The sequence below is a fragment of the Kribbella steppae genome (assembly GCF_004342025.1).
Taxonomy (GTDB): Bacteria; Actinomycetota; Actinomycetes; order Propionibacteriales; family Kribbellaceae; genus Kribbella; species Kribbella steppae.
The window spans coordinates 170,370-284,010 of record NZ_SLWN01000011.1 but is presented as its reverse complement, the minus strand read 5'-3'; the positions used below and the strand labels follow the sequence as shown (position 1 = coordinate 284,010).

The following is a 113,641-nucleotide window of genomic DNA, read 5'->3' as shown; positions in this document are numbered from 1 at the left end:
GCATATCCACTCGGTCGTGAAGCGCCTCCGCCAGAAACTCGCCAACCTCGGCGCCACCGTCACCATCCACGCCGTCCGCGGCGTCGGCTTCCACCTCCTCCCGACGACGTAACTGAGGTAGCGTTCTCGCCGGGTCGTGACTGGCGCGTGAGGTGGGTCAGGCGACCTGGTCGACCATCGACAAGTTCTTCGACGAACGCCTCACCGCTCTCGAGTCGGTCGGCATCACCCGGGACCGCCTCATCCTCGACCCCGGCCTCGGCTACTTCCTCGGCAGCACTCCAGAACCGTCTCTCACCGTCCTGGCAAACCTGCGCAGCCTCAAGACCCACTACGGACTCCCCATCCTGATCTCCCCGTCCCGCAAGTCCTTCCTCCGCACCCTCACCGGCACCGACCTCGAACGCATCGGCCCGGCGACGCTCGCCGCCGAACTCCACGCGGCCAGCCAAGGCGCCGACTACATCCGCACCCACGACCCCGCTGCCCTGTCCGACGCGCTCACCGTGTTCCAGGCAATAGAGAACCGGCCCCACTCAGATGGTCTGAGTGGGGCCGGTCCTTACTGCGTGACTACTACTTGACTGCCTTCAGGGCGAAGTCCTCTGTTACCGGTTCGCCCGCGATCAGGCGGGTGGTGCGGGTTTGGGGCTTGTAGCCGTCCTTGGCGGCGATCAGGGTGAGCGGGTTGTTGCGGCGGTCCAGCCAGTAGGCGTACTTGCCGCTGCTGTCGGTGATGAAGGTGTACGACGAGGCCCAGGAGTCGACCTGGACGGTCGCACCCGGGAGCGGAGCCGTGACACCGGACGTGCTGACGCCCGTGACGGTGCCGAGCAGCTTGCTCCAGGTTGTCGGCGGGGTGACGTTCATCGTCACGCCCACTGCCTCGACCTGGTACGGCGTGTTCTCGCCGATCGTGACCGACCCGGTGTAGGCACCCGGCTGGTCGACGTTCGCGGTGAGCGTGACCTTGACCGTCGTCGACGCGCCCGGGGCCAGCGTGGCCTCGGTCTTGTCGATGGACAGCCAGCTCACGTCCGCCGACGACTCGGCGCAGTCCTCGAGACCCGGCAGGGCCTCGCTGTCCACCGTGGCGGTGAAACCACCGGAGGAACCGCCGACCTTGTAGAAGCCGCAGGCCGCACCACCGCGGTACCGCGGCAGGTTGGCGTTCGGCAGTGCCGACCAGGAGTCGGCGGCCGGGTCGTAGGCGAAGCCGGCGTTGGTGACCGCACCGGCCTGGACACCACCGACGACGAGCAGCTTGCCGCCGGCGACGGCGTACGACGCCGCCCAGTGGTCCGCCGGCGCCTCGGCGACCGGGGACCAGGCGTTGGTTCCCGGGTCGAAGACGTACGCCGACTTCAGCGAGTTCGTGCCGTCGTTACCGCCGGCACAGTACAGCTTGCCGTCGATGGCGCCGCAGGACGCGAACGCGACCGACTTCGGGTAGTTCGGCAGGGTCTCCCAGCTGTTCGCCGTCGCGTCGTAGCGGACGACGGTGTTGCTCATCGGAAGGCAGCTGGAGGTCGTGCAGCCACCGACGGCGTACAGCTTGCCGTCGACGACAGCCTGACCGGCCGCGGCCCGCGGAGCCGGGTTGGCGGCCACCGAGGTCCAGGCGTTGGCGGCCGGGTCGTAGGACCAGGTCGCCGCGTCCGGGCCGGCCGCACCCCAGCCGGAGCTGGCGATGATCTTGCCACCCACGACGCCGACGGTGATGGCGTTGCGAGCGCCCGGCAGCGGGGCGATGGCGGTCCAGGCCAGCGTCGCCGGGTCGTACACGTAGCTGTTCCCGGTCGAGGCACTACCGTTGCCACCGGCAATCGAGTAGATCTTGCCCTCGGCGTTGACCACCCGGTTGTCCATCACGGACGCGGGGTAGTCGGCGATGTCCGTCCACGGAGCCGCGAGCGGCTTCGCGGCGGCCGGCGTACCGGCCGTCTTGCCGGACAGCAGCTGCGCGAACGAGGTGGGCACCTCGAGCCGCTGCAGCGGGGCGCCGGTGCTGTTCAGCACCTCGTTCTTCGTGGTGGTGGTGCCGTTCGCGTTCTGCAGCTCGAAGCCGCCGTCACGCTCACCGAACTTCACCTCGACCGGCGCACCGCCGGTGTTGGTCACGGTGAACGACTTGGTCACCTTGCCCGTGGGCAGCCTCAGGTTGCCGCTGACACTGCCCGGGGTGACGGCCAGCTTGCCCGCGGCCAGCGAGTAGTCGGCTGTGGTGGCCCAGTCGGCCTCCACGTCCACGCTCTGGTTCGAGCTGACGTAGTTGCCGGCCTCGGCGGTGAAGCCCTGCGCACCGGACTCCGAGGAGTACAGCCAGTAGAAGCCGTCGTTCAGGCCGGTGTCCTCGGGCGTCGCCACGGTGGTACCGGTCTCTGCGGCGTTGCCGTCACGGCTGACGACCGCACCGTTCACGAAACCGTTCGTGTTGGCGTCCTTGACGTTGCCGACGACGATGCCGCCGCCGACCGCGTCACAGCTGATCTGGCTGCCGATCAGCACGCTGTCGACGATCCACCACCACTCGTACGAGGCGTTGTAGTAGTGGAACCGGACCTGCACGGCGGACTTGCCGGCCGCCTGCGGGATCGCGATCTCCTTGACACCGCGGACGTCCGCGGCCTGGGTGAGCACGTTGGTCCAGGTGGTCCCGCCGTCGATCGACAGGTCCACGTCGGCCTTCTCGCCGCTGAGGTAGTTGAGGTCCTGGTTGAAGCGGATCACCGGAGCGGTGACCGCGGTCAGGTCCACCACCGGGCTGACCAGCGAGGTGTCCTGCGAGCCGCCGCCGCCGTACTTGTCGCTGTCGATGATCGCGAACTTGCCGGTGCCGCCGGCCAGGTTGCCCCGGTTGCCCGGGTCGTTGAACTGCCAGACCTGGCCGTTGCCCTTGTTGTCGACGACGGTCCAGTTGCCCGGCTTGTTACCGGAGTCGAACGTCTCGTAGACGCCGTCCGAGCCGTACTTGTAACCCGGCGCGGTGGTGCAGGCATCAGTGCGGACCGGGACCGCGACGTTCTTCGTCAGGTTGCCCGCGCCGACCGTGATCGGCTCGCTGACCGTCTGGTAGCCCGGGTACTGCGACTCGATCTTCAGCGAGTACGCCGCACCGGACGGAACCTTCAGGCTGTAGCGGCCGTTGCTCGGCGTGGTGTAGTCGAACACACCGCCCGGACCCTCGACGCTGACCTTCGCGTACAGCGGCCAGCCGTGGCCGGAGCCGTCCGTGATGGTGCCGCCGACGTTGACCTGCGGAGCGCTGGCCAGGGCGTAGTTCTTCGTGGTGGTGGCGCCGGTGGTGATGACTGCGGTGTCGGTCTGGGTCTGGTACCCGAACGACGCCACGGTCAGGTCGTAGCTGCCGGCCGGCAGCACGGACGAGAACGCACCGGTGCTGGAGGTGGTGAGCACGCGGTCGGGCTGACCCGCCGTCTTCACCGTCACGCTCGCGCCGGCCAGCGGAGTACCGCCGGTCGCCGCGGTCACCGTACCGGCCAGGGTGCCGGTGTCGCCGATCGGCGCGGCGTTCAGCAGAGCCAACGCGTCCAGACGGCCCTGGCCGTAGACGTTGTTGTTCTCCGTGGTGCCACCGCACTGGGCGTCGGCCTTGTCGATCGCGGTCCCGTTCAGCAGTGCACGGGTCGCGTCGATGTCACCCTTCAGCGCCGGTGCGGCCGACCACAGCAGGGCGACGGTACCCGCGAGGTGCGGAGTGGCCATCGACGTACCGTTGAAGCTGCCGTAGGTGCTGCCGGGCAGGCTGGACCGGACGTTGACGCCCGGGGCCGAGATGTTCGGCTTGATCGTCGCGTTCTGACCGACACCACGGCCGGAGAACGACGCGACGTTGTTGTTGATGTCGTAGGCACCGACCGAGTAGTTGCTGGTCAGGGAGCCCGGCGACCCGCTGCTCTGGCAGCCGAGGGCACCACTGTTGCCGTTGGCCCAGGCACCGAAGATGCCCGAGTCCTTCCAGGCGTTGGTGATGTCCTCCATGAACGGGTCGTTGGACGGCAACTGGCTGCCCCACGAGTTGTTGATGATGTTCGGCCGCTTGCTCGCGTCCGGGTTCTGCCCGGCGAGGTCGGTCGGCTCGAGCATCCACTGACCGGACTCGATCAGCGCCGCGTCACTCGGGCAGCAGCCGTTCGCGGCGATCCACTTGACCGCCGGGGCGACGCCGATCTGGTTGCCCGCGCCGTCGTCGCCGACCATGGTGCCCATCGTGTGGGTGCCGTGACCGTTGCCGTCGGCCGGTGCGGTCGGCGAGGTGCCCGCCGCGTCGAACCAATTGTAGTTGTGGTTGAACGTCCCGTCGCCGTTGTTACCGCGGTAGGAGTTCACCAGCGCCGGGTGGTCGTACTGCACCCCGGTGTCGATGTTGGCGATGACGATGCCGGCGCCCTTGTCGCCGTACTGCGCCCAGACGTCGTCGGCGTTGATGTTGGCGATACCCCACTCGAGGGCGTTGATCTGGTGACCCTGCTCGCCCGGGGTGACCTTCGGCACCTCGACGGCCCGCGGGTTGTAGAGACCCTCGACCTCACTGTGGTTGGCCAGGTTCTGGGCCAGTTCGAGTGTGCCGCTGTTGATCCGGATCGCGTTCGTACCCCAGAAGGCCTTGTACTTCACCTTCTGCGCGTCGAGTTCGGCCCGGACCTTCGCCTGGCTCGCTGCGGCGGTCTGCTTCAGCGCAGCGGCGACGGCGGTGCCGCGCTCGTTCCAGTCCGTGATCGTGCTGGCGGTGGACAGGTCGGCCTTGGCGGTGAACCGGACCCAGTAGTCGGTCGCCTCCTTGGCGTCCTTACCGTCCAGCTTCGCCATCAGCTCCGGCTTGATCTTGCTGGCCGGTGTGGCTTCGGGTTTGGTGGGTGGTGCGGCCTGGGCCTGGCCGGCGGCGGCCATCCCGGTCGCGACGACTGCCACCGTCGCCAGGGCACCCACCAACGATCTGGCGAGTCCCCTTCGTCGTAGATGTGACATCTCTGCAGCCCCTCACTGGTAACGACCCCGAGTTGACTCCCCCGAGTCATCTGGTGCAGAGGTGCAGGCTCAGTTCACGGCCGCGGTCATCAAGGCGGATGGACCGGTGGTGCGAACGCTGCGTGCCCCCCAGTTCGCGGCGTGTGACACCGCGAGCCTGACGAGGACCTTATGTGTCAGAACAACGTGGTAACAAGCACACCACGTGAGCAAGATGTGACTAGCCGTCGCACCGATCCAGGCAAAGTGGTCAAAGGTTGTCAGTTCGTTGACGATCCAAGGCAGAGGTTGACATCGTGATCAAATGGTCACCGCCCGTGTTCCCGCCCCTGCGGACGCCGATCTGACCCCGACCGATCTGACACCGTCCGACAACAAGCCGTTCCCGCTGCTCATCGCGGTCGCGGCCTCACCGGAGGAACGTGTCCGGCTCGCCGAGCTCGTCGACGACGTCGCACCGCTGCTGCTCGTGTCCAGTCTCGAGGAACTGCGCCGGCTGCTGGTCCCGTCGCAGCAACCGCCACCGGTCCCCGAACACCCGGAGCCGCCGGAGCCTGCGGAGGTCGACTCGACTTCCACCAAGGCCTCCGCGGGTGAGCCCGATGCCGACGTACTGACCATCGACCGGGTCCGGTCGATCGCTCGGTGGCGCGATCGGGAGGTGCAGCTCACCGAGCTCGAGCACGACCTGCTGACCCGGCTGATGTCGGCTCCACTGCGGGTCTGGACGTACGACGCTCTGCACCAGACCGTCTGGCGCAACCGGCACCTGCGCGGCACGGCCGACATCCACTCGGTGGTCAAACGCCTCCGCCGCAAACTCGACGATCTTGGCACCACCGTCACCATCGACGCGGTCCGCGGTACCGGGTTCCGTCTCACCGATCACCAACGCCCGACCATCACCAATCTGCGCGCGGGGTAGTTTCTCCAGGTGTGACCTTCTCAGCGCTGAGCCATCTCGAGTGCCCCAAGTGCGGTCAGACCCACGACGCCGATCAGGTGATCGGGCTGTGCCCGTGCGGATCGCCTTTGCTGGCCCGGTACGACGTACCTGCCGTGACGCTGACCAAGGACGAGTTGGCCGCGCGGCCGCCGGATCTGTGGCGGTACCACGAACTGTTGCCGGTGCGTGCGCCGGAGAATGTGGTGACGCTGGGGGAGGGGATGACCCCGCTGCTGCCGTTGCCGCGTTATGGGCGCGAGGTCGGGGTCGAACGGTTGCTGATGAAGGACGAGGGGTTGATCCCGACCGGCACGTTCAAGGCGCGTGGTGCGGCGGTCGGGGTGTCGCGCGCGTACGAGGTCGGCGTACGGAGGATCGCGATGCCGACGAACGGGAACGCCGGCTCGTCCTGGGCCGCGTACGCCGCCCGGGCCGGGATGGCGGCGTTGATCTCGATGCCGGTCGCGGCACCGGAGATCTGCCGTCGCGAGGTGAAGGTCGTCGGCGCCGAACTGCACCTGGTCGACGGGCTGATCGGTGACGCGGCAGCGTTCATCCGCGAGCAGGAGGGGTACTTCGACGTCTCGACGCTGAAGGAGCCGTACCGGATCGAGGGCAAGAAGACGATGGGCCTGGAGATCGCCGAGCAACTCGGCTGGCAGCTGCCCGACGTCATCCTCTACCCCACCGGCGGCGGGGTCGGGATCATCGGCATCTGGAAGGCCCTGGTCGAACTCCGCGAGCTCGGCTGGATCGACGGCCCGCTCCCGCGGCTGGTCGCCGTACAGTCGACCGGCTGTGCGCCGATCGTCCAGGCCTACGAGAAAGGCCTGCCGGAAAGCGAACCCTGGCCCGACGCCAAGACCATTGCCTTCGGCATCACCGTCCCGAAGGCGCTCGGCGATTTTCTCGTCCTGCAAGCGATCGCGGACACCGACGGTTGTGCCGTTGCCGTCGACGACGAAACCATCCTGGCCGAGCAACATCACCTCGCCCGGCTCGAAGGCGCCTTCATCTGTCCCGAAGGCGCCGCCACCTTCGCCGCCGTACGACGCCTCCGCGAGTCCGGCTGGATCCGCGCCGACGACCAGGTCGTTGCCCTCAACACCGGCCTCGGCCTCAAGTACCCGGAGACCGTCCCGCTCTAGGAACCGGTTGTTACGCCTGGCCGCGGCGGACGGCGAGGATGTGGGCGGGTTCGCCGTTGGGGTCGAGCTTGATGTAGTTCTGCTGGCCCCAGCGCCAGGTCGCGCCGCTGATCTCGTCGTACACGGTGAAGGTGTCCTCGGGGCGCATGCCGAGCGCGGCCATGTCGAGGTGGACCATCGACTCGCGGACCGAGTGCGGGTCGGTGTTCACCACCACGAGGACGGTGTCGCTGTGCCCGTCCGGCCCGGTGATGCGCTTCGAGTAGCACATGATCGCCTCGTCCTCGACCGAGTGCAGCGTCAGGTTGCGCAGCTGCTGCAGGGCCGGGTGCCGGCGGCGGATGTTGTTCAGCAGCGTCAGGTACGGCGCCAGCGTTCGGCCCTCGGCGGCAGCGGCCTCCCAGTCCCGCGGCCGGAACTGGAACTTCTCGGTGTCGAGGTACTCCTCCGAGCCCGGCCGCAGCGCGACGTGCTCGAACAGCTCGTACCCGGCGTACACACCCCAGGTCGGTGACGCGGTCGACGCGATCGCCGCCCGGATCTTGAACGCGCCCGGCCCGCCGTACTGCAGGTAGGCGGTCAGGATGTCCGGCGTGTTGACGAAGAAGTTCGGCCGCAGGAAGTGCGCGGTCTCCTGGGTCAGCTCCTGCAGGTACTCCTCCAGCTCCCACTTCTCGTTGCGCCAGGTGAAGTACGTGTAGGACTGGTGGAAGCCGACCTTGGCCAGCTCGCGCATCATCGGCCGCCGGGTGAACGCCTCGGACAGGAAGACCACATCCGGGTCGGTCTTGCGGATCTCGCCGAGCAGGTACTCCCAGAAGTTGACCGGCTTGGTGTGCGGGTTGTCGACCCGGAACACAGTCACCCCGTGCGAGATCCACAGCCGGACGATCCGCAGCACCTCGGCGTAGATGCCTTCGGGGTCGTTGTCGAAGTTGATCGGGTAGATGTCTTGGTACTTCTTCGGCGGGTTCTCGGCGTACGCGATCGAGCCGTCCGCACGGACGCTGAACCACTTCGGGTGCTCGGTCACCCACGGGTGGTCCGGCGACGCCTGCAGCGCCAGGTCGATGGCGACCTCGAGACCGAGCTCGCGGGCCCGGCCGACGAAGTAGTCGAAGTCCTCGAAGGTGCCCAGCTCGGGGTGGATCGCGTCGTGGCCGCCCTCGGCCGAGCCGATCGCCCACGGCGAACCCGGGTCACCGGGCTTCGGGTCGAGGGTGTTGTTCGGGCCCTTGCGGAACGAGTGACCGATCGGATGGACCGGCGGCACGTAGAGGATGTCGAAACCCATCCCGGCAACCGCTTCCAGCCGCTGGGCCGCCGTACGGAAGGTCCCGGACGTCCACTGCCCGGACTGCTCGTCGTACTTGGCGCCCTCCGAACGCGGGAAGAACTCGTACCAGCTGCCGTACAGCGCGAGCTCCCGGTCGACCCACACCGGGTAGGTCTCCGACGACGTGATCAGCTCACGCACCGGATACCGCCCGAGCGCGGCCCGCACCTGTGGCGAGATTCCCGCGGCGAGTCGTGCCTCCGGCGGCAGCGCGCCGTTGGCCAGCGCCTGCGCGGCATCGGTCAGCGTCGCCCGATCAGCCCGTACGGCGGGGGGCACGCCGGCGGCCGCACGGTCGAAGAACGCGGCACCCTCGGCGAACATCAGATCCACGTCGAGACCGGCCGGCACCTTGATCTCGGCGTTGTGCCGCCAGGTCCCGTACGGGTCGCTCCAGCCCTCGACCGCGAACGTCCACGCGCCCTGCTCCTGCAGGGTCACGTCGACCGTCCACCTGTCCGAGCCTTGCCCGACCGGTGCCATCAGCATCCGTCTGGTCTGCCCGGTCGGCGAGGTCAGCACGACGTTCGCATTCACTGCGTCGTGGCCCTCGCGGAAGACCGTGGCTGCGATGGTGAACGTCTCGCCGACAGATGCCTTGGCCGGATACGCTCCGGCGTCGACGGTCGGGGTGACGTCGGTGATCGGGATGCGCCCAGTCATGGCGTAGACGAACCTTCCCTTGCGAAATAGTGGCCGGTCCGATGGCGGATCCGGCGGATGGGACGGCGTACCTGAGGAACTACAGGACTGACGTTATCGGTCGCCGCTGTCTCGTGAACACCTGGCGGTCTCGAACCGGTCCACAGCATGGAACATCGGTGACCAGCCACTGAAAAGGTCCTGCAAAATCTTGCCTGCGTTGCAAGATCGATGCATGCCGAGGATGCCCTGCTGGGCCGTGGCCGGTACGGTGTCCCGGTGCGAGCGATACGACGATTTTCCGTCCGCCCTGTCCTGCCTGAGCAGCTGACCGGGCTGGGCACCCTGGTGAACAACCTCCGCTGGGCCTGGCACCCGGAGACGCAGGACGTCTTCGAGGCCGTCGACCCGCAGTTGTGGCGGAGCACCGGCGGTGACCCGGTCAAGCTTCTCGGTGAGGTCCCGGCGGCCCGGCTCGACGAGCTGGCCAACGACCAAGCCTTCCTGCGCCGGCTGGAGCTGGCCGTAGCCGACTTGAACGGCTACGTGACCGACGACCGCTGGTTCCAGACCGACGCCGGCTCGCCGGTCAGCTCGGTGGCCTATTTCTCCCCGGAGTTCGGCATCACCCACGTGCTGCCGCAGTACTCGGGCGGCCTGGGCATCCTGGCCGGTGACCACCTCAAGGCGGCCAGTGACCTCGCCGTACCGCTGATCGGTGTCGGCCTGCTCTACCGCCACGGGTACTTCGCCCAGTCGCTGAACCGCGAGGGCTGGCAGCAGGAGCGTTACCCGCTGGTGGACCCGGACGGGCTGCCGATCAGCCTGCTCCGTGACGGAGACGCGACTGCGACCGTCACCCTGACCCTGCCCGGCAACCGGCAGTTGCACGCCCAGATCTGGGTCGCCCAGGTCGGCCGGGTGCCGCTGCTGATGCTCGACTCCGACATGGAGGAGAACGAGCCCGCCGAGCGCGAGGTGACCGACCGGCTGTACGGCGGTACGACGGAGCACCGGCTGCTCCAGGAGCTGCTGCTCGGCGTCGGCGGTGTCCGTGCGGTCCGCGAGTTCTGCCGGATCACCGGTCACCCGGCCCCGGAGGTGTTCCACACCAACGAGGGCCACGCCGGGTTCCTCGGGATCGAGCGGATCCGCGAGCTGGCCGCCGACCAGGGCCTCGACTTCGACACCGCGCTCGAGGTGGCCCGCGGCGGGACCGTGTTCACCACCCACACCCCGGTGCCGGCCGGTATCGACCGGTTCCCGGTCGAGCTGATCCAGCAGCACTTCTCGCCGGACGCGTTCGGCGAAGGGGTGCCGATCGACCGGATCCTCGAGCTCGGCGCCGAGGACTTCGAGGGCGGCGACCTCGGCGTCTTCAACATGGCGATCATGGGTCTGCGGCTGGCCCAGCGGGCCAACGGTGTGTCCAAGTTGCACGGTGTGGTCAGCCGGGGGATGTTCTCCGGGCTGTGGCCGAGCTTCGACGCGACCGACGTACCGATCACCTCGATCACCAACGGCGTGCACGCGCCGACCTGGGTGGCCCGGGAGATCCACGACCTGACCTACGCGGCGACCGACACGGCCGATGCCGACGGCATCTTCGAGGGTCTGGACAAGACCACCGACGCGCAGATCTGGGAGACCAAGCGGATCCTGCGGCAGCGGTTCATCGACGACACCCGGGCCCGGGTCCGGCAGTCCTGGCTGAACCGCGGTGCCAGCGAGGCCGAGCTCGGCTGGGTCGACTCGATCCTCGACCCCGACGTCCTGACCATGGGCTTCGCCCGGCGCGTTCCGTCGTACAAGCGGCTGACGCTGATGCTGCGCGACCCGGAGCGGCTGAAGTCGTTGCTGCTGCACCCGCAGCGGCCGGTCCAGATCGTCATCGCGGGGAAGGCACACCCGCACGACGAGGGCGGCAAGAAGCTGATCCAGGAGATGGTCCGGTTCGCCGACGACCCCGAGGTCCGGCACCGGATCGTGTTCGTGCCCGACTACGACATCAAGCTGGCCCAGCCGATGTACCCGGGCTGCGACGTCTGGCTGAACAACCCGCTCCGCCCGTACGAGGCGTGCGGCACGTCCGGGATGAAGGCGGCGCTGAACGGTGCGCTCAACCTGTCCATCCGCGACGGCTGGTGGGACGAGTGGTACGACGACGAGTTCGGCTGGGCGATCCCGTCCGCGGAGGGGATCGAGGACACCGACCGCCGCGACGACCTCGAGGCGCACGCGCTGTACGACCTGATCGAGAAGCAGGTCGCGCCGCGGTTCTACGACGGTGACGTCCCCGGCCGCTGGATCGAGATGCTGCGGCACACGATCAAGGAGCTCGGCCCGAAGGTGCTGGCCACCCGGATGGTGCGCGACTACGTCGAGCGGCTGTACGTCCCGTCCGCCCTGTCGTCGCGGTCGTTGAACGCGACGTACGACGGTGCGCGCGACCTGGCCGCGTGGAAGAAGAAGGTCCGGGCGGCCTGGCCGCAGATCCGGGTCGACCACGTGGAGCTCCAGGGCCTCGGCGACGTACCGCAGCTCGGGACCAACGTCGGCATCCGTGCCTTCGCCGCGCTCGGCGACCTGAAGCCGCAGGACATCGACGTCGAGGTGCTGCACGGCCGGGTCGACTCCAACGACGAGATCAAGGACCCGGTCCGGGCGTCGCTGTCGCTGGCGGAGACCTACGAGGGCAACCGGCACCGGTACGAGGGTGAGCTGAAGCTGGACCGGACCGGCCCGTTCGGCTACACCGTGCGCGTCGTACCGAAGCACGCGGGTCTCGCGAGCCAGGCCGAGCTCGGCCTGGCCGCCGGCCCCTCCGACCCGGAGGACCCGTCGACTCCGGACCTGCCGGCCGGCTCCGAGTTCTGATCGCGTAGATGGCCCCGCCTGCCTCACCAGGCGGGGCCCTTCGCATTACTTCTTCTTCTTGCGCAGTAGTCCCCACGGCTTGAAGACCGACAGGACCACCGCGACCATCAACAGCGTCGGCGAGACGATCGGCGGGTAGATCATGTCGCCGAGCGGTACGGCGAGATCGTTCGCCTCACCGCGGTCGGCCAGCTCCGCCACGCCCGGTCGCAGCGCGACCAGCACCAGCGCGCTCAGCAGCAGGTTGATGCAGAGCTTCAGGACAACCCACCAGTACTTCGTCAGGCCGTACTTGCTGCCCATCGCCAGCAGTACGCCGGTCACCAGACAGGTCAGCCCGGACACCGTCATCGGCCACACCGTCACCAGCTCGAGCACTCGGAAGCACAACGCCTTGGTGCTCGCGCTGTCGGTCCCCATCGCGGTGAACGTCAGCACCGCCATCACCACGTCGATGCCGAGCCACGACCCGACGGACGCGATGTGCAGCACCAGCACGGCCTTCCGCGTCCTGGCACCCAACCGCCACGGCTTAGCCGCTGCCGTCGTCGCCTCCAGCGTCGCGCTACTCATCTCCCTCTCCCGTCAGCTCGAATCCACTACCCACGATCCTGAGCGACAAGAGGTACCGCGCGCGTCGGCCGACTGGAGGCTTCCGGCGTACCGCACTCGGCGTACTACAGCAGGGGAGGAGGACGGGTGAAGCCAGGCATCGTCCGGAACATCAGACAGGAAACCGCGGGCTTTGACAGGCTATTTCCTGTTCAAGCCCCCTAGAAGGTGTCCGGCGCCTACACCGCTGGGCGTATGAGCTCGATCCAGGTGTGTGGGGCGCCGGTGGGGGAGGTGATGTAGGAGCGGCCGGTGGGCCTCAGGTCCGGGCTGGTCTGGTAGCGGTCGGTCAGCTCCTTGGTGGCGGTTTCGTCTCCGTTGTCGGAGGCAACCAAGAGGGCGGCGATCTCGTCTGTGAGCTCTACGTCGGCGCCGTCCAGGGTGTCTGTCATGGTGCCCCAGTTGTCCCAGAGGAGGAGCTCGTCACCTTGCAGGTGGGCGAGTTGGAAGTGGACGTAGTTGCGGATGAACCAGCCACCGCTGATGGGCGAACCAGGGTCGATGCCGAACAGGTCCGCGTTGAGGTCGCCGGATCGTACGCCGAGCCAGACCTCCGCCGCCGACAGGAACGGACCACGCGGCATGTCCTGGGTGTCGAACGGGTGGTCACCGGACGGGTCGAGCTGGGCGTCGGTCATCACCCAGCGGTCGCCGTTCCAGTACTCGACGACGACGTGGTCGTGGTTGTAGCCGCCGCGGAAGTAGTCCGCGAACCCGATCCGGCTGCGGGCCGGGATCCCCTTGTGCCGAAGGGCCGACACGGTCAGCAGCGTGTAGTCCCGGCAGCAGCCCACGATCCGGTCGACCGGCTCACGCGGTACGGCGAGCGCCGTACCGTTGCGCTTCTGGTCCGTGGTCAGCATCGCCTCGACCCACCGGTGGTCGATCTCGGCCAGCCGGTCGCCGGTGAACTCGATCCCGCCGCCGCGGTAGTGGATCACCAGGTTGCGAACGACGGCCGCGATTCCGGCGACGTCGTCCGGCAGCGCGTCGAAGAGCTGGGCGTGTACGCCGGGGTCGCTGTACTCGGTCTGAATCGCGTAGTCCATCAGGGCTTCCTTTCAAGTATGGGCTGAGCGATGTCGACGGCCGGCTGGTCGCGGGGGAGCAGGTGACAGTCGGGCAGGTAGACCTCACGCGGCGGACCGGCGGTCGCCTCCCCGGTCGAGCGGACCCAGTCACCGACGAGGTCGTACGCGAGCATGATCCGCGGGTACACGCACTCGTCCATCGTGATCGTGCAGTACGCCTCCCGGTGGGCCGGCTCGACCCGGATCGCGATCGACCCGGACGGATCCACCAGCCCGTCGAACGGCACGCACACCTCGACGGTCGCCTCGGCCTCCGGCGTCACCGCACCGTGGTAGATCACCCACGACCCACCGGGCAGCGTTGCCCCGGCGGACTCGAGGTACCTGCGGATGTCGTCGGTCGAGGTCACGATCACCCCGATCAGCGACTGCTGGTCGGTGTCCGAGCGGATCGACGCGATCTTCGTCTCCGGTACGTCGCGGATCAGCACCGGCCGCGGTGACAACCCAGGAGATCCCGACCGCGAGAGCCGGTCCCGCAGGTACTCCAACGTCGCCCGCCGGGCTGCGGTGGTCGCCTCCTCGGCCGCCCACCACCGGTCCAGCCGGATCAGTGCCTCCTCGTCGGATTTCGCCAGTACTTCGGCGATCGTGGTCAAGGGCATGTCCAACTGCCGCAGCACACTGATCCGCCGGGCCCGCTCGAGCTGCTCCTCGTCGTACAGGCGGTACCCGTTCGACGGGTCGACCTGCGCGGGCGGCAGCAGCCCGGAGACGTCGTACAGCCGCAACGCCTTGTGCGAGAGCCCGGTACGACGCCCGAACTCGCTGATCGTCAACACCCGACCATCAAACCCCCTGCCCTTGGGGCAAGGTAAAGACTCACGCCGGGGATGCGTGGAGATCCGGCTCCACCCAGCCTTGCCGGGCGGCCGGACTTGCGAGGGTGCGCGAGTGGTAGAACCGCGTCAGCAGGCGCTTGTCCATCAGCCCGGGGTTGCGCTCGAGCAACTCGTCGAACCCTTCACCCGGCGCCTCGGCCATGTGATATGCCGTCAGCTCCACCCACGCCCGGCTCACCGTCGCGTTGTACTTCTGTGGCACCCCGGCATACCGCGCCGTTCGCTGGATCCCGTCGCTGATCAACTCGACCGCCGCATCCGTCCCACACCGCCGTACGGCGAGCCACGTCAGCTTCACATGCTCCCGGTGCCCGAACCGCTCAGCGCTCGACATCACCTCACCCATCAACTCATCAAACGCACTCACACTGCCCCCAACGCCATGAGCACCCGCCGCGCCTGCTTGACCGAGCCTGGCGCGATTCCAGCCAGCGCCCGCTCCTCCAACTCCGCGAAGGCCCGCTGCACCCGCTCGGCGCTCTTGACACCAACCGACGTCAGCGAGATCTGCACCGCCCGCCGATCACCCGGCCGCGGCGCCCGCAGGATGTGCCCCTTCTGCTCCAGCCGATCCAGTACGCCGGTCAGCGTCGTCGGCCGAACCCCGGCCGCGGCCCCGAGCTCCGACACCGTCCGCCCACGCCCGTCGGCCAGATTCGCCAGCACGTTCACCTCAGAAGCCGTCAGCCCCAGCTCGGCCAGCTCCGTCCCCAACACCTGCAACGTCACATGCGTAGCCCGCTGCAACACCACCAGCAACAACTCATCTCCCACGAATCCAGACTATCCAGATCCGTACTATCCAGCCACCGACTTCTGCCACCAGTAGCGCCGATGATCCGGCGGCCTGCGCGCCGGGGAGGCCGCCGGTTAACCGACGGTCTCCTTGGTCGGTCGGTGGGCTGTCCAGGCGATCGGCAGGGCAGCCTGGTACCGGCGCCGTTGTACTCCCAGGGTGATGGCGAGCCCTGTGCCGCCCAGTGCGATTCCGGCCAGTGCGCCGAGTGCGACCGAGGTCGCGTCCAGGCCCTCGTCCTGGACGATCGCTGCTGGTGTTCTGTCGCCGGACGAGCCGCCCTCCGGGTTCGGATACTCCTGGGCCATGGCGGGGGACGCCGCAGTCATGAGTGCGACGCTGACCGCCGCGGCGGATGCCAGCGTGGTCAGCCTGGTCATCGTCGATCGCTTGATTGGTGCTGCTGAGGTTGGCACTGCGTTGGTGAACATGTCCGCTACTTCCTGTCCTCATCCGGCGGGACTGCCGCTGTCGGCCTTCCGATCGCCGCGATGTCTTGGTCCAGTTGTGCCGCGGAGCGGTATCCAGCCGGCCTCGCCCGGTATCAACGCGGTATCACCGACCTTGACGTCCGGTACTGCGCGGTCGACAGTCGAGGGGTGGGTATCGCCGTGCTCGGCCCGCTCACGATCGAGGGGGAGCGGGAGCATCTCGGGCGGCGTGATCGCGTTGTGTTGGCTGCGCTTGTAGTGCACCCGGGGGACGTTGTCAGTGCCGAAGTACTGGCTGACGTCTTGTGGGGCGAGCAGTTGCCCGCTTCCTGGTCCAAGGTCGTGCAGGGATGCGTGGTCCGGCTCCGCAAGGCCCTCGGCAGCAACTCGATCGAGACGTCGTCGCTGGGGTACAAGTTGACGGTTCCCCGCGACGAGATCGACACCCAACGCTTCGAGCGCACCGTCGTCAGGGCGACGAACCTGCTGGCGGCCGGCGATGCCGAGCGGTCCGCGCTGCTGCTGGCCGATGCGCTGACGCTCTGGCGGGGCAAGCCGCTGACCGACGTAGAGGGCTGGGAGAGCGCGCGGATAGAAAGCGCGCGGTTGGAGGAGCTACGCCAGCGTGCCGAGGAGTTGTACGTCGAAGCGTCGCTGCGATCGGGCCGGCACGAGAGCGTCCTTGCCAAGGCTCGGGCCCTGACATCGGAGGCACCGCTGCGCGAGCGAAGGTGGGCGCTGCTGGCCACCGCGCAGTACCAGTGCGGCCGTCAGGCCGACGCCTTGAAGACCCTTCGCGAACTCCGCGTCGTGCTGAATCGCGAACTCGGCCTGGACCCCGGCCAGGAGATCGGTCTGCTGGAACAGGCGATTCTGCGCCAGGATCCGTCCCTGGTGGTGGCGAGCACGCTGCCAGAGCCGAGCACGGAGTGCCCGTACCTCGGTCTCAAGCCCTACGACCTGGACGATGCAGAGGTGTTCTTCGGCCGTGATGCCGAGGTGGCTGCGGGACTGCGAAAGCTGGCCGACAACTCGGTGCTGGCTGTCGTCGGCCCGTCCGGGTGCGGGAAGTCATCGCTGGTGCGTGCAGGCATCGCGGCGCGCTTGCGCAGCGGCGGCCGGCGGGTCGTGGTGATGACTCCCGGCGTACACCCGCTTGCGGCCCTGGCCGATGCGCTGCCCGGCGACGTCGTGCCGGCTGCGCTGGTTGTCGATCAGTGTGAGGAGGTCTTCTCGCTGTGCGCGGACGCCGCAGAGCGCGAAGCGTTCCTCGACAGACTGACCGCTCATCGCGCCGAGGCCCCGCTGATCCTGTCCTACCGAGCTGATCGGCTTGCAGAGATCGCGGCCTATCCGGGCTTTGCTCACCTTGTTGAACAAGGGCTCCAGCTGCTCACCGGCATGTCCGAGACTGACCTACGCACAGCGATCACAGAGCCGGCCAGGCTGGCCTCGTTGGTGGTGGAGCCGGGACTTGTCGACCTGCTGGTCCGAGAGGTGGATGGGCAACCTGGTGCGCTTCCGCTGATGTCGCACGCGCTCGCCGAGACCTGGCAGCGCCGCGAAGGCCGGACGTTGACTGTCGACGGCTACCGCGCATCCGGTGGGATCGAGGGCGCAGTGGCCCAGTCAGCCGAGGAGATCTATACCCGGCTTCGCCCTGAGCAACAGGCCAGGCTGCGCGAGCTGCTCCTACGCCTGGTGACCCCGGGGCCGGATGGGCAGCCGATCCGCGGTCGGCTGCCGCGACGGCTCGTGGTCACCGGGCCGGAGTCCGACGCGTTGATCGATCTGCTGGTCGGGTCGCGCCTCGTCACCAGCGACGATGGTGTGGTCGAGCTGGCGCACGAGGCGGTCGCCCGGGCCTGGCCCAGGCTGCGGCGTTGGCTGGACGACGACCTCGAGGGCCAGCAGATCCTGCATCACCTGACGATCGCCGCCGACTCGTGGAACTCACTCGGTCGACCTCACAGTGAGCTCTACCGTGGAGTGCGCCTGGCCAAAGCCCTGGACTGGCGGGAGGGCGCGACGGTGGCGCTGACGGAGATCGAGAGCGATTTCCTCGCTGCCGGCCAACACCTGTCAGAGGCTGAACTTCGTGCGGTCGAGAACCAGGCTCGGTACCAGGTTCGCGTCAACCGACGTCTCCGAGGAGCCCTCGCCGCCGCTGCCCTGTTGCTGGCCGGGGCACTGATAGCCGGCGTCGTAGCCGTTCGGCAGGCAGAACAGGCCGACCAGCAGGCAGCCGCCGCGGAGCAGGCGGCCGTCCGCGAGCTCGCGCGCCGCGTTGGTGCACGAGCTCTGCTGACCGAAGGCATCAGCCACTCTCTGCTGCTTGCAGCGCAGGGGGTGCGCCTGGAGGACTCCCCGGAGACACGAACCAACCTGCTGGCTGCGCTGAACAAGCGCCCACTTCTGGTCCGGTCACTCCCGGCAGTAGACGGTGATCTCGGCGCCTTCTCGTTCTCCCCAGACGGAACTCGTGTCGTCGCGGGCGGCAAGAACGCGGCGTGCAATCTGTACGAGACGGAATCGGGGCGACCGGTCGCCACCTACTCGTTCGTGCCGGATCCCGAGACCCAGCTGAGCGGGAATGTCGGAGGCGTCGGGGTGGTGGGGAGTCGGGTGTTCTGCTCCCCCCTCTTCACGCCGGATGGTCGGTATGTGGCGGCGATGACCAACTACACCAGGGAATACCCTGAGGGACAGCGCGCCATGGGCGTTCGGTTGTTGACCCCCAACGCGCTTGAGGTGGTTCCTCTCGCCTTCCCGACCCAACAGAATCTCCTCTACCGCAACCTCGTCTCCAGTGCCGACGCTCAACACCTGGCTGCGAGCGTTCGGGTGATCCCCCAACTGGAGGAGATGTCGATCGATGCCCCCGGCTTCGCGCTCGTCTGGGACCTCCGCGCCCGCGGACGCAGGCCGCACAAGGTCACCCTCCCGCCCGGCCCTCACGGACTGGCTCTCAGTCCCGATGGCGACACCATCTACACCCAGCAGCCGCTCGCGGCGTACGACGTCGCCACTGGGAAAGTGCACTGGCGGCGTGACGGACCCAGTCTGGTCGGAAGCAGGGCCCAGATTGCCATCGACCTCACGCGGGACGGCAACCTGTTGGCGCTCCAACCCATCGGGGCGACCGATCAGGGGATCGCACTGGTCGACGCCCACACGGGCAAGACAGTGAGGATGCTGCGCGGTCATACCGGCGTCCTGCGGGACGTCGCATTCTCCCGGGACGGCACGCTGCTCGGCTCCGCTTCGCAGGACGGGGAGGTCATCGTCTGGGACGTTGCCACCGGCACCCCTCGCGAACGGATCAGGACTTTCGAGATCTCGTGGGCAGTTGGCTTCAGCCCCGACAACCGCACGCTGTACACGGGCGGCGACGAGGGCATGCTGCGGGCGTACGACCGCTCTGGGCAACAGCTGTATCTCAGCCGGAGACAACCCATGCCCGCGCGCGACTACCTCCACGCGCTCGCCTCTGCCGACGGCAACAGAACAGCCTATGTATGGCGGGACACAACAGATTCCTGGCTGAGTTTCGCCGACGCGGCGACCGGGGCCACCACCGCACCCGTGCGAGTGCACGGCGAAGTCGAGCAGTCGTCCCGGACACCCGCCTCATGGCATCCGGACGGCCGGCGCCTCGCCGTGTTCGATACCGGGGGTACCGTCACGGTTCTCGACGCCCAGACCGGCAAGGTCGTCGTGCGGCGCAAAGTCGTCGAGCCGGGCATCTGGTCCATTGCGTACGTCGACGGCGGGGACCGCATCCTGGTCAGTGACTCCCGGAACCAGACCACGTTCTTCGACGCGCGCACACTGCAGCCCAGCGGCGTACCCCTCAATCTGACCAATAACTGTTGTACGGCGGCATCCCCCGACAAGGAGACAGCAGTCGTCTTCGATGACTCGCCCGACGGCGCGGAAGAGCACTGGCGGGTCATCCGTACGGCGACCGGCGACGTGCTCTCGGAGGGCGACCTGAATCTCCGGATCAACCATGCGGCGTACTCGCCCGACAGCCGGCGCTTCGCGGCCATTGGGAGCAAAGGCGAGGTAGTCATCATCGATGTGCCCTCGGGTGACCTCCACAGTGCTCCGGCAACCGGGCACAGTGGCGCGGGCAGGTTCGTCCGATTCTCGGAAGACGGGTCTCGGCTGGTGTCGGGCGCTGAGGATGGGACGTTGAGTCTCTGGGACGCGCGCAACCTCGAACTGCTCGGCACCGTCGCCACCTCGGCCGGCACCAAGAAGGCGGCTATCTCCCCGAGCTTCAGCGAGGGACGCGATGTGGTGACGGTCGCCGCGTTCGACGGACGCACCTACCGCTGGGACACGCGCATCGGGTCGACGCTCGACTTCGCCTGCACGATGGCCGGCCGCAACCTCACCGACGAAGAGTGGAGACAGGCCTTCGGCGAGCGTCTGTACCAGAAGACCTGCCCTGACTTCGGCTGAGTGACGTCAGTGCTGTGCGATCGTCGCCGGCAACGCGGCGAGGAGGGCGTCGGCGTGGTGGCGGTAGCCGAGGTTGTTGGGGTGGAAGCTGTCGGGGGCGAGCAGGCCGCGCCAGGGTGGGCGGGCGTGGCGGGAGACCTGGGCCACGGGGAGACCGCGGTCGGTCGCGGTGGTGTTGATGAGGTCGTTGATGTTGGCGACGTACGGACTGCAGACGCCGCCGATGGTCCAGAAGCGGTCCGGCACGGTGAGGTCCATCATGACCGAGGAGGACGGCAGCCGCTCGATCACCTGGCGCAGGTGAGTGCGGAACCGCTTCGGTGGTGTGGCGAGGATGTCGTTGCTGCCGATCCCACACGTGACCAGATCGGCGCCGAGTCCTTCGATCAACGGAAGCTGGTCGTCCAGCACGTGTAGCGTCTGAGCACCGGAGCGGGACAGGTTGACCACGCGCCACGGCCGACCCGTTCGGCGTAGTGCGTTCAGCACCTGGCCGACGTATCCGTGCAGCGGTGACGACGCGCCGAGCCCTTGCGCCGTCGAGTCGCCGAGCACGACCCACAACGGCCCGTCGGCGGCGAGTGCCTTCTCGTTGTGCCGGGTCCAGAAGTCCGCGTACGTCCGGGCCTGGACGTCCAGATAAGCGACCCCGTCGAGCCATCGCCGCACGGCATTCCCGGACGACGACCGCTCAGCCTCGCCCCACCGGGTCACGGCTTGGTGCAGCGCGCCGATCGGCGTCGTACGTTCTCGGCCCTCTCGGCGCAGCAAGAACATTGGTCCCCCCGGAAGTGAACAGACGGTGACCAGTCACTGTACTTCCGGAAAGCAAACAACCGCCTCACAAAGCGCGAAGCAGCACCAGACAGCGAGGGGCCAGCGGGACCGTCGCACCGGCTTCGACTTCGGTCACCATGCTGTTGCTGGTGTCGAGCACCACCTCGTACGCCGGCGCCCAGGAAGCATCCGGTACGACGACCTGCCGCACCTCCGGCGTCGCGTTCAGCGCCATCAGGAACGAACTGTCCTTCAGAGCGTTGCCCTCGGCATCGGTCACCCGCAGCGCGTCACCGGCCAGGAACATCCCGATCGTCCTCAGGTTGCCGTCGTACCAGTCGGCCTCGGTCATCTCGCCGCCGTGCGGCGCGATCCAGGACAGGTCCTTCCGGCCGCCGTCGACGACGGGCTCGCCGGAGAAGTAGTGCCATTGGCGCAGGACCGGGTGCGCTGCGCGCAGGGCGAGCAGCTTCTTCGTCAGCGCGAGGTGATCCGACCATTCGCTGGGCAAGGTCCAGTCGAACCAGGACAACGAGTTGTCCTGGCAGTAGGCGTTGTTGTTGCCGTGCTGCGTCCGCCCGCACTCGTCCCCGGCGGTGATCATCGGTACGCCGGTCGACAGGATCAGCGTGGACATCAGGTTCGCCAGCTGCCGTTTGCGCAACGCGATCACGGCCGGGTCGTCGGTCTCGCCCTCGACGCCGCAGTTCCAGGACCGGTTGTCGTCGGTGCCGTCCCGGTTGTCCTCGTGGTTGGCCTCGTTGTGCTTGTGGTTGTAGCTGACCAGGTCGCGCAGGGTGAACCCGTCGTGCGCGGTGATGAAGTTGATCGACGCGTACGGGTACCGCCCGTCGTCGCCGTACAGGTCGCTCGAACCGGACAGCCGGTAGGCGAGGTCCTTGACGCCGTCGGAGGTGTTGCGCCAGACGTCGCGCACGCTGTCGCGGAACTTGCCGTTCCACTCCGACCACGGGGTGCCGAAGTTGCCGACCTGGTAGCCGAACGGGCCGATGTCCCACGGCTCGGAGATCAGCTTGACCCGGCCGAGCACCGGATCCGCCGCCACCTCGGCCAGGAACGGATGGTCGACCGTGTCCACCTCGTGCCGCTCGTTGCGGATCAGCGTGACGGCCAGGTCGAACCGGAACCCGTCGACGCCCATCTCCTCGACCCAGTACCGCAGCGAGTCCATCATCAGCCGCCGGACCTGCGGATGTGAGGTGTCGACCGAGTTGCCGGTGCCGGTGACGTCGTACATCGTCCCGCCGTGGCCGAGCCGGTAGTACGCCCGGTTGTCGATACCGCGGAAGCTCAGGGTCGGGCCGTCGAAGCCGCCCTCGGCGGTGTGGTTGTAGACCACGTCGAGGATCACTTCGATGCCGGCGGCATGGAACGCGGCCACCATCGCCTTGAACTCCGCGACCTGCTCACCGCGCGAGCCCGACGACGAGTACGGCGCATGCGGCGCGAAGTAGCTGAGGCTGTTGTAGCCCCAGTAGTTCGGCAGTCCACGGGCCGCGATCGCGGGCTCGGTGAGGAAATGGTGGATCGGCAGCAACTCGACCGAGGTGACGCCGAGCTCGACCAGATAGTTGATCACCGAGGGATGAGCCAGACCGGCGTACGTGCCGCGCTGATGCTCCGGTACGTCGGGATGCAGCTTGGTGAAACCCTTGGTGTGCAGCTCGTAGATGACCGTCTCGCCCCAGTGCACCGGACGACTGATCGGGGGAGGCGGCTCCGACGCGGCCACGACCACGCTGACCGGGACATGACCGGCCGAGTCGCCGTCGGACGAGTCGTAGATCAGTGGACTGGAGTAGTCCAGTGAGCCGTCGACTGCCCGCGTGTACGGGTCGAGCAGGAGTTTGGACGGGTTGAACCGCAGTCCGTGCGAGGGATCGAAGGGCCCGTGCACGCGGTACCCGTACCGTTGCCCATGGCCCACTCCGGGGACGAACCCGGTCCAGCACTCACCGGTATGGGCCAGATCCAGATTCCGCTGACTGCCGTCGTCCGCGATCAGCGCGAGCTCGACGCGTTCGGCGGCTGGGGCCCACAACGTGAAGGTCGTGCCATCGGTCTGGACCACTGCCCCCAGTTGGAGCCCGGTGTCGAGAGCACTCGGGGCGGCGGTCGCTTCAGTCACCGGCACATTCTGCACAAGACCTCTCAAACCGTCGCGGCCGCAGGGTGAGTTATCGATAATAAAGTTGGTTGTGCTCATGAGACGGTAGTTGCGAACGCCTGTGCGCAATGATACGCAGGAACCGTTACTAAGTTTCCGGACGCCACCAGCGCCGAGTAGGGGATCACATGTCGCAACAGTTGGCCGATCTGACCGTCGGTCTGATCGGCGCGGGCAACATCTCGCACCTGCACGTCTCCGCCTGGAAGGCCCTGGGCGCTCGCGTCCTGGTGTACTCCGAGGAAGGGGCCGACGAGCTCGCCGGGCAGTACGGGCTGGAGGTCGCGGCCTCGCTGCACGCCTGCCTGGCCGAGGCGGAGTTCGTCGACATTGTCACGCCGTCGCCGACGCACAAGGAGATCGCGCTGGCCGCGATCAAGGCCGGCCGGAACGTGATCTGCGAGAAGCCGCTGACGCTGACCGCAGCCGACTCGCACGAGGTGATCGCGGCCGCGGCGTCCGCCGGGGTGAAGGTCTACCCGGCTCACGTGGTCCGGTTCTTCCCGGCCTACAGCGCGGCGTACGACGCCGTCCACGCGGGGCGGATCGGCGACGTCGCGGTGGCCCGGTTCTACCGCCAGGCCTCATCACCGGCAGGCAAGGGCTGGTACCAGGACGTGGCCCGGTCCGGCGGCGTGATCATGGACCTGATGGTGCACGACCTCGACCAGGCGCGGTGGCTGTGTGGCGACGTGACCAGCGTGTACGCCGTCCAGAATCCGCCGACCGTGGACGGGATCAGCCCGGTCAACGTGGCGGCGCATGTCACCCTCACCCACGCCACCGGCGCGATCAGCCATTGCCGTGCGACCTGGGGTGCGACCGGGACCACGTTCCAGTCCGGGTTCACCGTCGCGGGATCGACGGGCGTCCTGAAGTACGCCTCCGACGCCGACCTCGGGTACACCGAGGAACTGCAGGCCGGCGCCGCCGTTGGTGACCTCCTGATCCCCGCCTCGACGCTGGGCGAGAGCCCCTACCTGACCCAGCTCCGTGAGCTCGCCGTGGCGTTGCGCGGTGGACCGGAGCCGCGGGTCCTCGCGGCCGACGGAGCGTCCGCGGTCTACCTGGCCGAGGCCGCCCGGGAGTCGATGGCCACCGGACGCGCGATCGACATGACCACCTTCGACCCGACGGGAGAGCACGCATGAGCCGGCTGAAGGTCGCGATCGCGTCGTTCGCGCACACGCACGCGATGTCCTACGCCTCGCTGCTCGGCGACATGCCGGACATCGAGGTGCTGTCCGCCGATCCGTCCGGCGCTGACGCGCCGGACGCCGGTCCGCGCGGCGCCGAGTTCGCTGCGAAGGTCGGCCTTGCGTACGTGGACTCGTACGACGAACTGTTCGACTGGGGACCGGACGCCGTCGTGGTGACGAGTGAGAACGCGTTGCACCGTGAGCTGGTCGAGCGGGCCGCGGCGGCCGGGGCACACGTGCTGTGCGAGAAGCCGCTGGCCACGGAGGTCGCGGACGGCGAGGCGATGCTGGCGGCCTGCGAGGCAGCCGGCTCCATCCTGATGGTCGCGTACCCGGTCCGCTTCAGCCCGTCGTACCTGCGGCTGCGGGCGTCGGTCGAGGCGGGGATGCTCGGCGACCTGTTCGCCGTACTGGGGACGAACAACGGCAAGATCCCCTACGACGCGCGGCAGTGGTTCACCGACGCCAAGCTGGCCGGCGGGGGAGCGCTGGTCGACCACACTGTGCACTGTGCCGATCTGATCGACGGACTGACCGGCGGCGCCTCGGCCGTGCGGGTCTACGCGGCGGCGAACCACGTCCTGCATCAGGACAAGGGTGTTTCCGTGGAGACCGGTGGATTGGTCACCATCAACTACGACAATGGGCTGCTGGCAACGATCGACTGCTCGTGGAGCGTGCCGGACAACGGACCGACGTGGGGCGGTGTCTCGCTGCAGGTGACCGGTACGAACGGGTCGGTGGAGATCGAGCCGTTCCTGCCGCACGTCGGCGGCACGGACGCGTCCGGTGAGGTCTATCTGCCGCTCGGAAGCAACTTCGACGCCTCCATGCTCTCCGAGTTCCTGCGTGCGGTGCGGGCATCGGGTCCGGCGGAGGCCGGTACTGCGCCTGCCGTCGTACCGCAGCCGGATGGTGCCGTGGGTGTGCGCACACTCCAGATCGTCGACGCCGCACGCCGGTCGGCGGTGTCGGGTCAACCGGTCGATCTGTAGCCTCCCCGCAGTACAAGTGCGTGGAGTGGTCCGGTACGGTTCCGGGGATGTGACCGGCGGGTAGGACCTGGACTGTAAGGAGCGAGACGATGGGCGAGTTCGTCAACCTCACCGTGAGTGACGGTGTGGGCACGATCCGGCTGGACCGGCCGAAGATGAACGCGCTGAACGTCCAGGTCCAGGAGGAGATCCGGGCCGCCGCTGTGGAGGCGACCGCGAACGACGAGGTCCGCGCGGTGGTGATCTACGGCGGCGAGAAGGTGTTCGCGGCCGGCGCGGACATCAAGGAGATGGCCGACATGTCGTACGCCGACATGGTCAAGCGCTCCGGTCCGCTGCAGTCCTCGCTGTCCGCGGTCGCCGCGATCCCGAAGCCGACGGTCGCGGCCATCACCGGGTACGCCCTCGGTGGTGGCTGCGAACTGGCTCTGTGCGCCGACTACCGGATCGCCGCCGAGGACGCCAAGCTCGGCCAGCCGGAGATCCTGCTCGGCATCATCCCGGGCGCCGGCGGGACGCAGCGGTTGTCCCGGCTGATCGGTGCGTCCAAGGCCAAGGACCTGATCTACACCGGGCGGTTCGTGGACGCCGCCGAGTCGCTGTCACTGGGGCTGGTCGACAAGGTCGTGCCCGCCGCCGAGGTGTACGACGCCGCCGTTGCCTGGGCGTCGCAGTTCTCCGGTGGCGCCGCGCTCGCGCTGCGGGCCGCCAAGGAGGCGATCGACTCCGGGCTCGGCGTGGACCTGCAGACCGGTTTGGAGATCGAGCGGCAGCAGTTCGCGGCGCTGTTCGCCACCGAGGACCGTGCGATCGGGATGAAGTCCTTCGTCGAGAACGGCCCGGGCAAGGCCGAGTTCAAGGGAATCTGAATGACCACGACATCTCACGGGTCCGCTGCGAAGCCCGCCGCCACTGCCGAAGAGGTCGAGGCGGCCTGGAACGACAACAAGCTGGCCCAGGTGCTCTACCACGACTGGGAGGCGGCGACGTACGACGAGAAGTGGTCGATCTCGTACGACGAACGCTGCGTCACCTACGCGCGGGACCGGTTCACCGCGATCGCCGGCTCGTCGGGTTGGCCGTACGGCAAGTCGTTGGAGATCGGTGCGGGCACCGGCTTCTTCACCCTGAACCTCAAGCTGGCCGGCGTACTGGCCGAGGCCCATGTCACTGACCTCTCGCCGGGTATGGTCGAGGCGGCCAAGAAGAACGCGAAGACCCTCGGGTTCGCGATCGAGGGCCAGGTCGCCGACGCGGAGAAGCTGCCGTACGACGACAACACCTTCGACCTGGTCATCGGGCACGCCGTCATCCACCACATCCCGGATGTCGAACTCGCCTTCCGCGAGATGCTGCGCGTACTCAAGCCGGGCGGCCGTTTCGTCATCTGCGGCGAACCGACCCGGTACGGCGACTTCGTGGCGCGGCGGTTGTCACGCTTCACCTGGTGGGCCACGACGAACGTGACCAAGCTGCCGGCGTTGACCGAGTGGCGCCGGCCGCAGGCGGAGCTGGACGAGTCCTCGCGGGCCGCCGCTCTGGAGGCTGTGGTCGACCTGCACACGTTCGACCCCGACACGCTGGCCCGGATGGCGGCTCGCGCTGGGGCAGTCGACGTACGGACAGTCACGGAAGAGTTGTTGGCTGCTTGGGTTGGCTGGCCGATCCGGACGTTCGAGGCCGCCGTACCGGAGCAGAAGCTCGGGTTCGGGTGGCGGATGTTCGCGTACAAGTCGTGGCTGCAACTGTCGAAGGTGGACAAGGTGCTATCGGCCGTCGTACCCGACGAGCTCTACTACAACGTCTCCATCACGGGTGTCGCGCAGTAGGGTGACTGAATGCGGTTGTTGACCGCGGCGAATCTGAGCTGGGTGGTGCGCCATCGGGCATGGACGCCGTACTACCTGAAGCGCTACTGGCGATTCGCCTGGTTCAAGCTGCGTCACCCCGGTGTGATCACCGAGGGTTTCGTCTTCCTGGGCAAGAAGCTGGAGATCGTGGCGCGACCCGGCCACGGCCGGATCATCCTCGGCAAATGGGTGCACCTGGGTGACGAGACCCGGCTGCGCGCGCACGAGGGCACGCTGCGGATCGGCGACAAGGTGGTGTTCGCCCGCGACGTCACGGTGAACTGCTATCTGGACATCGAGATCGGCGCCTCCACGCTGATCGCGGACTGGACGTATATCTGCGACTTCGACCACAAGACCGAGGACCTCGGCCTGCCGATCAAGGACCAGGGTCTGGTGAAGTCGCCGGTCCGGATCGGCCCGGACTGCTGGCTGGCCACCAAGGTCACCGTCACCCGCGGAACCGAGATCGGTCGCGGCGTGGTGATCGGCGCGAACAGTGTTGCCCGTGGCAACATTCCTTCGTACGCCGTCGCGGCGGGTGTGCCGGCCGTGGTCGTTGCCGACCGCACCGCCCGGTACGCCGCCGACGTCACCCGCCGGGCCTACCTGGCCGGGCTGGCCGAGGCGAACGAGCGCACCGCGGCCCGCCTCCGGGCCGGTGTTCCACTCGAGGTGCCGAGTAGGAGCGCCGTACCGGGGGAAGCTGAGGGTGACGGCGACGACGCGGCTGGTGAACACTGTGCTGGTGAAGGACGGGACGACGAGGGGTTCTCAAGTTACTCACCGGTCGGGCACTATGTCCCACACGTTCGACAGGATGCCGACCGATTGACCGTCGGAGAGGAGACGCAGCGTGGCTGAGCAGACCGGGACCGATCAGTCCGGACGGTCCCTGCTCGATCAGGCGGCGGCCGACGACTCGATCACCCAGGCGCGCATCCGCGCGGTCGACTCGGTTCCGGTCGTGACGGAACCCGGCGGCGCTACGTTGGAACCAGCGCTTGAAACGAGTGCTGAACCGCCGGTGGCGGTTCGTGAAGTGGGTGTGAACCGAAGGCTGGACCCAGAAGTGCAGGCAGTGGACGGCAGGACAGCGGCACCGGCCCCGCTCGCGGGTGCCCGGCGCAGGCTGTCGCCGCGCCCTGTCCCGGTCAGCCGGCGCAGGAGACCGCCGGCACAGGAGACCGCGACGGCGACGGACGAGGAACCGACCCCGGCTGAGGAGATGGACGACGTGGGTACGCAGGACGAGAAGGCGGCTGACACCTCGAAGGCGGTGACCCCGCCGGAGGAAGCAGCGGACAAGGGTGCAGCGAGCGGTCGCGGGACGACGGCCACGGCGACCAAGCCGGCCCGGCCGAAGACCGCGGCGGAGATCGTCGCCGAGCAGCGGGCCCGGGAGAAGGCCGCGGCCGAGTCCTCGGCGCCGGCCGCCGGCACTGCCGGCGCTGCGGGTGATAAGGATCCTGCGGAGACCACGGTGACCAAGCCGGTCGTGCCGGTCGCCTCGAAGACCAGTGCCGCCGGCAACAAAGCGGCGCCGGCCAAGGCTGCCGCCGCGTCGACCGGTAAGGGCAAGCAGGCGCTGAGTTCGGTGGGCTCCGGAGTGCGGAGGCTGCGGAATCTGATCGCCTCGCTGATCTGGCTGGTCGCGGTGATCGCGGCCGCGGTGCTGGCGCTCGGCGCGCTGTTCACCGCGCTCGACCAGACCAACCAGAGCAACGAGATCGTGCGCTGGGTGCTGGAGCGCGGGCACGACCTGGTCGGGCCGTTCAAGGACCTGTTCCGGCTCGAGACCGCCAAGAACACCCTGCTGGTGAACTGGGGTATCGCCGCGCTGGTCTACCTGATCGCGGGCAAGATCCTCGAACGCTTCGTACGGCCCTAGTTCCGCCGCGGGCGCGCTACGAGGAGTAGGTCCAGGGATTCGTCCAGGGTGTCCGGGCGGATCTCGAAGTCCTCGTGGCGGGTGCTCGTCACCAGCGCGGTCAGGTTGTCGTCCCAGGCGTCGTACTCGGTTGCGAGCTGCGCGTCCACGCAGTCGCCGTACTGCGATTCCCACGTGCGCAGGCGGTTGCCGTGGTGGAGGCCGAGTGCGTGCGTGATCTCGAAGGCCGGCTCGGTGAGCTCGACGAACTCGGCGGCGGTCAGTTCGCGGGTGTGGTACCAGTTGCCGCTCGGGAAGGTGAGCCGGTTCGGGGTGCTGAGGACGAGGGTGCCGTCCGGTGCCAGGATCCGCGCGCACTCGGAGACGAATCGCGGCTGCTCCCAGAGATGCTCGATCGTCTGCAGTGAGGTGATCAGGTCGAAGGTCGCGTCGGCGAACCCGGCCTGGACGAGATTGCCGCGGACGACATTGACCTGTGGATAAACGCGGCGGACGTGCCGAAGAGTCGTATGTTCATAGTCGAGACCGGTCACGGAGTCCGCCCCGGCCAGGCGGAGCTGCTCCGCGCCGTAGCCCTCGCCGCAGCCGGCGTCGAGGATGCGACCGGTCGGTGCCAGATTCGCCGTGATCCAGCGGTAGGCAGCGTCGTGGCGCGCGAACCAGTAGTTCTCGTGCCAGATCCCGGGCGCTGTTCGCTCGCCGGTGAGGGGTAACGTCTCGGTCACCCGGGTCAGCCTAGTTGTCAGTTGCCCTTCTCACGGCCGTGTCCACTTGTCCTGTGCTGTTGCTCTCGGATAAGCAGGTCAGGGTTCGCGGCGGGGCTGCGGCGGACTGTGATGGGACTCGCACGGGGATTATGTTTCTCGCGAGTAACATCCGTGGCACGCTTGGGAGAGACCGTTAACCAGAAGGGGTCCCACACGCTATGAAGATCGTCGTCTGCGCGAAGTTCGTGCCGGATGCCACCGCGGACCGCCGCTTCCGCCCGGAGGACAACACGGTGGACCGCGCCGGTGTCGACGGGCTGCTGTCCGAGCTGGACGAATATGCCGTCGAGACCGCGCTGACCGTGAAGGAGGCCGGTGATGCCGAGGTGACCATCCTCACGGTCGGCCCGGAGCAGGCTGCCGACGCGGTGAAGAAGGGTCTCCAGATGGGTGCCGACGCCGGTGTCCACGTGCTCGACGACGCGATCCACGGTTCGGACGCGGTGGCCACCTCGCTGATCCTGTCGAAGGCGCTGGCCAAGCTCGAGGCCGATCTGGTCGTGTTCGGGATGGGTTCGACCGACGGGTCGATGGGTGTAGTCCCGGCGATGGTGTCGGAGCGGCTCGGGCTGCCGGGCGTGACGCTGGGCTCGGAGGTGACCGTCGACGGCCAGACCGTGCGGATCCGCCGTGACGGCGACACCGCGAGCGACACGGTCGAGGGCACGCTGCCGCTGGTGCTGAGCGTTTCGGACCAGGCGAACGAGCCGCGGTACCCGTCGTTCAAGGGCATCATGGCCGCGAAGAAGAAGCCGGTGGAGACCTGGTCGCTGGCCGACCTGGAGCTCTCGGCGGATCAGGTGGGCGGCGCGAGCGCGTGGACCGAGGTGGTCGAGGTGACCGCCCGTCCGCCGCGGAGTGCCGGCACGATCGTGACGGACGAGGACGGTAGCGGTGCTGCCCAGCTCGTCGAGTTCCTGTCCACCAACAAGTTCCTCTGAGGGGCGATCAGTTCATGTCGAACGTTCTGGTTCTCGTTGACCACACCGGTGGGAAGGTCCGCAAGACGACCGCGGAGCTGCTCACCATCGCCCGTCGCCTCGGCGAGCCGGTCGCGGTCTACATCGGCGACGGTGTGCAGGACGCGCTGCCGGCCCTTGGGCAGTACGGCGCGACCAAGGTGATCGCGCTGACCAACCCGGAGCTGACGCAGTTCCTGGTTGCTCCGAAGGCCGAGGCGCTGCAGCAGGTCGCAGCCAAGATCGAGCCGGCCGCGATCCTGATCTCGTCGAATGCCGAGGGCAAGGAGATCGCCGCCCGGCTGGCGGTCAAGCTCGACTCCGGCCTGATCACCGACGCCGTCGACGTCCAGTCGGGCGACGGTGGAGCAGTGACGACGCAGTCGGTGTTCGCCGGCAACTACACCGTCCAGGCCAAGGTCACCCACGGCACGCCGATCATCACGGTCAAGCCGAACGCGGCCACCCCGGAGGCGGCCGAGACCTCCCCGGAGGTGGAGGAGTTCGACGTCTCGATCTCCGACGCCGCCAAGACCGCTCGCATCACCGACTCCAAGCCGCGCGAGGCGACCGGCCGTCCGGAGCTGACCGAGGCCGCGATCATCGTGTCCGGCGGTCGCGGGACCGGCGGTGACTTCGGTCCGGTCGAGGCGTTCGCCGACTCCCTCGGTGCCGCGGTCGGTGCGTCCCGTGCGGCCGTCGACTCGGGTTGGTACCCGCACGCCTACCAGGTCGGCCAGACCGGTAAGACCGTGTCGCCGCAGCTGTACGTCGCGGCCGGCATCTCCGGCGCCATCCAGCACCGGGCAGGTATGCAGACCTCGAAGACCATCGTGGCCGTCAACAAGGACGAGGAAGCCCCGATCTTCGAGCTGGTCGACTTCGGCGTCGTCGGCGACCTGCACAAGGTCCTCCCCGCCGCCACCGAAGAAGTCACCAAGCGCAAGTCCTGACGCGACCCCTCGATCTCCGGTCACCCCGACGGCCCGGCTCGGCCCTCCCGAGCCGGGCCGTCGCTGTGTGAAGATCGCCGGGTGGGTGTCGAGGAGCGGGTCTGGTACGACGACGGGCTGGAGCCGGAGGAGTTGGCGTTCCAGCGGTTGTACGGCCCGTGGAAGGTGTCGACGCCGGCGGATGCGCAGGAGTTGCTGACCGGGTACGACGGCGAGTGGTGGATCGCCGGTGGTTGGTCGATCGACGCGTTCACCGGCGTACGACGGGAGCACGAGGACGTCGACGTATCACTCTGGCGCCGCGATATCGAGAAGCTGCGCGGGCATCTGAAGGGCAGCTACGACCTCTGGTCCAACGCCGGCGGCCGACTGCGGCCGTTGACCGACGAGCGCCCGGACCAGCCGGACGACGCCGACCAGATCTGGTTGCGCAAACATGCCCTGGCGCCGTGGGAGTTCGACCTGCAACCCAACCCCGACCGCGACGGCCGCTGGGTCTTCCGCCGCGACCCGACCCTCGATTACGCCCTCGACGAGATCACCTGGATCGCGCCCACCGGCATCCGATACCTCAACCCCGAAATGGCCCTGGCCTACAAAGCCCACCTCAACCGCCCCAAAGACAACCAGGACCTCACTACAACCCTGCCGTTCCTCAGCGAGGCTCAACGCACCTGGCTGGCCGACATGATCGACCACCTCCACCCTGACCATCCCTGGCCGGTCCGCATCCGCGCGAGCTAGCTCCGGCCTCGTCCGCAAGGGGTGATGCGCCGCGTTCCGGTGGGCGGTCGACTGGTGGACCCGAGGGTAGGGAGACACGCGTGAGCGAGATCGGCACGACAGCGTCGTCAGTGGCCGGAGCCGAGGTTCCGCCCTACGCGCTCCCGGCGGAGGCGGTGGTCGCCGCGAGCGGCTCCGATGCCGTTTCAGGGTTGGCCGGGGGCGAGGCCGCGAGCCGGCTCTCGTCGTACGGCCCGAACGAGATCGCCGCGGAGAAGCCGCCCTCGGTCTGGGTCATCGCAGCTCAGCAGTTGCGCGACCCGATGAACATCATGCTGGTCGCCGTCGTGGTCGTGAGCCTGGTGATCGGGGAACTGTCGACCGGGATCATCGTCGCTTTGCTCATCCTGCTGAACGTCGGACTGGGCACCCGCCAGGAGCTGACGGCCCGGGCGAGCGTCGATGCCCTCGCCAATCTGCAGGTACCGCAGGCGCGGGTCGTCCGCGACGGCGACGTGACGATGATCGCGGCCACCCAGGTGGTTCCGGGCGACATCGTCCAGCTCGAGGCAGGCGACATCGTGCCCGCCGACGGGCGCATCGTCGGGTCGGCGACGCTGGAAGCGCAGGAGGCGGCGCTCACCGGCGAAAGCGCACCGATCGCCAAGGGCGCCGGCGCGCTCGATTCCACCCAGGTCGGTCTGGGCGACCAGACCAACATGCTGTTCCAGGGCACCTCGGTGACCCGGGGCACCGCCACGATCCTGGTCACCGCGACCGGCATGCAGACGCAGATGGGCCGGATCGCGACGATGCTCACCTCGGTGAAGCGCACCCGGTCACCGCTCCAGCGGGAGCTGGACACGCTGACGAAGATCCTGGGGATCGTTGCCTGGGGATCGGTCGCGGTCATCGTGGTGGTCGGCATGATCCGCGGAGTGCCCGCCAAGGACCTGCTGCTGCTCGGCACCGCAATGGCCATCTCGGCGATTCCGACCGGTATGCCGGCGTTCGTCTCTGGCCTGCTCTCGCTCGGCGCGAAGCAGCTGGCCGAGGCGAAAGCCGTGGTGAAGAACCTCACCGATGTCGAGACTCTCGGTGCGACCAGCGCGATCAACACCGACAAGACCGGGACGCTGACGTTGAACCAGATGATGGTCTCGACGTTGTACGCGAGCGGATCGTGGTTCACCGTCGACGGGGAGGGCTACCGCAAGAGCGGTGCGATCCGCGCGGTGGCCGGCGTCCCCGTGCCGGACTTCACCCGCCTCGGCCTCGGCCTGGCACTCGACAGCGACGCAGTGGTCGGCGACGACGGATCGGTGATCGGCGATCCGACCGAGGCGGCACTGGTGGTGCTGGCCGCGAAGCTCGGTATCGACGCGGAGGAGACCCGGCGTACCTATCCGCGGCTGTCGGAGGTTCCGTTCGATTCCGAGTACAAGTTCATGGCGACCTTCCACCGGGTGACGGTCGACGGCGTCGAGCACCTCATCGAGCTGGTCAAGGGTGCGCCTGACGTCGTGGTCGCGCGCTGCAGCCAGGCGGGCGGACCGCTCAGCGGCTCGCAGGTCCCGATGGCGCAGTCGCGGGCGGGTATCGACGAGGCCAACGTACGGATGGGGCAGAAGGGCCTGCGCGTGCTCGCGTTCGCGGCCCGTCTGGTGACCGACGACGAGTTGACCGCGATGACCGATGATCCGATGTCCTTGACCGAAGGGCTGTCGTTCGTCGGGTTGGCGGGCATCATCGACCCGTTGCGGACGCAGGCGAAGAGCGCGGTCGGTACGGCGCTCATGGCCGGCATCGACGTACGCATGATCACCGGTGACCATGCGGTCACCGCGCAGGCGATCGGCGAGGAACTGGGCCTTGGTCCCGGCGCGATCAGCGGCACCGAACTGCTGGCGCTGTCCGACGAGCAACTCAAGCAGCGGTTGCCCGAGCTGCACGTGTTCGGACGGGTCACCCCCCAGGACAAGCTGCGCCTGGCCCGGGCCATGCAAGAGGAGGGCATGATCGTCGCGATGACCGGTGACGCGGTCAACGACGCGGCCGCCCTCAAACAGGCCGACATCGGGGTGGCGATGGGAAGCGGCAGCGAGGTGACCAAGCAGGCCGCCCGGATGGTGCTGACCGACGACAACTTCGGCACCCTCGTCCATGCCGTCGAGATCGGGCGGCGCGTCTACGCCAAGGTCGTCTCGTACGTGCGCTACCAGATGACGCAACTGCTCGCGCTGGTCCTGCTCTTCCTCGGCGCCACCGTGTTCGACATCAACGACGGAGTGGCGATGACTCCGCCGATGGTGCTTTTCCTGTTGTTCTTCGCCACCGCCGTCGGTGTGGTCATCATCGCTGTCGACCCCGGTGATCCCGATGTCATGCACCGGCCACCGCGCGACCCCGCCGTACCGATCACGAACCGGAGCGCCGTGATCAGGTGGCTCGCCTATGCGTTCGTGCTCTTCCTGGCCGCTGGGGGACCGCTGGTGGCGGGGCCGGACGAGCCGAGTGCCACGCAAGGCACCGTGTCGATGACGATGACGTTCGTGGTGATGGGTCTGGGGACCATGTTCAACGCGGTGGTCAACCGGCGCGACCCGGCCAGTGGCTTGACACCACCGATCGTGAAGGCGCTGGCGATCGGCCTGATCCCCGTTGTCCTGCTGTTCCTGGCGACCCAGCTGCCGACGATCCAGAGCGGGCTGCTCACCGTCTCGCTCAGTCCGCGCCAGTGGCTCACCTGCATCGGCCTGGCCGCGCTTCTGCCGATCTTCGTCGAGTCGGACAAGGCGATCAGGAGGCGCCGGCAGCGGGTGCCGGCGACGCTCAGTCCGGAGCACGCCGTCGCGCCGGCCCGGGCCCGGCGTACACCTGCGGAGGTAAAGGGGTAGGGAATGACATCTCGCGAGCGGCGGATCGCCGACTTCATCGAGCCGTTCCGCGTCGAACCGGGCTCGAAGGTCAAGCTGTCCAGGGATTTCCAACCAGACTTCAGGGGTACGATCCGTTCCAAGAAGCGCGGCCGCAAACTGCTGGACCAGGGCATCGACCTGCTGGCCGAGTATCAGTCCCGGCTGTACGCACAGCACACCCACGGTGTGCTGGTGGTGCTGCAGGCGCTCGATGCCGGCGGGAAGGACGGCACCATCCGCCATGTGATGACCGGGGTCAACCCACAGGGTGTGTCGGTGAACGGCTTCAAGGTCCCCTCCAGCGAGGAACTGGATCACGACTACCTGTGGCGCTACGGACTGCGCTTACCGGCTCGGGGTGAGATCGGAATCTTCAACCGCTCGCACTACGAGGAGGTGCTCGTCGTCCGCGTGCACCCTGAACTCCTCGACCGGCAGAGACTTCCCCAAGGCACCCGCCAGGGGCTCTGGAGACGGCGTTATCGCGAGATCAACGAGTGGGAGCGAACCCTCACCGACAACGGCATCAAGATCGTGAAGCTCTTCTTGAACCTGTCCAGGGAGGAGCAGCGGATCCGCTTCCTGCGGCGGATCGACCTGCGCGACCACAACTGGAAGTTCTCCGCGGCCGACATCCGCGAACGTGAGTACTGGGACGACTACCAGCGCGCGTTCTCGCGGATGCTGTCCAACACGAGCACCGAGTGGGCGCCGTGGTACGTGATTCCCGCCGATCGCAAGTGGTACGCGCGCATCGCGGCCGGCGCAGTGATCGCCAACACCCTGATCGAGATCGATCCTCGCTATCCCAAGGTCGGCAAGGACGCCCGGAGGTCGCTGCAGGAGATCAAGGCCGTCCTCGAGTCACAGGCCCCAGAAGGCGCGGCGGCCGATCCGTTCGCGCAGGCGTGAGACCGCTAGGCCCAGACCGGGCGGCGGGAGTCGATGCCGGTGCCGTATTCGGGGTCTCGGCCTCGGATCAGGAGCCAGTGACTGGTGGCTCGGGCTCGGTAGAGGCGGAGGTCGGCGGGGGCGCGGAGCTCCTTGGGGGTGAAGTTTCGGAGTCCGCCGAGGCGGGCGGAGTAGAGGGCCGCGCAATGGTCGAGTTCGTCGTCGGGGACGAGGTCGGCCTGAGCGCGCAGGTAGACGGCTGACGCCTGCCCGACGGCGACGCTGGAGTCGTAGATGGCGATGCTGACGTTGGCGTTCCGGGCGAGGTTGAGGGAGTGCTCGGAGTCCGGGGACGAGACCCAGTAGAAGTCGGTGTGGCCGTCGGGGGTGAAGTAGACCGGGGTGACCCAGGGGAGGCCGTCGGCGTCCACGGTGCCCAGCGTCATGTACTTGTTCGCTTCGATGACCGCGGCTGCGCGCTGGTCGAGGATCTCCTGTGACATGACAGTTCCTTTCAGGCCACGTCGTACGTCAGGTGGACCGCGCTCGGGGTGACCGCGGCGTCGCGCTGGATCAGTCGGACGGGTGCGATCGTCGTACGTTCGAACAGCGGGGTGCCGTCGCCGAGGACGATCGGCACCAGGTGGATACGTACCTCGTCGACCAGGCCTGCGTACAGGTACTGGCGGCAGAGGTGACCGCCGCCCATGATCATGATGGCCTTGTCGCCGGCCGCCTTCTGGGCGAGTTCCAGCGCCCGGTGGATCCCGTCGGTGACGAACTCGAACCAGCCGTCCAGCCGCCCGCGAGCCGGCCGGTGCGAGGTGACGACAAAGATCGGCGGCCGCTCGGCGTCGGCGGTGGTGCCGGGGTCGTCCCCGGCCCAGCCGTGTGGCCCGTCGACGAAGTCGAACGTCCGCCGGCCCATCAGCACCGCGCCGACGCCGGCCTGAGTCCGGTCGAGCGCCTCGCGGTCGGCGTCGGTCAGATCGTCAGCGACGATCCAGTCGTGCAAGGGCTCGCCGCCGACGCCGAGGCCGTGGGCGAGATCCGCACCGGGGCCGGTCACGAAACCGTCCAGCGACATGGTGATATCCAGCAGCACGCGTCCCATCGTCTTCTCCGATCGCTTGGTGAATGTGCCACCAGACTGCGAGCCGGCGGTGCCGAATGTCGTCCGTAGTCACCACTGAACCACCACGGAGCGCACCGTGGCCCGGGCATGATGGGCCCGTGACTGGTCCGACGGAGGTGTCCGCTCGCGAGGCCGAGGTACTGGCCGCGCTCGCCGGCGGGCGCTCCAATGCCCAGATCGCGCGCCACCTGCACATCAGTGTCCGCACGGTCGAGAGCCACGTCTCGTCGTTGCTGCGCAAGTACGGCGTCGCGGACCGCCACGAACTGGCCGGCCTGGCCGAGACCGATCACCGTGGCTTCACCGCGCTAGCGAGCCCCGGTACGACGTTCGTCGGTCGCGAGCACGAGCAGGCGGAGTTGCTGGCCGCGTTAGGCAGCAACAGGCTGGTGAGCCTGCTCGGTCCGGGTGGTGTCGGCAAGACCCGTCTGGCCCTGCGCGTCGCGGCCGAGATCGGCGGCAACTATCCGTACGGCGGTGCCTTCGTGGACCTCGTCCCGGTTCGGCCAGGATTCGTCGTGGCTGCGGTTGCCGAGGCGCTCGGCGTACGGGAGCAACCTCCGCAGACTCTGCTTGACGCTCTGCTGGAGCGACTACGACAAGGGCGGACTCTGCTCGTGCTCGACAACTGTGAGCACCTGGTGGAGGACGTCGGCGACCTGGTTGCGCGGATCCTGGCCCAGGCGCCGGAGACCGCCGTACTGGTGACCAGCCGGGAGCGGATCGGTGTGGCGGGGGAGCGGCCTGTGCAGTTGGGTCCGCTGGCGCTGGGGTCCGAGGCGGAGCAGCTGTTTCGGGACCGCGCCGCCTTGGTCGCGCCAGAGCTTGCCGCCGACGAGGAGGTGGCTGCACAGCTGTGTGCCGGGCTGGACGGCGTACCGCTGGCTATTGAGCTTGCTGCGGCTCGGGCCGGTTCACTGGGACCGGACGGGTTGCTGGCCGCGCTGGACGACCGGCTGCGGCTCCTGGCCGGCGGTCGCGGGCCGAACGAGCGGCACCACTCGCTGGCGCAGGTCATCGGGTGGAGCTACGAACTCCTCGACGATGCCGAGCGGGCGCTGTTCCGGCGGCTCGGTGTCTTCGTCGGTGGGTTCGACCTAAGTGCTGCAGCAGCGATTCGCCCAGTCAGTAGCCGCGGTGAGGTCAGCGACCTGCTCGGCCGCCTGACGGACAAGAGCCTGCTGCACCGGACCCAACTCGACGGCACCAGCAGGTGGCGAATGCTGGAGACCGTCCGGGTCTTCACGCTGGACGAGCTCGGCCGATGCGGTGAGTACGACGAGGTCGCCGTACTGCACCTTGCCTGGGCCGAAAGCACCGCCGAGCGCCTCGAGACGCAGCTCGTGGCGGGTGACGACTGGCAGGCCGAGTTCGACCAGGTCACTGCCGACCTGCGCGCAGCGGTCGGCCTGCCGCGGTCCGACGTACGACGGTTGGCCCGGCGACTCGCGCACCTGACGTTCGCGCGCAAGCGGTTCGTCGAGGCGCGTGAGCACTACCTCACCGCCGCGGCCGATGCCGCTGACGCCACCGAGTTGTACGACGATCTCCGCGACGCGGCCGACGCTGCGGTGGCGGTAGCGGACGGCCCGCACGCATACGAGCTGATGATGCGGGCGGCAGCCGAGACGAACGAGGAGCTCCAGCAGGACGCACTGGCCTACGCCGTCACCATCCTGAACCGCTACGGAGCTGAGTTCCCCGACACGTCGGATCGGGGCGCCGACCTGCTGCCGGCCGGACCGGTTGTGGACAGCGTGCAGGTTGCCATCGCCCGGGCGTGGGTCGTGCTTCCCGAGCTGGAGGCGGCGGAGGCCGCGGTCGCCGCGGCCCGGCAGGCGGGGGATCCGCTGGCGCTGATGAGCGCGCTGGATGTGTACTGCACGGCCGTCGCCACCGCGGGCCGGTTCCGGGACGCGCGGCGATCAGCCGAGGAGCGGTTCGAGTTGGCCGCATCGCTGCCGCGCCACGATCCCCGGGCGGTCGCTGAGATCGTGGATGCGTTCCACGTCGCGTCGACCACCGCGGTGTCGATCGGTGATCTGACCGAGGCGGTCCGGCTGGCCGAGCTCACCGACGACCCGGTGCACGGCCACCCGTACATCACCGCGCCGCGCAAGATCCGTGCCTTCGCCCTCAGCGGTCGGTTCGAGGAGGCCGTTGAGGCGGCGGATGTGATGTGGAAGGGCTGGCGCGCTGCCGGCTGTCCGCCCCGGGCGTGGATGGCCTCGGCCGCCTCCACCGCCGCCCTGGCCCACGGACTGCTCGGCACCGGTCAGGACCGTGTCTGGCAGGCTCGCGCTCTGGAGATCGCCCGCGTGGGCGACCCGGCCGATTCCCCGGACCTGATGGCCACCGCCGCCTTCGTGGATGCGCGCCTGGCCCTCCACCTCCTCGACTCCGGAACGATCTCGGCCACGGTGGCGAACGCGGTCGAGCAAGCTTTTGCGGACTTCCCCGAGCCGTGGTGGACGCCGTACGCCCGCGCTGCCGGTGCTGAGTTGGCCGTCGTGGCCGGCTACCCCGACGCCGAGCGGTACCTCGAGCTCGCCGTCACCGAGAACGCCTGGTCGGACGCCGTACTGCTGCGCGCCAAGGGCCGGCTGACCGGGGACCGGGCTGCGCTCACCGAGGCAGCGGCCCGGTTCGAGCGGATCGGAGCGCGGTTCGAGCATGCCCATACGCTCAGCCTGCTGTCCCACCGCTGAGGCCCGAGGAGCGGGAACAACGTCGGCGGACATACTCTTGAATCCGATATGACTTCTTCCGACCGTCGCACGGTGTACCTGGACCACGCGGCGACGACTCCGATGCTGCCGGCCGCGATCGAGGCGATGAGCCATCACCTCGCGCGCACCGGCAATGCGTCGTCCCTGCATGGCTCCGGTCGGACCGCCCGCCGGACGGTCGAGGAGTCCCGCGAGACGATCGCCGCCGCGCTGGGCGCCCAGCCGAGCGAGGTGGTGTTCACCTCAGGCGGTACGGAGGCCGACAACCTCGCCCTGAAGGGGCTGTGGTGGGCCCGTCTGGCCGAGGACCCGCGCCGCCGCCGGATCCTGCTCAGTGGGATCGAGCATCACGCCGTACTGGATCCGGCCGTGTGGCTGGCGCAGCACGAGAAGGCCGAGATCGAGTGGTTGCCGGTCGACGAGCTGGGCCGGGTGCAGCCGGACGACGTACGGCGAGCCATCGAGCAGGACCCGGAGTCCGTGTCGTTCGTCACAGTGATGATGGCGAACAACGAGGTCGGGACGATCCAGCCGGTCCGCGAGATCGCGGCACTGGCCCGCGAGTACGAGATCCCCGTGCACACCGACGCGGTGCAGGCGGTCGGGCAGATACCGGTGGACTTCGCGGAGCTGGGCGTGGACGCGATGACCGTGTCGGCGCACAAGCTCGGTGGTCCGTACGGGATCGGCGCGCTGATCGTGCACAAGGAGACGAAGCTGACGCCGATCCTGCACGGTGGCGGCCAGGAGCGCGACGTACGGTCGGGCACGCTCGACGCACCCGCGACCGCTGGATTCGCGGTCGCCGTGGAGCACTCGATCAAGCACCAGGCGGACGAGGCGCGCCGGCTCACCGAGCTGCGGGACGCGCTGATCCGCGGTGTCGTGAACACGGTCGAGGGCGCGCAGTTGTCGGGTGACCCGACGGACCGCTTGCCCAATAACGCACACTTGTCCTTCAGCGACTGCGAGGGTGACTCGCTGTTGCTGCTGCTCGACGCGCGCGGGATCGAGGTCTCCACCGGGTCCGCGTGCAACGCCGGGGTCGCCGAGCCGAGCCATGTCCTGCTGGCCATGGGGTACGACGACCAGCGGGCGCGCGGGTCGCTCCGGTTCACCCTGGGGCACACCACCACCCGCGCGGATATCGACGCCGTACTGGACAACATCGGACCGGTTGTGGAGCGGGCGAAGTCCGCCGGTCTGCAGAACGTGGGAAGGAACACCTGATGCGGGTACTCGCAGCCATGTCCGGCGGGGTCGACTCCGCGGTCGCGGCGGCGCGGATGGCCGAGGCCGGGCACGACGTGGTCGGAGTGCACCTGGCGCTGAGCCGCAACCCGCAGTCGTACCGCAGTGGCGCGCGCGGCTGCTGCACGATCGAGGACTCCCGCGACGCCCGCCGGGCCGCGGACGTGATCGGCATCCCGTTCTACATCTGGGACCTGGCCGAGCGGTTCCACGCCGACGTGGTCGAGGACTTCGTCAGCGAGTACGCCGCCGGTCGCACGCCGAACCCGTGTCTGCGTTGCAACGAGAAGGTGAAGTTCAGCGCCGTACTGGAGCGGGCGTTGGCGCTCGATTTCGACGCGGTCGCGACCGGCCACTACGCGCGGATCGTGGACACTGCCGACGGCACTCGCGAGTTGCACCAGGCCGTGGATCCGGCCAAGGACCAGTCGTACGTCCTCGGAGTGCTGACGCAGCAGCAGCTGAAGCATGCGTTCTTCCCACTCGGCGACACGGTCAAGACCGAGGTGCGCGAAGAGGCCGAGCGGCGTGGCCTGTCGGTGGCGGCCAAGCCGGACAGCCACGACATCTGCTTCATTGCCGACGGCAACACTCCCGGCTTCCTGAGCAAGCACCTGGGCGAGGCGCCGGGTGACATCGTCGATGCGCAGGGCAACAAGCTCGGTGAGCACAAGGGCACGCACGGGTTCACCGTCGGTCAGCGCAAGGGCCTGCGGATCGGTACGCCGGCCGCCGACGGCAAGCCGCGGTTCGTGCTGGACATCAGCCCGGTGGACCGGACTGTCACCGTCGGATCGCGGGACGAGCTCGCGGTCTCCGGACTGATCGCGTCCAAGCCGCGGTGGTGTGGTCCCGCACCGACCTCGGAACTGCAGGTGAAGGCCCAGTTGCGGGCCCATGGCGAGCAGGTCGCCGTCACCGCGCGGCTCGAGGGTGACGAGGTGCTGGTCTCGTTCGACGAGCCGACGTCCGCGGTCGCGCCCGGTCAGGCGGTCGTCCTGTACGACGGCACGCGGGTGATCGGGTCGGCGACGATCGACACGGTGTCGCGGGTGGCGGCACAGCACGCATGACGGTGCTTTTGGCCGGGCCTTCGGCGCCGGCGGGGTCATGGGGCTTTGACTCCCGGCCTTCCCTCGTCCCTCCAGTCGCTTCGCTCCCTCCGCTCCTCAGTCCAGGCCGGGAGGCCCCATGACGACCACTGGTCTGGGTTCGCTGCCGGGTGAGGACATCCGCGAGTGGACCAAGGTCCTGCTCGGTGCTGTCGACATCCCGTTCCTTGCTGAGCTTCCGGCACGTCCGTACGGCGACATGCTCAGCCGGGCCGTCGCCGTACTGACTCAGCTGGCTGCTGACCTGCAACCGGCCGGGTGGCGGCTCACGGGTGGCAGTGATCCCCGCGCGAGTCTGGACCAGCGTCGGGCGCGGTCGCTGCTCGCTGAAGATCTGGATGTGCTCGAAGAGCTAGCGGACGGTTACACCGGGCCACTGAAGCTGCAGATCACCGGTCCGTGGACCCTGGCGGCGACGGTCGAGCTGCCGCGTGGCGACAAGGTGCTGGCGGACCACGGGGCTCGGCGGGACTTGGCTGAGGCGTTGGCGCTGGGTCTTGGTGACCACGTGGCAGAGGTACGACGCCGGGTGCCTGGGGCGGAGCTCGTCGTACAGGTGGATGAGCCGGGGCTGCCCGCCGTACTCGCTGGAGCCGTGCCGACGGCGTCCGGGTGGAGTAAGCACCGCTCGGTGGACGGTCCGGGGGCTGTGGAGCTGCTGAGCCTGGTGACTGGTGCAGCACCCACTGTGATCCACTGCTGCGCTGCGCGGCCGCCCATCGAGGTCTTCACCAAGTCCGGTGCCACAGGTGTCTCCGTGGACATCTCCCTCCTCACCAATTCCGCCTGGGACCAGATCGCCCTCGCCTCCGAAGCCGGCACCGTCCTCTACGCAGGCCTGGTCCCCACCACCGGCCCACTGCCGAACCAGGAGCAGGCTGCCGACCCACTGATCCGCCGCTGGCGGGAACTCGGCCTCGACCCCGAGATCCTGAAAAAGATCGTGATCACGCCCGCCTGCGGCCTGGCCGCGTCACCATCCCGTGCCGACGCCCGAGCCCGCCTCGACCTGCTCCGCAAGGTCGTCGACGTGGTTGCCGAGGCCGCCGACAACACCTGAAACGTCGGTGCTCGGCTGTAAGTTTTGCCTATGAGCACGGAGATTCCGGAGACGACTGCCGCCGAACAGCCTGCTGCGCCGCCTGAGGTGCGTGAGCGGCATGCCGCCTTGAGCCAGGAGATCGAGGAGCACCGGGTCAGGTACTACCTGTCCACCTCGACCATCTCGGACGCGGACTTCGACGCGCTGATGCACGAGCTGCAAGGGCTCGAGGAGCAGTACAACGAGCTCCGGACACCGGACTCGCCGACGCAGAAGGTCGGCGTGCCGATCTCCACCCTCTTCACCCCGATGCGGCACCCGACCCGGATGGAGAGCCTGGGGAACGCGTTCTCGGCCGAGCAGATGGAGGCCTGGGCCAAGCGGCTCGAGCGCGAGGTGACGGTCAAGCAGATCCACGACAGCGGCTTCCTGTGCGAGCTGAAGGTGGACGGGCTGGCGCTCGACCTCGTCTACGAGAACGGCCGCCTGGTGAGCGGCGCGACCCGTGGCGACGGCCGCACCGGTGAGGACGTCAGCCTGAACGTCCGCACCATCCAGAGCATCCCGAACGAGCTGAAGGGCAAGGACCTGCCGGCCTTCCTGGAGGTCCGCGGCGAGGTCTACTTCCGGGTCGAGGACTTCGAGGAGCTGAACGCGCGGCTGGTCGAGGCCGGCAAGGACCCGTTCTCCAACCCGCGCAACAGCGCCGCCGGATCGCTGCGGCAGAAGGACCCGCGGGTGTCCGCGAGCCGCCCGCTGCGCTTCGTCGTCCACGGTCTGGGCCGCGTCGACGGCTATCACGTCAGCCGGCTGTCGTCGGCGTACGAGCAGCTCAAGGCCTGGGGCCTGCCGGTCAGCGACCGCGCCCGCAAGGTCGAGACCCTCGACCAGGTGAACGAGTTCATCGCGTACTACGGCGAGAACCGGCACTCCGTCGACCACGAGATCGACGGTGTCGTGGTCAAGGTGGACGAGGTCGACCTGCAGCGCGCGCTCGGATCCACCTCGAGCGCGCCGCGCTGGGCGATCGCGTACAAGTACCCGCCGGAGGAGGTCACCACCAAGCTCCTCGACATCGAGGTGAACGTCGGCCGCACCGGCCGCGTCACGCCGTACGGGAAGATGGAGCCGGTCCGGGTGGCCGGATCGACGGTCGAGTTCGCCACCCTGCACAACGCGCAGGAGGTCAAGCGCAAGGGCGTCTGGATCGGCGACACCGTCGTACTGCGCAAGGCCGGTGACGTGATCCCGGAGATCCTCGGACCGGTGGTCGAGCTGCGGCCGGACGATGCGCATGAGTTCGTGATGCCGACCGAGTGCCCCTCCTGCGGTACGACGTTGCGCCCGATGAAGGAAGGCGACATCGACATCCGCTGCCCGAACGCGCAGTCCTGTCCGGCGCAGTTGCGGGAGCGGATCTTCCACCTGGCCGGACGGTCCGCGTTCGACATCGAGGTGCTCGGCTTCAAGGCCGCGGACGCGCTGATCGGTGACCAACTGATCACCGACGAGGGCGACCTGTTCGGGCTGACCGAGGAGGACCTGGCCAGCAGTTCGTTCTTCACCACCAAGGCGGGGGCGCTGTCGGCCATCGCCCAGCGCCTGCTCGCGAACCTCGAGACGGCCAAGACGCAGTCGCTGGCCCGCGGTCTGGTCGCGCTCTCGATCCGGCACGTCGGGCCGACGGCGGCGCAGGCGCTCGCGGCCGTGTACGACGACATCGAGGCGATCCGGACGGCGAGCGAGGAGGAACTGTCCGAGATCGAAGGTGTCGGGCCGACCATCGCGCATGCGGTGATCGAGTGGTTCGACGTCGACTGGCACCAGGCGATCGTCGACAAGTGGCAGGCCGCCGGCGTCCAGCTGCGTCAGGAGCGCACCGGGCCGAGCGTGCCGCAGACCCTCACCGGCCTGTCGATCGTGGTGACGGGCACGGTTGAGGGCTTCAGCCGGGACGAGGCCACCGAGGCCATCGTCACGCGCGGCGGCAAGGTGGCCGGCTCGGTGTCGAAGAAGACCTCGTTCGTCGTGGTGGGCGATTCGCCGGGTTCCAAGTACGACAAGGCCGTCCAGCTGGGCGTGCCGATTCTCGACGCCGCGGGCTTCCAGGTTCTCCTCGACGAGGGCCCCGAAGCCGCCACCAAGGTGGCCAGCACGCCCGAGCCTGGTGACGGGTAGCACAAAACCCCTCGCACGCCGACGGATCCGGCGGCTCGGCTGAGCCGTCGGACTGTTAACTTTGCACGTCTATACGTGGGTCAAAAGGAGCGAATATGACGACGCCGCCGCAGGGACCGTGGGGTCCTGGGCAGCCGGGGGGCCAGTCGGGCGGGCAGCAAGGGGGACAGGGAGGCCAAGGCGGTTGGGGTCAGCAGCCTCCCGGCCAGGGTGGTGGTGGCGGTTGGGGTCAACGCCCCCAGCAGCCCCAGCAGCCTCCCCAGCAGGGCCAGCCTCCGCAGCAAGGCGGCGGTTGGGGCCAGCAGCAGCCCGGACGACCGCAGCCCGGCCAGCCGGCTCAGCCCGGCCAGGGCCAGCCCGGACGACCCGGTCCCGGCCAGGGCCAGGGGCAGCCCGGTCAAGGCCAGCCTGCCCAGGGTGGCGGTTGGGGTCAGCGTCCTCAGCAGCAGGGCGGTAGCTCCTACGAGCAGCAGCCGTGGAGCCAGCAGGGCTCGCAGCAGCAGGGCGGCTGGCACCAGCAACAGGGTCAGCCCGGCCAGCCGCAGTGGCAGCCAGGCGGCGGCTCCAAGGGACCCGGGGGGATCGGCAAGGACAAGATGCCGCTGCTGATCGGCGGTGGCGTGGTCGGCATCGTGCTGATCGGTCTGCTGATCTTCCTCGGCGTCAAGGCACTCGGCGGCGACGAGCCCGAATCGGGCCCGACCACCTCGCCGTCCGGCGAGCCGACCAGCAGCCCGTCCAACGGCGGCGACAACGGCACGCTCGGCAACGCGACCGGTCAGGCCAAGACGGCGACCGAGAAGCTCCAGGGCAGTGGCTACCAGTGCAGCGACCTGTTCAACACCGGTCAGGGCGCGCACCGCGGCTGCTTCAAGTACGACGGTCCGACCGAGGCCGAGGCGGTCTTCCAGTTCCAGCCGGACGGCACCATCATCGGCGTCCTGCTGAAGTCGCAGAACGAGGACAACGTCAACAACGCGGCCGTCACCTTCGACGCGGCGCTGCAGGCGATCGGCAACGACACCTTCGGCGGCGACCAGGTCAAGAAGATCCAGGACGCGGTCAAGACCGGCCAGAAGTCGCAGAAGGTCGGCAGCACCTGGGGCGAGTTCGAGCTGCGCAACGACGGTGACGACCTGCAGTTGTCCGGTGGCAAGTCCGGGGCGGACTCGCTCGACCTGCCGCGGAAGAGCTTCGACACCACCGAGGCTCAGCTGATCGCCGCGCTGAAGACCAAGAAGTACGTCTGTACGACGTCCTGCAGCAAGCAGGTCGGCAAGTACGGCTCGCAGCGGGTCTACTCCTACGCCAGCAAGGGTGAGGGCATCCGGTCGCTGGAGATGAGCGCCTCGGGTGACCCCGAAGACGTCAAGGCCGCGCTCCCGGCGGCGGTGAACGACGCGTTCGCGGCGATGAAGGGCGAGGATGTGGCGGCGCTGAAGTCGTACGTCCAGGCGCACAACGACGGCAAGTCGTACTCTGCTTATGTGGCCGGATGGCGGGTCGAGATCATCGCCAACAACGAGGACTCCTACTCCTCGTCGAGAATCTCGATCAGCTACGAGACGTTCTACGTCTGAGCAGACGTGACGGGAGTCGGATGAAGTTCCCCAAGGAGAAGCGGGAGTCGCAGACGGTGGTCACTCCACCGCCGGAGGCACTCCAGCGCGTCGACGGCGGCGGTCCCTGGGGCCCGACCCAGTTCGACCTCCCGGACCGCAGCGGCAGCAACAGCCAGACGATCCTCATCGTCGCCCTGGTCGGCGTCGTGGTGCTGCTGATCCTGGCCGGCCTCTGGGTCTTCGCCTACTTCCGCTTCAGCTAGCAACGCGGAAAGCCTCCCTCTCCAGCAACCGGAGAGGGAGGCTTTCTGCATGTACGACGCGTCAGGCGGAGGCGCGGATGGTGACGGCCAGCGACGCCAGGTAGCTGAGGCGGGCGACCTCGGAGCCGAGGAACTCCGGCCCGCCGCGGCGGCCGATCACGAGGACGCGGCGGCCGTTGTCCAGCGGTGCCGCGACCAGCACCGACTCCGACAGACCCTTGTGCTGATCCGGGGCCGCGAGCGTCGTCGCCTTGTCCAGCGGCAGCCAGCCGTCGGTCACGTTGCCGAACTCCGGCGTGGCACTCGTCTCCAGCGCGACCTTCACCTCGCTGCCGGTGCCGTCCAGCAGGGCGGCCCAGTCGGCGTGCAGGACGGCGGGTGACTGCTCGACCAGGATGTCGATCGCGTCCGCGGGTGCCGACGTCATCTGCTCGACGGCTTCGAGGTCCATGTGCAGTCCGCCGCCGGCGCCGTACCGGGAGAACCAGATGACCTCGACGCCGGCCACGCCGTTGCAGGCCGAGACGAGGCGGTCGGGCAGGACACCGGGCGGCAGGTCGACCACGATGTCGTCGACGGCGGTGCCGTTCTCCCGCCGATGCTCGACGATCTCGATCGCGTGGATGTCGGCGTTCACCTCACCGAGGGCGGTGGCCACCGTGCCCAGCGAACCGGGTCGGTCCGGGATGATCAATCGCAGCAGGAACACCGAACGATCATCTCCCAGCCGATCACCTTGCGCGTAACGCCCTGTCGCCGCCAATGTTACAGAGCGGAACCCGAGGACACGCCCGGCCCTCTCGGCTGATGAGCCGGCGCCCATTGTCCACAGCCTGGGGGATGAGGCAACACGAGCGTCACAGGAGCCCACTAGGATGGCCGGGTCCGGTCGGAAATCAGCCGGTCATCCCGCGAAACCATTGGATCAGTTCATGCCTTCGATTACCCGCGAAGAGGTCGCGCACCTGGCGCGACTGGCGCGGATCGAGCTCACCGACGCCGAGCTCGACCACCTCGCACCGCAGCTCGACCAGATCATCACCCTGGTCGGGCAGGTCAGCCAGGTGGCCGCTGACGACATCCCGCCGACCTCGCACGCCCTGCCGCTCACCAACGTGATGCGCGAGGACGTGAATGTGCCGTGCCTCACGCCGGAGCAGGCGCTGTCCGGCGCGCCGGCCGCGGAGGAGCAGCGATTCCGGGTGCCGCGGATCCTGGAGGAGGACTGATGGGTGACCTGACGCGTAAGACCGCGGTCGAGCTTTCGGAGCTGATGACGTCCGGTCAGGCCAGCTCGGTGGAGATCACCCAGGCCCACCTGGACCGGATCGCCGCCGTCGACGACTCGGTGCGGGCGTTCCTGCACGTCGACACCGAGGGCGCGCTGGCCCAGGCCGCCGAGGTGGACAAGAAGCGTGTGGCGGGGGAGAAGCTCGGCCCGCTCGCCGGTGTCCCGCTGGCGCTGAAGGACGTGCTCACCCAGGAGGGTGTGCCGACCACGGCCGGCTCGAAGATCCTCGAGGGCTGGAAGCCGCCGTACGACTCGACCGTGGTCAAGCGGTTGAAGGCGGCCGGCATCGTCATCCTCGGCAAGACCAACATGGACGAGTTCGCGATGGGCTCCTCGACGGAGAACTCGGCGTACGGCACCACCCACAACCCGTGGGACCTGGGCCGCATCCCGGGTGGTTCCGGTGGTGGCTCCTCGGCGGCGATCTCGGCCTACGAGGCACCGCTCGCGATCGGCACCGACACCGGCGGCTCGATCCGTCAGCCCGGCGCGTTCACCGGCACGGTCGGCGTCAAGCCGACGTACGGCGGGACGTCGCGGTACGGACTGATCGCGCTGGCCTCGAGCCTGGACACGCCCGGCCCGTGTGCGCGGACGACGCTCGACACCGCCCTGCTGCACGAGGCGATCGCCGGGTACGACCCGCTGGACTCCACCTCGATCAACCAGGACGTCCCGCCGGTGGTCGAGGCGGCCCGGCGCGCGGATGTGAACGGGCTGCGGATCGGTGTGGTCAAGGAGCTCGGCGGCGAGGGATACCAGCCTGGTGTCGAGGCACGCTTCCACGAGTCGGTCGAGCTGCTCACCAAGCTCGGTGCCGAGGTGGTCGAGGTGTCCTGCCCGCACTTCGAGTACGCGCTGCCGGCGTACTACCTGATCCTGCCGAGCGAGGCGTCGTCCAACCTGGCCAAGTTCGACGCGATGCGGTACGGGCTGCGCGTCGGCGACGACGGCGAGAACAGCGCGGAGAAGGTGATGAGCATGACCCGCGAGGCGGGCTTCGGCGACGAGGTCAAGCGCCGCATCATGCTCGGCACGCACGCACTGTCCAGCGGGTACTACGACGCGTACTACGGCCAGGCGCAGAAGGTGCGGACGCTGATCCAGCGTGACTTCGCCAACGCCTACGAGCAGGTCGACGTACTGGTGTCGCCGGCCACGCCGACGACCGCGTTCCCGATCGGCGACCGCGCCGATGACCCGATCGCGATGTACAAGAACGACCTCTGCACGATCCCGGTCAACCTGGCCGGCAACGCGGCCGCGTCGTTCCCGTGCGGCCTGGCCGACGAGGACAACCTCCCGGTCGGCTTCCACGTGATGGCCCCGGTGATGCGCGACGACCTGCTGTACCAGGTCGGTTCCGCGCTCGAGGCCGCCCTGGCCGAGCAGTGGGGTGGCGTTCTGATGGCACAGGCTCCGGAGCTGGAGGTGACCCGATGACTGCCGACGTGCTTGAGATCGACGACGCACTGGCACAATTCGACCCGGTGATGGGCCTCGAGGTCCACGTCGAGCTGAACACGAAGTCGAAGATGTTCTGCGGCTGCCCGACCGAGTTCGGCGCCCCGCCGAACACGCAGACCTGCCCGGTCTGCCTCGGCCTGCCGGGTGCGTTGCCGGTGGTGAACGCCCGGGCGGTCGAGTCCGCGATCAAGATCGGCCTGGCGCTGAACTGCGAGATCGCCGAGTGGTGCCGGTTCGCCCGGAAGAACTACTTCTACCCGGACATGCCGAAGAACTTCCAGACCTCCCAGTACGACGAGCCGATCGCGTACAACGGGTGGACCGAAGTGGTGGTCGACGGCGAGACGTACCGGATCGAGATCGAGCGCGCCCACATGGAGGAGGACACCGGCAAGTCCACCCACGTCGGCGGCGCGACCGGTCGGATCCACGGTGCGTCGCACTCGTTGGTCGACTACAACCGGGCCGGTATCCCGCTGATCGAGATCGTCACCAAGACGATCGAGGTGCCGGCCGAGAAGGCCGCCGCGGTGGCGCGGGCGTACGTGAGCATGCTGCGGGATCTGCTGCTCGCGCTCGGCGTCTCCGACGTCCGGATGGACCAGGGCTCGCTGCGGTGCGACGCGAACGTCTCGCTCAAGCCCAAGGGGTCGTCGGTGCTGGGGACGCGAACCGAGACGAAGAACGTGAACTCGTTCCGCTCGGTCGAGCGCGCCATCACCTACGAGATCACCCGGCAGGCTGCCGTCCTGGTCGCCGGTGGCAAGGTCCTGCAGGAGACCCGGCACTGGCACGAGGACACCGGGATCACCACGTCCGGCCGGGAGAAGTCGGACGCGGACGACTACCGGTACTTCCCGGAGCCTGACCTCGTTCCGGTCGCTCCGTCCCGCGACTGGGTCGAGGAGATCCGCTCTTCGTTGCCGGAGGCACCTTCCCTGCGCCGGGTCCGGCTGCAGGAGGACTGGGGCTTCACCGACCTGGAGATGCGCGACGTCATCAACGGCAACGCGCTGGAGCCGATCGTGGCGACGGTCGAGCTCGGGGTGACGCCGGCCGCGGCGAAGAAGTGGTGGCTGGGCGAACTGGCCCGGGCGGCGAACGAGTCAGGTCAGGATCTCGACGCGCTCGGTGTCGGCCCGGCGCAGGTCGCCGAGGTGCAGAAGCTCGTCGATGACGGCAAGCTCAACGACAAGCTCGCACGTCAGGTCTTCGACGGCCTGATCAAGGGTGAGGGTTCGCCGGCCGAGATCATCAAGGCCCGTGGCCTGGAGCTGGTCTCGGACGACTCCGCCCTGATCGACGCCATCGACCGGGCGATTGCCGCCAACCCGGACGTGGTCGAGAAGGTCAACTCCGGCAAGCCGGCCGCCGCCGGCGCCCTCATCGGCGCCGTCATGAAGGACATGCGAGGCCAAGCAGACGCGGCCAAGGTCCGCGAACTGCTGAACGCCAGGCTCGGAATCTGAGCGAGGTCCAGGCCAGCCGAAGCGGCTGGCCTGGACCTGACCTCAGGCTGCGTCTCTGTGGGCGGGCTTCTCCGGGGGAGCGTCGGCGATCGCCTGGCGTTCGACCCGGCCGTCGTCCACGTCGTCGGCGTCGGCCAGCAGAGTCTGGGCGACCGAGAGTTCCTCGTCCGGGCAGCGGATCTCGAAGCGGGTCGGCACCACCTCGGTCGCGACTACGTCCGGCCGGTTGCGAATCAGGCCGCGGAACAGACCCCACAACGTCCCGAGCAGGACGCCGTACACGAAGCCCCAGACGACCACGGCGAGTCCGGTCAGGCTGGTCTCGGCCACCAATGTCACGAACACACCGGCCAGCAACCCGAGCACCGCGCCCTGCGCCGCACCGATCGCGGTCAGCTTGGCGACCGGGACTCCCTGCCGTTTTCGCGCCTGCCGGAGGTCGGCGCCGACGATGCTCAACGACCCGGCGTCCATCCCGTAACTTCGCAGATAATCCACTGTCCGCTGAGCATTCTCGAGAGTGCTCACCGAAGCGATCACACCGCTGGGAACGACGGGCGCCTGATCGGGCCGCATCACCAACTCCTCCCTGAGAGCATGGGTGTCTGGGGTCTCCTCCACTAGTACCAGACGGCCCATAACCTCAAACGGTTGGCGACAGTCAGCGGCTGATGGTGACGCGAAGGATGCGGTCGTCGCCGTTGCGGGTGTCGCCTCGGCCGTCGGTGTTCGACGTGGTCAGCCACAGCGATCCGTCCGGCGCGGCCTCGACCGTCCGCAGCCGGCCGAACTCGTTGGTGAAGAACGCCTGCGGCTCACCCGTCCGCTTGCCCCCGGCAACCGGAATCGCCCACAACCGCTCACCCCGCAGCGATGCCATGAACACGTGCCCCTGGGCGAATGCGATCCCCGACGGCGACGCGTCACCTGTGCGCCACTGCGCGATCGGGTCCGTCATCCCGTCCAGCCCTTCGACCCCCTCCGCGGCCGGCCAGCCGTAGTTCGCACCGGAGGTGATCGCGTTCAGCTCGTCCCACGTGTTCTGCCCGAACTCGGCGGCGTACAACTGATTCCTGTCGAAGGCGAGCCCCTGGACGTTGCGGTGACCCTTGGAGAACCACGGCCGCCCGCCCGGGTTGCCCGGCGCGGCCTTGCCGTCGGTCGTGATGCGCAGGATCTTCCCGCCCAGCGACCCGTCGTCCTGCGAGTTCGGCCGGTCGCCGCCGTCGCCGGTGCCGGCGTAGAGGAAGCCGTCCGGACCGAACCGGAGCCGCCCGCCGTTGTGGATCGACGCCTGCGGGATCCCGTCCAGGATCACCTGCTGGTCGCTGAGCCGGTTGTCCCGGTAGGTCAGCCGGGCGATCCGGTTGTCGTCGCCGGCGCTGTAGTACGCGTAGATGTACGGGCGGCTCGGGTACTGCGGGTCGACCGCCAGTCCGAGGAGTCCGCCTTCCGACGACGGGTCCACGTCATCGACCTCACCGACCTCGGTCACCCGGCCGCCGGCGATCCGCTTGATCTTCGTCGAGTCGCGCTCACTCACCAGCGCGCTCTGGTCGGGCAGGAACGCCAACCCCCACGGCACCTCGATCCCGGTCGCCACAGTCGACGCCACGGTCAGCTTCACCGGTCCAGCGGGAGCGGTGGTCGCCGGCGCCGCCGACGTCGGACGAGAGTTCGTCGGGCTAGGCGTCGAACTGGGAGTCGAGCTGGGACTCGTTGCCGACGTCCCCGAACCGGAGGGCTCCCCGCCGTCGCCGGAGCATGCAGCAGCGAGCGCGAGCGCGGTGACAACGACCGCGGTGCGAGACCCCTGCCTGACCATCGTCTTGACCACGCCATCTCCTCGGCTCGATGCGTGCCTCCAAACTAGCGGCTCACACCAGCCCGTACGGCGGGAATCACCCGGCCCGCGATCAGTTCGAGTGACCGCATCGCGGCGTCATGCGAGAGCGTGGGCAACCGGAGCCAGTGGGCGAAGTGGACGAACCGGGTGGCCTCGTGCACGGCGATCAACCGGGCGGCGACGTCTTCCGGCGTACCGACGAGATAGTCCTCGCGGTTCAGGGCCGGCGGTTCGGTCCCGCCGTACGACGCGATTTCGCCTTCCAGGTAAGCAATTCCCGGCGCGGCGTCGGCCCAGGCGCGATCCGCGTCCTCGTCGACGTGCATGATCCCGGTGCAGATCAGCGGCGGTGGATTGTCAACAACCTCGTCCAGGAGCTTCCGCCGGGCGATCAGGTCGGCCGGGGTCGCGCAGTAGATGATCACGCCGTCGCCCAGCCGCGCGGCCCGCCGCAGCCCCGCCGCGGTCACGCCCGCGACGTAGATCGGGATCTTGCCGCGCGGCCGCGGGGCCACCTCCGACCACGCCGAACGGATGACCCGCACGCCCTCCTCGAGCAGCGCCCCGCGCCGCCGCCGGTCGACCCCGAACGCGGCGAACTCCCGCTCCGAGTACCCCTGCCCAACGCCGAGTGTCAGCCGCCCGCCCGACACCAGGTCGACCACAGCCGCGTCCTCCGCGACCCGCAACGGATGATGCAGCGGCAACACCAAGATGTTCGTCCCGACCCGGATCCGCGAGGTCCGCGCCGCGAGCACCCCGGCCATCACGAGCGGCGACGGCAGCATCCCGTCCCCGGTCAGGTGATGCTCGGACAACCACACCCCGTCGAAGCCCAACCGGTCGGCGACGACCACCTCGTCAACCCGCTCCCCGCCGTACCCCTCCTCCCGGACATCCATCAACACCCCGAACTCGATCTCCATCCCACCCACCCTCACCTGGCGGCAGACCGACGTCCAATGCCGACTCCGCGCACCTTCCATGCGCGGTGGGCATGGATCAGCTGAGCCAGGTGGGGCGGAGCGGGAAGTGGGCGTCGGCCTCGTTGTCCAACTTCACCGCCAGGATCTGGTGGAGCTGGGTGGTGTTGCGTTCGAAGCCGACCCGGCAGGCGGCCAGGTAGAGGCCCCAGATCTTGGCGGTGGGGTAGCCGACCTCGGCGACCGCCTCGTCCCAGTGGGCGACCAGATTGTCCGACCAGGCCCCGAGGGTGAGCGCGTAGTGCTCGCGCAGGTTCTCCTCGTGCCGGACCTCGAAGCCGGCGTCCTGGGCCTCGGCGATGATCCGGCCGGAGCCGATCAGCTCGCCGTCGGGGAAGATGTAGCGGTCGATGAACGCGCCGGTCGAGCGGTACCGGTTGTCCGGCCGGGTGATGCTGTGGTTGAGCAGCCGGCCGCCCGGCTTCAGCCGGTCCAGCAGGAAACCGAAGTACGACGGGTAGTTGCGCACCCCGATGTGTTCGGTCAGGCCGATCGAGCTGATCGCGTCGAAGTCGCGCTCGGCCACGTCGCGGTAGTCCAGGAAGCGCACCTCGGCGCGGTCCTCCAGACCCTCGCGTTTGATCGCCTCGGTCGCCCACTCCGCCTGGGCCGACGACAACGTGACGCCGAGCGCCTTGACGCCGTACTCGCGGGCCGCGTGCCGGACCATGCCGCCCCAGCCGCAGCCGACGTCGAGAAGTCGTTGCCCTGGGCGCAGATCGAGTTTGCGCGCGACCAGGTCGTACTTCTCCGCCTGCGCCTGCTCGAGAGTGGCGTCCAGCGACGGGTAGACGGCGCACGTGTACGTCATCGACGGGCCGAGGATCCACTCGTAGAACGTGTTCGACACGTCGTAGTGGTGGTGGATGGCCGCCCGGTCCCGGGTCCGCGAGTGCCGCAGCCCTTCGAAGGTACGACGCCACTTCGGCAGGTGCTCCTGCGGCGGTGGAGGCGGCGGCTTCAGGTGGTTCCAGCCCAGCCCGCGGACGATGCGCAAAGCCTCCGCCGGCGTCGGGCGCTCGAAGTGCAGCTGTTTCTGCATCATCTGCATCAGCTCGTAGGGGTTGCCCGGGTGTACGCCGGTGATCTCCAGATCACCCATCACGTAGGCACGGACCAGTCCGAGGTCCCCGGGTGCGGTCAACACGTAGGACAGACCGCGTTCGGAGGCGAGATGCATGTGGATCGGCGAGTCTTCGGGTCCGGTCGCGCTGCCGTCGTACGCCGTGAACCGGAACGGCAGCCCGGCCGGCGTCACAGTTGTCAGCGCCTCCGCGATCGAGACACGGGTCTCGAGGGTTGTCATCGGCGTGTCACCGCCTTCTCGTAGAGCCCGGTGAGCCGGGCATCGGGGTCGTAGCGTTTCTTCACCTCGGTCAGGGCCGGGACGTTGTAGAGCCGGTCGAAGGTGTCTCGGTCGTAGTAAGCGTCGGAGTACAAGGACTTATGCCCGTCGAACTCGGCGACAGCCGCCTCGATCCGGCGGTTGACGTCGCCGTCGGCGGCGCCCGGGGCGATCGGGACGGTTCCCCAGAAGCCGACGTTGACGTAGGTCGTGCCCGGCTCGAGCGGGTACAGCGGCCAGGCCGTCGTACCGCGGAGTCGCAGTGGGCACAGCCAGACCGGGCGCATCCCGACCTCGGTGTCGAACCAGCGCAGGAACGCGGCCAGCCGGGTGACCGGGATCTCGACGTCCTGGACGACGCGTTCGCGATCCGGTTGGCCGCGGCGGCGGTTGAGGCGCGCGGCGAACTGGTGCCGGTTCTCGAAGCCGATGATCTTGTGGAACATGTCGCTGCGCCGCCAGCGTCGGGGCCACAGCCGCCGGACGAGAGGCTTCTGCGCGCCGAAGGCGGCCGAGCACCAGAACCAGTCGGTGTCCCAGCGCCACAGGTAGTCGTGCGCGGTGAGGAAGTCCTTCTGGCGCTGCTGGATCGAGCGGTAGTAGATCTGCTGACCGGTGTAGTCGCTCGTCTTCACCGCGGCGTCGCTGTTGCGGCCGAGCGTCAGGTACGCCTCGGACGGGCTGAACGCGACACCGTCGACGAAGTGCACCGGCTCGCCCTCGTATATGCCGGAGGCAACGATCTCCTCGATCGCCGGAGCCAGCCGGTCGAGTCCGAGCCGGACATGCCGGAGGGCGACGTACGGCGAGATGCGGTCGAGCTCGATCCTCAGCCGGGTCGCGTAGCCGAGTGTGCCGTAGGAGTTGGGGAACGTGCGGAACAGCTCCGCGTGCTCACCCTCGGGCCGGGCGGTGACGATGTCACCGGCGCCGGTGAGGATGTCGAGTTCGAGGACGGATTCGTGCGGCAGACCGGCCCGGAACGACGAGGACTCGATACCGAGTCCGGTCACCGCGCCGCCGAGGGTGATCGTCTTCAGTTGGGGCACGACCATCGGCGTCAGGCCGTGCGGGAGGGTCGCGGCGACGAGGTCCTCATAGGTGCACATGCCCTGGACGTCGGCCGTCCGGGCCGCCGCGTCGACGCTGATCACCCCGGTCAGTCCCGACACGTCGAGACCCGGCCGCTCGGTCTCCGCCCGCGGCCGGAACAGATTCGAACTGCGCTTCGCCAGCCGCACCGGCTCCCCGGGCGGGATGAGCTGGTACGACGAACGCAGCCGCCCCACGGCCTGATCATGATCAACGGTCGCAGCCAGATCCGATGTCGAAGGCACCGATCCAATGTACGACGAACCTGTGGACGGCGGGATGAAAATTGTCCGGCCGGGCGAGTAGGTTCGGGGCATGGCTGATCAGGTGTTGGCGTGGCTGCCGTGGGAGGACGCGGAAAGCACCCTCGGTGGCGTGCCCGCTGGGCTCGACGTGGAGTGGTACGCGGGTGGTGACCGGCCGGGGTCGCTCGACCAGGTGGAGTTCTATGTTCCTGCGTACATGGGCGGCTCCGACGTGGTCGAGGTCGTCCGCGACATGCCTTCGCTGAAGGTGGTGCAACTGCAGACGGCCGGCTATGAGAACGTGCTGCCGCATCTGGCCGAGGGCGTCACCTTGTGCAACGCCCGCGGCGTCCATGACGCATCGACTGCCGAGCTCGCGGTCGGCCTGATTCTGGCGTCGTACCGGCGGCTGCCGCGTGCCGTGCGGAACCAGGATCAGCAGCTCTGGCCCGCGTCGTACGACGAAATGGACGATTCGCTCGCGGATCGCACGGTGCTGATCCTCGGGTACGGGTCGATCGGCGAGGCCCTGGAGCGGCGGCTGACCGGGTTCGAGTGCGAGATCATCCGGGTTGCGCGGCGGGAGCGGGAGGGCGTGCACCCGATCACCGAGCTGCCCGAGTTGCTGCCGCTGGCCGACGTCATCGTGCTGCTGACCCCGGCGACGGCCGAGACACGGGGGCTGGTGGACACCAAGTTCCTGGCCCAGCTGAAGGACGGCGCGCTGCTGGTGAACGTCGCGCGCGGTGTCGTCGTGGACACCGACGCATTACTGACCGAGCTGGCCGGCGGTCGGATCCGCGCCGCGCTGGACGTGACCGATCCCGAGCCGTTGCCCGCCGGACACCCGCTGTGGTCTGCTCCGAACGTGCTGGTCAACCCGCACCGCGGGGGTGCCTCGACGGCCTTCGGGCCGCGGGTGGCCCGGTTGGTGCGCGCGCAACTGGAGCGGTTCGCGGCGGGGCAACCATTGATCAACGTGGTGGGGGGTCCACCGCGGTAAAGGAGGACAAGGATGTCCGAGACCGTACTGCTGATCGGAACCAAGAAAGGGCTCTGGATCGGCCGGAGTGACGCTGCGCGCCGGGAGTGGACCCTTGACGGCCCGGTGCCACAGTTCGAGATGCAGGGTGTGTACGCGGTCGGGATCGACACGCGCGGTGACCAGCCACGCGTGTTCGTCGGCGGGACGAGTGAGCACTGGGGGCCGGCGGTCTTCCACTCCGACGACCTCGGCAAGACCTGGGCCGAGCCACCGGAGGGCTCGATCGGGTTCCCCAAGGACGCCGAGACATCGCTCGAGCGGGTCTGGCAGATCCAGCCCGGGCCGGCTGATCAGCCTGGCGTCGTGTACGCAGGGTCGGAGCCGTCGGCGCTGTGGAAGTCCACCGACGGGGGAGTGACGTTCGAGCTGGTCCGCGGCCTGTGGGACCACCCGCATCGCAAGGAGTGGGGTGCCGGCTTCGGCGGTCAGGCGATCCACACCGTGTTGCCGCATCCGACCGATCCCGACCGGGTGAGCGTCGCGATGTCGACCGGCGGGGTGTACCGGACGACCGACGGCGGCGAGTCGTGGTCCCCGGCCAACCAGGGGATCAAGGCCTACTTCTTCCCCGATCCGTACCCGGAGTTCGGTCAATGCGTGCACAAGATGGCCGCGCATCCCGACGTACCGGACCGGATGTTCGCGCAGAACCATCACGGTGTCTACCGATCCGACGACGGCGGGGCGATCTGGAAGTCGATCGCGGACGGGCTGCCGTCGGACTTCGGGTTCCCGATCGCGGTGCACCCGCACGAGCCTGAGACCGTGTACGTCTTCCCGCTGGTCGCCGACGGGAACCGGATCCCCACCGACGCGAAGTGCCGGGTCTACCGCTCCCGCGACGCCGGGTCCACCTGGGAGGCGCTGACAGCTGGGTTGCCCGACGTACCGTCGTACGCACCGGTCCTCCGGGACGCGATGTGCACGGACTCGGCCAAGTCCGCCGGTGTGTATCTGGGCACTCGTGACGGCTGCGTCTACGCCAGCGCGGACGCGGGCGACACCTGGACCGAGGTCGCGCGGCACCTCCCGGACGTGCTGACCGTCCGCGCTGCCGTAGTGGGCTGAGATGGCGATCGGGGTCAAGCTGCCGACCGTGCTCAGACCGTTCGCGGGCGGTGCCGAGCGGGTCGAAGTCGACGGAGCCACCGTCGGCGAGGCCGTCGCCGCCCTGGACCCGGTCCTCCGGCGACGCCTGACCGACGAACAGGGCGCCGTACGGCGGCACGTCAACATCTACCTGGGCAACGACAACATCCGCGACCTGGACGGTCTCGGTACGACGCTCAAGGACGGCGACGAACTGATGATCCTGCCAAGCGTGGCGGGCGGCTGAGGACCGCGGTGCCGTTGCCTCGGGCACCTTCCGCCTCAGTGCCGGAACAACCGCACCCCGGTCTGCGACAAGCTGATCCCCAGCTCGGCACACGCGGCGACGACCTCGGCCGAGCGGATCGAGCCACCCGGCTCGGCAAGGTAACGAACCCCGTGCCGGTGAGCCTCGGCGATGTTGTCGACGAACGGGATCGCCCCGTCCGACACCATCGCGACCTCTGTCAGCTCTTCCGCCGAACGCCGAGCCCACCACTCTGCGGCCTTCTCACCCGCCAGCCGGGTGCAGTCGATCCGCGACTGCTGCCCGGCACCGATGCCGATCGCCATCCCGTCCTTGACCATTGCGACCGTGTTCGACTGCGTGTACCGCGCGACGACCAGCCCCAGCAGAAGATCCCGTGCCGCACTGTCCGGCAGTTCGGGGTCCAGCAGCGAGCGGTCCAGCGGCACGTCATCACGCTCCTGCGTCAGCCGGACGCCGTACACCTCGCGGACCTCGACAGCAGGCGGCTGATATCCAGGATCCGCTTCGAGCACCAGGAACGCGCCACGCTTCTTGCTGGCCAGTACGCCGACCACACCCTCGTCGTACCCGGGAGCGATGATGCCGTCGCAGACAAGCCGCTTCAGCCGGTCCGCGAGCTCCGCGTCGACCGGGTGCGACACTGCAACGAAATCGCCGTACGACGACTTGGGATCGGCATCCCGCGCCCGCCCATACGCACTGGCCACCGTGTCAGCAACCGCGGCGCCGGCAGGGGACACGTGCTTGAACGACGCCGCCGCCGGCAGACCGAGGAGACCTGAGGCCTCACGGACCAACTGCCAGCCGGCCAGACCATCGAGCACATTGATGTACGACGGCGCGCCGCTGACCACCGTGAACGGCCACCGATCCAGCGCCGTGATCGACGCGGACTGATGGGGATTCATGCCATAGCGCAACTGCATCGGGCAACCTCCGAGAAGTCGGAGGCGCCCAGGCGGACGACGCCTTGTGTGTCAGCCGCTCCACGGTGGTGCTCCACCCTCGCCAGTCGCGGTTCGGTGCGAGCCTATTGCACGAAGGTGCAAACCTGGTCCGGACGGCCGCGATCCGGCCTAGCATCGCGCGTATGGGGATCTTTTCGCGGAAGCAGCCGGCGGGAGTGGCGACGGCGGGGCTTCGGCTGGATCAGGCATGGGCCGATCCGGAGCTCGATGCCGCGTACGCCGCGGTGCGTGGGGGCGATCTGTCGACCGGGGCCGAGCTGCTCAAGGCGTCGTCGCAGAACACCGATCGGCGGTCGTTCCGGGCGATGGGGCTTGGGAAGGCGGCCATCGGGCACAGCGAGCAACTGGAGTTGCGGCTGGAGGCTGTGCCGGGTGACCCAGACCTGCTGCTGTGGCTCGGGCAGACGCTGGTGTTCGAGGCCTGGGAGGTGCGCACCGGCGCGTCGGCGGAGCAGGTCACCGAGCAGCGGTTCGCGACCTTCCACGACATCCTCCGTACGGCGGCCGAGGTGCTGGACTACGGCATCGCCGCAGCACCCGACGACGCCGCACCGTGGGAGGTGCTGCAGTGGGTGGCGATCGGACTGCAGGCGTCGATGGACGACAAGAACGACATCTTCCGCTCTGCGATGGAGCGTCACCCGGCCGGCTACCAGGCGCACAGCGGCCGGGTGCATGCGCTGGCTCCGAAGTGGTCGGGCCTCGACATCGCCCAGATCGTCCGCTTCGGCGACCAGACGCTGGCGAATGCGCAGCCCGGCAGCGCACTGTGTGCGGTTGCAGGCATGGTGGCCAACGAGGTGTGGCTCGACGTACTGTCCGACGGCGAGTTGACGAAGCTGCAGCGGGGTGCGCGCTACACGCGTGAGATCAGCAACCGGAAGGACGCCCTGCTCGCCGCCCGCGCCAAGTGGCAGGTACCCGGCCGCGAGCCCGAGGCGGCGGACATCTCAGCCCACGGCACGATGGCATTCGCCCTCAAGACCGTCGGCGCGAAGGCCGCCGCGATGGAACAGGCCGCGCTGACCCAAGGCCGGATCGAAAGCGTGCCCTGGGGCTACATCAACGCCCCCGACGCACTCACCGCCTTCGCCGCCGCTGTCACCAAGCAGATGGCCTAACGCCAGGTCGGTCATAGAGTGGGCCCATGGTCGATGTGAAGCCACGCAGCCGGACAGTGACCGACGGACTCGAGGCGACCGCGTCGCGCGGCATGCTCCGGGCGGTCGGGATGGGCGACGACGACTGGGCGAAACCGCAGGTCGGAGTCGCGTCGAGCTGGAACGAGATCACCCCGTGCAACCTGTCCCTGGATCGGCTCGCGAAGGCGGTCAAGGAAGGTGTGCACGCGGCCGGCGGGTACCCGCTGGAATTCGGCACCATCAGCGTCTCCGACGGCATCTCGATGGGCCACGTCGGCATGCACTACTCACTCGTCAGCCGCGAGATCATCGCCGACTCGGTCGAGACGGTGATGGAGGCCGAGCGGCTGGACGGTTCGGTGCTGCTGGCCGGCTGCGACAAGTCGCTGCCCGGAATGCTGATGGCCGCGGCCCGGCTCGACCTCGCATCGGTCTTTCTGTACGCCGGTTCGATCATGCCCGGCCGGCTCGGCGACAAGGACGTCACGATCATCGACGCCTTCGAGGCGGTCGGTGCCTGCGTCCGCGGCCTGATCACCCAGGAGGAGGTCGACGCGGTCGAGCGGGCGATCTGCCCGGGTGAAGGCGCCTGTGGCGGGATGTACACGGCCAACACGATGGCCGCCTCCGCCGAGGCGCTCGGAATGTCTCTACCGGGTTCGGCCGCGCCGCCAGCGGTGGACCGCCGCCGCGACGGGTACGCCCGCAAGTCCGGCGAGGCGGTCGTCGGCCTGCTCCGCAACGGCATCACGGCCCGTCAGATCCTGACCAAAGAAGCCTTCGAGAACGCGATCGCCGTGGTGATGGCGCTCGGCGGCTCGACGAACGCCGTACTGCATTTGCTCGCGATCGCGCGGGAGGCCGAGGTCGACCTGACGCTGGCCGACTTCAACCGGATCGGCGACAAGGTGCCGCACCTCGGTGACCTCAAGCCGTTCGGCCGGTACGTGATGACGGATGTCGACCGGGTCGGCGGCATCCCGGTGGTGATGCGGTCGCTGCTCGACGCCGGCCTGCTGCACGGCGACTGCCTGACCGTGACCGGCAAGACGATGGCCGAGAATCTCGCCGACATCGCGCCGCCCGATGTCGACGGCGTGATCATCCGTGCGCTGGACAAGCCGATCCACGGCACTGGCGGGATCACCATCCTGCACGGCTCGCTCGCGCCCGAGGGTGCGGTGGTGAAGAGCGCCGGCTTCGACTCGGACGTGTTCGAGGGCACCGCGCGCGTGTTCGACGGCGAGCGGGGCGCGATGGACGCGGTCGAGGACGGCTCGATGAAGGCCGGCGACGTCGTGGTGATCAGGTACGAGGGCCCGAAGGGCGGCCCGGGGATGCGCGAGATGCTCGCGGTCACCGGCGCGATCAAGGGCGCCGGCCTGGGCAAGGACGTCCTGCTTCTCACCGACGGAAGGTTCTCCGGCGGTACGACGGGACTCTGCGTCGGCCACGTCGCACCGGAGGCCGTGGACGGCGGCCCGATCGCGTTCGTCCGGGACGGCGACCGCATCACCCTCGACGTCAAGAACCGCACCCTCGACCTCCACGTCACCCCCGAGGAACTCGAGAATCGCCGCACCGGCTGGACCCCCAAGTCCCCGAGCATCACCAAAGGCGTCCTCGGCAAGTACACCCGCCTGGTCCGCTCAGCCTCCGAGGGTGCGGTCTGTATCTAGGCACCCGTGGACGACTGGAGATCGACATGAGCGACTGGAACGCGAGCACCATCGCGGAGTTCCGAGCGAACGAGGGCAGGGTCGGCGGGAACTTCGAAGGCGCTCCGATGGTCCTGTTGCACCACCGCGGCCGCACAAGCGGCCGGGAGTACGTCAATCCGACGATGTATCTCCCACACGAGACCGACCCGGACATCATCTACGTCTTCGCAACCAAGAGTGGAGCACCCACCAACCCGGACTGGTACCGCAACTTGGCTGCCGCCGGTGAGGGCAGCGTCGAACGCGGAACCGAGGCCTACGAGGTGACCGTCCACGAAGTGACCGGCGCTGAACACGACCGCATCTACGCCGAGCAAGCGCGGCACTACCCGTTCTTTGCCGAGTACGCACGCCGGACTGCCGGAGTCCGCATCATTCCCGTGCTCGAACTCAGGCGGGTGTAGCTCACACTCCTTAAGACAGGCATCTCATATCATGAGACCCTCAGGCGCCGAGCTTGACCCGGTCGCAGTGTGTCGGCGAGTGTTGCCACATGCGATCGATTCTCCTCGTACTTGTGCGGCGCGCCGACTGACGCGACCACAGAGTCGAGCGCGCCCCCTTCAGCCCACCCGGCGGAGGGGGCGTTTTTAATGTGCACAGTTGTTGCCAGGGCGACTATCTGCGACCCAGATGTGACCTGAAGACAAACAAGAGCGAGGATGGATCGGTCGCGACAAAGCCAAACGTGACAGGACTAAGGAAGGCACTCATGAGTGAGCAGCTGACCGGGGCACAGGCTCTGATCCGCGCACTGGAACATGCCGGAGTGGACACCGTCTTCGGCATCCCGGGTGGCGCGATCCTCCCGGCGTACGACCCGATGCTCGACTCGACCCAGATCCGCCACATCCTGGTACGTCACGAGCAGGGCGCCGGCCACGCGGCCCAGGGGTACGCCTCGGCGTCCGGCAAGGTCGGCGTCTGCATGGCCACCTCCGGACCCGGCGCGACCAACCTGGTGACGCCGATCGCCGACGCCTACATGGACTCGGTCCCGCTGGTCGCGATCACCGGTCAGGTGGCCAGCGCAGCGATCGGCACGGACGCGTTCCAGGAGGCCGACATCCGCGGCATCACGATGCCGATCACCAAGCACAACTTCCTCGTCAACAACCCGAACGACATCGCCAGCACCGTCGCCGAGGCGTTCCACATCGCGTCGACCGGACGGCCCGGGCCGGTGCTGGTCGACGTGACCAAGGACGCGATGCAGGCGAAGGTCGACTTCCAGTGGCCGACCGAGCTCTCGCTGCCCGGCTACCGGCCGGTGACCCGCCCGCACCCCAAGCAGGTGCGTGAGGCGGCCCGGCTGATCGCGGCCGCCGAGAAGCCGGTCCTGTACGTCGGCGGCGGCGTGATCCGGGCCAAGGCCCACGCCGAGCTGAAGGAACTCGCCGAGCTCCTCGGCCTCCCGGTGGTCACCACGCTGATGGCCCGCGGCGCGCTGCCGGACACGCACGACCTGCACTTCGGCATGCCCGGTATGCACGGCTCGGTCTCCGCGGTCGGGGCCCTCCAGCGCTCCGATCTGCTCATCTGCCTGGGCGCGCGGTTCGACGACCGGGTGACCGGCAAGCTCGACTCGTTCGCGCCCGAGGCGAAGGTGATCCACGCCGACATCGACCCGGCCGAGATCGGCAAGAACCGGGCCGCCGACGTGCCGATCGTGGGCGACTGCAAGGAGGTCATCACCGACCTCATCGGCGCGCTCCGGACCGAGATCGCGAGCTCCGGCCGCACTCCGTCTTACGACACCTGGCGGCACCAGCTCGAGTCGGTCCGGGCGAAGTACCCGGTCGCGTACGACGAGCCCGAGGACGGCACCCTGTCACCGCAGTACGTGATCGAGCGGATCGGCAAGATCGCCGGACCGGACGCCATCTACACCGCGGGCGTCGGCCAGCACCAGATGTGGGCCGCGCACTACCTGCCGTTCGAGAAGCCCGGCCACTGGCTGAACTCCGGTGGCCTCGGCACCATGGGGTACGCCGTGCCGGCCGCGATGGGCGCCAAGGTCGCCCGGCCGGACAAGACCGTCTGGGCGATCGACGGCGACGGCTGCTTCCAGATGACCAACCAGGAGCTCGTCACCTGTGCGCTGGAAGGCATCCCGATCAAGGTTGCCGTGATCAACAACCAGTCGCTGGGCATGGTCCGGCAGTGGCAGACGCTGTTCTACGACAAGCGCTACTCCAACACCGACCTGCACTCGGCCCGGATCCCGGACTTCGCCAAGCTGGCCGAGGCGATGGGCGGCGTCGGGCTGCGCTGCTCCGACCGCGACTCGGTGGACGCGACGATCGAGAAGGCGATGGCGGTCACCGACGCACCGGTGGTGGTCGACTTCGTCGTGCATCGCGACGCGATGGTCTGGCCGATGGTCGCGGCCGGTACCAGCAACGACGACATCCAGATCGCCCGCGACATGGCGCCCGCCTGGGATACCGAGGAGCTGTGATGAGCAAGCACACGTTGTCGATCCTGGTGGAGAACAAGCACGGTGTACTGGCCCGGGTGGCGGCGCTGATCTCGCGGCGCGGGTTCAACATCGATTCCCTCGCGGTCGGTCCGACCGAGCACCCCGAGGTGTCCCGGATGACGATTGCGGTCAGCGTGGACGAGCAGCCGTTGGAGCAGATCACCAAGCAGCTGAACAAGCTGGTGAACGTGATCAAGATCGTCGAACTCGAGCCCAGCCAGACGGTTCAGCGCGAACTGCTGCTGGTGAAGGTCAAGGCGGACACCCTGACCAGGGGACAGGTGCTGGAAACCGTCCAGCTGTTCCGTGCGAAGGTGGTGGACGTGGCTCCGGACGCGATCACGATCGAGGCGACCGGCAATCCCGAGAAACTCGAGGCCATGCTCCGGGTGCTGGAACCCTTCGGCGTCCGCGAGCTGGTGCAGTCCGGCATGGTGGCGATCGGCCGGGGCAGTCGCTCCATCTCCGACCGCACGCTGCGGCCGGTCCCGGTGCCACCGCCGCACGTCGCGACCGGCGCGCCGAACGTCCAGGCGCAACCCGCCGAACGACCCCACCACCCGGTGCCGGCGCCGCCGCCGGGCCGACCGGTGGCCCCCGCCCGCCAGGCCTAGACAGTTTCAAAGACCCAGAACTCAAGGAGAAGAGCTCCAAGTGGCAGCTGAAATGTTCTACGACGACAACGCCGACCTGTCGGTGATCCAGGGCCGGCACGTGGCCGTGCTCGGCTACGGCAGCCAGGGCCACGCCCACGCGCTGTCGCTGCGCGACTCCGGTGTCGACGTCCGCGTCGGTCTGCCGGAGGGCTCCAAGAGCCGGGCCAAGGCCGAGGCCCAGGGGCTGCGGGTGCTCACCCCGGCCGAGGCCTGCGAGGAGGCCGACGTGATCGTCGTCCTCGCGCCGGACCCGGCCCAGCGCAAGCTGTACGCCGAGGCGATCGAGCCGAACCTGGTCGACGGCGACGCGCTGGTCTTCGGTCACGGCTTCAACATCCGGTTCGGCTACATCAAGCCGCCGGCCGGTGTGGACGTGTTCATGGTCGCCCCGAAGGGCCCGGGTCACCTGGTCCGCCGGGAGTACTCCGAGGGTCGCGGCGTACCGGTGCTGGTAGCGGTCGAGCAGGACGCCACCGGCAAGGCCTGGGACCTGGCGCTCGCGTACGCCAAGGGCATCGGCGGCCTGCGGGCCGGCGGGATCAAGACCACGTTCACCGAGGAGACCGAGACCGACCTGTTCGGTGAGCAGGCCGTCCTCTGCGGTGGTGTGTCGGCGCTGATCCAGGCCGGCTTCGAGACGCTGACCGAGGCCGGCTACCAGCCGGAGGTCGCGTACTTCGAGTGCCTGCACGAGCTCAAGCTGATCGTCGACCTGATCTACGAAGGCGGCATCGCCAAGCAGCGCTGGTCGGTGTCCGACACGGCCGAGTACGGCGACTACGTGTCCGGCCCGCGGATCATCGACGCGTCGGTGAAGGCCCGGATGAAGGAGGTCCTCGGCGACATCACCGACGGCACCTTCGCCGCCCGGTTCATCGCCGACCAGGACGCCGGCGCGCCCGAGTTCGCCGAGTTCCGCAAGCAGAGCGAGTCGCACCCGATCGAGGCCGTGGGTAAGGAACTGCGCGGCCTGATGGCGTGGGTCAAGTCGCACGACGAGGACTACGTCGAGGGCACCGCAGCCCGCTGACGGGTCACAAGTTGGGGTCCGGGCCACCCAGGTGGATGGCCCGGACCTCTTCTTTGCCCTGTCTTTGGCACAATCAGTGACGAATCCGGTGCGGGTATGGGGGAGGTGACGGGGTGGTGGAGGACGGCGGGCAACTGCCACGGCCGCCTCGGCGTGTCCCCGCGGGCGCGGCCACGCTCACCCAGCTCCAGACGAGTACGCCGCGGACACCGCCGCCACCGCCGCGCCGGCCGTGGAAGTTCGGCCGGTTCCTGGCCGGGTTCGTCGTCGTCCTGCTGATCCTCGCCGCCGGGGCGAGCGCCGGCTGGTACGTCCGCGCGGAGAGCCTGCGGATCGACACCGAGAAGATCCTCGAGGCGGTCAGACCAGGTGTGGTCCGCGTCCTGGCCACGACCTGCGAGGGGACCGGCGAGGCGAGCGGCGTACTGATCGGTGATGGCCTGATCCTCACCGCCGCCTCCGCCATCAAGCAGCCGCTGTCGATCGCGATCGAGACCGAGGACGGCCGGGTCCGCCGGGCCAACCCGCTCGGCACCAGCGCGGACGGAGTCGCCGTACTGCGCCTGATCGGGCGACTGGACACCGAACCCGTGCCGCTGGCGCCGCCGAACCCCGACCCGAAGGCCGAGCGCGCGCTGCTCGGCTACACCGCGGCAGGGGCCGTGACCTCCCGGTCGGTCGGTACGGAGGAACAGCCGCAGGCGCTCAGCTCCTGGATGAACCAGGCCAAACTCGGCGGCCCGATCATCGACAAGACCGGTCAGGTGGTCGGCCTCGTCACCGGCGACACGGTCCCGGCCAGCACGATCGTGCCGCTGGAGAAGTTGCGGGAGTACGTCGTACCGAACGCCGCCGGCCTCACGCCCGAGGCGGGCGGGACCTGTCAGCGCTCGCGTGGTCCGCAGAACGCGGTGGTCCCGGAGCTGCTCGTCGCGTCGACCCCGCTGGCGGTGGAGTCGCAGAAGCTGCTCGGCAGCTACCTGACCTTGCTGAACCGGCATGATTTCGCCGGGCTGCGCCAGCAGGTGTACTCCCGGCGGTTGCTCCGCGCCTATTCGGAGGAGAAGGACCGCAGCAGCCACGAGACGTCGTACTTCTTCGGCGCCAAGATCACCGAGGTGACCCGGTACGCCGTCGACGGCGCGAACGTCCGGATGACCTTCACGGTGCTGTTCTCGCCGAACGCCAACGGTGCCCAGGGCCAGACCTGCAACCGGCTGGACCTGCGCTACCGGCTCGTCCGCGACAGCGGCCAGCTCCGCCTCGATCAGGGCACCTCGGTCGCCACCGCGCAGAGCTGCGACGCCGACTGACCGGATCCTGGGTGCCTCAGCGCGCCCTGGAGCGACGAGGTACTATCAGTGACAGCGGGCACAGCGCGGTGCTCTGATCTTTCGAGCCCCTACCGCTTCTGCAGGAGACTTCTCCCATGACTGACGTAACCCGGCCCGTCGTCCTGATCGCCGAAGAGCTCAGCCCGGCCACCGTCGAGGCGCTCGGCCCCGATTTCGAGATCCGCCAGATCAACGGCGCCGACCGCGCCGAACTGATCCCGGCCATCGCCGATGTCGACGCCATCCTGATCCGCAGCGCCACCAAGGTGGACGCCGAGGCCCTGGCCGCCGCCAAGCGGCTCAAGGTCGTCGCCCGCGCCGGTGTCGGCCTGGACAACGTGGACGTGAAGGCCGCCACCCAGGCGGGCGTGATGGTGGTCAACGCGCCGACCTCCAACATCGTCAGCGCCGCCGAGCTCGCGGTCGCGCTGCTGCTCGCCGCCGCGCGCCGGGTCCCGGCCGCCGACCAGTCGCTGAAGAACGGCGAGTGGAAGCGCAGCAAGTACTCCGGTGTCGAGCTGTTCGAGAAGACCGTCGGCATCGTCGGCCTGGGCAAGATCGGCGTCCTGGTCGCGCAGCGGCTGGCCGCCTTCGGCATGAACGTGATCGCCTACGACCCGTACGTGCAGGCCGGCCGGGCCGCGCAGATGGGCGTCCGGCTCGCCACCCTCGACGAACTGCTGTCGGTCAGTGACTTCATCTCCGTGCACCTGCCGAAGACCCCGGAGACGATCGGCCTGATTGGCGACGAGCAGCTGCACAAGGTCAAGCCCGAGGTCATCATCGTCAACGCGGCTCGCGGCGGCATCGTCGACGAGCAGGCGCTCTACACCGCACTCAAGGAGGGCCGGGTGGCCGGCGCCGGCCTGGACGTGTTCGCGACCGAGCCGTGCACCGACTCGCCGCTGTTCGAGTTCGAGAACGTGATCGCCACCCCGCACCTGGGCGCCTCCACCGACGAGGCGCAGGAGAAGGCCGGTATCGCGGTCGCCAAGTCGGTCCGCCTCGCCCTGTCCGGTGAGCTGGTCCCGGACGCGGTCAACGTCCAGGGCGGTGTCATCGCCGAGGACGTCCGGCCGGGGATCGCGCTGACCGAGAAGCTCGGCCGCATCTTCACCGCGCTGGCCGGCGGCGTCGCGCAACAGCTCGATGTCGAGGTCCGCGGCGAGATCACCCAGTGGGACGTGAAGGTGCTCGAGCTGGCCGCGCTGAAGGGCGTGTTCGCCGATGTGGTCGAGGACAACGTCTCGTACGTGAACGCCCCGCTGCTGGCGGCCGAGCGCGGCCTCGAGGTCCGTCTCGTCACCGACCACGACAGCCCCGAGCACCGCAACCTGATCACCCTGCGCGGCACGCTGGCCGACGGTGTCCAGGTGTCGGTGAGCGGCACGCTGGTCGGCGTCCGGCAGTCCGAGCGGCTGGTCGAGGTCGACGGGTTCGACGTCGAGATCGAGCTGTCCGCGCACCTGGCCTTCCTCACCTACGAGGACCGCCCGGGCATCGTCGGCCAGATCGGCCGGATCCTCGGCGACGCCGAGGTGAACATCGCCGGCATGCAGGTCAGCCGGGACCGCAAGGGCGGCAAGGCGCTGGTCGCGCTGGCCGTCGACTCCGCGATCGCGACCGGTGTCCTGGACGACATCTCCACGGCCGTGCAGGCGGACACCGCCCGTACCGTGGACCTGGAAGCCTGATTCAGTCCAACGACTGCTTTACTGGAGGCAGTCAGCCGCCCGCAGGCGCATGGCGGCCGACCAGGGCCCGAGCCCAATGGCTCGGGCCCGCCTGCATTCTCAGCGCCGGGTAGCCAGCAGTACGGCGGCGTCGGGGGCGACCATCACCTCGACGGTGGTGAAGCGCGTGTCCATCAGCCACTCCTGCCGCAGCGTGTCGACCCGCCCCTGGTACATCGGTGGCCACACCGCGGACGGCGTGAAGTCGTCCAGTACGACGAAGCCGCCGGGCTCGATCACGTCGGCGATGATGTCGCGGGCGGACAGCTTCGCCTCCCGGGCGTCGACGAACAAGAGGGCGAACGGGCCCCGCTCGATCAGCGCGGTCCAGTCGGCCGAGACGACCTCGATCCGCTCGTCGTCGGCGAACAGCTCCGCCACCACCTTGGCCAGCTGCGGATCGCTCTCCGCGGTGACGATCCGGGTGTTGTCTCCCGCGCCGCTGCGCAACCAGGCCGAGCCGACCCCGCAGCCGGTCCCGAGTTCGCCGAGCAGTCCTGTCCTCGACGCCGCGAGGGTCGCGAGCAACCGGCCGGTCTCGTTCCGGGTCGAGCTGACGAATCCGCGCCGTCCGGACAGGCTGAGGGCCGCCGATACCAGCGGCGGCAGTTCTGGAGGAGCACTCACCGGCTGAGAGTCGCACAGCATCGGCCCAGTCCCAGCACCGACATCTCACATCCCGGGACAAGCTGCCCGCATAGTGGTGAAATAGTCGGACGTCAGAGTAAATTCGGGCCCATCATGCCGCCCGCAACCGTCGGTTCGTCCCGGCGGTTGACGCGACCCACCGGAGTGCAGCATGTATGACATGTACCCAGCCAACTGGCCCGCGATCGACGCCCGGGAGCGGAAGGCGGCCCGGCGCCGCCGTCCGGCCCGCCGTACGTCCGACACCGCACCCGAGGCCAGAGCGGCGCAGGAAGCCATCAACCGTCTCTACAACGGGGGAGAACCCACGAAGTGAGCACCAACAAGACCTTCACGCTGGCCGTAGTCCCCGGTGACGGGATCGGACCCGAGGTGACCACCGAGGCGCTGAAGGTGCTCGATGCGGTCGCCGCGCAGCACGGCGTGACGTTCGAGCGGACCGAGTACGACCTCGGCGCGCGGCGCTGGCACGCGACCGGTGAGACGCTGCCGGACGCCGAGCTGGAGAGCATCCGCGGCCACGACGCGATCCTGCTCGGCGCGATCGGCGACCCGACGGTTCCGTCCGGCACGCTCGAGCGCGGTCTGCTGCTGAAGCTCCGGTTCACCCTCGACCACTACGTCAACCTGCGCCCTTCGAAGATCTACCCGTCCGTCGGCTCGCCGCTGGCGAACCCGGGCGAGGTCGACTTCGTCGTCGTCCGCGAGGGCACCGAGGGCCCGTACGTCGGCAACGGCGGCGCGCTCCGGGTCGGAACGCCGGCCGAGATCGCCACCGAGGTGTCGGTCAACACGGCGTACGGCGTCGAGCGGGTGGTCCGGGACGCGTTCGCCCGGGCCCAGGCGCGGCCGCGCAAGAAGCTCACCCTGGTGCACAAGAACAACGTGCTCGTGTACGCCGGTCACCTGTGGAAGCGGACCGTCGACGCAGTGGCCAAGGAGTTCCCTGAGATCACGGTGGACTACCTGCACGTGGACGCCGCGACCATCTTCCTGGTCACCGACCCGGCCCGCTTCGACGTGATCGTCACCGACAACCTGTTCGGCGACATCATCACCGACCTGGCCGCCGCGATCAGCGGTGGTATCGGGCTGGCCGCCAGCGCGAACATCAACCCGGACCGGACCGCGCCGAGCATGTTCGAGCCGGTGCACGGCTCCGCCCCGGACATCGCCGGCCAGCAGAAGGCGGACCCGACCGCCGCGATCCTGTCTGCCGCGCTGCTGTGCGACCACCTCGGCCTGACCGAGGCCGCGGCCGCGATCGAGGCGGCCGTCACGGCCGATATCGAGGAGCGCACCGGCGCCGCCCGGACCACTGCCGAGATCGGCGACGCGATCGCCAAGCGTGCCCTGGGCTGAAAGGTGGACGCTCGCATGACCACTTGGCCAAGAGGTACGGTGCGGCTATGAGCGCCGATCTGCAGTTCACCGTTGAGCCAACCACCCAACCGGCCAGCGACGACCAGCGCGCCGAGATCCTGGCGAACCCGGGATTCGGGCAGAACTTCTCCGACCACATGGCGATCGCCACCTGGACCAAGGAGAACGGCTGGCACGACGCGAGGATCACCGCCTACGGACCGCTGGAGCTGTCTCCGGCCACCGCGGTGTTCCACTACGCCCAGACCATTTTCGAGGGGATGAAGGCCTACCGGCATCCCGACGACTCGATCCACATGTTCCGCCCCGAGGCCAACGCGGCCAGGTTCGCGAAGTCCGCGCACCGGCTCGCGCTGCCGGAGCTGCCCGAGGCGGCCTTCCTGGACTCGCTGCGGAAGCTGGTCGAGATCGACCGCGCCTGGGTGCCCGGCGGTGGTGAGACGTCGCTCTACCTGCGGCCGTTCATGTTCGGCTCGGACCCGTTCCTCGGCGTCCGCCCGTCGGCCCACGTCACGTACGTCGCGATCGCGTCGCCGGCCGGCTCCTACTTCGCGAACGGCGTCAAGCCGGTCCGGATCTGGCTGAGCGAGGAGTACACCAGGGCCGCCCCCGGCGGCACCGGTGCGGCCAAGACGGGTGGCAACTACGCGTCGTCACTGCTGGCCCAGGCCGAGGCCATCGAGCAGGGCTGCGACCAGGTCGCGTTCCTCGACGCGGTGGAGAAGAAGTGGGTCGAGGAACTCGGCGGGATGAACCTGTACTTCGTCCTCGACGACAACTCCGTGGTCACCCCGGAGCTGTCCGGCACCATCCTCGAGGGCGTCACCCGGGACTCGATCCTGAAGCTCGTCACCGACCTCGGGTTCCACGTCACCGAGCGGAAGATCTCGATCGACGAGTGGCGTGACGGCGCGGCCTCCGGCAGGATCCGCGAGGTGTTCGCCTGCGGCACCGCCGCGGTGATCACGCCGGTCGCGTCGCTGAAGTGGAAGGACGGCGACGTCCAGGTGGCCGACGGCAACGGTGGCCCGGTCACCGCCGCCGTCCGCAGCGCCCTCCTCGACGTCCAGTACGGCCGCGCGGCAGACCCGCACGGCTGGATGACCCGCGTCTGCTGAAGCTCTGTCTTCGCAGCGGCCCGGCGCACGCGCCGGGCCGCTGTCACGTCCAGGCTGCTGTCAGGCCCGAGTCGCCGACCGCCCGTGGCTGCTCACTATGATCGCCAGCACCCAGAGGCCAAGGGCAACGACCGGCGCCCCGGTCCAGTCCAGCGGGTGACGATCCGGCTTGCTCACCATGATCAGGATCGTGACCCCGAGTCCGGCGAATCCTCTGGCCAGTGCGAACAGCGTCCCGTTCGTGTACAGCAGCGCGGCCACTACCAGCACGGGATAGGCGAGGAAGAGAAAGGTGCCCAGGCCACCCATCGGTGACTTCGGGTCGTTCGTCTGACCCGGACACCGACAGGCCTTTCTCGAGCGGGCGTTTCACAGGATCTTTTCAGGTTTGGGGTGTGGACCGACGGTCGCTGTCCGCAGCCGGGTTTCGGTAGGGTCGGGGTCCATGAGCAGCTTCCCGGACGACGTCGAGGCCTATTACGCGCAGCTCGCCGAGCGGCGTGGCTGGTCGCCCGAGACGATGGCCGCGATCCGGTCGACCGTCGAGCTGATCCGGGACCTCGATCGCGGCACCGCGCCACGGACGTACGGCGCCCTGGCCGACGACGAGGGCACCGACTGGCTGTACGAGGCGGTCTGGCACGAGCGCGAATGGGTCGTGGTCCGCCAGCTCGGCGCGGCCGAGGACGGCACGCTGACCCGCTACTGGTGGCAGCGTCTCGAGGACGATGAGGGCATGCTCACAGACCAGGCCCTGGACCGCGACGAGTGGGGTCTGCGCCCGCTCAGCCGGGAGGACTTCTACACTGCCTGGGACGACCCGGGCTGGTCGCTTACCGCGTAGAACCTGGACTGTGCGGCACCCCGCAGTACTGAATGTTCGTGATTCGAGACGTTTCCGCCACCCCATGGACAGGTTGTGGCAGACTGCGAAATGTCATGAAGAACTACCAGGTCATTATTCTCTAGGCGCGCTCAGCAAGCTGTACCTGAGCGCGCAGACCTCTCGCACCTTGCGGGAGGTTTTTTGTTTGCCCCAGTCATGAAACTCAGCCGTGAACCTGAACACCGTCGCGAACACCGCCAACCCCCTCCGGAAGGCCGACCATGAGCATCTCGGACGATTTCCACGTCTACGACACGACTCTGCGCGACGGCGCGCAGCAGGAGGGGCTGGCGCTGTCCGTGGCCGACAAGATCGCCATTGCGCAGCACCTGGACGACTTGGGCGTTGGCTTCATCGAGGGTGGCTGGCCGGGCGCGGTGCCGAAGGACACCGAGTTCTTCGAGCGCGCCCGGTCCGAGTTGCACCTGCGGAACGCGACGTTCGCCGCCTTCGGCGCGACCCGCAAGCCCGAGACCTCGGCCGCCGACGACCAGCAGGTCGCCGCCCTGCGTGAGTCCGGTGCCGCGGTCGTCACACTCGTTGCCAAGAGCCACGATGCGCACGTCGAACGCGCGTTGAGGACGACTCTCGACGAGAACCTCCGGATGGTCGCCGACACGGTCCGCCACCTGCGCGAGAACGGCCAGCGGGTCTTCCTGGACACCGAGCATTTCTTCGACGGCTACCGCGCCAACCGCGCCTACGCCCTCGAGGTCGTACGGGTAGCCACCGAGGCCGGCGCCGACGTGGTCGCGTTGTGCGACACCAACGGCGGGACGCTGCCGCGGGAGTTGCAGGACATCGTCCGCGACGTCCTCGAATCCACCGGGGCCCGGCTCGGCATCCACTGTCACAACGACGCCGGCTGCGCGGTGGCGAACTCGATCGCCGCCGTCGAGGCCGGCGTCACGCACGTCCAGGGCACCATCAACGGGTACGGCGAACGGACCGGGAACGCGGACCTGCTCGCGATCGTCGCCAACCTCGAACTGAAGCGGGAGCTGGAACTGCTACCGGCCGGCAAGCTGGCCGAGTCGTTCCGGATCGCGCACGCGATCGCCGAAGTGACGAACGTGCCGCCGTCGACCCGGCAGCCGTACGTCGGTGTGTCCGCCTTCGCCCACAAGGCGGGGCTGCACGCCAGTGCCATCAAGGTGGATCCCGACCTCTACCAGCACACGGATCCGGCCCGGGTGGGCAACGACATGCGGATGCTCGTCTCCGAGATGGCCGGCCGGGCCAGCGTCGAGCTGAAGGGCCGCGAACTCGGCTTCGACCTCGGCAACGACCGCGAACTGGTCAGCCGGGTGACCGACCGGGTCAAGGAGATGGAGGCCCGCGGGTACACCTTCGAGGCCGCCGACGCGTCGTTCGAACTGCTGCTCACCGAGGAGGTCACCGGTCAGCGGGCCAGCTTCTTCGACGTCGAGTCGTGGCGGGTGATCACCGAGTCGCGCGCCGACGGTGAGGCGGTCTCGGAGTCGACGGTGAAGCTGGTCGCGGCCGGCGACCGGGAGATCGTCACCGGTGAGGGCAACGGCCCGGTGAACGCCCTCGACCACGCGCTGCGGACCGCGATCGAGCGCGCGTACCCGGTGGTGAACAAGTTCGAGCTGGTCGACTACAAGGTCCGCATCCTCGACCAGGGCCACGGCACCGATGCGGTGATCAGGGTCCTGATCGAGACCGCGGACGGCGAGGGCTCCTGGGTGACGGTCGGGGTCGGTCACAACATCGTCGAGGCGTCCTGGGAAGCCCTCGTCGACGGCTATACCTACGGCCTGCTCCGTCACAAGGAGGTCGCGCGATGAGCCTGCTCGCGGTCGAACGAACAGTCACCGTCTTCAGCGCCCAGGTCGTCGAGACCGAGGGCATGCTCGCGCGCATCGCCGTCATGCTGAACCCGTACGACGTGCGCGAACTCGCGCTGTCGCTCGACGACGGCTCACTGCGCATCACGGTCGAGGGCGACGGCTTCGACGCCGGCCGGGTGGCCGCCCGCCTGGAGAAGGTCATCGGCGTCCTGGACGTCGACTACAGCCGAAGCTAGGAGAACCCCGGGGCGGGCCCGGGGTTCTCCGTTCGGTAGTCAGTCCCAGCTCAACCCGCTGGACGACTGGTACTCGATCACGCGGGTCTCGAAGAAGTTCTTCTCCTTCTTCAGGTCCATCACCTCCGACATCCAGCCGAACGGGTTGCGGGTCTCGCCGAAGATGGCGGCGAGGCCGATCTGTTCGGCCCGTCGGTCGGTGATGAAGTGCATGTACTGCTCGCACAGCTCCGCGGTCAGCCCGAGCATGCCGTTCGGCATCGTCGCGCGCCCGTAGGCCACCTCGAGCTCACACGCCTCGGTCAGCATCTGCCGCACCTCGGCCTGGAACTCGGCCGTCCACAGGTGCGGGTTCTCCTGCTTGATCTGGTTGATGCAGTCGATACCGAAGTTCAGGTGGATCGACTCGTCGCGCAGGATGTACTGGTACTGCTCGGCGATCCCGACCATCTTGTTCCGCCGGCCGAGCGACAGGATCTGCGCGAACCCGGTGTAGAACCACATCCCCTCGAACACCACGTAGAACGCGATCAGGTCGCGCAGGAAGGCGGTGTCGGACTCCGGCGTCCCGGTGCGGAAGTCCGGGTCCTCAAGATGCTGGGTGTACTTCAGCGCCCAGGCGTCCTTGTCCGAGATCGACGGCACTTCGCGGTACATGTTGAACAACTCGCCCTCGTCGAGGCCGAGCGACGTACAGATGTACTGGAAGGTGTGCGTGTGCACGGCCTCCTCGAACGCCTGGCGCAGTAGGTACTGCCGGCACTCGGGGTTGGTCAGCTGGCGATACACGGCCAGGACGATGTTGTTCGCGACCAGCGACTCCGCGGTGGCGAAGAAGCCAAGGTTGCGCTTCAGCATCATCCGCTCGTCCTCGGTCAAACCGTCGCGCGACTTCCACAACGCGATGTCTGCCTGCATGGACACCTCGGTCGGCATCCAGTGGTTGTTGCACCCGGCAAGGTATTTCTCCCAGGCCCACCGGTACTTCAGCGGCAGCAACTGGTTGACGTCGGCCCGCGCGTTGATCATCGCCTTGTCAGCGACGTGGACCCGGTCCGCGCCGACTGCGATCTCTCCCAGTCCCGTGGTCACTGGCACGCCTCGCATTCCGGGTCATCAATTGCGCACATGGCGCCGGCCGGCTCGGGCAGGGCCGGTTCAGGCAGGGCGACGGGTACGGCGTTGAGCCGGCCGTCGGTGCCCTTCAGGGTGGACTTCTCCACATGGGTCGCTGACTGGGAACGCAGGTAATACGTCGTCTTGAGGCCATGACGCCATGCCGACCGGTACAGCTCGTCCAGCGCCCGGCCCGACGGCGCGGACATGTAGAGGTTCAGCGACTGCGCCTGGTCGATCCACTTCTGCCGCCGCGACGCCGCCTTCACCAGCCACTGCGGGTCGATCTCGAACGCGGTCGCGTACAACTCGCGCAGGTCGGCCGGGATCCGCTCGATACCGGCCAGGATGCCGTCGTGGTACTTCAGGTCCGACACCATCACCTGGTCCCACAGTCCGCGCGCCTTCAGTTCGGCGACCAGGTACGGGTTGGCCACGGTGAACTCACCGGACATGTTCGACTTCACGAACAGGTTGCTGTACGTCGGCTCGATCGACTGGCTGACCCCGCAGATGTTGGAGATCGTCGCGGTCGGCGCGATCGCCATCACATTGGAGTTGCGCATCCCGGTACGCAGTACTTTGTCGCGCAGCGCGTCCCAGTCGAGTTGCTTGCCCTCATCAACGATCACGTCGCCGTCCCGGGCGTTCCGGAGCAGTGCGATCGAGTCGATCGGCAGGATGCCCTGGCTCCACAGCGAACCGTCGTACGACGAGTAGCGGCCGCGCTCGGCGGCGAGGTCGCTGGACGCGTCGATCGCGTGGTAGCTGATCTGCTCCATCGAGCTGTCCGCGAAGGCGACGGCCTCGTCGGAGGAGTAGGGGATTCGCAGCGTGAACAACGCGTCGGCGAACCCCATCAGACCGAGGCCGACCGGGCGGTGCCGCTGGTTCGCCCGCTCGGACTCCGGGGTGGTGTAGAAGTTCACGTCGATGACGTTGTCGAGCATCCGCACTGCCGTCTTCACGGTGTCGCGCAGCAGTTCGGCGTCGAGACCGCCTTCGGTCAGATGAGCGACCAGGTTGACCGAACCGAGGTTGCAGACGGCCGTCTCGTCGACGGTGGTGTTGAGGGTGATCTCGGTGCACAGGTTCGAGGAGTGGACCACGCCGTCGTGCTGCTGCGGCGACCGCAGGTTGCAGGCGTCCTTGAAGGTGATCCACGGATGCCCGGTCTCGAACAGCACGGTCAGCATCCGCCGCCACAGCTCGACTGCCCGGACCCGCCGGAACACCCTGATCTCGCCCCGCTCGGCGGCTTCTTCGTAACCACGGTAGGCCTCGGCGAAGGCAGCGCCGTACAGGTCGTGGAGGTCGGGAACCTCGTCGGGGGAGAAGAGGGTCCACTGGCCGTCGGCCTCGACGCGCTGCATGAACAGGTCGGGAACCCAGTTCGCCGTGTTCATGTCGTGGGTCCGGCGCCGCTCGTCGCCGGTGTTCTTGCGGAGGTCGAGGAACTCCTCGATGTCGATGTGCCAAGTCTCCAGGTACGCACAGACCGCGCCCTTGCGCTTGCCGCCCTGGTTGACCGCGACCGCGGTGTCGTTGGCGATCTTCAGGAACGGTACGACGCCCTGCGACTCACCGTTGGTGCCGCGGATCTTGGCGCCGATGCCGCGGACCGGGGTCCAGTCGTTGCCGAGGCCGCCGGAGTACTTGGCGAGCAGGGCGTTGTTGCGGATCTTGGTGAAGATGCCGGCCAAGTCGTCCTCGACGGTGGTCAGGAAGCACGACGACAGCTGCGGCCGAGTGGTGCCGGAGTTGAACAGCGTCGGCGTCGACGACATGAACCGGAACGAGCTGAGCAGCTCGTAGAACTGGATCGCCCGCGCCTCCCGGTCGTCCTCGCGCAGCGCCATCCCCATCGCCACCCGCAGGAAGAACGCCTGCGGCAGCTCGTACCGGACCTTGTCGATGTGCAGCAGATACCGGTCGTAGAGGGTCTGCAGGCCGAGGAACGCGAAGTCGAGATCCCGCTCGGGCCGGATCGCCGCCGCGAGCCTGGTCAGGTCGAACGCGGCCAGCTCCGGATCGAGCTGACCCGCCTCGATCCCGGTCCGGATGTACTCCGGGAAGTACGCCGGGTACGCCTCGGTCATGTCGGCCTGGCTCGCCTGACGCGGCTCACCGTGGACCCGGCCGAGCGCCTCGCGGCGGATCTGGTCCAGCAGCAGGCGGGACGCGGCGAAGCTGTACTGCGGCTCGGTCTCCACGTAGGCCCGGGCAGCCATCACCAGCGCGAGCTCGACCTCGTGCTGCGCGATGCCGTCGTAGCAGGAGCCGAGGGTCTCGTCGAGGATCAGCTCGGGGTCGACCGAGTCGAGCCCCTTGGCCGCCTCCGCAACGATCACGCGCAGCCGGTCGACGTCCAGTGGTGCGGTGCTGCCGTCGGTCGCGCGGACGGTGATCGCGGGCTTCTCGGTGATACCGGCCGGGTCGGCGGGAGTGCGGGCCTTCGTGCGCTCCTCCCGGTAGAGGACGTACGCGCGGGCGACCTGGTGCTCACCGGCGCGCATCAGCGCGAGCTCGACCTGGTCCTGGATGTCCTCGACCTGGACGCTGCGACGGCTGTCGCCGCGGCTGGTCAGGGCGTCGACGACCCGGCCGGTCAGGTCGGTCACCAGGTCCCGGACCCGGTGAGTGGCGCCGGCCTCGGCGCCCTCGACGGCAAGGAACGCCTTGGTCACGGCGACCGAGATCTTGGCTTGGTCGAACGCGGTGCTGCTGCCGTCGCGGCGGACGACGGTCAGCTGGCTGCCGTGTTTGGCCGCGATGGGCTGGTCGGTCGGCACGGCAGCCGCCGATCGGGATGACGAAGCGATGGTCACAGATGCTCTTTCCACGCGAGTTCGGAGGACCGCGGACGCTCGTGGAGGGGGAGCATGACGAGACAGCCAGCACCGGCCGGGATTGCTGCTGTCACGCCCTGCGACCCGCCCTCGAGGTCTCGGACCGCATGCACCGGCGGTGCACGCGCCGGTGGCAGGTATCCGGACTCGCGGAAGGCTTCCGCTCACCGTTGCGGGGCAGCTCCGGATTCGCACCGGATTCCCCTGTTGCCTCGGAACGGCCCGCCGTGTCAGCCGGCCGCTCCGAACCACCAGCAGTAGCGATGCTAGGTGGCCGGACCTAGATCTTGTGGTAGCGCCACGCCGTGTGTCGCACATGTTGTGGTTGTCACGCGGCGGCCGCATAAAGATCCTGCAGCGTCATGATCTCTGAACCGTGGTGGATGAGCTCGCGGTTGAGCCGCAGTACGACGTGACCGAAGGGCTCGCCGGCGTCGAGTTCGGTCGCCTGGCTGAGGCCGACGGTCATCACCTGATCCTCGTCCAGCGCGGCGATCGAGTCCTGCCAGGCGTCGACCCAGTGCTCCAGCCAGGCGACCGCGTCGCGCGCGTTGCCGTGCAGGGTGATGTCGGCGCGCCCTTGGCGGCTCTCGCCGAAGGTCCACTCCCAGCGCTCGAAGAACTGCTCGGTCAGGTGCGCGATCAGCCAGGCGATCGTGCGTGGCCCGCGATGGTCGGGCTCATCGGGCCACTGGGCGACCCACTCCCCGGAGCCGAGTGATCGGAACCGGCCGGTGTAATGGCGTCGTACGACGGTCAGCGCCTCGCCGCTCGGCTGCCAGAAGTACTGCTCGTCGGTCAGCTCGGCGAGCCGGCCGGACAACACCATCCAGCTGAAGCCGAGCTGGCCGCGGACCATCGCCATCGCCGATGGGCGGTGCAGGATGTCCCAGTCGAACGGCTCCGGCATCACGTTTCCTCACGCTCCCCGTCGGATTTTGCAGCAGGATCGAACATGTGTTCGAATTGTTGTCCGACGGGAGGAGAAAGTCAATGTGGACGGTGTGTCGGTTCTGGCCTCGACGGTACTGGTCTGGTAGGCGGTTTGATCCTGGTATCGGCGGCCGGGCTGGCGAATCGTCGTTCCAGCAGGGTGAAGGCGTCGATCAGTTCGGGCGCCTCGTAGACGCGGTTCCGGCGGCCGTCGGTGACCTCGCGCAGGATGCGCGCCTCGACCAACCGGGCGAGCGCCTGGTTGGCGGCCTGTTGCGATCGGTCGATCAACCGCGCCGCGCCGGCCAGCGTGACCACGGGCGCGGCCGGGAGCGTGTCGATCAACAGTTCCACGGCCGAGCCGGCCCGGACCGGTGCGGCGCGCTCACGCCAGTCGGTCTTGAGGTCGGCCGCGGCTCGCTCGAATCGGGCCGCCTCCGCGGTCGCGTGACTGCACGCGGCGGCGAACATCAGCAGCCACTGGTTGGCCGCGGTGCGGGCGCGCGGGCTGGTCGGCTTGCCGGTGTGCCTGAAGGCGGTGAGCGCCTCGACGTACTGGGTCGCGTGGGTCGCGAGCGACAGCGACACCGGCGGGACGGTCCGCTCGACCAGGCCTTCCGCGCGCAGGATCAGGTGGATCAGCGCCCGGCCGGTCCGACCGTTGCCGTCGGCAAAGGGATGGATCGTCTCGAACTGTGCGTGGGCGATCGCGGTCTTCGCCAGCACCGGCAGGCGGGACCCGCGGACGAACGTCATCAGGTCGGCCAGCAGTTCGGGGATCAGTTGGGCCGGCGGTGGGACGTAGTACGCCTCGGCGGGGGAGCGGCCGCCGATCCAGTTCTGCAGGTAGCGGACCTCGCCGCCGAGGTCGGGGGTCGGCGAATGCGCCATCAGTCGTCGATGGGCCTCCAGCAGATGCTCGACCTCGAGTTTGTCGCCGGCCTGCACGGACTCGGTCACCCACGTCATCGCGTCGACCGCGCCGAGAACCTCCTCGGCGGTCACATCCCGCTGCCGCTCCTGCAACACCTCTGCCTTCAGCAGCCGCCGCGCTCCGACCACCAGCCCCTCGATCTGCGACGACCCCACCGCCTCGGCCCGCAGGAGCAGTCGCGCCAGCGCCTCACTGTTCGTCAGTACGGCGGCTGTCGCATCAAGCCGACCGAGATCGCCGGCCGCATCCTCCAGCGCGGCCAGCACCTCGTCGCTCAGGTCGAACACACGCCCGACCAGCGGATCCGGGAAGTACAGCTCGTACGACCCGCCCAACCGCTCCGCCCGGGTGAACCCATCCGGATGCCCGGGCCATCGATGCAACTCCACCCGCGCCATGATCAATTCCCTTCCATGTTCAAGCTTACTCCATAACCTTGAACAAGAGGCGAGTGAGAGCGAGACCGAATCCGCGATGAGCATGAGCGCCGAGGTGTGGACCCGTACTTGGGCAGACTGGGCTGTGGCTCAACGCGGACGAACGGAGGCGCCGGTGACGTTGGACGCGGATACGCGGCAGATGGTGGCGGCCAATGAGGCGGATTGGGATGCGCGGGCGCCGTTGCATGCGGCGAGCGGGTTCTACAGTCAGCCGGCCGAGTACTGGTTCGCGGACTACGAGTGGGCGGATCTCGGACCGCTCGAGGCGCGCGACGTACTGCATCTGCAGTGTCACCTCGGGACCGAGACGATCGCGTTCGCCCGACGCGGGGCGCGCACCACCGGTCTTGATCTGTCCGCGCGGTCGCTCGAGGAAGCGCGACGGATAGCGGCCGACGCCGGGCTGGACATCGAGTACGTGCACGCCAATGTGTACGACGCGGTCGAAGCGCTGCCGGGCCGTCAGTTCGATGTCGTCTACACCGGCAAGGGCGCACTCTGCTATCTGCCCGATCTGCAGCAGTGGGCGAAGGTGGTCCGCGATCTCCTCAAGCCGGGCGGCGCTCTGTACATCGTCGAGTTCCACCCGCTCCTCAACGCGCTCCGCCCGGTCTCGCTCCCCGATGAATCCGACGATCTGACGATCCGCACCGATTACCTCGAAGGACGCGGCCCGATCGCGCACGACTCGACCGTCACGTACACCGGTGACGAGGTGCCCGGCCGCCAACGCAGCTACGAATGGCGCCACGGCCTCGGCGAGTTGGTCACCACGCTCGCCGCCACCGGCCTCACCGTCACCACCCTGCGCGAATCCGAAGTCCTGCAGTGGCCGCGCTGGCCTTCCATGCAACAAACCCCCGAAGGCTGGTGGCGCCTCCCCGACGACGCACCCCGCGTCCCGCTTCTCTTCGCCCTGAGGGCCACGAAGCAGTGACGAATGAAGCGCGGGCACAGCGCGAGAGCGACCTGATCAGCTACTACACGAACGAGGTTCGCGACCGTCAGGATCGGCAACTGCCCGACAACAGGGTCCGGGTGCGCGAGGCATACCTGCGCCAGTTGGACGCAGAGGGCCGACGCTCGGTGGTCGAGATCGGTTGCGGCCCTGGCCGCGACGGCGAAGCGTTCGCAGCGGCTGGGGTCGCCTATACCGGTGTCGATTTGGCTCCGGCCAGTGTCGAAGCTTGCCGGTCGCTCGGGCTGGATGCGCAGGTCGCCTCGGTGCTGGAGTTGCCGTTCGAGGATGGGACGTTCGAGGCGGGCTGGACGATGAGCACGCTGTTGCACGTCGCGGATGCGGATCTCGACAAGGCGTTGGCGGAGATCGTGCGGGTGCTGCAGCCGGGCGCTCCGGTGGGGATCGGCCTGTGGGGTGACGAGGTTGGCGGGGAACGCGTCTGGCAGGACGAGAGTGGGTTCGGGCCGGGGCGGTTCTTCAGCATCCGGACCGACAGCGCGATGCAGGAGGCTCTCGCGCGGCACGGCACGGTTGAGCAATGGTCGTCGTGGCGTGACGGGGGATCCATGCACTACCAGTGGGCGGTCCTGCGTACGCCGGCCTGACTCAGTCGGCCGCCCTGCGGCGGGTGGCGTGTGGGCGACCCTGGGTACGGAGGGTTGTGGTCTCCGTCTGGGCGTGTTCGCGGCCTTGGCGGAGGAAGTCGAGCAGGAACTTCAGTTGGGCGTCGGAGTACGCCGAGACCTGCTGAGACCAGTGTTCGCCGATCGGTTCGTAGTAACGCGCGATGTCGGCGACGCGCTCGGGAACGACCTGCACGACAACGCGGCGGCGGTCGGCCGGGTCGGGTTCGCGGCGCACGTAGCCGGCCCGCTCCAGCCGGTCGACCAGGCGGGTGACGGCGCCGGTGGTCATCCCCATCAGATCAGCCAGCCGCCGTACCCCGGCCGGCCCGATCTCCAGCAGGGCGCCGATCGCGTGGACGTCGGTCAACGGCATCCCGAGCTGGTCGGCGACGGCGATCTGGAAGCGCGTCGCGGCCGAGATGTACCACGGCATCTCCTGGATCAGAGCGTCCAGCAGTTCGTCGCGGGTGCTCGCCATGGACCAAACCTACGGGTTCCCCTGAACGGACCCTGGTAACTGCTCCCAGCAGTAGCTGCTTCAAGCAGCAAAATGGTTGACTCCGATCATGACGAGAGTGCAGCCGTACCTCCTGGTGGTGCCGTTCAGCGCCCTGATCACCGGACTGTTCAACCTCGGCGAGTTCCTGCCGTGGCCGATCGCGGTCCTGCTCGGTGCGACCTGGGGATTCCTGGTCGGTCTGGTCGCGCTGCGGATCCGCAACCGACGGGCCGAGGACGCCATGATCGCGATCGCCGCGGCCGGGTTCGCGTTCGCCGGCTGCGGCGGGCTGATGGCGATCCTGCTGCTGAAAGGCGCGTTGACCAGTACGTCGCTCACCGGCGAGGCACTGGAGCAGATGTTCCTGCCGTCGATCCCGTACTACATCGCCGTCAACAGCATCCTCGAGATCCTCGTCATCCCGCTGATCCTGTACGTCGGCTGGCGTCCGGGCCGGCGCCGGATCCTGATCGTGGCCGTGGCCGCGCTCTACTTCGGGATGCGCGTCTGGACGTACATCGCGTTCGTCCCCGCCCGGCTCGGCTGGGCCGACTCCGAGCATTCCACCCAGCCGCTGTCGCCGGCCGAACGCACCCAGGCCTTCGACGACCTGATGCTCAACGACCCCCGCTGGATCCTGTTGCTGGTGATGTTCGGCTTGCTGCTGCTAGCGGCGTTGGTGCGGTCCGCGGAACGCGACGTACAGCAGTGAGACTCCGGCGGCAGCGATGATCGGGCCGACGATGGCCCAGAAGCTGCTGCCGGTCATCGAGCTGCCTTTGAGATAGCCGAGTCCTTGGAACGTGAAGATCGCCCCGGACACGGTGAGCAGTGCGCCGAGCGCGATCGCGACGATCTTCCCCATACGAAGACCCTAGACGCTGTTGTCGGCACGCAGGTGGTCAGGCCCATTCACTGGAATAGCTCCTCGCACAACGCGACCAGTTGCAGCCGGAGCGGCCGGGCGCGGATGGCGAAGGAGCGTTGGGCGGCGGCGTACTCCGCTTTGCCTGCCGGTGTTTCGATTTGCACGGGGGAGTAGCCCAAGGCAGCCAGATCGTACGGCGAGGCACGCATATCCAACGTGCGGATGTCGCGGGCCAGCTCGAAGCAGTCCAGCACCAGCGAGCTGGGCGTGAACGGCATCAACTTGCAGGCCCACTTGTAGAGGTCCATGTTCGCGTGCAGGCAGCCGCCCTGTTCCAGCGCAGGCTGGGATTCGCGGGTCGGCTCGAGGACGTTCAGTCCACGCGCCGGGGCCGTGAAGAAGCGGAAGGCATCGAAATGCGAGCACGCGATCTTGTGCGACTCGACCACCGAATCGGTGCCCTCGGCACCTAGTCGCAACGGCCACTTCTGATGCCGTACGTCGGACGTCCGGTAGACCATCGCCCATTCGTGCAACCCGAAACAGCCGAACTGCGGCTGCCGATCCGCGGTCGCGGCCAGCAACCGGTGGATCCACTGAACGCTGTGCCGCCGCCTGACCACTTCGGCCGGATCCAGGACGGCGGCACCGTCGACATACGCGTAGCCACGGCGTCCGTCGTACTCAACAGCATCCAGGAGGCGGATGCCGGGGCCGGGGTGCCAGACGCGGAGCTGGTTGGGGCGGGTGGAGTAGTAGGTGAAGAGGAAGTCCTCGACCGGGTGCGCCTCGCGACGCTTCTGGCGGTCCAGGTGATCGGCGACCAGGGCGTCGGCACGCTCGGTGTGGGACCGCTGAAGTGGTCCCCATTCGGTTGGCGAGAGTGTGACAGTCACAGGTCCAGGGCGAAGGCGTAGAGATCGACACCGGTGATGGGGGACCAGTCACGTTCGGGCAGGCGAACGAAACCGAGGCGCTCGTAGATGCGGTGCGCCGTCGTCATGTACGTCGCGCTGCTCATCACCACTCGGCCCAGACCGAGCTCGCGGGAGCGCTCGATGCAACGGACGGTCAGCGCGGTCCCGATCCCCAGACCACGCGCGCGCCCGGACACCCCGAGCATCCGGAACTCGCCCTCGTCGTCGAGGCCGATCTCCCGGTAGACCGAGCCCGGCGGGCAGTAAGTCACCGTCCCGAGCAGTTCAGCGCCATCGACCGCGACCCACACCTCCGCCTTGGCCGCCCGATCCGCGGCCGCCCGCAGCGTCGACGAGTAGTCGGATCCCTCCGGCAGGAACCCGTCGTACGCGTACGCCTCGACGGTCAGCGCGCCGACAGCGTCGTACTCGCCGGGAACGGCCAGGCGGATCTCAGAGGTCACCGGATAACTGTCTCATCCCGCGCCGACGGTAGGCTCGGCCCGTGCGTATCGCCAGATTCTCCGTGGACGACGAGCCGAGGTACGGCGTCGTCGAGACCGACGACCCCGAGGGGCTCCTCGGCACCGTCTCCGTGCTCGACTCGGACCCGCTCTACCGGCCGGTCCAGTTCACCGGGGAGAAGCTGCAACTGGCCGACGTCCGGCTGCTCGCGCCGGTGATCCCGCGCAGCAAGGTGGTCTGCGTCGGCCGGAACTACGCCGCGCACGCCGCGGAGCTCGGCAACGAGGTGCCGGCCGAGCCGATGATCTTCCTGAAGCCGAACACCTCGGTGATCGGCCCGCGTGACGGCATCGTCTACCCGGAGCAGACCAACAACCTGCACTTCGAGGGCGAGCTGGCGATCGTGATCGGCCGGATCTGCCGCGACCTGCCCAAGGAGCGGGTCAACGAGGTGATCTTCGGCTACACCGTGGCCAACGATGTGACCGCGCGTGACCTGCAGAAGTCCGACGGGCAGTGGGCCCGGGCCAAGGGGTACGACACGTTCTGCCCGCTCGGCCCGTGGATCAGCACCGAGCTCGACGTATCCGACCTGCGGGTCACCACGGAGGTGAACGGCGAGCCGAAGCAGGACGGGCGGACCTCGCAGTTCATCTTCGGCATCCCGGAGGTGCTGGCCTACATCACCTCCTTCACCACGCTGCTGCCCGGCGACGTGGTGCTCACCGGCACCCCCGCGGGTGTCGGCCCGATGCTGCCCGGCGACGAGGTGTCGATCAGCATCGAAGGAATCGGAACTCTGACGAACAAGGTGATCGTGCGTGACTGAGCGGCCTGCCTCCTCCGACAATGACGTCCTGGGCGGCCTCGAACCCCACCAGGTCCGGGTCCGGTTCCCACCGTCCCCGACCGGCCTGCTGACGGTCGGCAACATTCGCAGCGCGCTGTTCAACTGGGCCTTCGCCCGGCACTACGGCGGCAAGCTGGTGCTCCGCATCGAGGACACCGACACCGCGCGCAACACCGACGAGGGCTACCAGTACACCTACGACTCGCTGCGCTGGCTTGGCCTGAACTGGGACGAGGGACCCGAGGTCGGCGGCGACTACGGGCCGTACCTGCAGTCCGAGCGGCTGGACGTGTACGCCGACGTCGTCGCGAAGCTCCTGTCGGCCGGCAAGGCGTACCACTGCTACTGCTCGCAGGAGGAGCTCGACCAGCGCCGCGAGGCCGCCCGCACCGCCGGGCAGCACAGCGGGTACGACGGCCATTGCCGCACGCTCACCGAGGAGCAGGTCAAGGCGTACGTCGACGAGGGCCGCCGGCCCGTGGTCCGGCTCCGGATGCCCGACCGGCCGATCGTGTTCGACGACCTGGTCCGCGGCGAGATCACCTTCCTGCCGGAGAACCTGGGCGACTACGTCCTGGTCCGGGCCAACGGTCACCCGCTCTACCCGCTGGTGAACCCGGTCGACGACGCGATGATGGAGATCACCCACGTGCTGCGCGGCGAGGACCTGCTCCCGTCGACGCCGCGGCAGATCGCGCTCTACGAAGCGCTCGCCGAGATCGGTGTCGGCAGCGGCCGGACGCCGCGGTTCGGGCACCTGCCGTTCGTGATGGGTGAGGGCAACAAGCGGTTGTCCAAGCGCGACAAGGGCTCCGGCCTGGGTGAGTACATGGAGCGCGGCTTCCTGCCGGAGGGCCTGCTCAACTACCTGGCCCTGCTGGGCTGGTCGATCGCCGAGGACCGCGATGTTTTCACGATGGCCGAGATGATCGAGGCCTTCGACATCCGCAAGGTGAACTCGAACTCGGCCCGGTTCGACCCGAAGAAGTGCGAGGCGATCAACGCGGCGCACATGCGGCTGCTGGCCCCCGACGAGTTCGCGCAGCGGATGATCCCGTTCCTGGCCCAGGCGGGCGTGCTGCCGGCCGAGCCGTCGGACGACCAGCTCGCCGTCCTGCAGGCCGCCGTACCGCTGGTGCAGGAGCGGATGAACACGCTGTCGGAGTCGGTCGACATGCTCGGCTTCCTGTTCGTCGACGAGGAGGCGTTCACCCTCGACCCGGATGCCGCGGGCAAGGTGCTGACCGGCGATGCGGGTGCCGTGCTGGAGGCGTCGGTCAAGGCGCTGGGCGATGTCGAGTGGACCACCGAGGCGATCGAGGCGGCGTTGCGTACGTCGCTCATCGAGGGGCTCGGCCTGAAGCCGAAGAACGCGTTCGGCCCGGTCCGGGTGGCGATCTCCGGACGCCGGATCTCGCCGCCGCTGTTCGAGTCGCTGGAGCTGCTGGGCCGCGAGAAGTCGCTGCACAGGCTCGAGCAGGCGCGCGCGTCGCTGCTGGCTGACTGATGTCGAAAGAGGTCGCAGAGGCGGGTCCGCAGCCCTACAACCGGTTGCTGCGGAACCCGTCGACCCCGAGCGGGTACGTGATCCTCGGCGCGTTCACGATCTTCGCCGGCTGGATCTTCGCCAGCCTGGTGATCCTGGCCGTCCAGCAGAGCATCCGGAAGGACCCCGAGGGGACCGTCTCCTGGTTCGGCCTGCTGGCCACGAACCTGTCGCTGATCGTGCTGATCCCGCTGAGCATGCTGGTCGCGCAGAAGCTCAACCGGCAGACGCCGGGGCTGTTGTCCTCGGTGATCGGCCGGCTGCGGTGGCGCGCGCTGGCGTGGTTCGCGCTGGCCGCCGTCCTGCTCGAGCTGCTGATGCTCGGCGTCATCCAGCTCGGCGGCGTCGAGTTACTGGGCGACGGGAACGGCGGGATCGCACCGGATGCGGCCGGAGTGATCGCGGTCACGCTGCTCACGTCGACGTTCCAGGCGGCGGGGGAGGAGTACTTCTTCCGCGGGTACCTGTTGCAGGCGGTCGGCGCGCTGGTGCGGAGCGCGGTGGTGGCGGTGGTCGTCACCACGGTGCTGTTCACGATGGCGCACGGGATCTGGCCGTGGGAGAGCCCGGCGTTGTTCCTGGACCGGTTCGCGTTCGGGTTGGTGGCCGGTTTCCTCGTCGTACGCACTGGTGGTCTGGAGGCGTCGATCGCGGCGCATGCGGCGAACAACGTGGTGACCTTCGTGTTCGCCGCGCTGACCGACAGCGTGGGTGACAGCCTGGGTGCCGATGACGCGCCCTGGTCACTCGTGGCCGTCGATGTGGCGAAGTTCGTGGCGTTCGGTCTGGTGGCGTTGTGGATCGCGCGGCGGACGAAGCTGGCGACCGTGTGCGACCTGCCGCTGACCGTTGCTCCGCTGCCCGGCAAGAGGCTGGTGTGACGGGAGTGACAACGCGGCACGGGGACCCCGTTTTGGTGTCCGGCCCCTTGCTCGGGTACTCTCTTCGAGCCAGGTTGTGAGGGCGGAGACAAGCTCACAACGGCAGTGAAATGCCTTTGGGGTATGGGGTAATTGGCAGCCCGTCTGATTCTGGTTCAGTTAGTCTAGGTTCGAGTCCTAGTACCCCAGCGGATTGGACCGCACCGATGGAAATCGGTAGAGTTCAACCTCGTTGCCCGGCCCGCAAGGACCGGTCGACAACCCTCTGGCCCCGTTGTGTAGCGGCCTAGCACGCCGCCCTCTCAAGGCGGTAGCGCGGGTTCGAATCCCGTCGGGGCTACCAGAGAAACACGAAGGCCCGGACCTCACGGTCCGGGCCTTCGTCTGTTCCCGCTCAACCAACTCTCAGTCCGCCACCACCGCCTTCAGGGCGCACAACCGCCCCGGCGTACTGTGCCGCTATGGCGCTCGCCGTGTGCCTCCTGTTCGACCGCCGCTCCGACCGGATCCTTCGGGGACTGTGGGACCGGTTGGAGGATCTCGGCGTACCGACGCTGATGTCGCACACGCACGGCCGGCACGTGCCGCACCTGTCCCTCGCGGTGCTGCGGGAGTGGGATCACGACAAGGTGATGAAGGCCGCTCAGCCACTGATGGACGACGGGCCTGTCAGTTTGTACTTCGATGCGCTCGGAACGTTCCGGCGTGGTCGGGCGTGGCTGGTCCCGGCGGTCGGCGCGGAGGTGCTGGAACGTCAGCAGCAAGTGGTCACGGCGGTCACCGGGACGGGCGCTGATCTGCACAGGCATTACCAACCTGGTCGCTGGGTGCCACACTGCACCCTCGCACCTCGCGTCCCACTGGTCGCATTGCCGATCCTGGCGGCGGCCGTGTACGACGTGCTGCCGCTCGAGACGACTGCTGACCATGCCGCGCTGATCGACAGCGGCACTGGTCAGGTCTGGCCTCTGTAGTTACTCGGAGGCGCGGCGGAGGGCTTCGGAGAGGCGCTCGGCGGCGGCCATGACAGCGGGGGCGTGCATGCGGCCGGGCTGGCGGGAGAGCCGTTCGATCGGGCCGGAGACGGAGACGGCGGCGATCACCTTGCCGCTGGGGGAGCGGACCGGGGCCGAGACGGAGGCGACACCCTGTTCGCGTTCGCCGACCGAGTGGGCCCAGCCACGACGCCGTACGCCGGCCAGCGCGGCAGCGTTGAAGGTCGCGTTGTGGAGACCGCGGTGCATCCGCTCCGGGTCCTCCCAGGCAAGCAGTATTTGAGCAGCCGACCCGGCCGCCATGGTCAGCTGGCTGCCGACCGGAACCGTGTCGCGCAGACCGGACGGGCGCTCCGCGGCCGCGACACAGACGCGGTACTCACCCTGCCGGCGGAACAGCTGCGCCGACTCACCCGTGATGTCGCGCAGTCGCGCCAGCACAGGGCCCGCGGTCGCCAGCAGCCGGTCCTCACCGGCTGCCGAGGCCAACTCGCTGAGTCGCGGACCGAGCACGAACCGTCCCTGCATGTCCCGGCCGACCAGCCGGTGGTGCTCGAGCGCCACCGCCAGCCGGTGTGCGGTCGGGCGGGCCAGTCCGGTGGCCGCGACCAGTCCGGCCAGGGTCGCCGGCCCGGACTCGAGCGCGGACAGAACGAGGGCTGCTTTGTCGAGAACGCCGACTCCGCTAGAGTTGTCCATGAGACGATATTGCCGTCTCGAATCGTGGAACGCAAGTCGCATTCGTGACCCAGTGCGGAGCACGCTACGAAAGACGCAGCCGGAGCACTGTGAGCGATAGGCACCTCACCACATACCTCAAAGGAGAAGTCTGATGGGTAGGACGTTGTCGGAAAAGGTCTGGGATGCGCACGTCGTGCGCCATGCCGACGGAGAGCCCGACCTCCTCTACATCGACCTCCACCTGGTGCACGAGGTGACCAGTCCACAGGCCTTCGACGGACTCCGCCTGGCCGGCCGTCCGGTACGGCGCCCGGACCTGACCATCGCCACCGAGGACCACAACGTCCCGACCCTCGACGTGGACCAGCCGATCGCCGACCCGGTGTCGCGGACCCAGGTGGACACACTGCGGAAGAACGCCGAGGAATTCGGCATCCGGATCCATACCCTGGGCGACCCGGACCAGGGTGTCGTCCACGTGATCGGCCCGCAGCTCGGCCTGACCCAGCCCGGTATGACCGTGGTCTGCGGTGACAGCCACACCTCCACCCACGGCGCCTTCGGCGCGATTGCTTTCGGCATCGGTACCAGCGAGGTCGAGCACGTGCTGGCGACCCAGACGCTGATGCAGGCCCGGCCGAAGACGATGGCCGTCACCGTCGACGGTGTCCTGCCCGACGGTGTCTCGGCCAAGGACCTGGTGCTGGCGCTGATCGCGCAGGTCGGCACCGGCGGCGGCCAGGGCTACATCGTCGAGTACCGCGGCGAGGCGATCCGGGCGCTGAGCATGGAAGCCCGGATGACGATCTGCAACATGTCGATCGAGTGGGGCGCCAAGGCCGGCATGATCGCGCCGGACGAGACCACGTTCTCCTATCTGCAGGACAAGCCGCACGCACCGCAGGGTGTCGACTGGGAGGCCGCGGTCGAGTACTGGAAGAGCCTGGCCACCGACGAGGACGCCACCTTCGACCGCGAGGTCGTGCTGCGCGCCGAGGACATCGCCCCGTTCGTCACCTGGGGCACGAACCCGGGTCAGGGCATCCCGCTGTCGGAGGCCGTGCCGTCGCCGGACGACTTCGACAACGAGAACGACAAGGTCGCGGCCGAGCGCGCGCTGGAGTACATGGGCCTGACGGCCGGTACGCCGATGCGCGAGATCCACGTGGACACGGTCTTCCTGGGTTCCTGCACCAACGGCCGGATCGAGGACCTGCGGGCCGCCGCCGGTGTGCTGGCCGGCCGGAAGGTTGCCGAGGGCACCAGGATGCTCGTGGTCCCCGGCTCCGGCCGGGTCCGCCTGCAGGCTGAGGCCGAGGGTCTCGACCAGATCTTCAAGGCCGCCGGTGCCGAGTGGCGCGGCGCGGGCTGCTCGATGTGCCTGGGCATGAACCCGGACCAGCTGGCCCCGGGTGAGCGCAGCGCCTCCACCTCGAACCGGAACTTCGAAGGCCGTCAGGGCAAGGGCGGTCGCACCCACCTGGTCTCGCCGCTGGTCGCCGCCGCGACCGCAGTCACCGGAACTCTCGCGGCCCCGGCGGACCTGCAGCCGCTGGACGTCGCCGTACCCGAGAATGTCTGAGGAGCAGAGGAATCATGGACGCCTTCACCCAGCACATCGGTACGGCGGCTCCGCTGCGCCGCAGCAATGTCGACACCGACCAGATCATCCCGGCCGTCTACCTGAAGCGGGTCACCCGGACCGGGTTCGAGGACGGGCTGTTCGCGGCCTGGCGCAACGACCCCGAGTTCGTCCTCAACCAGCCTGACTACGCCGGTGTCTCGGTGCTCGTCGCCGGTCCCGACTTCGGCACCGGATCGTCGCGGGAGCACGCGGTCTGGGCGTTGCTCGACTACGGGTTCCGGGTCGTGGTGTCGTCGCGCTTCGGCGACATCTTCCGCGGTAACTCGGGCAAGGCCGGACTGCTCGCGGCCCTGGTGACACAGGAGGTCGTGGAGCAGTTGTGGGCCACGATCGAGGCCGACCCGGACACCAAGGTCACGGTGGACCTGGAGAACAAGACGATCTCGGCCGGTGACGTCTCCGCGCCGTTCGACATCGACGACTACACGCGTTACCGGCTGCTGAACGGTCTCGACGACGTCGGTATCACCCTGTCGCACGAGGCCGATATCTCCGCCTACGAAGCGACCCGGCCGTCCTTCAAGCCGGCCACGTTGCCCGCCAAGGCGTAGCGAACACTGCGAAGCTTTCGCCCATCCCCACGTCGGGGGTGGGCGAAACCTTTGTGTAACGGACAGAACATCCGAGGCGATAACTCTGGTGTTACCCTTGCGGGGTTGTCAGTACAAGGCTTGCGAGATCTGGGAGGTGAGGCGCTCATGAGCAGCGATCCCTCCAGACATACCGATCTCGCTCGACCTTCGAGAGGCTGACGCTTCTTCTCTCTTGATGCGGCCTGGGTGCCGCGGGGTCGGGCAGACGTGTGCCCACATACACCCGCAACACCGCATCTGGAGGACTCATGTCCGACCTGCGCACGCGCACGCTTCGTGCCTTCAGCCGCACCCCGTCGAACCGTGCCGCCGCCCGTCGCACCGTCCAGCAGCCGATCGAGCAGCCGGTCCGCGACACCACTCCGAAGCCCAACGGGCACAGTGTCGTCGACAGTGCGATCTACAGCGACGGCCGCCGGGTCTCGTCGCCGGACTCGCTGGCCGACACCTATCGCGTCCTGCACAAGTCGCCGAAGAGCCTGGCCTGGATCGGCCTGTACCGGCCGGACCGGCGCGAACTCGCCTCGCTGGCCCAGGAGTTCGACCTGCACGAGCTGGCGATCGAGGACGCCATCCAGGCCCATCAGCGGCCGAAGCTCGAGCGGTACGGCGACACCTTGTTCGTCGTCCTGAAGGCCGCCCGCTACCGGGACGCGACCGAGGAGGTCGAGTTCGGCGAGGTGCACGTGTTCGTCGGCCCGGACTTCGTGGTGACGGTCCGGCATGCCGAGGCGCCCAATCTGGCCGCGGTACGACGCCGGGTCGAACGCGATCCCGAGTTGCTCAACCGCGGGACCGAAGCCGTGCTCTACGCGATCATGGACAAGGTCGTCGACGGGTACGCGCCGGTGGTCGCCGGCCTGGAGAACGACATCGACGAGATCGAGACCGAGGTGTTCCGCGGTGACCCGAAGGTGTCCCGGCGCATCTACGAACTGTCCCGTGAGGTGATCGAGTTCCAGCGCGCGACCCGGCCGCTGGTCGGCATGCTGGAGCAGTTGCGCGGCGGGTTCGAGAAGTACGGCATCGACGAGGAACTGCAGCGCTCGTTGCGTGACGTCGCCGACCACGTCACCGAGGTGGTGGAGAAGGTCGGCGGGTTCCGCGAACTGCTGCGCGACATCCTGACCGTGAACGCGACGCTGGTCGCCCAGCAGCAGAACGAGGAGATGAAGAGCCTCGCGATCGCCAGCAGTGCGCAGAACGAAGAGGTGAAGAAGATCTCCGCGTGGGCGGCCATCCTGTTCGCACCGACCTTGATCGGCACCGTCTACGGGATGAACTTCGACCACATGCCGGAACTGCACTGGCAGTACGGCTATCCGTTCGCCGTCGGCCTGATGGGGTTGGTGTGCGGCGGTCTGTACGTGATCTTCAAGCGCCTCAGCTGGTTGTAGCCTTCCGTCTAAGGAGGTGGACAGCTATGTGGTTGTTCCTGCGTCGGCGACTCATCATGTGGGCCGTGCTGGTGATCGCCGTACCGTTGCTGGACTGGCTGCTCGGCAAGGTGGCGGCCGAGTTGCGTGCCAGGAAGGGCGACTCGGCCATCACCCGGGGGCTCGATACGGCCCAATCGGGGCTGCGAATGCTGCGCGGCAAGGGCCGCTAGCCGGTCACGGATGGGCACCGGTTCGTTGCTCAGAAGGGGATTCGGGACCGCTGAAGGGCCGGATCGGGCCAAATTGTGGCACGAATCGCCCAAAACAAGGCCGAATTGCCGCGTTGGTGTTTGTGAACCGCGTGTTGAGTCCATAACGTTCCTGTGAGATCGAGCGCTGTGCTCGACGCCTACGTTCACGGAGGGAAGCAGTGAACAAGAGCCAGTTGGTCGAAGCGCTCGCAGTGCACTTCGACGGAAACCGCCGCCAGGCCCAGCACGCTTTGGAATCGGTGATCGACACCGTGGAGCGCGAGCTGACCAAGAAGGGTGGCAAGGTCGCCATCACCGGTTTCGGTGCCTTCGAGGCAATCGAGCGTGGCGCGCGCATCGTGCGCAACCCGCGGACCGGTGAGACCAAGCGTGCCAAGAAGACCGTGGTTCCGAAGTTCCGCGCGGGTGCGGAGCTGAAGGCCGTTGTCTCCGGTGCGAAGAAGCTGCCGAAGCTCGTCGTGCCGAAGCCGGCCGCGACCGCCACCAAGGCGGCCGCTCCGGCGAAGAAGGCCGCTCCGGCCAAGGCCGCGGCGACCAAGACCGTTGCCAAGAAGGCTCCGGCCAAGAAGGCCCCGGCCAAGACCGTTGCCAAGAAGGCACCGGCCAAGAAGGCCCCGGCCAAGACCGTTGCCAAGAAGGCACCGGCCAAGAAGGCGACCGTCGCCAAGAAGGCGCCGGCCAAGAAGGCCCCCGCCAAGAAGGCTCCGGCGAAGCGCGCAGCTTCTCGCTGACCTTCAGCACTGCAGCACCGCAACATCAGCGAAGGCCGGTCACCCCACTCCAGGGATGACCGGCCTTCGCCGTGTCAGGGTGCTGCGGGCAACTGTCAGAGCTCGGTGATGAAGTCCACCTTGGTGATGGCCAGATTCGCCCCGGAGCCGGTGGTTTGCAGCCGGACCCGCTGCCCGACGCGCAGATGGCGGACCGGGGTGTTGGCGACGGCGTGCACGGTGAAAGGCAGTTCGACACCTCGGTCGGTCAGTACCGCGCCGGAGAAGGTCTCGGTGTCGTAGCGGCTCACGGTTCCTTGCATATCAGCAGGCTAGACCCTCGGTCCCGGTCGCGGCACCGAGCACCAGCGACATCACGTCGGCCGTCGCCGGACCCACTCCGAGTTGTACGGCGTGGGCCAGATCGGCCGCCGTGTCGACATCACGTCGTACCGACTCGATGCCGGAAAGCTCGATCGGGACCGCGCCCGAGGCTTGGTGGGCTAGTGCGGAACCCACGCCGAACCGTGGATCGAGTGCAACCCCGGGAGCCGCCGCGAGCAACGTCGTACCGGTCCCGGGAAGGTCGATCACGAAGGACCGCGGTGCTACACAGGCAGCCAGTACGGCGGTCAGCTCGGCCGGCCGTAGGGCCGGGAGATCTGCGGAGAGGGCAACGACTCCGTGGTCCGGGAACTCGGCAGCGGCGACAGTGGCACCATGCAGCAGGGCTTCGTTGAGGCCCGTGGCCGGGAGGTCCGGCACCACCCGTGCACCCACCGCGGTGACGTCCGCGGCGACGACCGGATCGTCGGTGACGACCAGGACGGCGCGGACCAGGGGAGAGGCCAATGCGGCCGCAGTAGTGTCGACAGCGAAGGATCGGGCCAGCTCCGGACGGTGCTGCGGGTAGGCCGCAGCGAGCCGGCTCTTCGCGATCGCCGTACGCTTCACCGGGATCGCCAGGGTCCAGGGAGCGACCTGTAGGTCTGCCATCAGGCAGGATTCTCCCATGACGGATGGCAGTGACGAGCACCAGGAGGCATCAGTGAACGGCGGCCCGCGCGGTGACAGGCCAGACCCCCGGCCGCGCCGGGGCTTCTGGTTCGGCCTGGTGGTCGCACTCGTCAAACCGTTCATGCTGACCTTCACCAAGCCGGAGTTCACCGGCCGGGAGAACATGCCGCGGTCCGGCGGCGTGGTGTTCGCGCCGAATCACATCTCGCATTTCGACCCGCTGGTGCTCGGGTTCTACATCTGGGAGTGCCGGCGGATCCCGCGGTTCCTGGGCAAGGCGTCGGTCTTCAAGATTCCGGTGATCGGCCGGATCATCTCCAGCGCCGGGCAGATCCCGGTCTACCGGGAGTCCAGCCAGGCCGCCGACGCGTTCCGGGACGCGGTCGCCGCGGTCGAGCGGGGTGAGTGCGTCGGCGTCTATCCGGAAGGCACGATCACGCGCGATCCGGACATGTGGCCGATGACCGGCAAGACCGGTGCGGCGCGGGTCGCGCTGATGACCGGATGCCCGGTGATCCCGCTCGCCAACTGGGGCGCGCAGGAGGTCATCGAGTCGTACACCGGCAAGGTCCGGATCCGGCTGCTGCCGCGCAAGCGGATCCTGGTGCGGGCCGGGGCGCCGGTCGACCTGAGCGCGTTCGCGGGCCGGCCGATCACGAACGAGCTGTTGCACGAGGCAACCGAGGTGATCATGCACGCGGTCGCCGAGACGCTCGGCGAGCTGCGCGGCGAGACCCCGCCCAAGGAACTCTTCGATCTGCGCAAGGACCGGTCCAACGGTGAGGAGAAGGCATGACGAAGGTCGCGGTGTTCGGGGCCGGATCCTGGGGTACGGCGTTCGCCACGGTGCTGGCGAATGCGGGCAACCAGGTGTCCATTTGGGGCCGGCGTGAATCGCTCTGCGAGGCGATCAACACCCGGCACGAGAACCCCGATTACCTGCCCGGGCTGCGCCTCCCGGACACGATCACCGCGACCCACGACCCGGCCGCGGCCGCCGACGGCGCGGAAGCCATCGTATTGGCCGTGCCCAGTCAGTCGCTGCGGGAGAACCTGACGGACTGGGCCGGTGTGCTGCCCAACGCCGTACCCCTGGTGAGCCTGATGAAGGGCGTCGAGGTCGGTACGACGAAGCGGATGAGCGAGGTGATCGCCGAGCTCACCGGCGCCGGCCCGGAGCGGATCGCGGTCGTGTCGGGTCCGAACCTGGCCCGCGAGATCGCCGAAGGGCAGCCGGCCGCGTCGGTGGTCGCGTGTGCCGACGAGGGGACCGCGACCCGGTTGCAGAAGTTGTGCCACTCGCAGACGTTCCGCCCGTACACGAACAACGACGTGATCGGCTGCGAGCTCGGCGGCGCGACCAAGAACGTGATCGCCCTGGCTGTCGGGATGGCTGTCGGCCTCGGCTTCGGCGACAACGCCCGCGCGTCCGTGATCACCCGCGGCCTGGTCGAAACCGCCCGGCTCGGTACGGCGCTCGGCGCACAGGAACACACGTTCTCCGGTCTGGCCGGTCTGGGCGACCTGGTCGCGACCTGCTCGTCACCGTTGTCGCGCAACCGGACCTTCGGCGAGAAACTCGGCCAGGGCCTGACCGTCGCCGAGATCGCCGGCGCCACCCGGCAGGTCGCCGAAGGCGTCAAGTCCTGCGCGTCCATCTCCGAACTCGCCCACCACCACGACGTCGAGATGCCGATCGCCGAACACGTGACCAAGGTCGTGGCCGGCGAGATGACACCCAAGGACATGTTGTTCAGCCTGGTCTCCCGGTCGGCGAAGTCGGAGCGCTGGGGGTGATCCCGGATGCCTTCGCCCGGTCCACGATCGACCGCGAGGGCGAGGCCGGCGCGTCCTGGCTGGCCGAGCTGCCCACGATCGTCGAGGACTTGCTGACGCGCTGGGGATGTACGCGCGACGGCGACGTCGCGCATGGCCAGGTCGGCGTGGTCGTGCCGGTCCGGCGCGCCTCCGGACCCACGGTCGGCGCCATGGGTTCGGACGGGCACGCGGTGGGCCGTATCTCGACCGGATCATCGCGCTGGTGGATCAGTTGGCCGTCAGTTGGTGCTGAAGGACGAGTGTCGCGGCGCCGCGGAGGGCGGCGTCCTGGCCTGATCGGGCGGTCACGACGCGCAGGTCGGTGGTGGCCAGGGGCAACGATCTGGCATAGATCGCTTCCCGGATCCCGGCCAGCAGACTGTCGCCGGCTTGGGACAGTGAGCCGCCGACGACGATCACCGACGGGTTGAGCAGGCTGACGCAGGCCGCCAGGACGGTGCCGATCTCTCGGCCGGCTTGGCGAACCGCTTGCGTCGCGATCGTGTTCCCGGCGCGCACCAACTCGACGATGTCCCGACTGGTCGTCGCGTTCTCCAGGTGCGCCGCGATCGCCGCCGCCGACGCGACCGCCTCGAGACAGCCGATATTGCCGCAACGGCAGCGTTCCGTGTGGCCCGGCGCCTGGATGTGGCCGATGTCGCCGGCCGCACCTTGGGCTCCTCGATGCAGCCGGCCACCGCTGATCACGCCCGCACCGATTCCGGTCGCGACCTTCACGAACAGCAGGTGCTCGACGTCGGCGTACTCGGTCGCGTGCTCGCCGAGCGCCATGATGTTCACGTCGTTGTCGACCAGCACCGGTCCGGCGAGTTCACGGCTCAGTCGTTCGACCACGTCGTACGAGTCCCATCCCGGCATGATCGGCGGATGGTTCGGCCGGCCGGTGCTGTGCTCGACGGGGCCCGGCAGTCCGACGCCCGTACCCGCCAGATCTTCGACGGATCGCCGGGCTGATCGGAGCAACGCACGTCCGGCCCGCACGACCGCACTCAGAACCGCCTCCGGCCCTTCCGCGATGTTCAGGGGCATCGTGGACCGATCGAGGATGTCGCCGGTCAGGTTGGTGAGCGCGACGGACAGGTGGGTCGCGCCGACGTCCGCGGCCAGGATCAGTCGCGCAGTCGGGTTGAACCGGAACCGCGCCGGCGGCCGCCCGCCGGTCGACGCCGCCTCACCCGACGGTACGACGAGACCGGCCGCGACCAACTCCTCGATCCGCCCGGTCACAGTGGACCGGGCCAGGCCGCTGAGGTCGATGAGTTCGGCCCGTGTCCGCGGCTGTCCGTCCAGCAGCAATCGCAGCACCGCACCGGTTCCCGCAGTACCGAGATCACTCATGGCCGGACTTCCGTCAGAGGGGCGCTGGACTTTTGCTTGACAGGGTTCAAAAGTGTCACATAGCGTCCTTCAGCGTGTCCACCAGTGCGCGCAAGCTCCGGGTCGGGATCGTCGGCGGCGGCTTCATGGGCCGTGTCCACGGCAGGTCCGCGCTCGTTGCGGGCGCCCGGGTCGTCGGCGCGGTCGGATCGACACCAGCACGGGCCGAAGCTGCCGCGGAGGCGACCGGAGCCGAGCGCGGCTTCGCCGACCTCGACGAACTGCTTGCCGCCGACATCGATGTGGTCCACGTCTGTACGCCGAACAACACCCACCTCCCGGTGACGTTGAAGGCACTGGAAGCCGGCAAGCACGTCGTCTGTGAGAAGCCGCTCGCCACCGCTGTGCTGGACGCGGCCGGGTTGCACGCCGCCGCCCTCGAGGCCGAGCGAGTCGGCACCGTGCCGTTCGTCTACCGCTACCACCCGATGGTCCGCGAGCTCCGGACCCGGATCGCCGAGGGCGAAGCCGGTGTGATCACCAGCCTGCACGGGTCGTACCTGCAGGACTGGCTGGCCGGCGAGGACGATCAGAATTGGCGCGTGGACGACGAGGCCGGTGGTCCGTCCCGGACGTTCGCCGACATCGGGTCCCATTGGTGCGACCTCACCGAGTTCGTCACCGGCGACCGGATTCAGGCCATCAGCGCACAGCTGCGGACTGTTCGGTCGGAACGCGGCGGGGTTGCGGTCCGGACCGAGGATCTGGCGACGGCGCAGTTCCGGACCGAGGCCGGGGTCGTCGGCACGATCGTGGTCAGCCAGGTCGCGGCCGGCCGGAAGAACCGGTTGTACCTGGAGGTGTCCGGGACGGAGTCGAGTTTCGGCTTCGACCAGGAGGACCCGGAGCGGTTGTGGGTCGGCCGCCGTACCGCTTCGCAGCTGCTGACGCGCGATCCCGACACGCTGAGCCCGCCCGCCGCGCGAGTGAACCGGCTGCCGGCGGGGCACGCGCAGGGGTACCAGGACGCCTTCGACAGTTTCGTTGCCGACAGCTATGCCGCCGTACTTGGTGACCGCCCGGACGGCCTACCCGATTTCGCCGCCGGTGCGCGGTCCGCCCGGCTGGTCGACGCCGTACTGCGGTCGGCCGCCGCGGACAGCGCCTGGATCACCGTCGAGAACTCTTAGGAGCCAGTGAGATGCCACGTCCGATCACGTTGTTCACGGGTCAGTGGGCCGACCTGCCGTTCGAGGAGGTCTGTCAGTTCGCGTCGGAGTCGGGGTACGACGGCGTCGAGATCGCCTGCTCGGGGGACCACTTCGACGTCCAGCAGGCGGTCGAGGACGACTCCTATGTCCAGGGCCGGCACGACATCCTGGCGAAGTACAACCTGAAGGTCTTCGCGATCTCCAACCACCTGGTCGGCCAGGCGGTCTGCGACGACCCGATCGACTTCCGGCACCAGGCGATCGTGCCGGCGCGGGTGTGGGGCGACGGGGACCCGGAAGGTGTCCGGCAGCGGGCCGCCGAGGACCTGAAGAACACCGCGCGGGCCGCGGCCAAGCTCGGGGTGAACACGGTCATCGGCTTCACCGGCTCGTCGATCTGGCAGTACGTCGCGATGTTCCCGCCGGTCCCGGCCGAGCGGATCGCCGCCGGCTACCAGGACTTCGCGGACCGGTGGAACCCGATCCTCGATGTGTTCGACGAGGTCGGCGTACGGTTCGCGCACGAGGTGCACCCGTCGGAGATCGCGTATGACTACTGGACCACGCAGCTCACCCTGGAGGCGATCGGTCACCGCGAGGCGTTCGGGCTGAACTGGGACCCGAGCCACATGGTCTGGCAGGACATCGACCCGGTCGCGTTCCTCTGGGACTTCAAGGACCGGATCTACCACGTGGACTGCAAGGACACCCGGATGCGCGTCGGTGGCGGCCGCAACGGCCGGCTTGGCTCGCACCTGCCCTGGGGTGACCCGCGGCGCGGCTGGGACTTCTACTCGACCGGCCACGGCGACGTCCAGTGGGAGGACTGCTTCCGCGTCCTCAACTCCATCGGGTACGACGGTCCGATCTCGGTCGAGTGGGAAGACGCCGGGATGGAACGCAAGGTCGGCGCCGCCGAAGCCGTCAACGTCATCCGCGCGTTGGCCTTCGACAAGCCCGAGGCAGCCTTCGACGCAGCCTTCGCCACGGACAAGTAGGCCCCTCAGCTCATCCCCACCTGCTGGCGCTCGGCCTCGATCAGGCCGATGACGCGCTCCTGCTCGCGCGGGTAGGGCTGGCCGATGTACTTCATCGCGATCTGGTCGACGATCTCCCAGGCGGCGTCGCCTTCCAGCCACTCGACCACCCGGCCGCGCAGGATGATCGGCTCGAGGGGGTTGTCTGCCGTCGTCATCGAGAGCGCAACCCGCGGGTCCCGCCGCAGGTTACGAGCCTTCCGTGAGTCAGGCCCGGTGAGGAACGCGATGTGCTCGCCCACCGTCGTGACCCAGAGCGGCACGGAGTGCGGCGAGCCATCGGGGAGCACGCTGGCAAGGTGGGCTACGACGTTGCTTTCGACGACGCGGCGTACGTCGGGCTTCAGCATGGCAATCAGCTCCTAGTCATCGCCCATCAGGCCGACATACTTGTCGCCGGCCGCTTCCTTCGTGATCCTCTCGGGGTTCCTTCAGGAGACGCCACGACCGTAACAGTTGGAGTTCCGTAAGGGAACCCCAAGTGCTAGATTGGTGTCATGCAACGCACCAACTTCGGCGAGATGGTCTGCTCCATCGCGCGCACACTCGACGTGATCGGGGAGCCGTGGTCGCCGCTGATCCTGCGCGACGTGTGGGCCGGGATGCGCCGGTTCGACGAACTCCAGACCGACCTCGGGATCTCGCGCAAGGTGCTGACCGAGCGGCTCAACCACCTCGTCGACCACGGCGTGCTCGAGCGTCGTCCGTACGACAATCGGCCGCGCTACGAGTACCACCTGACGGTGAAGGGTGCCGAGCTCGTCGATCTGCTCATGGTGATGGCCGGTTGGGGCGACAAGTGGCTAGCAGGCGAGGCCGGCCCGCCGGTGCTCTACCGCCACCACGCCTGCGGCGAGATCAGCCATGTCTACCTGCACTGCTCCCACTGCGACAAGCCCATGCATGCACACGATGTAGACCTCCTGCCAGGCCCGGGCGCCAGACCCTAGGGCGATGGTGGACGATCAAGTCATGACCGACTGGGAAACCCTCCGCGCGCTGGCGGACGAGGGCAACGAGAAGGCGCTGGATCGCCTCGCCGATCTAGCGGACGAGCGCGACGACGTCGAGGCGCTGAGCGGGTTGCTGGACGAGGGGTGTGAGCGGGCCGGCGAGCACCTCACCCGCCGCGCCGTCGCCGCCAATGATCTGCTGGAACTCCAGCGGATCCGCGATGCCGGGTACGACGAAGCCGGTGAGGTGCTCGATCGTCTGCTCGACTAGACCGTCGCCAACTCAGCCGCGGGTTGGTGAGCGCTCACCGCGGTTGCGCGCGGACGCAGGCCGAACCAGACGAGGACCGCGCTGACGAGCGTCAAGGCCACGTCCAGCCACAGGGCGAGGTGCATGCCGGTCAGGTGCATCGCCTGCGTGGCGACGATCGCAGCGAGGACCGGCGTACCAACGGTGCCTGCCACCTCCTGAGTCATCGAGGTCAACCCGGTGGCCAGGCCCTGCTCGCCGTCCGGCACCCCGGACGTGCCGGTCACCGTGTACGCCACGATGGCGGCCACGTGTCCGTAGAACCCGATGAACAGCGCCGGGATCAGTATCACGAGCGCGATGAGCCGGTCGGTGCCGAGGAACACCAGCGGTAGCGTCGCCAGCCCCTGGACGGCCATGCTCACAGTCAGAATCTTGCGGTAGCCGAACCGCCCGATAATGCGCCCGGCAACCACGCCGGCGGCCACTGACGCCAAGCCCGGGATTCCGAACACAAGACCGGTCGCCAGTGGTGACAGGCCAAGCGTCTGCTGCAGGTACAGGGTCGTCAGGAAGATCATCGCGGGCTCCATGCTGCACACCACGAGTCCCGCGTAGTTGCCCCACGCCACCGAGGGCAGCCGCACAATGCGCACCGGGACGAGCGGCGCGGACGAACGGCGCTCGATCAGCCAGAATGCGACCAGTAGCAGCACGCCAACAACCGCAGTAGGCACGCTTCGCTCGATCACGGCGTAGATCACGGCCAGCAGACCGCCGGTCACAGTCACCGCTCCGGGTACGTCGAGCTTCGCCCGCCCGGCCCCAGTGCTTTCGCGAATCACGAACGGCGTGATTACCAGAACAGTCACGACGACCGGCACGTTGATGAAGAATGCCGCCCGCCACCCGAGCAGACTGACCAGCGCACCGCCCACCAACGCGCCCACAGCAAAGCCGGCTGACAGCAACGCGCCTCGCAGGCCCAGCACTCGCGCACGCACGGAGCCATCGACGAAGGTCGTGGTCAACAACGCCAGTGACGTGGGCAGCGCCATCGCGGTCGCCAGACCCTGAAGCACCCGAGCGGTCAACAGCAGTTCAGCGTTGACCGCGCACCCGCCGAGTACCGACGCCCCAGCGAGCAGGAACATCCCAGCCAGGAACAGCCTGCGCCGGCCGAAGTAGTCCGCCAGCCGGCCGAACAGCAGCGCGAATCCAGCAGCGGGCAGTGCGAACGCTGACGTGATCCACGGCAGCCCGTCCGGCCCCAGTCCGACGCCTGCGCCCGCCTGTGGCAACGCGACATTCAGGATCGAGAAGTCGACGGACAACATGAACCCGGCACCGAGCAGCACCAGCAGGATCACGCGTTGACGGGTACTGAACCGCGGCATCAGAAGCTCCACTCGATAGCAACCATTTGGTTGCTACTTTATGGCAACCGATGGGTTGCGTCAATCAGTGGAGCCGGATGTCAGTTGACGCGCGAGCGGCTGCGAGTACGCAGTACCGGAGCGAAGATCGCCAGTCCGGTGGCGAGCACGGTCACCACCAGGAACGACATCGTCAGACTGCTCGCCTGCGCGATCCCGCCGATGATCGACGGGGCAACCAGGCCGGACGCGTACGTGATGGTCGCAACGCCGGCAATCGCCTGGCTTGCGTTGGCTCCGGTCCGCCCGGCCGCGGCGAACGCGAGCGGTACGACGACCGCGATCCCGATCCCGAGCAGTCCGAACCCAGCCATCGCGGCGATCGGATTCCAGGCGACGACGACCAGTACGCCGCCCAGCGTGGCAATCACGCCGCTCCACCGAACCGTCCGTACGGCGCCGAACCGGTCGATCACCGCATCGCCCGTGAGTCGCGCGATCGCCATCGTCAACGCGAAGCCCGTGGTCGCCGCGGCCGCCACGCCCGCCGAACTGTCGAGGACGTCACGCAAGTAGACCGCTGACCAGTCCAGGCTCGCGCCCTCGGCGAACACCGCGCAGAACCCGACCGCGCCGATCAGCAACCCCGATCGCGGCGGCAACGCGAACCGCGCCGGCGGCTCCTCGTCTTCCTCGGGATGCACGTTCAGCACGAGCTGGCACACCCCAACACCGATCAGAGTCAGTACGGCGGCCGCCATCGCATGGTGGAGCTGGGCACTCAACTCGGCATGCGCGGCAACGGTTCCTACCGCTGCTCCGATCAGCGCGCCGACGCTCCACATGCCGTGCAGGCCGGACATGATCGACTTCTCCAGCCGGTGCTCGACCTCCACGCCGAGTGCGTTCATCGCGACATCGGCCATTCCCGCCGTACCGCCGTACACGAGCAATGACGCGCACAGCGTGAGCAGGTTGGGGGAGAGGGATGGTAGGACCAGTGCGAGCGTCCAGAGGGCGAGGAGGCCGCGGAGTGCGTTCCGGGTGCCGAGGGTGTGGCTGACGCGGGCCGCGAGCGGCATCATCAGCGCCGCACCGAGTGCCGGGAACGCGAGCGCCAGCCCGAGTTGGCCGGCCGATACCCCGGAGTGTTCCTGAATCCATGGCACCCGGGTGGCGAACGAGCCGGTGACCGCGCCGTGCACGCAGAAGACCGCGGCGACGGCATACCTGGCACGGCGAACGTCGTTAGCCACAGGCAAACACTCTCTTTGTTTGATCGAACATTCGGATGGTAGCTTTCTGCGCATGAGGAGCGCAGAACGGCACCAAGTGATCGTAGAACGACTGCGCAGGCTGGACCGAGTCTCGGTCCAGGAACTGGTCGAGGCCACTGAGGCATCGGATATGACCGTCCGTCGCGATCTCGACTTCCTCGCCGCCCAGGGTGTGCTCAAGCGCGTCCACGGCGGCGCCGTGTCCGCGATGCCGTCCGGTGTCGAGCCGCCGTACTCGCTGCGCGCCCAAGCAGCCATCGCCGCCAAGCGCGCCATCGCCGCGGCCGCCGTCGAGCACATCCACGATGGCGAGACCATCGTCCTCGACAGCGGTACGACGGCTCTCGAGGTGGCCAAGCTCCTCCACGACCGCGCGGTCACCGTCATGCCTCTCTCGTTGCACATCGCGCAGGAGTTGTCCGAGGCTCCGCGGATCCGGCTGCTGATGCCGGGGGGAGAAGCGCGCAAGGGCGAGTTGGCGCTGGTCGGTCCACTGACCATCGCCTCGCTCCGGGCGCTGCGCTTCGACCTGGCCGTGATCAGCCCCTGTGCCTTCAGCCTCGACGCCGGGCTGACCGCGTTCGACCTGGGCGACGCCGAGGTCAAGCAGGAGGCGCTCGCCGTCGCCGCCCGGTCGATGGTGCTTGCCGACGGCGCCAAATGGGACCGCGCCGCGCTCGCCTACGTGTGTCCGGCCGACCGTCCCGACCTGATCATCACTGACCCGACCGCCCCGGAGGACCAGCGGACCATGCTCACCCAGCGCGGAGTACTACTCGAGGTGGCCCGTTGACCGCGACCGATCTGCCGTTGCAGACCGCACCGCCCCGAGCCGCCCGGATCGCCACCTGGACCTACTTCGGTCTCAACGGTTTCGCCGTCGGCATGTGGGTCGTCCACATCCCCAACATCGAGCACGCCACCAAGATCACGCACAGCACGCTCGGACTCCTGCTGCTCGCGCTCGGCGGCGCCGCCTTCCTCGGCATGCAGATCGCCGGCCCGCTCGTCGACCGCCTCGGCCAACGCCGCCTGGTCCCGGCCGCCGGCGTTCTCCTCGGCCTCTCCCTGTTCTGGCCCGGTCTCGCTCACAACTGGTGGACGCTCGGCCTGGCGTTGATGGGGCTCGGCTTCGCCAACGGCTCGATCGACGTCGGCATGAACGCCCAGGCCGTGGTGGTCGAGCGCGGCTACCCGCGCCCGATCATGGCCGCCTTCCACGCGATGTGGTCGATCGGCGGCGCCTTCGCCGCACTGATCGGAGCTGCCACGCTGCGAGCCGACGTACCGACCGAGGTCACCCTCGGCCTCGCGGGCGTCCTGTGTGTCGTCGTCTCGCTGGTCGCCAGCCGTTTCTTGATCGAGGCAACGACCGAGGAGCACGAGGAGCAGGAGGACCGCGCCAAGCCGCCCGCCAAGCTGGTGTGGGCGCTCGGCGGCCTCGCCTTCGGCCTGATGCTCGCGGAAGGTGTCGCGAACGACTGGGCGGCCCTGCACTTCCGCGACATCCTCGGTACGTCGGTCAGTACGGCGGCCTACGCGTACGGCGCCTTCGCCGTGGCGATGACCGTCGGGCGCTTCCTCACCGACCGCGTCGCGGCCGTCGTCGGCCCGGCCGCGATCGTCCGCTACGGCGCCGCGATGGCCGCGATCGGCCTGACGATCGTGATCGTCGTGCCGTGGGTGCCGGTTGCCCTGTTCGGCTGGGCGTTGTTCGGTCTCGGCCTGGCCGGCGGCGTACCGCAACTGTTCACCGCGGCCGGCAACCTCGACCCACGCGCGGCCGGCGCCCTGATGGCCCGCGTCGTCGGACTCGGGTACGTCGGTCTGCTGGCCGGCCCGGCGTTGATCGGCGGACTCGCGCACTGGATGCCGCTGAACATCGCGTTCATCCTGCCGGTCGTGCTGTGTGTGCTGACGTTCTTCGGCGGGCCGGTGCTCAAATCCCGGTCTTGAGTGCCTGCTCGAGATCGGCCCAGAGATCGTTCGGGTGCTCGATTCCGACGGCCAGCCGGATCAGGTCCTCCGGGATGGTCGGCACCTCGATCGGCCAGCGGCGACGGCGTTCCAGCATCGACTCGACCCCGCCGAGGCTGGTCGCGTGCACCCAGAGCGCCGTACTTTCGCAGACCCGCTGAGCCCCCTCGGCGTCACCACCGAGCTCGATCGACAAGATCGCCCCGAAGCCCGACATCTGCGCCTTGGCGCGCGCATGACCTGGATCATCCGGCAGTCCCGGGTAGCGCACGCGGCTGACCCGCGGATGCTGGAGCAGCCGCTCGGCGAGGAACGCCGCGTTGGACTGCGCTCGCTCCAGCCTGAGCGCGAGCGTGCGGAGACCGCGGAGCGCCAGCCAGGCCTCCATCGGCCCGGGGATCGCGCCGAGGCTGCGGCGGCGCAGGTCGATCGCGTTCCACAGGTCGTCGTCGGCGGTGACGACCGCGCCGAGGACGACATCGGAGTGACCCGCGATGAACTTCGTTGCCGAGTGCATCACGATGTCGGCACCGAGTCTGATCGGCTGCTGCAGCAGCGGGGTCGCGAACGTGTTGTCGACGACAACGGTCGTACCCGCCTGCCGCCCGGCCGCGGAGATCGCGGGCAGGTCGGCGACCTCCATCGCAGGGTTGGTCGGCGACTCGATCCACAGCATGTCCGCTTGGTCGACCGCCCTGGTGACGTCCGCGGTGTCCGCGATGTTCACCCGATCGACGGTCAGCCGGCCGGCCGTCGCCTGCTGGTCAAGGAGTGCGAGTACGCCGGAATACGCGTGCTGCGGCGCGACGATCCGGCCCCCGACCGGGACGAGATCGGCGATCGCGGCCGCCGCCGCCATCCCGGACGCGAACGTCAGGCCACGCCCACCCTCGAGCTCCCCGAGCGTGTCCTCCAACGCGGTCCACGCATCGTTGCCGAACCGCCCGTACCCACGATCCCCACCCGCGACATAGGTCGAGCTGAAGACGGGTGACTCGCCGACCGGCGCGTTCGGCACGCGCTCAGGCCGGCCTGCGTGGACGACAACGGTGGAGGGGTCGAGTGTCATAGCCGGATTCTCCCGGCCGGGCTACCGCACTGCGACGGCGGGGAGTGGGATGCCGCCGCCGCGGAGCAGCGTCATGGCGCGGCGGGCGAGTTCCTTCACCTCGGTGTCATCCGGGTTCTCGACCCAGATCCGGACCACCGTCTCGATGATGTTCATCGCGATCCCGGCGGCCAGAGCAGCGGTGAACTCGACGTCCTGCGGGTCGTTGCCGGCCAGTCGCCGTACCAGCTCATCGGTCAGTTCGTTGCGGAATCGCCAGGTCATCTCGTTGAGGTGAGCGCTCACCGACGCCGTCTGCGCGGCCAGGTCGAACACCGCGCGAACCCGGTCCGGGTTGCTCTCCAGCTGGTCCAGCACCCGCTCGATCACCGACTGCAGACCGTCCGGCAGCTCCACCTCGGGCTGCTCGCGGAACCACGCGACCGCTCCCAGCAGACAGTCCTCGACGAACTCCAGGACGAGCGTCTCCTTGGTCGGGAAGTACCGGTACAGCGTGCTCGGGCCGACCTCGGCGGCCGCGGCGATCTGCTCCACCGTGGTCCGGCCGAAGCCGTGGTCGGTGAACAGCTCGAACGCCTTGTCCGAGATCAGCCGGCGGGTCCGCTCCCGCTTCAGTTCGCGCAGTCCCATCTCCACCTCCGCGGGCAGAGTACCGGTTCCTATGGGCGAGTCACCTCGGAGTGACCGTGTGATCACAGTGTGGTGATGACTACTCACTGCGATCTGAAGAGCTCTTAACCGAACCCCGATCGGAACCTGATCTCGGGGCCGCTACAGTCGAGCCGGTGAGTGAGTACTCGAGGGAAGAACAGCGCAAGCCCCGTGTCGCCGTGGTGTTCGGCGGCCGGTCGAGCGAACACGCCATCTCCTGCGTGACCGCGGCCAACGTGCTGCAGGCGATCGACCGGGACAAGTACGACGTGGTCCCGATCGGCATCAGTACCAGCGGCCACTGGGTGCTGGAGAGCGGCGACCCGGAGCGGCTGTCGATCACCGACGGGAAGCTCCCGGAGGTCGACGTGACCGCGCTGCCGGTGCTGTTCGGCGCGAACCGCGAGCTCGTGGTGAGCGAACCCGACCAGGTACCGAGCACGCTCGGCGAGGTCGACGTGGTCTTCCCGTTGCTGCACGGCCCGTGGGGCGAGGACGGCACCATCCAGGGCCTCCTCGAGATGTCCGACATCCGGTACGTCGGCTCCGGCGTACTGGCCAGCGCGGTCGGCATGGACAAGCACTACATGAAGGTCGTCTTCGCCGCCGCCGGCCTCGAGGTCACCCCGTACGTCGTCATCCGCGACCGCGACTGGAACCGCGACCCCGCCGCCTGCCGCGAGGCGGTCGACGCGCTCGGTTACCCGGTCTTCGTGAAGCCGTGCCGGGGCGGGTCGAGCCTGGGCATCAGCAAGGTGAACAACCTGGCCGAACTCGACGACGCGGTCGCCGAGGCGCGCGCCCACGACCCGAAGGTGATCGTCGAGGCGTCCGCGAAGAGCCCGCGCGAGATCGAGGTCGGCGTCCTCGGCGGCCTGAACGGCGGTCCGGCCGAGGTCAGCGTCTGCGGCGAGATCGCGGTGTCCGGCGGCGGGCACGACTTCTACGACTTCGAGACCAAGTACCTCCCCGAAGGCGAGGAGTACACCGCCCTCTCCGTCCCCGCCGACCTCCCCGAGGAGATCGCGGCCGACATCCGCGCCAAGGCATTGACCGCGTTCGACGCGATCGATGGCGAGGGCCTGGCCCGTGTCGACTTCTTCCTCGACGCCGACGGCCGGGTCATCATCAACGAGATCAACACCATGCCCGGCTTCACCCCCACCAGCATGTTCCCCCGCCTCTGGGCTGCCACCGGCGTGGACTACCCCGCCCTGGTGGACCGTCTCCTCACCCTGGCCACGACCCGCCCCACCGGCCTCCGCTGAGGCTGCGTCCCAACTCATAGGCGTCTCGCCCGCTCATAGAGGTACCGCTGCTGCGGCAAACTCGTCGTCCGGCTGGCCGCCTCCTCATACGCCGCGCGCGCACCCGCCACGTCCCCGGACATCTCCAGCAGATGCGCCCGCACCGCCGACGATCGATGGTCCGAAGCGATCCGCTCGTCGCCCTCGATCGTGGCCAGCAACTTCAGCCCGTCATTCGCCCCACGCGCCATCGCCACCGCGACCACCTGATTCAACGCGACCATCGGGTTGTCGACCAACTGCAGCAGCACCTCGTACAACGCGACGATCTGCGCCCAATCGGTCTCGGCCGCCGACGGCGCCTCGTCATGCACAGCGGCGATCGCCGCCTGCAGCTGATAAGGCCCCACCGGCCCTCGCGGCAGCGCCGCCGTGATCAGCCCAACTCCCTCCTCGATCAACTCCCGAATCCACAACGACCGATCCTGCTCATCCATCGGAACCAACTCGCCCAGTGGCCCCGTCCGAGCCGGCCGCCGCGCATCCGTCAGCAGCATCAACGCCAGCAAGCCGGCCACCTCACTGTCGTCAGGCAGCAGCCGATGCAGCATCCGCGCCAGCCGGATCCCCTCCGCCGCCAACTCCACGCGCTGAAGGCTCGGCCCCGTCGTACTCGCGTAGCCCTCGTTGAAGATCAGGTACACGACCTTCAGCGCCGCACCCAGTCGCTCGTCCCGATCCGCCGGCAGCGCGAACCGGGCCCCGCTGTCCTTCACGCTCGCCTTGGCCCGGCTGATCCGCCGGGTCATCGTCGCCTCCGGCACCAGGAACGCCCGCGCGATCTCCGCCGTCGTCAGACCGCCGACCGCCCGCAGCGTCAACGCGATCTGCGACGCCGGCGACAACGACGGGTGGCAACACATGAACAGCAGGATCATCGTGTCGTCGGTGTCAGCGATCCGCTCACCCGGCCCCGGATCGGGCAACGTCGCCCACTGCGCCACCCGGTCCTCGCGCCGCTGACGGGCCTGTTCACGACGAAGCAGATCCGTCAGCCTGCGCGAAGCCACCGTGATCAACCACCCTCGCGGATTGTCCGGGACACCCTCCACGGGCCACTGCTGCGACGCGGCGAGCAAGGCCTCCTGCACCGCGTCCTCCGCAGTGTCGAAGTGCCCGTACCGCCGCACCAGCGCCCCCAGCACCTGCGGAGTCAGCTCGCGCAGCAGATCGTGGAGAGCAGCGGACATCCTGATCAGTCCAGGATCTCGCCGCGGCCCTCGATCACCGGCCGGATGTCGGCGTACGCGGTCGCCCGGACGAACTCGGGTGCCGGTGTGTCACCGAGCCGGGCCGCGATCTCGGTCGCCCGGTCGAACGACTCGCATTCGACGATCCAGTAC

107 protein-coding genes, 2 tRNA genes and 2 riboswitches (2 of these 111 only partly in view) are annotated in these 113,641 nt (G+C 68.4%); of the genes, 67 read left to right on the top strand and 42 right to left on the bottom strand.

The genetic code is table 11. The features are described from left to right. Both EV652_RS30545 and EV652_RS30540 read left to right on the top strand, forming a co-directional pair. Positions 1 to 112 carry the 3' portion of a winged helix-turn-helix domain-containing protein gene (locus EV652_RS30545; protein ID WP_132212721.1) on the top strand. The gene continues 476 nt to the left of window position 1, outside the view, so the window shows 112 of its 588 coding nt (coding positions 477-588); its start codon lies beyond the left edge, outside the window; the stop codon is at positions 110 to 112. 40 nt (positions 113 to 152) lie between these two features. Beyond that, positions 153 to 584: a dihydropteroate synthase gene (locus tag EV652_RS30540; protein WP_242002105.1), complete on the top strand. Its 432-nt coding sequence runs from the start codon at positions 153 to 155 to the stop codon at positions 582 to 584. Here the strand turns inward: EV652_RS30540 and EV652_RS30535 are convergent. Continuing rightward, complete coding sequence (locus EV652_RS30535) at positions 577 to 4,932, bottom strand: S8 family serine peptidase (protein WP_242002104.1); 4,356 nt, start codon at positions 4,930 to 4,932, stop codon at positions 577 to 579. The two genes, EV652_RS30540 and EV652_RS30535, sit on opposite strands and share 8 nt — an antisense overlap. Before the next feature lie 361 nt (positions 4,933 to 5,293). On the opposite strand from EV652_RS30535, the gene EV652_RS30530 reads away from it, so the two are divergent. After that, the gene (locus EV652_RS30530) at positions 5,294 to 5,914 is read left to right on the top strand and encodes a winged helix-turn-helix domain-containing protein (protein WP_132212718.1); all 621 of its coding nucleotides are present in this window, start codon (positions 5,294 to 5,296) and stop codon (positions 5,912 to 5,914) included. Between the two features lie 11 nt (positions 5,915 to 5,925). Beyond that, positions 5,926 to 7,083, top strand: a complete 1,158-nt coding sequence (locus EV652_RS30525; RefSeq protein ID WP_132212717.1) for a threonine synthase — start codon at positions 5,926 to 5,928, stop codon at positions 7,081 to 7,083. A 10-nt stretch (positions 7,084 to 7,093) separates the two neighbouring features. Here the strand turns inward: EV652_RS30525 and EV652_RS30520 are convergent, their stop codons facing one another. After that, complete coding sequence (locus tag EV652_RS30520; protein ID WP_132212716.1) at positions 7,094 to 9,082, bottom strand: alpha-1,4-glucan--maltose-1-phosphate maltosyltransferase; 1,989 nt, start codon at positions 9,080 to 9,082, stop codon at positions 7,094 to 7,096. A gap of 258 nt (positions 9,083 to 9,340) precedes the next feature. Here EV652_RS30520 and glgP point away from each other — a divergent pair, with 258 nt between their 5' ends. After that, positions 9,341 to 11,938, top strand: coding sequence for an alpha-glucan family phosphorylase (gene glgP / locus EV652_RS30515; protein WP_132212715.1), 2,598 nt, complete (start codon positions 9,341 to 9,343; stop codon positions 11,936 to 11,938). A gap of 45 nt (positions 11,939 to 11,983) precedes the next feature. Here glgP and EV652_RS30510 read toward each other — a convergent pair whose 3' ends face one another. The 6 genes from EV652_RS30510 to EV652_RS30485 form a co-directional block, all read right to left on the bottom strand. Beyond that, entirely contained in the window at positions 11,984 to 12,511 is a 528-nt protein-coding gene (locus EV652_RS30510) for a hypothetical protein (protein ID WP_132212714.1), read from the bottom strand. 218 nt (positions 12,512 to 12,729) lie between these two features. Further along, positions 12,730 to 13,599, bottom strand: coding sequence for a transglutaminase-like domain-containing protein (locus EV652_RS30505; protein WP_132212713.1), 870 nt, complete (start codon positions 13,597 to 13,599; stop codon positions 12,730 to 12,732). After that, entirely contained in the window at positions 13,599 to 14,423 is an 825-nt protein-coding gene (locus EV652_RS30500) for a MerR family transcriptional regulator (protein WP_132212712.1), read from the bottom strand. Before EV652_RS30500 ends, EV652_RS30505 begins: the two co-directional genes overlap by 1 nt. A gap of 40 nt (positions 14,424 to 14,463) precedes the next feature. Then, positions 14,464 to 14,850 (bottom strand): hypothetical protein, encoded by a 387-nt coding sequence (locus EV652_RS30495; protein WP_199238475.1) that lies wholly within the window; start codon positions 14,848 to 14,850, stop codon positions 14,464 to 14,466. Beyond that, positions 14,847 to 15,257 (bottom strand): MarR family winged helix-turn-helix transcriptional regulator, encoded by a 411-nt coding sequence (locus EV652_RS30490; protein ID WP_199238474.1) that lies wholly within the window; start codon positions 15,255 to 15,257, stop codon positions 14,847 to 14,849. Before EV652_RS30490 ends, EV652_RS30495 begins: the two co-directional genes overlap by 4 nt. Before the next feature lie 96 nt (positions 15,258 to 15,353). Further along, positions 15,354 to 15,659 (bottom strand): hypothetical protein, encoded by a 306-nt coding sequence (locus EV652_RS30485; RefSeq protein WP_132212711.1) that lies wholly within the window; start codon positions 15,657 to 15,659, stop codon positions 15,354 to 15,356. A gap of 111 nt (positions 15,660 to 15,770) precedes the next feature. On the opposite strand from EV652_RS30485, the gene EV652_RS30480 reads away from it, so the two are divergent. Next, the gene (locus EV652_RS30480; protein ID WP_132212710.1) at positions 15,771 to 20,180 is read left to right on the top strand and encodes an nSTAND1 domain-containing NTPase; all 4,410 of its coding nucleotides are present in this window, start codon (positions 15,771 to 15,773) and stop codon (positions 20,178 to 20,180) included. Between the two features lie 6 nt (positions 20,181 to 20,186). Here the strand turns inward: EV652_RS30480 and EV652_RS30475 are convergent, their stop codons facing one another. Both EV652_RS30475 and glgX read right to left on the bottom strand, forming a co-directional pair. Then, positions 20,187 to 20,957, bottom strand: a complete 771-nt coding sequence (locus tag EV652_RS30475) for an SGNH/GDSL hydrolase family protein (RefSeq protein ID WP_132212709.1) — start codon at positions 20,955 to 20,957, stop codon at positions 20,187 to 20,189. Positions 20,958 to 21,021: 64 nt separating this feature from the next. Further along, positions 21,022 to 23,106: a glycogen debranching protein GlgX gene (glgX, locus tag EV652_RS30470; RefSeq protein ID WP_242002103.1), complete on the bottom strand. Its 2,085-nt coding sequence runs from the start codon at positions 23,104 to 23,106 to the stop codon at positions 21,022 to 21,024. Positions 23,107 to 23,273: 167 nt separating this feature from the next. Here glgX and EV652_RS30465 point away from each other — a divergent pair, with 167 nt between their 5' ends. The 6 genes from EV652_RS30465 to EV652_RS30440 all read left to right on the top strand — a co-directional run bounded on the left by EV652_RS30465 (position 23,274) and on the right by EV652_RS30440 (position 29,080). Then, complete coding sequence (locus tag EV652_RS30465) at positions 23,274 to 24,296, top strand: Gfo/Idh/MocA family protein (protein ID WP_132212707.1); 1,023 nt, start codon at positions 23,274 to 23,276, stop codon at positions 24,294 to 24,296. After that, positions 24,293 to 25,339: a Gfo/Idh/MocA family protein gene (locus EV652_RS30460; protein WP_132212706.1), complete on the top strand. Its 1,047-nt coding sequence runs from the start codon at positions 24,293 to 24,295 to the stop codon at positions 25,337 to 25,339. The genes EV652_RS30465 and EV652_RS30460 overlap by 4 nt, the downstream gene beginning before the upstream one ends. Positions 25,340 to 25,428: 89 nt before the next feature. Beyond that, on the top strand, positions 25,429 to 26,208 hold the full coding sequence (locus tag EV652_RS30455) for an enoyl-CoA hydratase/isomerase family protein (protein ID WP_132212705.1): 780 nt from the start codon (positions 25,429 to 25,431) through the stop codon (positions 26,206 to 26,208). Next, on the top strand, positions 26,209 to 27,168 hold the full coding sequence (locus EV652_RS30450) for a class I SAM-dependent methyltransferase (protein ID WP_132212704.1): 960 nt from the start codon (positions 26,209 to 26,211) through the stop codon (positions 27,166 to 27,168). Between the two features lie 9 nt (positions 27,169 to 27,177). After that, the gene (locus tag EV652_RS30445; RefSeq protein WP_132212703.1) at positions 27,178 to 28,053 is read left to right on the top strand and encodes an acyltransferase; all 876 of its coding nucleotides are present in this window, start codon (positions 27,178 to 27,180) and stop codon (positions 28,051 to 28,053) included. Next, on the top strand, positions 28,046 to 29,080 hold the full coding sequence (locus EV652_RS30440) for a hypothetical protein (RefSeq protein WP_132212702.1): 1,035 nt from the start codon (positions 28,046 to 28,048) through the stop codon (positions 29,078 to 29,080). The genes EV652_RS30445 and EV652_RS30440 overlap by 8 nt, the downstream gene beginning before the upstream one ends. On the opposite strand, the gene EV652_RS30435 is transcribed toward EV652_RS30440, so the two are convergent. Further along, positions 29,077 to 29,805, bottom strand: coding sequence for a class I SAM-dependent methyltransferase (locus EV652_RS30435; RefSeq protein WP_132212701.1), 729 nt, complete (start codon positions 29,803 to 29,805; stop codon positions 29,077 to 29,079). The genes EV652_RS30440 and EV652_RS30435 overlap by 4 nt on opposite strands. A gap of 200 nt (positions 29,806 to 30,005) precedes the next feature. On the opposite strand from EV652_RS30435, the gene EV652_RS30430 reads away from it, so the two are divergent. The 5 genes from EV652_RS30430 (at position 30,006) to EV652_RS30410 (ending at position 36,312) form a co-directional block, all read left to right on the top strand. Beyond that, positions 30,006 to 30,788, top strand: a complete 783-nt coding sequence (locus tag EV652_RS30430; RefSeq protein ID WP_132212700.1) for an electron transfer flavoprotein subunit beta/FixA family protein — start codon at positions 30,006 to 30,008, stop codon at positions 30,786 to 30,788. A 14-nt stretch (positions 30,789 to 30,802) separates the two neighbouring features. Continuing rightward, a complete protein-coding gene (locus EV652_RS30425; RefSeq protein ID WP_132212699.1) occupies positions 30,803 to 31,759 on the top strand; it encodes an electron transfer flavoprotein subunit alpha/FixB family protein in 957 nt (318 codons plus the stop codon). An 81-nt stretch (positions 31,760 to 31,840) separates the two neighbouring features. Continuing rightward, positions 31,841 to 32,503: a nucleotidyltransferase domain-containing protein gene (locus EV652_RS30420; RefSeq protein ID WP_132212698.1), complete on the top strand. Its 663-nt coding sequence runs from the start codon at positions 31,841 to 31,843 to the stop codon at positions 32,501 to 32,503. A gap of 80 nt (positions 32,504 to 32,583) precedes the next feature. Continuing rightward, entirely contained in the window at positions 32,584 to 35,379 is a 2,796-nt protein-coding gene (locus tag EV652_RS30415) for a cation-translocating P-type ATPase (protein ID WP_132212697.1), read from the top strand. Between the two features lie 3 nt (positions 35,380 to 35,382). Further along, the gene (locus EV652_RS30410) at positions 35,383 to 36,312 is read left to right on the top strand and encodes a polyphosphate kinase 2 family protein (protein WP_132212696.1); all 930 of its coding nucleotides are present in this window, start codon (positions 35,383 to 35,385) and stop codon (positions 36,310 to 36,312) included. A 5-nt stretch (positions 36,313 to 36,317) separates the two neighbouring features. Here EV652_RS30410 and EV652_RS30405 read toward each other — a convergent pair whose 3' ends face one another. Together EV652_RS30405 and EV652_RS30400 are read right to left on the bottom strand one after the other, a co-directional pair. Beyond that, positions 36,318 to 36,794 carry a pyridoxamine 5'-phosphate oxidase family protein gene (locus tag EV652_RS30405; protein ID WP_132212695.1) on the bottom strand — a complete coding sequence of 159 codons (477 nt, stop codon included), beginning with the start codon at positions 36,792 to 36,794 and terminating at the stop codon, positions 36,318 to 36,320. An 11-nt stretch (positions 36,795 to 36,805) separates the two neighbouring features. Then, a complete protein-coding gene (locus EV652_RS30400; protein WP_132212694.1) occupies positions 36,806 to 37,405 on the bottom strand; it encodes a dihydrofolate reductase family protein in 600 nt (199 codons plus the stop codon). Between the two features lie 119 nt (positions 37,406 to 37,524). Between EV652_RS30400 and EV652_RS30395 the strand changes: the two genes are divergently transcribed. The 5 genes from EV652_RS30395 to ligA all read left to right on the top strand — a co-directional run bounded on the left by EV652_RS30395 (position 37,525) and on the right by ligA (position 45,738). Further along, positions 37,525 to 40,134, top strand: a complete 2,610-nt coding sequence (locus EV652_RS30395) for an ATP-binding protein (protein WP_158441282.1) — start codon at positions 37,525 to 37,527, stop codon at positions 40,132 to 40,134. A gap of 48 nt (positions 40,135 to 40,182) precedes the next feature. Further along, positions 40,183 to 41,385, top strand: a complete 1,203-nt coding sequence (locus EV652_RS30390) for a cysteine desulfurase family protein (RefSeq protein WP_132212692.1) — start codon at positions 40,183 to 40,185, stop codon at positions 41,383 to 41,385. Continuing rightward, a complete protein-coding gene (gene mnmA / locus EV652_RS30385) occupies positions 41,385 to 42,479 on the top strand; it encodes a tRNA 2-thiouridine(34) synthase MnmA (RefSeq protein WP_132212691.1) in 1,095 nt (364 codons plus the stop codon). Before EV652_RS30390 ends, mnmA begins: the two co-directional genes overlap by 1 nt. A gap of 118 nt (positions 42,480 to 42,597) precedes the next feature. Beyond that, complete coding sequence (locus tag EV652_RS30380) at positions 42,598 to 43,578, top strand: uroporphyrinogen decarboxylase/cobalamine-independent methonine synthase family protein (RefSeq protein WP_132212690.1); 981 nt, start codon at positions 42,598 to 42,600, stop codon at positions 43,576 to 43,578. A 30-nt stretch (positions 43,579 to 43,608) separates the two neighbouring features. Next, positions 43,609 to 45,738 (top strand): NAD-dependent DNA ligase LigA, encoded by a 2,130-nt coding sequence (gene ligA, locus EV652_RS30375; RefSeq protein WP_132212689.1) that lies wholly within the window; start codon positions 43,609 to 43,611, stop codon positions 45,736 to 45,738. Positions 45,739 to 45,818: 80 nt separating this feature from the next. Here the strand turns inward: ligA and EV652_RS45465 are convergent, their stop codons facing one another. After that, complete coding sequence (locus EV652_RS45465) at positions 45,819 to 46,253, bottom strand: hypothetical protein (protein WP_242002102.1); 435 nt, start codon at positions 46,251 to 46,253, stop codon at positions 45,819 to 45,821. Positions 46,254 to 46,334: 81 nt separating this feature from the next. Between EV652_RS45465 and EV652_RS30370 the strand changes: the two genes are divergently transcribed. Both EV652_RS30370 and EV652_RS30365 read left to right on the top strand, forming a co-directional pair. Then, the gene (locus tag EV652_RS30370; protein WP_242002101.1) at positions 46,335 to 47,318 is read left to right on the top strand and encodes a hypothetical protein; all 984 of its coding nucleotides are present in this window, start codon (positions 46,335 to 46,337) and stop codon (positions 47,316 to 47,318) included. Positions 47,319 to 47,338: 20 nt separating this feature from the next. Beyond that, positions 47,339 to 47,563 (top strand): hypothetical protein, encoded by a 225-nt coding sequence (locus EV652_RS30365; protein WP_132212687.1) that lies wholly within the window; start codon positions 47,339 to 47,341, stop codon positions 47,561 to 47,563. A gap of 61 nt (positions 47,564 to 47,624) precedes the next feature. Here EV652_RS30365 and EV652_RS30360 read toward each other — a convergent pair whose 3' ends face one another. Continuing rightward, entirely contained in the window at positions 47,625 to 48,272 is a 648-nt protein-coding gene (locus EV652_RS30360) for an ACT domain-containing protein (RefSeq protein WP_132212686.1), read from the bottom strand. Positions 48,273 to 48,495: 223 nt separating this feature from the next. On the opposite strand from EV652_RS30360, the gene gatC reads away from it, so the two are divergent. Genes gatC through gatB form a run of 3 tightly spaced genes read left to right on the top strand, consistent with a single transcriptional unit; the run spans position 48,496 to position 51,790 of the window. Beyond that, positions 48,496 to 48,792: an Asp-tRNA(Asn)/Glu-tRNA(Gln) amidotransferase subunit GatC gene (gatC, locus tag EV652_RS30355; RefSeq protein WP_132212685.1), complete on the top strand. Its 297-nt coding sequence runs from the start codon at positions 48,496 to 48,498 to the stop codon at positions 48,790 to 48,792. Next, complete coding sequence (gene gatA, locus EV652_RS30350) at positions 48,792 to 50,297, top strand: Asp-tRNA(Asn)/Glu-tRNA(Gln) amidotransferase subunit GatA (RefSeq protein ID WP_132212684.1); 1,506 nt, start codon at positions 48,792 to 48,794, stop codon at positions 50,295 to 50,297. Before gatC ends, gatA begins: the two co-directional genes overlap by 1 nt. Beyond that, complete coding sequence (gene gatB / locus EV652_RS30345; RefSeq protein ID WP_132212683.1) at positions 50,294 to 51,790, top strand: Asp-tRNA(Asn)/Glu-tRNA(Gln) amidotransferase subunit GatB; 1,497 nt, start codon at positions 50,294 to 50,296, stop codon at positions 51,788 to 51,790. Before gatA ends, gatB begins: the two co-directional genes overlap by 4 nt. A 42-nt stretch (positions 51,791 to 51,832) precedes the next feature. Here the strand turns inward: gatB and EV652_RS30340 are convergent, their stop codons facing one another. The 5 genes from EV652_RS30340 to EV652_RS30320 form a co-directional block, all read right to left on the bottom strand. Beyond that, positions 51,833 to 52,366, bottom strand: coding sequence for a general stress protein (locus EV652_RS30340; RefSeq protein WP_158441281.1), 534 nt, complete (start codon positions 52,364 to 52,366; stop codon positions 51,833 to 51,835). Positions 52,367 to 52,451: 85 nt separating this feature from the next. After that, positions 52,452 to 53,417, bottom strand: coding sequence for a PQQ-dependent sugar dehydrogenase (locus EV652_RS30335; protein ID WP_242002100.1), 966 nt, complete (start codon positions 53,415 to 53,417; stop codon positions 52,452 to 52,454). 242 nt (positions 53,418 to 53,659) lie between these two features. Then, positions 53,660 to 54,562 (bottom strand): LLM class flavin-dependent oxidoreductase, encoded by a 903-nt coding sequence (locus EV652_RS30330; protein ID WP_158441280.1) that lies wholly within the window; start codon positions 54,560 to 54,562, stop codon positions 53,660 to 53,662. 76 nt (positions 54,563 to 54,638) lie between these two features. Beyond that, positions 54,639 to 55,925, bottom strand: a complete 1,287-nt coding sequence (locus EV652_RS30325; protein ID WP_132212680.1) for an SAM-dependent methyltransferase — start codon at positions 55,923 to 55,925, stop codon at positions 54,639 to 54,641. Then, positions 55,922 to 57,253: an FAD-binding oxidoreductase gene (locus EV652_RS30320; protein WP_242002099.1), complete on the bottom strand. Its 1,332-nt coding sequence runs from the start codon at positions 57,251 to 57,253 to the stop codon at positions 55,922 to 55,924. The genes EV652_RS30325 and EV652_RS30320 overlap by 4 nt, the downstream gene beginning before the upstream one ends. A 118-nt stretch (positions 57,254 to 57,371) precedes the next feature. Between EV652_RS30320 and EV652_RS30315 the strand changes: the two genes are divergently transcribed. Genes EV652_RS30315 through EV652_RS30305 form a run of 3 tightly spaced genes read left to right on the top strand, consistent with a single transcriptional unit; the run spans position 57,372 to position 59,682 of the window. Continuing rightward, positions 57,372 to 58,304 (top strand): 2-hydroxyacid dehydrogenase, encoded by a 933-nt coding sequence (locus tag EV652_RS30315; RefSeq protein WP_132212679.1) that lies wholly within the window; start codon positions 57,372 to 57,374, stop codon positions 58,302 to 58,304. Positions 58,305 to 58,316: 12 nt separating this feature from the next. Continuing rightward, a complete protein-coding gene (locus tag EV652_RS30310) occupies positions 58,317 to 59,414 on the top strand; it encodes a WD40/YVTN/BNR-like repeat-containing protein (protein ID WP_132212678.1) in 1,098 nt (365 codons plus the stop codon). Position 59,415: 1 nt separating this feature from the next. Beyond that, a complete protein-coding gene (locus EV652_RS30305; RefSeq protein ID WP_132212677.1) occupies positions 59,416 to 59,682 on the top strand; it encodes a MoaD/ThiS family protein in 267 nt (88 codons plus the stop codon). Positions 59,683 to 59,717: 35 nt separating this feature from the next. Here the strand turns inward: EV652_RS30305 and EV652_RS30300 are convergent, their stop codons facing one another. Continuing rightward, positions 59,718 to 60,632, bottom strand: a complete 915-nt coding sequence (locus EV652_RS30300; protein ID WP_132212676.1) for a 5-aminoimidazole-4-carboxamide ribonucleotide transformylase — start codon at positions 60,630 to 60,632, stop codon at positions 59,718 to 59,720. A gap of 19 nt (positions 60,633 to 60,651) precedes the next feature. Next, a riboswitch (ZMP/ZTP riboswitch) is annotated at positions 60,652 to 60,732 on the bottom strand. A 64-nt stretch (positions 60,733 to 60,796) separates the two neighbouring features. Between EV652_RS30300 and EV652_RS30295 the strand changes: the two genes are divergently transcribed. From EV652_RS30295 to serA, 8 genes are all read left to right on the top strand, one after another. Next, positions 60,797 to 61,795: a hypothetical protein gene (locus tag EV652_RS30295; RefSeq protein WP_132212675.1), complete on the top strand. Its 999-nt coding sequence runs from the start codon at positions 60,797 to 60,799 to the stop codon at positions 61,793 to 61,795. Between the two features lie 26 nt (positions 61,796 to 61,821). Then, positions 61,822 to 63,495: a dihydroxy-acid dehydratase gene (gene ilvD / locus EV652_RS30290; RefSeq protein ID WP_132212674.1), complete on the top strand. Its 1,674-nt coding sequence runs from the start codon at positions 61,822 to 61,824 to the stop codon at positions 63,493 to 63,495. A 26-nt stretch (positions 63,496 to 63,521) separates the two neighbouring features. Further along, on the top strand, positions 63,522 to 63,941 hold the full coding sequence (locus tag EV652_RS30285; protein ID WP_132212673.1) for a nitroreductase family deazaflavin-dependent oxidoreductase: 420 nt from the start codon (positions 63,522 to 63,524) through the stop codon (positions 63,939 to 63,941). 308 nt (positions 63,942 to 64,249) lie between these two features. Next, positions 64,250 to 65,998, top strand: coding sequence for an acetolactate synthase large subunit (locus EV652_RS30280; protein ID WP_242002098.1), 1,749 nt, complete (start codon positions 64,250 to 64,252; stop codon positions 65,996 to 65,998). Beyond that, positions 65,998 to 66,633: an acetolactate synthase small subunit gene (ilvN, locus tag EV652_RS30275; RefSeq protein ID WP_132212671.1), complete on the top strand. Its 636-nt coding sequence runs from the start codon at positions 65,998 to 66,000 to the stop codon at positions 66,631 to 66,633. The genes EV652_RS30280 and ilvN overlap by 1 nt, the downstream gene beginning before the upstream one ends. 52 nt (positions 66,634 to 66,685) lie before the next feature. After that, positions 66,686 to 67,705, top strand: coding sequence for a ketol-acid reductoisomerase (gene ilvC / locus EV652_RS30270; protein WP_132212786.1), 1,020 nt, complete (start codon positions 66,686 to 66,688; stop codon positions 67,703 to 67,705). Between the two features lie 113 nt (positions 67,706 to 67,818). Next, a complete protein-coding gene (locus tag EV652_RS30265; protein ID WP_132212670.1) occupies positions 67,819 to 69,018 on the top strand; it encodes a S1 family peptidase in 1,200 nt (399 codons plus the stop codon). Between the two features lie 116 nt (positions 69,019 to 69,134). Further along, positions 69,135 to 70,733, top strand: a complete 1,599-nt coding sequence (serA, locus tag EV652_RS30260) for a phosphoglycerate dehydrogenase (RefSeq protein ID WP_132212669.1) — start codon at positions 69,135 to 69,137, stop codon at positions 70,731 to 70,733. A 99-nt stretch (positions 70,734 to 70,832) separates the two neighbouring features. Here serA and EV652_RS30255 read toward each other — a convergent pair whose 3' ends face one another. Further along, a complete protein-coding gene (locus tag EV652_RS30255; protein WP_199238472.1) occupies positions 70,833 to 71,399 on the bottom strand; it encodes an O-methyltransferase in 567 nt (188 codons plus the stop codon). Between the two features lie 181 nt (positions 71,400 to 71,580). Here EV652_RS30255 and EV652_RS44765 point away from each other — a divergent pair, with 181 nt between their 5' ends. From EV652_RS44765 to EV652_RS30245, 3 genes are read left to right on the top strand one after another with little or no spacing between them, the layout of a single operon-like run. After that, positions 71,581 to 71,736 (top strand): hypothetical protein, encoded by a 156-nt coding sequence (locus EV652_RS44765; protein WP_199238486.1) that lies wholly within the window; start codon positions 71,581 to 71,583, stop codon positions 71,734 to 71,736. Further along, positions 71,733 to 72,782 (top strand): 3-isopropylmalate dehydrogenase, encoded by a 1,050-nt coding sequence (locus EV652_RS30250; protein WP_132212667.1) that lies wholly within the window; start codon positions 71,733 to 71,735, stop codon positions 72,780 to 72,782. Before EV652_RS44765 ends, EV652_RS30250 begins: the two co-directional genes overlap by 4 nt. 47 nt (positions 72,783 to 72,829) lie before the next feature. Continuing rightward, complete coding sequence (locus EV652_RS30245; RefSeq protein WP_132212666.1) at positions 72,830 to 73,921, top strand: branched-chain amino acid aminotransferase; 1,092 nt, start codon at positions 72,830 to 72,832, stop codon at positions 73,919 to 73,921. A 60-nt stretch (positions 73,922 to 73,981) separates the two neighbouring features. Here EV652_RS30245 and EV652_RS30240 read toward each other — a convergent pair whose 3' ends face one another. Continuing rightward, the gene (locus tag EV652_RS30240; protein WP_132212665.1) at positions 73,982 to 74,230 is read right to left on the bottom strand and encodes a hypothetical protein; all 249 of its coding nucleotides are present in this window, start codon (positions 74,228 to 74,230) and stop codon (positions 73,982 to 73,984) included. A 136-nt stretch (positions 74,231 to 74,366) separates the two neighbouring features. Here EV652_RS30240 and EV652_RS30235 point away from each other — a divergent pair, with 136 nt between their 5' ends. From EV652_RS30235 to EV652_RS30225, 3 genes are all read left to right on the top strand, one after another. Further along, on the top strand, positions 74,367 to 74,765 hold the full coding sequence (locus EV652_RS30235) for a hypothetical protein (protein WP_132212664.1): 399 nt from the start codon (positions 74,367 to 74,369) through the stop codon (positions 74,763 to 74,765). 263 nt (positions 74,766 to 75,028) lie between these two features. Beyond that, a complete protein-coding gene (cimA, locus tag EV652_RS30230; RefSeq protein ID WP_132212663.1) occupies positions 75,029 to 76,618 on the top strand; it encodes a citramalate synthase in 1,590 nt (529 codons plus the stop codon). Then, positions 76,615 to 76,857 carry a hypothetical protein gene (locus tag EV652_RS30225; RefSeq protein ID WP_132212662.1) on the top strand — a complete coding sequence of 81 codons (243 nt, stop codon included), beginning with the start codon at positions 76,615 to 76,617 and terminating at the stop codon, positions 76,855 to 76,857. Before cimA ends, EV652_RS30225 begins: the two co-directional genes overlap by 4 nt. A gap of 39 nt (positions 76,858 to 76,896) precedes the next feature. Here the strand turns inward: EV652_RS30225 and EV652_RS30220 are convergent, their stop codons facing one another. The 4 genes from EV652_RS30220 to EV652_RS30205 form a co-directional block, all read right to left on the bottom strand. Beyond that, a complete protein-coding gene (locus tag EV652_RS30220; protein WP_242002097.1) occupies positions 76,897 to 77,949 on the bottom strand; it encodes a ribonucleotide-diphosphate reductase subunit beta in 1,053 nt (350 codons plus the stop codon). Beyond that, on the bottom strand, positions 77,946 to 80,801 hold the full coding sequence (locus EV652_RS30215) for a ribonucleoside-diphosphate reductase subunit alpha (protein ID WP_132212660.1): 2,856 nt from the start codon (positions 80,799 to 80,801) through the stop codon (positions 77,946 to 77,948). The genes EV652_RS30220 and EV652_RS30215 overlap by 4 nt, the downstream gene beginning before the upstream one ends. Before the next feature lie 136 nt (positions 80,802 to 80,937). After that, positions 80,938 to 81,090, bottom strand: a riboswitch (cobalamin riboswitch). 60 nt (positions 81,091 to 81,150) lie between these two features. Next, on the bottom strand, positions 81,151 to 81,732 hold the full coding sequence (locus EV652_RS30210; protein ID WP_132212659.1) for a DinB family protein: 582 nt from the start codon (positions 81,730 to 81,732) through the stop codon (positions 81,151 to 81,153). An 80-nt stretch (positions 81,733 to 81,812) separates the two neighbouring features. Next, positions 81,813 to 83,087: a Fic family protein gene (locus EV652_RS30205; protein ID WP_242002096.1), complete on the bottom strand. Its 1,275-nt coding sequence runs from the start codon at positions 83,085 to 83,087 to the stop codon at positions 81,813 to 81,815. Positions 83,088 to 83,241: 154 nt separating this feature from the next. Here EV652_RS30205 and EV652_RS30200 point away from each other — a divergent pair, with 154 nt between their 5' ends. After that, positions 83,242 to 84,066 (top strand): class I SAM-dependent methyltransferase, encoded by an 825-nt coding sequence (locus EV652_RS30200; protein ID WP_199238471.1) that lies wholly within the window; start codon positions 83,242 to 83,244, stop codon positions 84,064 to 84,066. Then, positions 84,063 to 84,695, top strand: a complete 633-nt coding sequence (locus EV652_RS30195) for a class I SAM-dependent methyltransferase (protein ID WP_158441279.1) — start codon at positions 84,063 to 84,065, stop codon at positions 84,693 to 84,695. The genes EV652_RS30200 and EV652_RS30195 overlap by 4 nt, the downstream gene beginning before the upstream one ends. 1 nt (position 84,696) lies before the next feature. Here the strand turns inward: EV652_RS30195 and EV652_RS30190 are convergent, their stop codons facing one another. Continuing rightward, positions 84,697 to 85,194: a MarR family winged helix-turn-helix transcriptional regulator gene (locus tag EV652_RS30190; protein WP_132212657.1), complete on the bottom strand. Its 498-nt coding sequence runs from the start codon at positions 85,192 to 85,194 to the stop codon at positions 84,697 to 84,699. A gap of 88 nt (positions 85,195 to 85,282) precedes the next feature. On the opposite strand from EV652_RS30190, the gene EV652_RS30185 reads away from it, so the two are divergent. Then, entirely contained in the window at positions 85,283 to 85,927 is a 645-nt protein-coding gene (locus EV652_RS30185) for a hypothetical protein (protein ID WP_132212656.1), read from the top strand. On the opposite strand, the gene EV652_RS30180 is transcribed toward EV652_RS30185, so the two are convergent. From EV652_RS30180 to EV652_RS30170, 3 genes are read right to left on the bottom strand one after another with little or no spacing between them, the layout of a single operon-like run. Then, a complete protein-coding gene (locus EV652_RS30180; protein ID WP_132212655.1) occupies positions 85,883 to 86,080 on the bottom strand; it encodes a hypothetical protein in 198 nt (65 codons plus the stop codon). The genes EV652_RS30185 and EV652_RS30180 overlap by 45 nt on opposite strands. A 47-nt stretch (positions 86,081 to 86,127) precedes the next feature. Further along, the gene (locus tag EV652_RS30175) at positions 86,128 to 86,979 is read right to left on the bottom strand and encodes a 3-methyladenine DNA glycosylase (protein WP_132212654.1); all 852 of its coding nucleotides are present in this window, start codon (positions 86,977 to 86,979) and stop codon (positions 86,128 to 86,130) included. Then, on the bottom strand, positions 86,976 to 87,464 hold the full coding sequence (locus EV652_RS30170; protein WP_132212653.1) for a GNAT family N-acetyltransferase: 489 nt from the start codon (positions 87,462 to 87,464) through the stop codon (positions 86,976 to 86,978). The genes EV652_RS30175 and EV652_RS30170 overlap by 4 nt, the downstream gene beginning before the upstream one ends. Before the next feature lie 41 nt (positions 87,465 to 87,505). Between EV652_RS30170 and EV652_RS30165 the strand changes: the two genes are divergently transcribed. From EV652_RS30165 to EV652_RS30140, 6 genes are all read left to right on the top strand, one after another. Beyond that, positions 87,506 to 88,294: a fumarylacetoacetate hydrolase family protein gene (locus EV652_RS30165; RefSeq protein ID WP_132212652.1), complete on the top strand. Its 789-nt coding sequence runs from the start codon at positions 87,506 to 87,508 to the stop codon at positions 88,292 to 88,294. After that, on the top strand, positions 88,287 to 89,822 hold the full coding sequence (gene gltX / locus EV652_RS30160) for a glutamate--tRNA ligase (RefSeq protein WP_132212651.1): 1,536 nt from the start codon (positions 88,287 to 88,289) through the stop codon (positions 89,820 to 89,822). The genes EV652_RS30165 and gltX overlap by 8 nt, the downstream gene beginning before the upstream one ends. Next, on the top strand, positions 89,822 to 90,742 hold the full coding sequence (locus EV652_RS30155) for a CPBP family intramembrane glutamic endopeptidase (RefSeq protein WP_132212650.1): 921 nt from the start codon (positions 89,822 to 89,824) through the stop codon (positions 90,740 to 90,742). The genes gltX and EV652_RS30155 overlap by 1 nt, the downstream gene beginning before the upstream one ends. A 117-nt stretch (positions 90,743 to 90,859) precedes the next feature. Then, a tRNA-Gln gene (locus EV652_RS30150) sits at positions 90,860 to 90,931 on the top strand. A 78-nt stretch (positions 90,932 to 91,009) separates the two neighbouring features. Then, a tRNA-Glu gene (locus EV652_RS30145) sits at positions 91,010 to 91,085 on the top strand. A 118-nt stretch (positions 91,086 to 91,203) separates the two neighbouring features. Beyond that, positions 91,204 to 91,716: a 2'-5' RNA ligase family protein gene (locus EV652_RS30140; RefSeq protein WP_132212649.1), complete on the top strand. Its 513-nt coding sequence runs from the start codon at positions 91,204 to 91,206 to the stop codon at positions 91,714 to 91,716. Here EV652_RS30140 and EV652_RS30135 read toward each other — a convergent pair whose 3' ends face one another. Further along, positions 91,717 to 92,436, bottom strand: coding sequence for an IclR family transcriptional regulator (locus tag EV652_RS30135; protein WP_012922430.1), 720 nt, complete (start codon positions 92,434 to 92,436; stop codon positions 91,717 to 91,719). A gap of 133 nt (positions 92,437 to 92,569) precedes the next feature. Here EV652_RS30135 and leuC point away from each other — a divergent pair, with 133 nt between their 5' ends. From leuC to EV652_RS30110, 5 genes are all read left to right on the top strand, one after another. Continuing rightward, positions 92,570 to 94,000 (top strand): 3-isopropylmalate dehydratase large subunit, encoded by a 1,431-nt coding sequence (leuC, locus tag EV652_RS30130; protein WP_132212648.1) that lies wholly within the window; start codon positions 92,570 to 92,572, stop codon positions 93,998 to 94,000. A 14-nt stretch (positions 94,001 to 94,014) separates the two neighbouring features. Then, positions 94,015 to 94,614, top strand: coding sequence for a 3-isopropylmalate dehydratase small subunit (leuD, locus tag EV652_RS30125; protein ID WP_132212647.1), 600 nt, complete (start codon positions 94,015 to 94,017; stop codon positions 94,612 to 94,614). Positions 94,615 to 94,904: 290 nt separating this feature from the next. After that, entirely contained in the window at positions 94,905 to 96,053 is a 1,149-nt protein-coding gene (corA, locus tag EV652_RS30120; RefSeq protein ID WP_132212646.1) for a magnesium/cobalt transporter CorA, read from the top strand. A gap of 26 nt (positions 96,054 to 96,079) precedes the next feature. Then, a complete protein-coding gene (locus tag EV652_RS30115) occupies positions 96,080 to 96,265 on the top strand; it encodes a hypothetical protein (RefSeq protein ID WP_132212645.1) in 186 nt (61 codons plus the stop codon). Positions 96,266 to 96,465: 200 nt separating this feature from the next. Continuing rightward, positions 96,466 to 97,038 carry an HU family DNA-binding protein gene (locus EV652_RS30110; RefSeq protein ID WP_132212644.1) on the top strand — a complete coding sequence of 191 codons (573 nt, stop codon included), beginning with the start codon at positions 96,466 to 96,468 and terminating at the stop codon, positions 97,036 to 97,038. Between the two features lie 95 nt (positions 97,039 to 97,133). Here EV652_RS30110 and EV652_RS30105 read toward each other — a convergent pair whose 3' ends face one another. Together EV652_RS30105 and cofC are read right to left on the bottom strand one after the other, a co-directional pair. After that, positions 97,134 to 97,340: a hypothetical protein gene (locus EV652_RS30105; protein ID WP_132212643.1), complete on the bottom strand. Its 207-nt coding sequence runs from the start codon at positions 97,338 to 97,340 to the stop codon at positions 97,134 to 97,136. A 1-nt stretch (position 97,341) separates the two neighbouring features. Next, positions 97,342 to 98,013, bottom strand: a complete 672-nt coding sequence (cofC, locus tag EV652_RS30100; protein WP_132212642.1) for a 2-phospho-L-lactate guanylyltransferase — start codon at positions 98,011 to 98,013, stop codon at positions 97,342 to 97,344. Positions 98,014 to 98,029: 16 nt separating this feature from the next. Here cofC and EV652_RS30095 point away from each other — a divergent pair, with 16 nt between their 5' ends. After that, the gene (locus EV652_RS30095) at positions 98,030 to 98,830 is read left to right on the top strand and encodes a lysophospholipid acyltransferase family protein (RefSeq protein ID WP_132212641.1); all 801 of its coding nucleotides are present in this window, start codon (positions 98,030 to 98,032) and stop codon (positions 98,828 to 98,830) included. Further along, positions 98,827 to 99,831, top strand: a complete 1,005-nt coding sequence (locus EV652_RS30090) for an NAD(P)H-dependent glycerol-3-phosphate dehydrogenase (RefSeq protein ID WP_132212640.1) — start codon at positions 98,827 to 98,829, stop codon at positions 99,829 to 99,831. Before EV652_RS30095 ends, EV652_RS30090 begins: the two co-directional genes overlap by 4 nt. A gap of 249 nt (positions 99,832 to 100,080) precedes the next feature. Here EV652_RS30090 and EV652_RS30080 read toward each other — a convergent pair whose 3' ends face one another. Continuing rightward, positions 100,081 to 101,211: an ROK family transcriptional regulator gene (locus tag EV652_RS30080; RefSeq protein ID WP_132212639.1), complete on the bottom strand. Its 1,131-nt coding sequence runs from the start codon at positions 101,209 to 101,211 to the stop codon at positions 100,081 to 100,083. A 74-nt stretch (positions 101,212 to 101,285) separates the two neighbouring features. On the opposite strand from EV652_RS30080, the gene EV652_RS30075 reads away from it, so the two are divergent. Both EV652_RS30075 and EV652_RS30070 read left to right on the top strand, forming a co-directional pair. Further along, positions 101,286 to 102,380 (top strand): Gfo/Idh/MocA family protein, encoded by a 1,095-nt coding sequence (locus EV652_RS30075; RefSeq protein ID WP_132212638.1) that lies wholly within the window; start codon positions 101,286 to 101,288, stop codon positions 102,378 to 102,380. 11 nt (positions 102,381 to 102,391) lie between these two features. Further along, complete coding sequence (locus tag EV652_RS30070) at positions 102,392 to 103,399, top strand: sugar phosphate isomerase/epimerase family protein (RefSeq protein ID WP_132212637.1); 1,008 nt, start codon at positions 102,392 to 102,394, stop codon at positions 103,397 to 103,399. Between the two features lie 5 nt (positions 103,400 to 103,404). On the opposite strand, the gene EV652_RS30065 is transcribed toward EV652_RS30070, so the two are convergent. After that, the gene (locus EV652_RS30065; protein WP_132212636.1) at positions 103,405 to 103,788 is read right to left on the bottom strand and encodes a pyridoxamine 5'-phosphate oxidase family protein; all 384 of its coding nucleotides are present in this window, start codon (positions 103,786 to 103,788) and stop codon (positions 103,405 to 103,407) included. A 147-nt stretch (positions 103,789 to 103,935) separates the two neighbouring features. Here EV652_RS30065 and EV652_RS30060 point away from each other — a divergent pair, with 147 nt between their 5' ends. Continuing rightward, positions 103,936 to 104,388 carry a winged helix-turn-helix transcriptional regulator gene (locus EV652_RS30060; protein WP_132212635.1) on the top strand — a complete coding sequence of 151 codons (453 nt, stop codon included), beginning with the start codon at positions 103,936 to 103,938 and terminating at the stop codon, positions 104,386 to 104,388. Between the two features lie 22 nt (positions 104,389 to 104,410). After that, complete coding sequence (locus tag EV652_RS30055; protein ID WP_132212634.1) at positions 104,411 to 104,662, top strand: hypothetical protein; 252 nt, start codon at positions 104,411 to 104,413, stop codon at positions 104,660 to 104,662. On the opposite strand, the gene EV652_RS30050 is transcribed toward EV652_RS30055, so the two are convergent. Beyond that, the gene (locus tag EV652_RS30050; RefSeq protein ID WP_132212633.1) at positions 104,659 to 106,038 is read right to left on the bottom strand and encodes an MFS transporter; all 1,380 of its coding nucleotides are present in this window, start codon (positions 106,036 to 106,038) and stop codon (positions 104,659 to 104,661) included. The two genes, EV652_RS30055 and EV652_RS30050, sit on opposite strands and share 4 nt — an antisense overlap. 80 nt (positions 106,039 to 106,118) lie before the next feature. Beyond that, positions 106,119 to 107,273 (bottom strand): MFS transporter, encoded by a 1,155-nt coding sequence (locus tag EV652_RS30045; protein ID WP_242002095.1) that lies wholly within the window; start codon positions 107,271 to 107,273, stop codon positions 106,119 to 106,121. Between the two features lie 52 nt (positions 107,274 to 107,325). Between EV652_RS30045 and EV652_RS30040 the strand changes: the two genes are divergently transcribed. Together EV652_RS30040 and EV652_RS30035 are read left to right on the top strand one after the other, a co-directional pair. Then, positions 107,326 to 108,087, top strand: coding sequence for a DeoR/GlpR family DNA-binding transcription regulator (locus EV652_RS30040; RefSeq protein ID WP_132212631.1), 762 nt, complete (start codon positions 107,326 to 107,328; stop codon positions 108,085 to 108,087). Beyond that, on the top strand, positions 108,084 to 109,250 hold the full coding sequence (locus EV652_RS30035) for an MFS transporter (protein ID WP_242002094.1): 1,167 nt from the start codon (positions 108,084 to 108,086) through the stop codon (positions 109,248 to 109,250). The genes EV652_RS30040 and EV652_RS30035 overlap by 4 nt, the downstream gene beginning before the upstream one ends. On the opposite strand, the gene EV652_RS30030 is transcribed toward EV652_RS30035, so the two are convergent. Both EV652_RS30030 and EV652_RS30025 read right to left on the bottom strand, forming a co-directional pair. Beyond that, positions 109,234 to 110,340 carry a trans-sulfuration enzyme family protein gene (locus EV652_RS30030; RefSeq protein WP_132212630.1) on the bottom strand — a complete coding sequence of 369 codons (1,107 nt, stop codon included), beginning with the start codon at positions 110,338 to 110,340 and terminating at the stop codon, positions 109,234 to 109,236. The genes EV652_RS30035 and EV652_RS30030 overlap by 17 nt on opposite strands. Before the next feature lie 21 nt (positions 110,341 to 110,361). Continuing rightward, positions 110,362 to 110,970, bottom strand: a complete 609-nt coding sequence (locus EV652_RS30025; protein WP_132212629.1) for a TetR/AcrR family transcriptional regulator — start codon at positions 110,968 to 110,970, stop codon at positions 110,362 to 110,364. A gap of 155 nt (positions 110,971 to 111,125) precedes the next feature. Between EV652_RS30025 and EV652_RS30020 the strand changes: the two genes are divergently transcribed. Then, a complete protein-coding gene (locus EV652_RS30020) occupies positions 111,126 to 112,259 on the top strand; it encodes a D-alanine--D-alanine ligase family protein (protein ID WP_132212628.1) in 1,134 nt (377 codons plus the stop codon). Positions 112,260 to 112,273: 14 nt separating this feature from the next. On the opposite strand, the gene EV652_RS30015 is transcribed toward EV652_RS30020, so the two are convergent. Both EV652_RS30015 and EV652_RS30010 read right to left on the bottom strand, forming a co-directional pair. Beyond that, a complete protein-coding gene (locus EV652_RS30015) occupies positions 112,274 to 113,488 on the bottom strand; it encodes an RNA polymerase sigma factor (RefSeq protein ID WP_132212627.1) in 1,215 nt (404 codons plus the stop codon). Between the two features lie 5 nt (positions 113,489 to 113,493). Beyond that, positions 113,494 to 113,641: the 3' end of a YciI family protein gene (locus tag EV652_RS30010; protein ID WP_199238470.1), read on the bottom strand. The gene runs 269 nt beyond the window's last position; the window shows 148 of its 417 coding nt (coding positions 270-417); its start codon lies beyond the right edge, outside the window — the gene reads right to left on this strand; it ends in the stop codon at positions 113,494 to 113,496.

Bases quoted from the DNA above. Each gene is read 5' to 3' on its own strand.
- EV652_RS30210 (WP_132212659.1), bottom strand. From the start codon at position 81,732: ATGCCGGAGCCGTTCGACTGGGACATCCTGCACCGCCCATCGGCGATG.
- EV652_RS30425 (WP_132212699.1), top strand. From the start codon at position 30,803: ATGTCGAACGTTCTGGTTCTCGTTGACCACACCGGTGGGAAGGTCCGC.
- gatA (WP_132212684.1), top strand. From the start codon at position 48,792: ATGGGTGACCTGACGCGTAAGACCGCGGTCGAGCTTTCGGAGCTGATG.
- EV652_RS30030 (WP_132212630.1), bottom strand. From the start codon at position 110,340: ATGACACTCGACCCCTCCACCGTTGTCGTCCACGCAGGCCGGCCTGAG.
- ilvN (WP_132212671.1), top strand. From the start codon at position 65,998: ATGAGCAAGCACACGTTGTCGATCCTGGTGGAGAACAAGCACGGTGTA.
- EV652_RS30365 (WP_132212687.1), top strand. From the start codon at position 47,339: ATGAAGTTCCCCAAGGAGAAGCGGGAGTCGCAGACGGTGGTCACTCCA.
- EV652_RS30410 (WP_132212696.1), top strand. From the start codon at position 35,383: ATGACATCTCGCGAGCGGCGGATCGCCGACTTCATCGAGCCGTTCCGC.
- EV652_RS30305 (WP_132212677.1), top strand. From the start codon at position 59,416: ATGGCGATCGGGGTCAAGCTGCCGACCGTGCTCAGACCGTTCGCGGGC.
- EV652_RS30370 (WP_242002101.1), top strand. From the start codon at position 46,335: ATGCCGCTGCTGATCGGCGGTGGCGTGGTCGGCATCGTGCTGATCGGT.
- EV652_RS30450 (WP_132212704.1), top strand. From the start codon at position 26,209: ATGACCACGACATCTCACGGGTCCGCTGCGAAGCCCGCCGCCACTGCC.
- ilvD (WP_132212674.1), top strand. From the start codon at position 61,822: ATGGTCGATGTGAAGCCACGCAGCCGGACAGTGACCGACGGACTCGAG.
- EV652_RS30015 (WP_132212627.1), bottom strand. From the start codon at position 113,488: ATGTCCGCTGCTCTCCACGATCTGCTGCGCGAGCTGACTCCGCAGGTG.
- EV652_RS30405 (WP_132212695.1), bottom strand. From the start codon at position 36,794: ATGTCACAGGAGATCCTCGACCAGCGCGCAGCCGCGGTCATCGAAGCG.
- EV652_RS30135 (WP_012922430.1), bottom strand. From the start codon at position 92,436: ATGGACAACTCTAGCGGAGTCGGCGTTCTCGACAAAGCAGCCCTCGTT.
- EV652_RS30040 (WP_132212631.1), top strand. From the start codon at position 107,326: ATGAGGAGCGCAGAACGGCACCAAGTGATCGTAGAACGACTGCGCAGG.
- EV652_RS30225 (WP_132212662.1), top strand. From the start codon at position 76,615: ATGAGCCTGCTCGCGGTCGAACGAACAGTCACCGTCTTCAGCGCCCAG.
- EV652_RS30245 (WP_132212666.1), top strand. From the start codon at position 72,830: ATGAGCGCCGATCTGCAGTTCACCGTTGAGCCAACCACCCAACCGGCC.
- EV652_RS30025 (WP_132212629.1), bottom strand. From the start codon at position 110,970: ATGGGACTGCGCGAACTGAAGCGGGAGCGGACCCGCCGGCTGATCTCG.
- leuC (WP_132212648.1), top strand. From the start codon at position 92,570: ATGGGTAGGACGTTGTCGGAAAAGGTCTGGGATGCGCACGTCGTGCGC.
- ilvC (WP_132212786.1), top strand. From the start codon at position 66,686: ATGTTCTACGACGACAACGCCGACCTGTCGGTGATCCAGGGCCGGCAC.
- EV652_RS30480 (WP_132212710.1), top strand. From the start codon at position 15,771: ATGTCTTGGTCCAGTTGTGCCGCGGAGCGGTATCCAGCCGGCCTCGCC.
- EV652_RS30185 (WP_132212656.1), top strand. From the start codon at position 85,283: ATGACGAGAGTGCAGCCGTACCTCCTGGTGGTGCCGTTCAGCGCCCTG.
- EV652_RS30155 (WP_132212650.1), top strand. From the start codon at position 89,822: ATGTCGAAAGAGGTCGCAGAGGCGGGTCCGCAGCCCTACAACCGGTTG.
- gatC (WP_132212685.1), top strand. From the start codon at position 48,496: ATGCCTTCGATTACCCGCGAAGAGGTCGCGCACCTGGCGCGACTGGCG.
- cimA (WP_132212663.1), top strand. From the start codon at position 75,029: ATGAGCATCTCGGACGATTTCCACGTCTACGACACGACTCTGCGCGAC.
- EV652_RS30310 (WP_132212678.1), top strand. From the start codon at position 58,317: ATGTCCGAGACCGTACTGCTGATCGGAACCAAGAAAGGGCTCTGGATC.
- EV652_RS30430 (WP_132212700.1), top strand. From the start codon at position 30,006: ATGAAGATCGTCGTCTGCGCGAAGTTCGTGCCGGATGCCACCGCGGAC.
- EV652_RS30465 (WP_132212707.1), top strand. From the start codon at position 23,274: ATGTCGCAACAGTTGGCCGATCTGACCGTCGGTCTGATCGGCGCGGGC.
- ligA (WP_132212689.1), top strand. From the start codon at position 43,609: ATGAGCACGGAGATTCCGGAGACGACTGCCGCCGAACAGCCTGCTGCG.
- EV652_RS44765 (WP_199238486.1), top strand. From the start codon at position 71,581: ATGTACCCAGCCAACTGGCCCGCGATCGACGCCCGGGAGCGGAAGGCG.
- EV652_RS30205 (WP_242002096.1), bottom strand. From the start codon at position 83,087: ATGGCGCGGGTGGAGTTGCATCGATGGCCCGGGCATCCGGATGGGTTC.
- gatB (WP_132212683.1), top strand. From the start codon at position 50,294: ATGACTGCCGACGTGCTTGAGATCGACGACGCACTGGCACAATTCGAC.
- EV652_RS30400 (WP_132212694.1), bottom strand. From the start codon at position 37,405: ATGGGACGCGTGCTGCTGGATATCACCATGTCGCTGGACGGTTTCGTG.
- EV652_RS30340 (WP_158441281.1), bottom strand. From the start codon at position 52,366: ATGCGGCCCGATCAGGCGCCCGTCGTTCCCAGCGGTGTGATCGCTTCG.
- EV652_RS30065 (WP_132212636.1), bottom strand. From the start codon at position 103,788: ATGCTGAAGCCCGACGTACGCCGCGTCGTCGAAAGCAACGTCGTAGCC.
- EV652_RS30510 (WP_132212714.1), bottom strand. From the start codon at position 12,511: ATGAGTAGCGCGACGCTGGAGGCGACGACGGCAGCGGCTAAGCCGTGG.
- serA (WP_132212669.1), top strand. From the start codon at position 69,135: ATGACTGACGTAACCCGGCCCGTCGTCCTGATCGCCGAAGAGCTCAGC.
- EV652_RS30325 (WP_132212680.1), bottom strand. From the start codon at position 55,925: ATGACAACCCTCGAGACCCGTGTCTCGATCGCGGAGGCGCTGACAACT.
- EV652_RS30300 (WP_132212676.1), bottom strand. From the start codon at position 60,632: ATGCAGTTGCGCTATGGCATGAATCCCCATCAGTCCGCGTCGATCACG.
- EV652_RS30315 (WP_132212679.1), top strand. From the start codon at position 57,372: ATGGCTGATCAGGTGTTGGCGTGGCTGCCGTGGGAGGACGCGGAAAGC.
- EV652_RS30330 (WP_158441280.1), bottom strand. From the start codon at position 54,562: ATGGAGATCGAGTTCGGGGTGTTGATGGATGTCCGGGAGGAGGGGTAC.
- EV652_RS30445 (WP_132212703.1), top strand. From the start codon at position 27,178: ATGCGGTTGTTGACCGCGGCGAATCTGAGCTGGGTGGTGCGCCATCGG.
- EV652_RS30505 (WP_132212713.1), bottom strand. From the start codon at position 13,599: ATGGACTACGCGATTCAGACCGAGTACAGCGACCCCGGCGTACACGCC.
- EV652_RS30390 (WP_132212692.1), top strand. From the start codon at position 40,183: ATGACTTCTTCCGACCGTCGCACGGTGTACCTGGACCACGCGGCGACG.
- EV652_RS30280 (WP_242002098.1), top strand. From the start codon at position 64,250: ATGAGTGAGCAGCTGACCGGGGCACAGGCTCTGATCCGCGCACTGGAA.
- EV652_RS30050 (WP_132212633.1), bottom strand. From the start codon at position 106,038: ATGCCGCGGTTCAGTACCCGTCAACGCGTGATCCTGCTGGTGCTGCTC.
- EV652_RS30380 (WP_132212690.1), top strand. From the start codon at position 42,598: ATGACGACCACTGGTCTGGGTTCGCTGCCGGGTGAGGACATCCGCGAG.
- EV652_RS30180 (WP_132212655.1), bottom strand. From the start codon at position 86,080: ATGGGGAAGATCGTCGCGATCGCGCTCGGCGCACTGCTCACCGTGTCC.
- EV652_RS30455 (WP_132212705.1), top strand. From the start codon at position 25,429: ATGGGCGAGTTCGTCAACCTCACCGTGAGTGACGGTGTGGGCACGATC.
- EV652_RS30190 (WP_132212657.1), bottom strand. From the start codon at position 85,194: ATGGCGAGCACCCGCGACGAACTGCTGGACGCTCTGATCCAGGAGATG.
- EV652_RS30115 (WP_132212645.1), top strand. From the start codon at position 96,080: ATGTGGTTGTTCCTGCGTCGGCGACTCATCATGTGGGCCGTGCTGGTG.
- corA (WP_132212646.1), top strand. From the start codon at position 94,905: ATGTCCGACCTGCGCACGCGCACGCTTCGTGCCTTCAGCCGCACCCCG.
- EV652_RS30105 (WP_132212643.1), bottom strand. From the start codon at position 97,340: ATGCAAGGAACCGTGAGCCGCTACGACACCGAGACCTTCTCCGGCGCG.
- EV652_RS30460 (WP_132212706.1), top strand. From the start codon at position 24,293: ATGAGCCGGCTGAAGGTCGCGATCGCGTCGTTCGCGCACACGCACGCG.
- EV652_RS30295 (WP_132212675.1), top strand. From the start codon at position 60,797: ATGGGGATCTTTTCGCGGAAGCAGCCGGCGGGAGTGGCGACGGCGGGG.
- EV652_RS30095 (WP_132212641.1), top strand. From the start codon at position 98,030: ATGACGGATGGCAGTGACGAGCACCAGGAGGCATCAGTGAACGGCGGC.
- EV652_RS30060 (WP_132212635.1), top strand. From the start codon at position 103,936: ATGCAACGCACCAACTTCGGCGAGATGGTCTGCTCCATCGCGCGCACA.
- EV652_RS30140 (WP_132212649.1), top strand. From the start codon at position 91,204: ATGGCGCTCGCCGTGTGCCTCCTGTTCGACCGCCGCTCCGACCGGATC.
- EV652_RS30475 (WP_132212709.1), bottom strand. From the start codon at position 20,957: ATGTTCTTGCTGCGCCGAGAGGGCCGAGAACGTACGACGCCGATCGGC.
- EV652_RS30235 (WP_132212664.1), top strand. From the start codon at position 74,367: ATGAGCAGCTTCCCGGACGACGTCGAGGCCTATTACGCGCAGCTCGCC.
- EV652_RS30530 (WP_132212718.1), top strand. From the start codon at position 5,294: ATGGTCACCGCCCGTGTTCCCGCCCCTGCGGACGCCGATCTGACCCCG.
- leuD (WP_132212647.1), top strand. From the start codon at position 94,015: ATGGACGCCTTCACCCAGCACATCGGTACGGCGGCTCCGCTGCGCCGC.
- EV652_RS30485 (WP_132212711.1), bottom strand. From the start codon at position 15,659: ATGACCAGGCTGACCACGCTGGCATCCGCCGCGGCGGTCAGCGTCGCA.
- EV652_RS30240 (WP_132212665.1), bottom strand. From the start codon at position 74,230: ATGGGTGGCCTGGGCACCTTTCTCTTCCTCGCCTATCCCGTGCTGGTA.
- cofC (WP_132212642.1), bottom strand. From the start codon at position 98,013: ATGGCAGACCTACAGGTCGCTCCCTGGACCCTGGCGATCCCGGTGAAG.
- EV652_RS30070 (WP_132212637.1), top strand. From the start codon at position 102,392: ATGCCACGTCCGATCACGTTGTTCACGGGTCAGTGGGCCGACCTGCCG.
- EV652_RS30285 (WP_132212673.1), top strand. From the start codon at position 63,522: ATGAGCGACTGGAACGCGAGCACCATCGCGGAGTTCCGAGCGAACGAG.
- EV652_RS30520 (WP_132212716.1), bottom strand. From the start codon at position 9,082: ATGACTGGGCGCATCCCGATCACCGACGTCACCCCGACCGTCGACGCC.
- EV652_RS30080 (WP_132212639.1), bottom strand. From the start codon at position 101,211: ATGAGTGATCTCGGTACTGCGGGAACCGGTGCGGTGCTGCGATTGCTG.
- mnmA (WP_132212691.1), top strand. From the start codon at position 41,385: ATGCGGGTACTCGCAGCCATGTCCGGCGGGGTCGACTCCGCGGTCGCG.
- EV652_RS30055 (WP_132212634.1), top strand. From the start codon at position 104,411: ATGACCGACTGGGAAACCCTCCGCGCGCTGGCGGACGAGGGCAACGAG.
- EV652_RS30090 (WP_132212640.1), top strand. From the start codon at position 98,827: ATGACGAAGGTCGCGGTGTTCGGGGCCGGATCCTGGGGTACGGCGTTC.